We start from the raw sequence: 112738 nt of genomic DNA, 5'->3' as shown, positions 1-112738 counted from the left end.
ACGGAAAGGGCCGTTGATCGTCGGTGGCCGGTCGAGCGGTGCCCGGGTGGCGTGCCGCACCGCGGCCGACCTGAACGCGGCCGGCGTCCTCGCTCTGGCCTTTCCCCTGCACCCGCCGGGCAAGCCCGATCGCAGCCGGGCCGGCGAACTGCCCGCCGGGATCCCCACCCTCGTGCTCAACGGCGACCGGGACGCGTTCGGGGTGCCCGGCCCGGGCGGGAACGTCGAGGTGATCGTGCGGCCGGGCGCGACCCACGATCTGCGCAGGGACGTGAAGGGCACCGCTGAGATCGCGATCGCCTGGATGCGTACGCATGGGTGGGCTCTTTGAAGGAATGACCTTCGCGGTGTCGTGGTTGTAAGCCCCGGGAGCATGTACGTCGGAAGGGGTTTTTCAGGTGCGAGCCGGAACCGAGTGCCTCGAGCGCGACAGCCGGGAGGTCGATCGGGTGCGGAACCTTCTGAGTTCCCCCGAGTGGCCGGTCACGAAGTCCGTCACACCATCGGTGAGTGTCAGCACACCGGCGGTTTTCGAGGCCGTTGAAGGGGCACTACCCGTATCCTCGGCGGGGCGGTCGAGGGGAGATCTCAGGGTGGCCCAAACAGAACGGACCGAGGAGCGCAGAGCGCGCTTCGAGCGGGACGCGTTGCCTTTCGTGGACCAGCTTTACGCTGCTGGCCTGCGGATGACGCGCAACCCCGCCGATGCCGAAGACCTGGTGCAGGAGACGTATCTCAAGGCGTTCTCCGCTTTCCATCAGTTCGAGGAGGGCACCAACCTCAAGGCGTGGCTCTACCGCATCCTCACAAATACCTATATCAACTCTTATCGGCGCAAGCAGCGTCAGCCGGTGCAGGCTCCGACCGAGGAGATCACCGACTGGCAGCTCGCCTCGTCCGAGTCGCACACCTCCGCCGGCCTGCGTTCGGCCGAGACCGAGGCGCTCGACCGGCTGCCCGACAGTGACATCAAGGAAGCTCTGCAGGCCCTGCCGGAAGACTTCCGTCTGGCCGTCTACCTCGCTGATGTCGAGGGTTTCTCGTACAAGGAGATCGCCGACATCATGAACACGCCGATCGGCACCGTCATGTCCCGTCTGCACCGCGGCCGGCGCAACCTGCGCAAGACGCTGGAGCAGTACGCTGCCGACCGGGGAATCACCCGGACCGCTTCGGAACCGCAGGAGGCGTGACGCGACATGAGCGGGCTGAACGGCGAGGATCACGAGACTGACTGCGGCATCGTGCTCAGCGAGGTATATCTCTACCTCGACCTGGAGTGCAGCGAGGACCGCCGCTCGTTGATCCAGAAGCACCTGGACGACTGCGTCGGGTGCCTGCAGGAGTACGGCATCGAGCACGAGGTGAAGGCGCTGGTGTCGCGCAGCTGCGGCGACGAGAAGGCTCCCCGTGAACTGCGGGAGCGGCTGCGCATCAAGCTCGACCAGCTCGAGGTGCAGGTGGAGACGCGGGAGTTCCTCCCGTAAAGACACGCGAACGAAGAAGCCCCGCGGCTCGCCGCGGGGCTTCTTCGTGTTCAGCTGTTGGGGCGCTTGCCGTGGTTCGCGGCGCTCTTCTTACGAGCCTTCTTCTTGCGGGACTTCTTAGCCATAGGTGACTCCCTGTTCGTGCTGCGTTTCCCGCGCCGATGGTAGTCGGCGCGTCGGCGTGCGCCTGACTCGCCCGACGGTGATCCGTGGTTTGATGGCGCTGATTGAACGATCCTTCAGCCCAATGACCGAGGAGGGTTCCGTGGCCGACGAGATCCGGGCCGAGATGGTGGCCAATGTGTGGAAGGTCGTCGCCTCGACCGGCGACACCGTCGCCGAGGGGGACACCCTGGTGATCCTCGAGTCGATGAAGATGGAGATCCCGGTGGTCGCCGAGTCCGAGGGCACGGTGGCCGAGCTCGCGGTGCACGAGGGCGACGTGGTGCAGGAGGGTGACCTGATCGCGATCATCCAGGGGTGATGATCTAGTCGCGCCGCCAGCGCAGCAGCAGCCGGCTGCGGCCGCGCTGGCGGGGCACGGCCGGCGTCCGGGTCATCGCCGTGGCGAGCTGCCGGGTCGACTGGTCGAGGTCGGGCGTGGCCAGGGCCAGCTCGGCGAACGAGCGTGCCCCGGGCCGCGTGGCCATCTCGGTGATCCGGGCGGTGACCACCGCGGCCACGTCGGTACGCGCCGCCGGGTCGACCCAGGCCGCCACGATCAGCGCGAACAACGCCGCCTCGGTCACCCGATCGAGCCCGCCGTCGGCCAGCCCGACGAGCGTTCGGCGCCGTTCCGAGTCGAGCCACGCCTCCTCGGGCCGGTGGTGCAGCAGGCCGAGGCAGGCCCAGATCTCCGGGGCGGCCACGTCGGCCGGCGGGTGGGCCAGCAGCGCCATCAGGTCGGCCGGGGAGAGCAGGATCAGTGGCACGGCCGCGTCGTAGGCCGCGGGCGGGTGCGCCCACGAGAGTGCGGCCACCTGTCGCAGGCGGCGAACTGCCTCCTCGGAGGGTTCGGCCGAGGCCGGTGCGTTGCCGCGGGGCAGTGGCGCGGCCGCGGGGGCACCGCTGAGCCAGGACGTCTCGCGGCAGCAGTCGGCGAGGTCGGTGTGCTCGTGCGACTCGTCGGGGTGGTCGCGGATGTAGTCGGCCAGCCGTACCAGGTGCATCAGGTCGCCGTCGGCGCGGTGCCGCAGCCGGTGCGCGGTGTGCACGGCGCAGTCGTAGTCGGGGTCGCGTTCGAGGGCGCGATCGACCCAGCTCAGGGCGTCGTCGAGGCGGTCGTTGTCAGCCAGGGTGCCGGCGATGTCGGCGTACACGGAGAGGTCGTCGGGGTCGTGGGCGACCGCGCGGCGCAGGGCCGCGAGCGCCTCGGGGAGGCGACCGGCGCTACGGTAGGCGTACCCGAGCCAGATCTCACCGAGCTTGGACGGCCGGACGCGAGCGCCGCGGGAGGCCCAGTCGACGGCCAGTTCGTGCTCGCCGACGCGCCGGGCCAGGGCCGAGCCGGCGCCGAGCAGCATGGCGTGCTCGGGATAGGCCGACAGCGCGTGCCGCACGACGGTCAGGTAGGGACGCAGGGTGGGCGGCGCGGGTTCGGGCACCCGCGTGCAGAGCCGCATGAGCACCTGGGCCAGCAGACCGGGCTCGATGCGTACGCCCAAGGTCGGCTCGGCGACCCAGGGGACGCCGGCCCAGTCGGCGGCGGGCGACTGCCCGCTGGCGGCGATCAGAAGGGGCAGACCGTCCTCGGGGCGGCCGGCCGCGGCGAGCAGGTGGGCCCGCGCGGCCAGCTTGCCGGGCGACGTGTGCGGACCGGCCTTGAACAGGTCGAGGCCGCCGTCGGGCCGGGCCGCGAGGCGGCCCAGGATCTCGTGAACCTCGGGCAGGGTGGGGGCGTGGGACAGCGCGCCCGCGATGTGTTCGGCGGCCTTTTCCGGTTCGTCTGACGCCAGGGCCGATCTCGCCTGTTCGAGGGCGCGGTCGGCGGCGCGGCGTAATTCCACGATGCAAGACAGTAGGGGAAAGAACTCTTGATGTCAGTAGGAGGCCGTCTGCGCATTGCTGCTCGAAACATCGACTCTATAAGCTGTTTCTTGCAAGACCGCGCAGGAATCGCGCGGGAAGTCGCTCATCAGGGGAGGAACCTGTGGCACAGCTAGGCCAGGGGATGGCAGCGGACATCGCGGAACAACCGGGTGGATTCGCTCGATTGCTCGACGGCGAACACACCGGCGCGATCGCGGAAGTGGCCGCCGAGGTGGCCCAGCGACGCCCCCGCAACGTCGTTTTCGTGGGCCGTGGCACCTCCGACCACGCCGCCCTCTACGGCGCCTACCTGACCGAGATCCGGCTGGGCCTGCCGGTCGCCAGCGCCTCACCCAGCGCGATCACGCTCTTCGGCGCGCGGCCCGACTTCACCGGCACCCTCGTGATCGGCGTGAGCCAGAGCGGCGGGTCGCCCGACCTCTCCGGCGTGCTCCAGGTGGCGCGTGAGACCGGCGGGCTGACCCTCGCGGTCACCAACAATCCCGAGTCGCCGCTCGCCCGGGCGGCCGAGCTGTCGATCGACGTGGCGGCCGGTCATGAACGGGCGGTCGCGGCCACCAAGACGTACACGGCCGAACTTCTCGCCCTTCTGCTGCTGATCGAGGGCATCCGGGCCGGCGACGGCGCGCTGCCGGCTGAGGAGCGGGCCGCGCTCGACAAGCTGCCCCAGCTCGCCGAGGAGGCACTGGCGGACCGGACGGCCGACGACCTCGCGCAGCGCTACCGGTTCGCCTCCCGCATGGTCACGACCGGTCGGGGGTACGCCTACCCGACCGCTCGCGAGGCGGCCCTGAAGCTGATGGAGACGTCGTACCTGCCCGCGCTCTCGTTCTCGGGCGCCGACCTGCTGCACGGGCCGCTGGCCATGACCGACCCCGACGTGCCGGTGCTGGCCGTGGTGGGCGACGGCCCGGGCGGCCGCTCGATGCGTGACGTGGTGACCCGGCTCGGCGAGCGGCGGGCCGACGTGGTGACGATCGGCGCGAGCGACGTGCCCGGCGCGGCCGGGCGGCTGCCGGTGCCCGCGGTGACCGACGAGCGCTACAGCGCACTGCTCGACATCCTGCCGCTGCAGAAGCTCGCGCTCGCCCTGGCGCTGGCCCGCGGGGAAGACCCGGACGCGCCTCGCGGGCTCAAGAAGGTCACGGCGACGCTCTAGGAAACACTCGCGTGGCACGCTTGGCGCGTGTCAACGTTGCGTGATCTGGCCGAGGAGCACACCGGCCTCGGACCGGCCGACATCGACCACCTGCACCGGCTGGCCGGTGATTGGCAGTTGCTGTCCGACCTCTCCTTCGCCGACCTGCTGATGTGGGTTCCGGTGAAGGCCGAGGCCGGGCAGCCGCGCGAATACCTCTGCGTCGCCCAGGTGCGGCCCACGACCGCGCCCACGGCCTACCAGGACGACCAGGTCGGCAAGATCGTCGGTGGTCCCGAGGTGGCCCACCTCGACATCGCCTTCGCCCAGGAGCGCATCTGGCGCGAGGGCGACCCGGTCTGGTACGGCGACACCCCCGCGAGGCACGAGGCCATTCCCGTACGCCTCCGCGACCCGAACGACCGCGAGGAAGGGTTCAGCGAGGTCATCGCCGTCATCGGCCGGGACACCAACCTGTCGACCGCGCGCACCCCGAGCCAGCTCGAGCTCAACTATCTGACCACCGCCGACGACCTGGCCCAGATGGTCTCCGACGGCACCTTCCCGCCGCCCCGCCACCCGGGTGAGACCACCTCGGCGCCCCGCGTCGGCGACGGCCTGGTGCGGCTCGACGCGGGCGGCAAGGTCACCTACGCCAGCCCGAACGCGCAGTCGGCCTATCGGCGTCTCGGCTTCAACGCCCACCTGGTCGGCGAGGAGCTCTCGGTGCTCACCAGCCGGCTCGCGGCCGACCCGCTCGAGGGCAACGACGCGGCCGAACGCATCCTCTCGGCGCTGCGCGGCGAGTCGCCGCCCCGCCAGGAGATGGAGGCTCGCGGCGCGACCGTGCTGATCCGGGCGCTGCCGCTGCTGCCGGCCGGGGTGCCGATCGGCGCGCTCGTGCTGGTGCGCGACGTGACCGAGGTGCGCCGCCGCGACCGCGCCCTGATGACCAAGGACGCGACGATCCGCGAGATCCACCACCGGGTCAAGAACAACCTGCAGACCGTGGCCGCGCTGCTGCGCCTGCAGGCCCGCCGCGTCGACGCGCCCGAGGCCCGCCACGCGTTGCAGGAATCGGTGCGCCGGGTCGCGTCGATCGCGCTGGTGCACGAGACGCTGTCGATGTCGAGCGACGAGGCGGTCGAGTTCGACGGCATCGTCGACCGGGTGGCCACCGCGGCGACCGAGGTGGCGGCGACCAGCGTGCCGGTCAAGATGCGCCGCGAGGGCACGTTCGGAGTGCTCCCGGCCGAGATCGCGACGTCCCTGGTGATGGTGCTCAACGAGCTGCTGATCAACGCGGTGGAGCACGGCTTCCCGGTGCCCGAGGACGACGACGCCCCCGAACCCGAACCGGGCGAGAGCGGCGAGGTGGTCGTCTCGGCCCACCGCTTCCGCAAACAGCTGCACGTCACGGTGGCCGACGACGGGCAGGGCCTGCCAGCCGACTTCCGCGCCGACGACAGCCAGCGCCTCGGCCTGCAGATCGTGCGCGCGCTGGCCACCGGCGAGCTGCGTGGCAGCATCGAACTGCGCAACCGTGCGGGCGGTGGAACCGAGGCCGTGCTGGTCGTCCCGCTCGGCAAGCGGTGAGCGCCTTTTACCCGAAAGATGTTGCAGGGTCTTTGCGAAGTGGTTCGCGCCACACTCCCGGAATTTGGACCGCACTGGCCCAGATCGGCTGGGCGTGAGAGGCTAGCCGACATGACCGCTGCAGTTGACCGCCGCTTCGTGGCTCGCCGCCACGTTGACTACGGCCGCGTCCGCAGCGCCATGTGTCCGGCTTCCTGACGCCGTCCGATTATTTTTCGGGCGCCAGACGCGCCGGCTAACTCCTGACACTGAAGTCACGAGCCTCCAAAGAGCCGTGAGCGTTTGATCGCGCCCACTAGCCCGGAGGATCGCCGACATGGCGCCTGGCAGCACCCCCGCAAGCTCGCCCGCCCGCCCCCGCAAGGCGCGTGGCGAGGGCCAGTGGGCGCTCGGACACCGCGAGCCGCTCAACCCCAACGAGCGGATCAAGAAGGACGACAACCCGCTCAACGTCCGCGCCCGCATCGAGAACATCTACGCGCACAATGGCTTCGCCTCGATCGACCCGCAGGACCTGCGCGGCCGGTTCCGCTGGTGGGGGCTCTACACCCAGCGCAAGGCCGGGATCGACGGCGGACGCACGGCCGTGCTCGAGCCGCACGAGCTCGAGGACGAATACTTCATGCTCCGCGTACGCGTCGACGGCGGCGCGCTCAACCTGGCCCAGCTCCGCGTGATCGCGGAGATCTCGCGTGAGTTCGGCCGCGACTCGGCCGACATCACCGACCGGCAGAACATCCAGCTCCACTGGATCCGGGTCGAGGACGTGCCCGAGATCTGGCGCCGGCTCGAGGCCGTCGGCCTGGAGACCACCGAGGCCTGCGGCGACTGCCCGCGCGTCGTGCTCGGCTCGCCGGTCGCCGGCGTGTCGGCCGACGAGGTGCTCGACGGGACGCCCGCGATCGACGAGATCCTCAAGCGCTACATCGGCGACCCGCGCTACTCCAACCTGCCGCGCAAGTTCAAGTCGCAGATCTCCTGGCTGGCCGACGGACCGTACGAGACCAACGACATCTCGTTCGTCGGCGTGGTCCACCCGCAGCACGGCCCCGGCTTCGACCTGTGGATCGGCGGCGGCCTGTCCACCAACCCGCGCCTGGCCGAGCGGCTCGGCGTGTGGGTGCCGATCGAGGAGATCCCGGACGTCTGGGAGGGCGTGATCGGGATCTTCCGCGACTACGGCTACCGGCGTCTGCGTCACCGCGCCCGGCTCAAGTTCCTGCTGGCCGACTGGGGCGTGGCCAAGTTCCGCGAGATCCTCGAGAAGGAATACCTCGGTCGCGCGCTGGTCGACGGGCCCGCGCCCGAGCTGCCGGCCAAGCCGATCGACCACATCGGTGTCCACAAGCAGATCGACGGCCGCAACTACGTCGGGGCGGCGCCGGTGGTCGGGCGGTCGTCCGGCACCCAGCTCGCGCAGCTCGCCGACGTGGCCGAGGCGCACGGCTCCGATCGTGTACGCCTCACCGCGTACCAGAAGCTCTTGGTCCTTGACGTGGCCGACGACCAGGTCGAATCGCTGATCACCGGGATGCGCGGCATCGGGCTCGAGGCCCGGCCCTCGTCGTGGCGGCGGGGCACGATGGCCTGCACCGGCATCGAATACTGCAAGCTCGCGATCGTCGAGACCAAGGCCCGCGGCGAGGAACTGGTGGCCCGGCTCGAGGAGCGGCTCAAGGAGTTCGACGCCGAGATCTCGATCCACATCAACGGTTGCCCCAACGCCTGCGCCCGCACCCAGGTCGCCGACATCGGACTCAAGGGTCAGCTCGTCATGAACGCGCACGGCGAGCAGGTCGAGGGTTTCCAGGTGCACCTCGGCGGCGGTCTCGGCATGGCCCAGGGGCAGACGTCCGGCTTCGGGCGCAAACTGCGTGGCCTCAAGACCACGGCCGAAGAGCTTCCCGCGTACGTCGAGAGGGTCGCTCGCCACTACCTGGCCGGCCGTTCGTCGACCGATGAGACGTTCGCCAACTGGGTGCTGCGCGCCGACGAGGAGCTCCTCAAATGAGCGACGCCCGATCCGCGCCCCTGTACTGCCCCTACTGCGGCGAAGAGGACCTTTACCCCAACGAGGCATCGCACGGCGCGTGGGAGTGCCACTCCTGCGCCCGAGTTTTCACGGTCAAGTTCAACGGGATCTTGAACCGGTTTTCCGCGCAGTCCGGCGAAGCCGGTTTTGGCAGCTCAGCCAAAGGAGTCAACCGATGACCATCGTGGCCGCTACCTCCCTCAACCTCGTCAACCTGGGCGGGTCGCCTCAGGCCTCTCGCTTCGAGTCGCTCGCCGTCGAGGCCGCTCGCGCACTGGAGGGCGCGCCCGCCGAGGTCATCGCCAAGTGGGCGACCGACACCTTCGGCGCGCGGTTCTGCGTCACCAGCTCGATGGCCGACGCCGTGGTCGCGCACCTCTTCTCCCGGGTCTCGCCCGGCGTCGACGTGGTTTTCCTCGACACCGGTCTGCACTTCCCCGAGACGCTCAAGATCCGCGACACCGTGGCCGCCACGATGAACGTGAACGTCCGCTCGATCCGCCCGCGCATGACGGTCGGCCAGCAGGACGGCGAGTACGGGCCGCGGCTGTTCGCCCGCAGCCCCGACGAGTGCTGCTTCATGCGCAAGGTCGAGCCGCTGGAACGCGCACTGTCCGACTACGACGCCTGGGCCACCGGCCTGCGCCGCGACGAGTCGCCGACCCGGGCCAACACGCCGGTGGTCGCGTTCGACGCCAAGAAGGGCAAGGTCAAGGTCAACCCGATCGCGGCCTGGACCCAGGCCGACGTGGACCGCTACATCAGCCGGTGGAACGTGCCGGTCAACGAGCTGTTCAAGAAGGGGTACGGGTCGATCGGCTGCTGGCCGTGCACCCGTCGCACGAAGGCCGGGGAGGACCCGCGGGCGGGTCGCTGGGCGATGTTCGAGAAGACCGAATGCGGCCTGCACGTCTGACCCGCTCGGCGGACCGGCTCGCCGTGGTGCTCGTGGCCCACGGCAGCCGGGACCCGCGCGCCGCCGCGTCGACCGAGGCCCTGGCCCGGGCCGTACGCCGGGCCCGACCGGCCTGGGACGTGCACGCGTCGTTCCTCGATCACGCCGGTCCCCGTCCGCTGGACGTGCTGGCGTCGCTGCCGGGCCGCCGCGCGGTCGTGGTGCCGCTGCTTTTGACCGAGGCCTACCACGGCCGCGTCGACATCCCGGCCGTCCTCGCCGAGGCAGCCGCCCTGCCGATCGACGTACGCCTCTCCGACGTCCTGGGCCCGTCGCCCCTGGCCCCGACCCGCGCGGTGCCAGACGCCCTCCTGGACGGCCTCGTACGCCACCTGGACGCCGCCGGCGAGACTCACGTCGGACCGGCTCACGTCGGAGCGGCTCACGTCGGGCCGGATCGCGCCCGCCTGGACGCTGTCGTGCTGGCCGCCGCCGGCACGCGGGACGCCGCCGCCCGGGAAACGATCTCGTGGGCTGCCGATGCCCTCAGCGCCCGCCTGGGCGTCCCGTGCGTCGCGGCCTATGCCTCGGGCGCCCAGCCGGACCCCGGCGTCGCTGTGGGCCTCCTGCGGGCTTCCGGCTCTCGCCGGGTCGGAATGGCGGCCTATTTCCTCGCCCCCGGCTTCCTCTACGACCTCGCCGTGCACACCGCCCGCGAGGCCGGCGCCGTCACGGTCGCCGACCCGTTGGGCGACGCCCCGGAACTCGTGCGCCTGGTTGCCTCGCGCGTGCTGGCCGCCACGGGGCGCGCTCTGCCCGCTGCCGCCTGAAGCCAACTTCGCCCACTCACCGTCAGCCGGCCGGTGTAGCTCTCCTGAGTGTGGCCGAGGCCGGTGTACCAGGATCGGCCCACCCGCCCGGGGTTGCGGCGACCCTACGCCGCTCGGAGCCGGCAGGGTTCGAGTTATCCACAGGCCGGCGCTCGGGTGTCCCGCGCCACATGGCGTATGTCCGCGGTTCTGAGATTTCGGCCTCGGAACGCTCTGAGCCGGGAATGGGTGAGGGCACCCTAAATAGCAACTCACCGTTACCGACCGTTGTGCGGCGGGAGCGCTCCGCCGACTTCGACGCTTCGTGAGGGGAATGTGGACCATTCGTTGCCGCGCGCAATTTCGAGATCATTTCGCGGAATCTCGATGAAACCCACCGTGATCGCAATAGCGCGTTGGGCGAACCCCGAAGCTTCTTCTCAGGATTCGACGCGCTGAGTAATCGACCGGAAACAGCAAGACGCCCCGGTGCCGATCGGCCCGGGGCGTAAATGCTGTAGGGGATTGGTTCAGGCGGTGGGAGCGCCGACCCGGAGGCCGCCACGACGCTTGACTGCGCGCCGCTCGTCTTCGCTCATTCCGCCCCATACGCCGGCATCCTGACCGGACTCGAGTGCCCACGAGAGGCATTCCTCGGTCACGGGACACCGCCGGCACACGGCCTTGGCCTGCTCGACCTGCAGGAGCGCGGGGCCGGACGTCCCGATCGGGAAGAACAGCTCCGGGTCCTCGTCGCGGCAGATCGCATCGTGACGCCAGTCCATGGCGGCAACACTCCTTGTTTCGGATGGGGTAATGAATCGCGTTACTGGTTTACCTATGCGAGCGCGCCGGCGTCGGTGGGTGAGACCCTCCGCTCGCCGTGCGTCAGCAAGCTTTTGTGTTCGCAGTAGCCGTTCGGCGCTTCTGGATTAGGAACGCGCGCAACCAGCAACCGGTTACTTCTTATCGCTTGTGAATGCTTTCACGAACTCTCGCGATGTCAAGGGTAGCGCCGGAAGTTTCTCCAAGCGGGTGAGCTGGCTCACGCCCAGTTTGCCCGGATCTGAGGCTTCCGTCAGAGCCGGTTGACGACCGCTCCCATCAATGTAGTACGGTCCCCGCCCCAGTGCCGACCTTTTGACCGTGTTTCTGTAACGGATCGTGAGGTTTGCTACCCCGTAGTCAGCAGATCACACGTAGTGCTTCGGGAACGGACACGAAGTGCACCTTCTGGCGCTCGCCCAGATAGTCGCCGTCCAACTGGAACGGTTGTGGGCGGGAGGCGACGACGGTGAATTCGTCCTGGTCGTGGAGGTGCAGCACGTTCTTGCCGTGCGGCTGGCTCTTGCGGGTGGCGAGCTGGGCCATCGTGCGTGTCGTACCCGTGACGGCGAGACCACGCAGCGCCATGACGTCGAGCCCGCGGTCGAACGAGGCGCCGGCGTTCGGGTGTATCGGCCGGTCGCCGAGATAGGTCCAGGGCGCGGTGTTCTGAATGATCACAGTGCCCAGCTCGGCCTCGGGCGGCTCACCGGGGCGCTCGATCGACAGTGGTGGGTTCTTGCGGTCTTCCCCGGTGAGCAGGTGGCCGACGATCGAGCGGAAGTAGAGACCGGGCGTCGAGGTGCGGCCGCGGAGGCGGGCCTGCTCGACCCGGCGCACGACGGCGGCGTCGAGGCCCACGCCGGCGGCGAAGGTGAAATAGCGGTCGTCGGCGCGGCCGAGACCGATCACGCGGTGCCGCCCGTCGCGCAGGCCGTCGAGGATCACGCTGACGCCCTCGACCCAGTCGCGCGGCAGACCCAGCGCCCGGGCGAAGACGTTTGTCGATCCGCCGGGGACCACGGCGAGCGCCGGCAGCACCTGGGCCCGGGGGCCGGTCAGCCCGCCGAGCACGGCCTCGGCCGTCATCAGGCCGTTGACCGCCTCGTTGACCGTGCCGTCGCCGCCGAGGGTGACGACCACGTCGACCCCGCTCTCGGCGGCGGCGCGGGCCAGCGTCGCGGCGTGCCCGCGGCGGGTGGTGAACTCCACCGACAGATCGACCGCGCTGCGCAGGGCCCGGACGAGGACGTCACGGCTGCGCTCGCTGGTGGTCGTAGCCTTGGGGTTGACCAGCAGTAACGCTCGCATGGGCGGCACTGTACCCAAGAGCGGCCCAAAAGACTGTCGGTATGGTGCTGGAGTGACCGGTGACAAGTCAGTCGTTGACAACCCCGCGACCCTGATGTGGGCGGTGCGACTGCTCTATCTGCAGTGCGCGGCGCTGGCCGGCCTGACGATCTGGCTGATCGTCCTCGATCTGACGAGCGCCGCGACGAACGTCGGGCAGGCGGTCGCCCTGACCGTCTTCGCGGCCATCGGCGTGGCGGCCGTGTTCTTCGTCGCCCGCGCGCTCGGCCGCCGTGCGCGTGGCGCCCGCGGCCCGGCGATCGTCATCGAGCTGTTCACCATTGCCGCCGGTGGATTGCTCGCGCAGGTCGACCCGGTCTGGCTCGGCGTCCTGCTGATGGTCTACGGCCTGTTCGTCGGCCTGTTGATCGTGCTGCCGCCGAGTACGAGAGCGTTGGGCATCGATTAACCGCCCTCATTCGGCGGGCCAGGGCCTACCCTGGTGAGGTGACCGGATCATCGGTGCGCCCGCCCGCCTACCAGCTACTGGCCGACGAGCTTCGGGCCGACATCACCTCGGGGCGGCTTCAGCCCGGCGAGCGACTGCCGCCGGAGCCAGAGTTGTGCGTCAAGACCGGCGTCAGCCGCAGCACGGTGCGCGAGGCCTTACGCCTGCTGGCCAGCCAGCACCTGATCGTCACGACCCGGGGCGTCACCGGCGGCAGCTTCGTCGCCCACCCCGACGCCGAGAAGCTATCCGAGGGCCTGACCACCGGCTTCACGATGCTGACCAACTCGAACGGCGTCGGCCTGGCTGACCTGCTCGAGCTGCGCCGGGCGCTCGAGGTGCCGGCCGCCGGGCTGGCCGCCGTGCGCCGCGACGAGCATCAGCTCCTCGAGATCCGGGGCGCGCTCTTCGACCCCGAGATCGACGACTTCGACACGAAACTGGCGGCCCACACGGCTTTCCACATGGCGGTGGCCAAGGCGACCATGAACCCGCTCTTCGAGCTGGTGGCCCGCCCGCTCTACCACGCGAAGTTCGGCGAGGACGTCACCGAGAACCTGCCCGCCGGCTACTGGGAGCAGATCGACGCCGATCACCGGCTGCTGCTCGACTGCCTGATGATCCGGGACGCCGACGGGGCCACGCTGGCCGCGGCCCGGCACCTCGACTACCTGGCGACGGCGGTGCGCTGAGCGTCAGGCGCCCGTACGCCGGGTCACGAGGCGGATCGTCGCGCGCTGACCCGTCGCCTCGGCCGCGGCCGACGTGGTGAGCGCGGTCAGCACCTTCCACGCGAAGGAGGACTCGGCCGGCAGCTTGGCGCCGCGCACGGTTGTCACGGTGACCTCGACGGTGAGCGCGTCTTCGGTGACAGCGAACCGGCAGTCGAGCTCGGCGCCGCGGGTGGCGATCGCGAGCAACATCGCGCAGGCCTCGTCGACGGCGATGCGCAGGTCTTCGATCTCGTCGAGCGCGAAGTGCAGCCGGGCGGCGAGACCGGCTGTCGCCGTGCGCAGAACGCCGAGGTAACCACCGTCGGCCGGCACGGTGAGCAACACGACGTCGTCGCCGATGGCCGGATCGGGGTGGGTGTCCGTCAGTTGCGTCACCGTTTTCTCCTCCCAACGAAGGCAGACTAGCCGGTACACCCCAGGGGCGTACCGGCCGTGTCAGTCACGTGTATCAGGCCTGCTTGGTCTCCCAGAAGATCTTGGAGATCTCCTCGATCTTGCCGAGCAACTGGTCGGCCACGGCCGGGTCCAGCGAGCCCTTGACACCTGCGGCGCCGGCGAGCTTGGTGGCCTCATTGAAGAGCTGGTGCAGGTTCGGGTACTTCTCGAAGTGCGGGGGCTTGAAGTAGTCGGTCCACAGCACCCACAGGTGGTGCTTGACCAACTCGGCCCGCTGCTCCTTGATGATGATGCAGCGCGTGCGGAATTCCGGGTCGGTGTTCGCCTGGTACTTCTCGGCGATGGCCTTCACCGACTCGGCCTCGATCCGGGCCTGGGCCGGGTCGTAGACGCCACAGGGCAGGTCGCAATGAGCGCTGACCACGGTCCGAGGCGTGAGGAAACGCGGAAGTCGCATCAGGACTCCTCCATACGGGTTTGCGATGATCCGTGGTTGACACTACCCCCCGGCGATGACCCCTAACGCGACGGAGGACTGATGCCGTGAGATGGCAACTACCGCTGCTCGCGGTGCTGGTGAAAGGTCCCTCCATGGTTCCCGTGCTGCGCGACGGGGATGCGTTGATCGTGCGCCGCGGCGTCCGCGTCCGCGCCGGCGACGTCGTGGTCGCGAGGTTTCGTACGCGGCCTGATCTGCTGGTCGTCAAGCGGGCGGTCCGTCCTGACGGCGGCGGCTGGTGGATCCAGGGCGACAACCCGCTGATCGAGGACGACAGCCGGGCGTACGGGGTGGCCGATGTCATCGGGCGGGTGTTGTTCCGTTACTACCCGCGGATCGGTCGTCTAGGTTAATGTCGGACAACCGCAGCGCACACTCGCGCCCGCGGTCGTTGCCTCACGGGTGATCCCCCCGCATCGCGTTCCGGCCCCGGCGCCGCACTAGCCGCCGTGGTCGACTCGCCGACCTTCGTCCCCGATGCCGGTTGGAGCCTCCGTGTCCTTCTTCAGTTTCGAGCTCGACCCCGCCCTCGCCGCCGATCCCGTCTTCGACCTGCACAAACGCGGCAAGATGGAGATCAGCGCGACCGTGCCGCTGGCCAGCCGCGACCACCTCTCGCTCGCCTACACGCCCGGCGTCGCCCGGGTCTGCGAGGCCATCGCGGCCGACGAGTCGCTCTACTCCGACTACACCTGGACGGCCAACACGGTCGCCGTGGTCACCGACGGCTCGGCGGTGCTCGGGCTGGGCAACATCGGTCCCAAGGCCGCGATGCCGGTCATGGAGGGCAAGGCGATCCTCTTCAAGCAGTTCGGCGGGGTCGACTCCATCCCGATCTGCCTCGACACGCAGGACGTCGAGGGCATCATCGCCGCGGTGAAGGCGATCGCGCCATCGTTCGGCGGCATCAACCTCGAGGACATCAGCGCGCCCCGCTGCTTCGAGATCGAACGCCGGCTCGACGCCGAACTCGACATCCCGGTCTTCCACGACGACCAGCACGGTACGGCGGTGGTCACGCTGGCCGCCCTGCGCAACGCGGCCAAGCTGCTCGGCCGCCGCCTGGGCGACCTGCGCGTGGTGATCAGCGGCGCGGGCGCGGCCGGGGTCGCGATCACCGGCATGCTCATCGCGGCCGGCGTTCAGGGCGCCAACGTCATCGTCTGCGACTCGCGGGGGATCATCCACGCCGAGCGGGGCGACCTCACCCCGACCAAGGTTTCGCTGGCCGCGGCAACCAACCTTTCCGGGCGTACGGGTGGGATCGCCGAAGCCCTGATCGGCGCGGACGTGCTGATCGGCGTCTCCGGCGGGCTGATCGAGGAGAGCGCGGTCGCGGGCATGGCCCCCGGCGGCATCATCTTCGCCATGGCCAACCCGACGCCCGAGGTGGCACCGGCGATCGCCCACAAGTACGCGGCGATCGTCGCCACCGGCCGCAGCGACTTCCCCAACCAGATCAACAACGTGCTCGCCTTCCCCGGCATCTTCCGGGGCGCGCTCGACGTGCGAGCCAGCACGATCACCGAGCGCATGAAGGTCGCCGCGGCCGAGGCGATCGCCGAGGTGGTCTCGGACGACCTGAGCGCCGACGCGATCGTGCCCTCGCCGCTCGACCCGCGGGTGGCGCCGGCGGTTGCGGCCGCGGTCGCCGCCGCAGCCGAGGCCGACGGCGTGGCCCGCCGCCCCGCCGCCGCTCCCGCCGCCCCCGCCGCTTTGCCGCGCTGATCCTTTTCGTGGCCACCGCGCTCACCGGCGCGGTGGCCACTATGGTCAGTGGCTATGCGCGCCGCCTACGCCATAGCCGCCGACCCGACGAACCCCCGCGCCGCTCTCCGCGTGGCTGACCTGCCCGAACCCACTCCGCCCGACGGCTGGACGACGGTCGAGGTGCGGGCCGGCTCGCTCAACCAGCACGATCTCTGGTCGCTGCGCGGCGTGGGCCTGCCCGCCGACCGGCTCCCGATGATCCTCGGCTGCGACGCGGCCGGCATCGATGAGAACGGCAACGAGGTCGTGGTCTACCCGGTTGTCGCCGACAGCGCCGACCCGCGAGGCTATTCGCTGCTCTCCGAGCGCTACCCGGGCACGCTGGCCGAGCGCGTCGCCGTGCCGCCGCAGAATCTGATCCCCAAGCCGGCCGGCCTTTCCTTCCTCGACGCCGCCTGCCTGCCCACCGCGTGGCTCACGGCCTTTCACATGCTGACCACGCGTGGCCGGGTCGACGAGGGCTCCGCGGTGCTCGTGCAGGGCGCCGGTGGCGGGGTGGCCACGGCGGCCGTCGCGCTCGCGGTCGCTCTGGGCAAGAGGGTGTACGCCACCAGCCGCGACCCGGGCAAGCGGGAGCGCATCGCCGAACTGGGCGCGACCGCCGTCGAACCCGGGGCGCGCCTGCCCGAGCGCGTCGACGTGGTGATCGAATCGGTCGGCGCCCCCACCTTCGACCACTCGATGAAATGCAGCGCGCCCGGCGCCCGCATCGTGGTGTGCGGAGCGACCGGCGGGCATCTGGCCACGGTCGACCTGCGCCGCCTGTTCGCCATGCGGCTCGACCTGCTCGGCAGCACGATGGGCACCGGCCCCGAGCTGGCCGCCCTGCTCAACCTGCTGGTCGAGAAGGACGTGCGCCCGGTGATCGACTCGACCTACGGCTTCAGCGCGATCGCCGACGCCTTCGGCCGCCTGGAGTCAGGCGAGATCTTCGGCAAGGTGGCGATCGACTTCCTGCACTGAGACCCGCCTGCTTTCACAGCCGGTCGGTGAAGCCGGCCAGGCCGCCCTTGGCCGCGTCGTCGGCGAGGCGGTCGCGGGCGGCGGCATCGCCGTAGAGGCTCCAGCGCCAGAAGTCGGTGCTGGTCGCGGCGATGACGTCGAGCGACCGCCCGGAGGCGACGTGCCCGCCGTCGGTGACGCTGAGAAACGCCTTGGGCCAGTCGACCGCGTCGAACGCCGCCCGCCCGTCGGCGTAGGGAACGACCTGGTCGCGGCGGCCGTGGACAAAGAGCAGCGGCGTCTCGGGCCCGGTGAACGGTTGCGGCAGGATCTGGCGGCCCGCGAGCACGACCCCGGCCCGTAGCCGCTCGTCCCGGCTGTTGCTGAGCAGCCCGAGAGTGGTCACCCCGCCGGCCGAGTGTCCCGCCGCCGCCACCCGCTGCTCGTCCACCTTCGCACCGAGCTCGCCGAGCACCTCGGTGATCACGTAGCTGGCGTCGGCGGGCTGGTTGAGCACGTCGAGCACGTTGAACTCGGCGGCCGAGGCGGAGGTGTGCGGATAGGCCGGCGCCGCGACGACGAACCCGGCCCGGGCCCACGAGGTGATCAGCTCGCGGTAGTCCGAGGGCTTGCCGCCGAGCCCATGACTAAAAAGGATCATCGGGAAGGGGCCGTCGCCCCGAGGCAGCCAGACCGTGGTGGGCAGCGGCCGGTCGGCCCCGCGCCGCAGCTTGAACGTGCGAGTCTGGACGGAGAAGGCCTGCTTGGGTGCGCTGGTCGCCCCGGCCCGCGGCGGCCCGGCAGTGGCGGAGCCCGTGGCCGGCGGGCCTGCGGCAGGCGGCCCCCCGGGCGATCCGCCGGAAGCGGCGCCCGGCCCGCCCGGGATCTCCGCGGCCGACGGCAGGGCGGTGGCGCGCGGTGCCGGACTCGGATCCGGACCCGACGAGCAAGCGACCAGCGTCGCCGGAACGACCGCGACGGCAAGGGCGAAGGCGACGCTACGGCGATGCACCCATCCCATTGTGCTTCGCCGATCACGCAGCCGTCTCACGCAGCCGTCTCACGCAGCCGTCTCACGCAGCCGTCTCACGCAGCCCGCCGTCGCGCGCCGACTACGTCCGCACCGCGAAGGCAAGAGCGAAGGTGACGCGGTTGCGAGGCCCACGTCGGATCGTGGTGCGCCGGTCACGAACCGCGATCACGATAGGGTGAAATCCTCTGACGATTGCCGTTTGTCCAGGTAAGAGCCGGGTGAGAGCCTGGCCGAGGAAACCGGCGGGTCGTTCCTGCGTGCATCGTTTCGCTATGGTCTTCCGCATGTCTGACAACAGCGTCGACCCGAGCGGCAACACCGAGGCGTTCCGGGCGTTCTCCCAGGACGCGCCTCAGGAGCCCGCCGCCGCGTCCAAGACCCCCCTGATCATCGGCGGCGTCGCCGTCGCCGTGGTCGTGCTCGCCCTCATCATCTGGCTGGTGGCCTGACCCATCGCGCGCCGGCGCGGTACCCGATCCCGCGCCGGTCCCGGGTCCCGCGGGGCGTCGCTCAGCGGGGGAGTGACAGCGCCTCCCGGCTCTGGTCGGCGATCTCCAGTTCCTCGTCGGTCGGAATGACGCAGACCGGTATGCGCGTTCCCGGCGGAGAGATGATCTCTTCGCGGCGCTCGTTGCGGGCGGGGTCGACGGCGATGCCCAGCGGTTCCAGTCCCGACAGCGAGGCGGCCCGCACGGCGGGCGAGTTCTCGCCGACCCCCGCGGTGAACGTGATCGCGTCGACCCGGCCCAGGACAGCCAGGTAGGCGCCCACATATTCCCGGATGCGGCGGCAGTAGACGTCGAAGGCCAGCGTTGCGTCGGCGTCCCCGGCGGCGCGGCGTTCGAGCACTGTGCGCAGGTCGTTCGCCCCGGTGAGGCCGAGCAGCCCGGCGTGGCGGGTCAGCGAATCTTCGATCTCGTCGAGCGGCAGGCCCGCGACCCGGTGCAGGTGGAAGATGACCGTCGGGTCGATGTCGCCGCTGCGGGTGCCCATCACCAGGCCGGGCAGGGGTGACATGCCCATCGAGGTGGCGACGCTGCGACCCCCTTGGACCGCGCACGCGCTCGCGCCGTTGCCCAGGTGCAGCGTGATCACGTTGGTGCCGGCCGGGTCGCGGCCCAGCACCTCGGCCGTGCGGCGCGAGACATAAGCGTGCGAGGTGCCGTGGAACCCGTACCGCCGGATCTGCCACTGCTCGGCCAACGACTTGTCGATCGCCCAGACGACGCCCTCGGGCGGGATCGTGGCGTGGAAGGCCGTGTCGAAGACCGCCACTTGGGGCACCTCGGGCAGCAGTTTGCGGGCGACCTCGATGCCGGTCAGCGCGGCCGGGTTGTGCAGCGGGGCGAGTGGCACGAGCGCCTCGACCCGGGCGACCACCTGATCGTCGATGACCGTGGGGGCGGTGAAGTCGGCGCCGCCGTGCACCACCCGATGACCCACCGCGGCCAGCCCGGCGAGGTCGATCTCGTCCATGATGCCCTGCAGCGCGGCTCGGTGATCGGGGACCTCGCCGCCGCTCTCGCCGATCCGCTCGATCAGGCCCTTGGCCAGCGTCTGGGCCCCGTCGAAGAGCCGGTATTTCACCGACGACGACCCGCTGTTGAGAACCAGCACCCTGCTCATCGCGCGGCCGCCTGGATCGCCGTGATCGCCACCGTGTTGACGATGTCTTTGACAGTCGCCCCGCGGGACAGGTCGTTGACCGGCCGCCGCAGACCCTGCATCACCGGGCCGACGGCGACCGCGCCGGCCGACCGCTGGACGGCCTTGTAGGTGTTGTTGCCCGTATTGAGGTCGGGGAAGATGAAGACCGTCGCCCGGCCGGCCACCGTGCTCTCGGGCAGCTTGGTCGCCGCGACGGCGGGGTCGATCGCCGCGTCATATTGGATCGGCCCCTCGACGGGCAGGTCGGGCTGGCGCTCGTGCACCAGTGCGGTGGCCGCGGCGACCTTTTCGACGTCGGCGCCCGCCCCGGAGCTGCCGGTCGAATAGGACAGCATGGCCACCCGCGTCTCGAGGCCGAAGGCGGCCGCCGTGCCCGCCGAGGAGAGTGCGATGTCGGCGAGCTGGGCCGCGTCGGGGTCGGGGTTGACCGCGCAGTCGCCGTAGACCAGCACCCGGTCGGCCAGCAGCATGAAGAACACGCTGGAGGCGACCGACACCCCCGGCACCGTCTTGATGATCTCGAAGGCGGGCCGGATCGTGGCCGCGGTGGTGTGGTTGGCGCCGGAGACCATGCCGTCGGCCAGGCCCTCGGCCACCATCATCGTGCCGAAGTAGTTGACGTCGCGGACCACGTCGTAGGCCAGGTCGAGGGTCACGCCGCGGTGTTTGCGCACCTCGGCGTAGCGCTCGGCGAACCGGTCGCGCCACTCGCTGGTCTCGGGGTCGACGAGCCGGGCCGCGCCGATCTCGACGCCCAGCTCGCGGGCCCGCCGGGTGATCTCGGCCGGGTCGCCGAGCAGTGTGAGGTCGGCGACGCCGCGGCGCAGCAGGGTCTCGGTGGCCCGCAGGATGCGCTCGTCGGTGCCCTCGGGCAGGACGAGATGGCGCCGGTCGGCGCGGGCCCGGTCGATCAGGTCGTTCTCGAACATCAGCGGCGTGACCCGGCTCGATCGGGCCAGGTCGAGCAGCCGGGCCAGCTCGGCGGTGTCGACATTCTCTTCGAAGGCGCCCAGCGCGGCCTCGACCTTGCGGGGCGTGCCCGCGCTGAGGCTCGCCTGGATGTGGGTGGCCGCGGCGATCGTGTGATAGCTGTCGGTGTCGGCGACCAGCATGGCCAGACCGGTGTTCAGCCGCTCGATGACCCGCACCACGCGCGGGTCGGGCCGGGTGCCCAGGGTCAGCACCAGGCCGGCCAGCGTCACGCTGCCGGCGGCGTGGGCCGCGCTCGCCGCGAGCAGCAGGTCGGCCCGGTCGCCCGGCGTGATCATGAGCGCGCCGTCGGTCAGGTGTTCCAGCACGGTGGGCACGTGGGCGGCGCCGACCACGTAGTCGAGCACGTCGCGGTCGAGGGCGCCCTCGCCGCCCGAGATGACCACGGCGTCGAGCGCGGCCGCCACCTCGGCCACGGTGGGCGCGGCGATCGAGGGGATCTCGGGGATCGCCCACATCGGCACGGGCAGGCCGGCGTCGGGCGGCGGCCCGAAGCCCTCGGCCACCCGGTTGGCGATGACGGCGACGACGGTGGCATCAAGATCGACCAGCGAGTGGTACGCACTGCGGGCCGCGGCGGCCAGCGAGTCGGGGCCACGCCCCTCGCCGCTGATCACCGGGATCACGACGCTGCTGAACTCGGTCGCCAGGCGGGCGTTGAAGCCCAGCTCGCGGGGGATCTTGTCGCGCTCGCCGGTGGCGTTGGCCGTGAAGTCGCTGCCGATCACCACGACCGACCCGGCGAGCCGCTCGACCTCGCGGTAGCGCTCGACGATGCGCGAGATCAGCTCTTCCCACTTGCCGTCGGCGACCAGCGCGCTGGCCTCGGCGGTGGTGAGGCCGTAGGACTCGGCGTAGGGCGCGACGACCGGGTAGCGCTTGGTCAGCAGGGTGAGCAGCGGATCGTCGCCGGGGCCGTCGACCAGCGGCCGGAACACCCCGATGCGCGCGACCTGACGGGACAGCAGCTCGACCAGGCCCAGGGCGACCGTGCCCTTGCCGACGCCGGGGCCGAGACCAGCTACATAAACGCTTCTTGCCACGACGTCCAAGCTACCGGCCGCCGAGTGCCGAAACCGGGCCGAAGGTCCCGACTGTGGATAACCTCAAGCCACGTCACAAAGAGTTCAGTCCTCGTCCTCGTCGTCGCCCCGGGCCAGCCAGGTCGCGAAGCGCTCGATCGGCGTCTCGAACTCGGGGTTCTGGTCGACGAAGCTGCGCAGCTGATCGCCCAGCCACTCCAGGGTCACGGTTTCCTCGCCGCGCCGGTCGACGAGCTCCTCGATGCCACGATCGGTGAAGTACATGCTCGGATAGTAAGAGGGGGCGCCCCGCCGAAGCGGAGCGCCCCCTCTCGAGCGATGAAACCTACGGACGCGGTAGCGCGGCCTCGATCAGCGCGTTCTGCTCGGCCTCGTGCATCTTGGCCGAACCCACCGCGGGCGCCGCGGCGGCCGGGCGGGAGATGCGCCGCAGCCGGACGCCCTCGAGGTGCTCGAGCAGGTTGAGCGCGACGAACGACCAGGCACCCTGGTTGGCCGGCTCCTCCTGCACCCAGACGAAGTCTTCGGCGTTCGGGAACTGGCCGAGGATCGCCTTGAGCTCGTTGACCGGCAGCGGGTAGATCTGCTCCATGCGCACGATCGCCGTGTCGGTGATGCCGCGCTCGGCCCGGGCCTGGAACAGGTCGTAGTAGACCTTGCCCGAGCAGAGCAGCACCCGCTTGACCGACTTGGCGTCGAGCGGCGTGCCGTTGACGCCGGCGTCGCCGATCACCGGCTGGAACGTGCCCTCGGTGAAGTCGGCGACCGACGACACCGCGAGCTTGTGACGCAGCAGCGACTTGGGCGAGAAGACGACCAGCGGCTTGCGCTTGCTCGACAGAGCCTGGCGGCGTAGCAGGTGGAAGTAGTTCGCCGGGGTCGTCGGGTTGGCGACCCGCATGTTGTCCTGGGCGCAGAGCTGCAGGAACCGCTCGGGACGGCCCGAGGAGTGGTCGGGGCCCTGGCCCTCCTGGCCGTGCGGGAGCAGCAGCACCAGCGACGACTGCTGGCCCCACTTCACCTCGCCCGACGAGATGAACTCGTCCACGATCGTCTGGGCGCCGTTGACGAAGTCGCCGAACTGCGCCTCCCACAGGACCAGCGCCTCGGGGTTCTCGACCGAGTAGCCGTACTCGAAGCCCATCGCCGCGTACTCGCTGAGCAGCGAGTCGTGCACGAAGAACCGCGCGTTGCCGGTCGTCAGCGTGGACAACGGCAGGAAGTCGTTGCCGGTCTTGGCGTCGACAATCGAGGCGTGCCGGGAGACGAACGTGCCACGGCGCGAGTCTTGCCCGGCGAGCCGGACCGTGACGCCCTGCGCGAGCAGCGAACCGAACGCGACCAGCTCGCCGAAGCCCCAGTCGATGTGGCCCTCGGCCGACATCTTGGCGCGCCGCTCGAGCAACTGCTGCACGCGCTTGTGCGGGGTGAAGCCCTCGGGCAGGTCGACGTGCGACTGGCCGACCGCGCGCACGGTGGCGGCGTCGACCGCGGTGTCAACCTCGGGCTCGGCCTCCTCGGCGATCACGCGCGGGCGCGGCGGGGTGCCGGCCGCGTCGCGGGTGGCCTTGAAGACCTGCTCGAGCTGCGACTGGTAGTCGCGCAGCTGTTCCTGAGCGCCCTCGACGGTGATGTCGCCGCGGCCGATCAGTTCCTCGGTGTAGAGCTTGCGCACCGACCGCTTGGTGTCGATGATCTCGTACATCCGGGGGTTGGTCATCGACGGGTCGTCGCCCTCGTTGTGGCCCCGGCGGCGGTAGCAGACCAGGTCGATGACGACGTCCTTGTTGAACGCCTGGCGGTACTCGAAGGCGAGCTTCGCGACCCGTACGACGGCCTCGGGGTCGTCGCCGTTCACGTGGAAGATCGGCGCCTGGATCATCCGGGCCACGTCGGACGAATACATCGACGAGCGGCTGTATTCCGGGGCGGTGGTGAAGCCGACCTGGTTGTTGACGACGACGTGGACGCTGCCGCCGGTGCGGTAACCGCGCAGCTGCGAGAGGTTGAGCGTCTCGGCGACCACACCCTGACCGGCGAACGCGGCGTCGCCGTGCACGAGCAGCGGCAGCACCGTGTAGCCGTGGAGGCCGAGGTCGAGCCGGTCCTGCTTGGCCCGGACGATGCCCTCCAGCACGGGGTCGACCGCCTCCAGGTGGGAGGGGTTGGCGACCACGCTGACCGTCGTCGAGTATTCACCGTCGGGCGTGGTGTATTTGCCGCTCTGGCCCAGGTGGTATTTCACGTCCCCGGAGCCGTGCGCCGACTTCGGGTCCATCTGACCCTCGAACTCGTTGAAGATCTTCTCGTACGGCTTGCCGACGATGTTGGCCAGCACGTTGAGCCGGCCGCGGTGGGCCATGCCGATGACCATCTCGTCGAGACCGGCCTCGGCCGACGACTCGAGAACGGCGTCGAGCAGCGGGATCAGCGACTCGCCACCCTCGAGCGAGAACCGCTTCTGCCCCACGAACTTGGTCTGCAGGAACGTCTCGAAGGCCTCGGCGGCGTTCAGCCGGTTGAGGATGTGCTTCTGCTCGTCCGAGTCGGGCTTCGTGTATTTGATCTCGATGCGGTCCTGGATCCAGCGCCGTTCCTCGGGGCCCTGGATGTGCATGTATTCGATGCCGACGCGACGGCAGTAGGTGTCACGCAGGACGCCCAGCACGTCACGCAGCTTCATGCGCTGCTTGCCGCTGAACCCACCGACCGGGAACGTACGGTCGAGGTCCCACAGCGTCAGGCCGTGCTGGAGCACGTCGAGGTCGGGGTGGCGGCGGATCTCGAACTCGAGCGGGTCGGTGTCGGCCATCAGGTGACCGCGCACCCGGTAGGCGTGGATCAGCTCGATGACCCGGGCGGCCTTGTCGATCTGGCCCTCGCTGGTGCGGGCGACGTCGCGCACCCAGCGGACCGGCTCGTACGGAATGCGTAGCGACGTGAAGATCTCGTCGTAGAAGCCGTGCTCGCCGAGCAGGAACTCGTGCATGGCCTTGAGGAACTCGCCGGACTGCGCACCCTGGATGACCCGGTGGTCGTAGGTGCTGGTCAGCGTGGTGACCTTGCTGACGCCGTGCTCGGAGAGGGTCTCGTCGCTCATGCCGGAGTAGGGCGCGGGGTATTCCATCGCGCCGACGCCGATGATCGCGCTCTGGCCGGCCATGAGGCGCGGGATCGAGTGGACCGTGCCGATGCCGCCGGGGTTGGTCAGCGAGATCGTCGTGCCCGAGTAGTCGTCCATCGTCAGCTCGTTGCGGCGGGCGCGACGGACGACGTCCTCGTAGGCCTGCCAGAACTTACGGAAGTCCATCTGCTCGCAGTTCTTGATGGACGGGACCACGAGAGCGCGGGTGCCGTCTTTCTTGGCGAGGTCGATGGCGATGCCGAGGTTGACGTGCTCCGGCTGGACCAGCGCGGGCTTGCCGTCGACCTCGGCGAACGAGTTGTTCATCTCGGGGTGCTGCATGACCGCGCGGATCATCGCCCAGCCGATGAGGTGGGTGAAGCTGACCTTCCCGCCCCGCCCGCGGGCGAGGTGGTTGTTGATCACGATGCGGTTGTCGACCATGAGCTTGGCCGGGACGGCGCGCACCGAGGTCGCGGTCGGCACCTCGAGCGAGGCGTCCATGTTCTGCACGATCTTGGCCGCGACGCCGCGCAGCGTGGTGACCTTGGCGCCCTCGGGTGCCTTCCCGTTCGGCGTGGCGGCGGGCTTGGCGGCCGGCGCGGGCTTGGCGGGAGCCGTCTTGGGCTGGGTGTCGGACTCGGCGGGAGCAGTCGGCTTGGCGGGAACAGTCGGCTTGACCGGCGCGACCGTAGCTGCCGCCGGGGCGTCGGTGCCGGCGCGGGCCGCCGAGGCGGTCGCGTTCGCGGCCTTGGCCTCGTCGGGCGTCACGATCGAACCCGTGGCCATCGCGGGCTTGTAATCGGCGAAGAAGTCGTGCCAGGCCGGGTCGACGCTGGTGGGGTCGGCCAGATAGCGCTGGTACATCTCATCGACGATCCACTCGTTCGGACCGAAATCCGCGAGTGGGTTCTCGTGCGAAGTCTGCTGGGTCGACACTTCCGTGTTCGCCTCTTTCACCAATGTTGTCGGCGTCACATGGACGGGAAGGATTCGGCATCCAGGTTACGCCGTGGGAAAGAACGAACGGGCGGGCGGTTGGGTGCCGGGTCAGCTGATGTCTCTGCGCTTGGTGATCCACGTGCCGAGCAAACCGGTGACCACCGCATAGCCGATCAGCACGATCGCGCCGACCCATTGCGGCGGCGAACCGGGCAGGTCGGTGCCCGAGATCATGAGCTGCGACGCGCTCGTCGGGACCAGCACCTGGAGGTTGTTGATCCACTCGGCGACGAAGTTGGTGAGCAGCGCGAAGATGATGCTGACGACGGCCGTGCCGGCGACATAGGTGATCGCTAGGATCAGGGTCGCCGCGATCTGGCTGCGGATCAGCACCCCGGCGCCGACGCCGAGGATCGCCCAGAGCACGAAGGCCAGTGCGTTCAACCCGATCGCCCGCCACACGGCCGGCTCGCCGAGCTGGGTCGGCAGGTCGAGGTTGCCCAGGATCAGCGGCACCACGATCAGGTTGACGACCGTGGTGAACAGCCAGATCACCGCGGCGATGATGACCGCCGCCCCGAACTTGGCCAGGATCACGGCCTCACGGTGCGGCGTCGTCAGGAACGTGGTGGTCGCCGTGAGGTGGAAGAACTCGCTGGTCACGATGATCGCCGAGAGCAGCAGCACGATCAGGATGCCGAAGTACTGCCCGCTCGTGTAGAGGCTGGTCGCGACGTTGATCGGCTGCAGCGCGGCCTGGATCTGCTGCGCCTGGAGGTCGGTGGTGTCGCCGGTGACCTCCGAGTTCGCGTACTGCGCCCAGTTGGCCAGCACGCTCGCGGCGTACAGGGGAAGCAGGATGATCCCCATGATCCACCAGAGCGAGGTGGTGCGGACCTTGAAGAGCTCGGCGTTGACCAGACTCATCGGATGCCCGCCTTTCCGGCCGTGAGCTGCAGGAAGACCTGTTCGAGATCGCCTTGTTCGGTGGCCAGCTCGTGCAACTCGACGCCGGCGGTGAAGGCGGCGTGCCCGATCGCGGCCGCCTCGGCCCCGTGCACGAGCAGAGAACCGTCGGGCGCCGGAGTCACCGTCGCGCCCAAGGTCGCCAGTGCGGCGGTGAGCTGCTCGGTCTGGGGGCTGCGGACCCGCACCTGGGCATGGCCGCTGCCGTCGCCGAGCACGTCGTGGACCGGGCCCTGCCGGATCAGCTTGCCGGCCGCCACGATCACCACGTCGTCGGCGAGCAGCTGCATCTCGCCCAGCAGATGGCTCGAGACCAGCACCGTACGGCCCTCGGCCGCGAGCGATTTGAGCAGGTCACGCATCCACCGGATGCCCTCGGGGTCCAAACCGTTGGCGGGTTCGTCGAGGATCAGCACCCGCGGGTCGCCGAGCAGCGCGGCGGCGATGCCGAGCCGCTGCTTCATGCCGAGCGAGTAGCCCTTGAACTTGCGGTTCGCGGCCGGGGTCAGGCCGACCGTCGCGAGCACCTCGTCGGCCCGGCTGTCGGGCAGGCCGGCCGCGCGGCAGATCATGCGCAGGTGATTGCGCCCGGTGCGGCCGCGGTTCGCGCTCGAGGCCTCGAGCACCGCGCCGACCTCGCGGACCGGGTCGGGCAGGTCGACGTACTTCCGGCTGCCGAAGGTCGCCGTGCCGGCGGTCGGTGTGACCAGGCCGAGCAGCATGCGCAGGGTGGTGGTCTTGCCGGCGCCGTTGGGGCCGAGGAAACCGGTCACCCGGCCGGACCGCACCCGGAAGGAGAGGTCGTCGACGGCTCGCAGGCGTTTGTACTGCTTTGTGAGATGTTCGACGACGATCTCGTCGGTACCGGGCCTGCTCATCGACGCTGGTCCCCTTCCCGCGGGTGAGTCAGGTCAACTTACTAGCTCGTGGCGATCCACGTGGCCCGAGCGGCGGCGATCTTCGTGCCGTCCGGTGCGTAGATCGTCGAGAGCACCATCGCCTTGCGCCCCGCGAACTCGGTCGCCTCGCCGACGACCACGCAGGTCGACCCCGGCTCGGGCAATGCGTCGGCGCTCACCGCGATGCGTCCCAGCACGTACGTGCGTCCGTGCTGCAACGCCGTCCAGCCACCGGGACAGTCGAGCGCGGCCCAGACCACCGGCAGGTCGATCTCGGCGGGCACGACCCAGGGCGCGGCCGTACGCCCGTCGGGCAGTGGACCGGAGAAGATGCGCAACCCGTCGGGCCGCTCCGGGCCGCAGACGTAACACGTGGGGAAGGGGTGCCGGATGAAGCCGGGGTACGAGTCGGCGGCCACCTCGGCCGTGGCCAGCCCGACCGGTCCGACCGCCGGGATCTCGCCCGCGGCCTCGGTCACCGTCGCCACCAGCGTCTCGCCGTCGAGCACCGAGCCGTCGGCATAGCTCAGGGGCGTCTCGAGCGGCGGCGGCACCCGCAGGGTCACCTCCAGCGCCGGCCCGCCCACCCGGGCTCCGGCCTGAGCTGCGAACATGCCCGCCGACCACCCGCCGTTGCCGGATTCGGGGGGCCCGTTGAAGGTTCTTGGAATCTCCATGCGTGGAAGGCTCGCACAAGGCGTTCATTTTGTGGACATGCTTCGCCACCTGACGCGACATTCCATCGGCAGGTGTCGCGCTTACACACATCACATGGCTGTTCTTCTGACCGCCGCCGCCCCCACCGGGACCAGCGGCTACACGCTTCTGATCGCCGACGACCAGAGCCAGGTGGCCGCCGCCCAGCGGCTGCGCCACGACGTCTTCGCCGCCGAGATGGGCGCCACACTCACCGGCGCCACCGCCGACGGCCGTGACGCCGACGAGTTCGACGACTACTGCGACCACCTGATCGTGCGCGACGACGCGACCGGCGACGTGGTCGGCACCTACCGGATGCTTCCTCCCCGCGCCGCCGACCGGGCCGGCCGCCGCTACGGCGACGGCGAGTTCGACCTGAGCGCGCTGAGCCCCCTGCGTGACCAGCTCGTCGAGACCGGGCGCTCGTGCGTGCACCCGGACCACCGCACCGGCTCGGTGATCAACCTGATGTGGGCCGGCATCGCCCGCTACATGCACCTGAACAACCTGCGCTGGCTCGGCGGCTGCGCCTCGGTGCCGCTCGACGACGGCGGCGCGACCGCGGCCGGCGTCTGGGCCCGCGTGCAGGCCAAGCACCTGTCGCCGCCCACCCTGCGGGTCACTCCGCGGCGCGACTGGCTGGCCGGCACCGACCTGGTCGGAGACCCCAAGACGCAGCCACCCGCGCTGCTCAAGGGCTATCTGCGGCTGGGCAGCTGGGTCTGCGGACGGCCCGCGTTCGACCCGGACTTCAACTGCGCCGACTTCTACGTGCTGTTCTCGATGGACCGGCTCGACCCGCGCTACCGCCGGCACTTCCTGGGGGCCACCCGATGACCGGGCTCTGGCAGCCGGTGTCGGACTGCGGCGACCATTGCCGCGACGGCGCCGACCGCCACGCCGCCCCCGGGATCACCGCCCTGCGCATGGTCACGCTCGGGGTCGTACTCGTCGGGGGTCTGCTTCTGGCTCTTGTGCTGCGGGGCGTCGCCCTGCGTGGTCTGGCCCGCACGATGCTCGCCGTTCTCGGCATCCGGGTCGAGCGCAAGGGCCCGGCGATGCGGCCGGGCAGTCTGCTCGTCGCCAACCACGTCTCCTGGCTGGACATCCTGGTGCTGATGGCGGTCTCGCCGGTGCGGCTGGTGGCCAAGGGCGAGGTCGGCTCGTGGCCGGGCATCGGGTCGCTGGCCGGGCTCTCCGGCACGATCTTCATCGAGCGTTCGCGCCCGAAGACGCTGCCAACGACGGTCGCTGAGGTGGCCGAGGCACTGAGGGCGGGCCGCACGGTCGCCGCGTTCCCCGAGGGCACCACGTTCTGCGGCGTCAACCAGGGCCGCTTCCGGCCGGCGCTGTTCCAGGCGGCTATCGACGCGGGCGCTCCGGTGGTGCCGGCCTCGATCCGCTACGACTCGACGGCGGTCGCCTTCATCGGCGACGACACCCTGCTTGATTCCGTACGCCGAGTGGCCGCGCTACGGTCGCTGACGGTTACCCTCGTGACCGCCCCCGCGCTGCGGCCCGCCTCCGGCGCCGACCGCCGGATGCTGGCCCGCGCGGCCCAGTCGTCGATGGGAGTCTCCGGGTATCGTCTGGCCGCCTGAGCTCGGAGTGTGTGAGCTTACAGAGAACTTTCAGCTTCCATGCAGGCAAGCTGCAGCGGACTGATAAACAATGGGCCGCATGGCCGCCCAGACCCAGCCCAAGCAGAGCGAGGCGAAACTGCTCGTCGTCGAGGACGACGCGAACATCCTCGAGCTGCTCTCCGCCAGTCTTCGCTTCGCCGGCTTCGACGTGAGCACCGCGACGAGCGGCAGCGCGGCGGTCAGCGCGGCGAAAAACACCACCCCTGACCTCGTCGTTCTCGACGTCATGCTGCCCGACCTCGACGGTTTCGAGGTCATCCGGCTCATGCGCGAGGGGGGCCAGCGCACCCCGGTGGTCTTCCTGACCGCCCGCGACGGCACCGACGACAAGATCCGCGGTCTCACCCTGGGCGGCGACGACTACGTCACCAAGCCGTTCAGCCTCGAGGAGCTCACCGCCCGCATCCGGGCGGTGCTGCGCCGCACCACGCAGGGCGACGACGAGCCGTCGCGCCTGGTCTTCGCCGACCTCGAGCTCGACGAGGAGACCCACGAGGTCTACCGGGCCGGTCAGCGGGTCCAGCTCTCGCCGACCGAGTTCAAGCTCCTGCGCTACCTCATGCTCAACGCCAACCGGGTGCTCTCCAAGGCGCAGATCCTCGACCACGTGTGGAAGTACGATTTCCGCGGTGACGACAACATCGTGGAGTCCTACATCTCCTACCTGCGCCGCAAGGTCGACAACGTGCAGCCTCGCCTGATCCATACCCTGCGCGGCGTGGGCTACGTGCTTCGCAAACCCGCGGTCTGAGCCCCGCCGTGACGCTCACCGAGCGGGTCCGCAACTCGATCCCGCCGCAGCCCAGCCTGCGTCAGGTGTCGCTGCGGATCAAGCTGGTGGCAGCGGTCCTGGTGCTGGTCTTCGCCGCGCTCACCGCGATCAGCGCGGCCAGCACCTATGCGTTGCACAACTACCTGCTCGACCGGGTCGACTCCTCCCTCAAGGCCTACGCGCAGACCATCGCCCAGGCCAGGTACAACACCGAGGTCACGGTCCCGGGCGATTTCTACGTGTCGACCTCGTCGATCTGGGGCGTGCGTTCCGACAAGCCGTTCGTGGGCGATGACTCGCTCGGTCCGGAAGACTTCCCGCCCCTGGTCAAGGGCCTCGACGAGGTCAACGCCGTGCTCGGCGAGCCCTACACGGTGCGCTCGCCCAACGGCAACGTGCACTGGCGTGTGGTGATCGTCGTCGACCAGAACACCCAGGTCATCCAGGTCGCCGAGAAGCTGTCGGTGATCGGCCTGGCGGTCAACCAGATGGTCTGGGTCGACCTGCTCGTCGGCATCGGCGTGCTGATCGCGCTCGCCTCCATCGGCGCCGCGATCGTGCGGCAGAGCCTGGTGCCGCTGTTACAGATCGAGCGAACCGCCGCCGCCATCGCGGCCGGCGACCTCACCCAGCGCGTGCCCGACCCCGAACCGCACGGCGGTGAACCCACTACGGAACTGGGCCGGCTGGCGCGTGCCCTCAACGCGATGCTGGCCCAGATCGAGGCCGCGTTCAGCGCGCGGGAACAGTCCGAGGCGGCGGCCCGCGCGGCCGAGGCCTCGGCCGTCGAGGCGGCCGACGCCGCCCAGCTCTCCGAGGCCCGCGCGGTGCGGTCCGAGGGCAAGATGCGGCAGTTCGTGGCCGACGCGTCCCACGAACTGCGCACCCCGCTGACGACCATCCGCGGCTTCGCCGAGCTCTATCGCCAGGGCGCCGTGACCGACCCGGAAGACGTCGCCAAGCTGGTGCGCCGCATCGAGGACGAGGCCGCTCGCATGGGCCTGCTCGTCGAGGACCTGCTGCTGCTGGCCCGGCTCGACCGGGAACGCCCGCTCACTCTCGGCCCGGTCGAGTTGCCCGTGCTCGCTCTCGACGCGGTGCAGGCCGCCGAGGCGATGGCTCCCGAGCGCACCATCGAGCTCGAGGTCCGCGACCACCCCGACCGGCTCGTGGCCTACGGCGACGACGCCCGTCTACGGCAGGTGATCGGCAACCTGATGACCAACGCGCTGGTGCACACCCCGCCCGAGGCCACCGTCTCGCTGCGGCTCTATGCCGAGCCGGGCGACCGGGCGGTGATCGAGGTGTCGGACACCGGGCCGGGCCTCACGCCCCAGCAGAAGGCACACGTCTTCGAGCGGTTCTACCGTGCCGACGAGGCCCGCACCCGGCGCACCGACCGGGCGGCGACCGGCACGGGGCTCGGGCTGGCGATCGTGGCGGCTATCGTCAGGTCGCACCAGGGAACCGTCGAGGTGATCAGCGAACGCGGCGAGGGGGCGACCTTCAAGGTCACTCTGCCCACGTTGAACCCGGACAAAGGGTTCTCAGAAAACATCCAGGGCTAGCACAGGTCTGACCGAGCGCGACGGGGCAAGGTTGTGGGCATGAACGAGAACGAGACCGACCCGCGACCCGCGGACGCCTCCACGGAGAGCAGCAGCCCGGACCGGGGACAGTCTGAGCAGCCGACCGCCGCGCAGCCCGCTGTTCCGCCGCCGGCCGCGCCCGCCGCCCCGCAGTGGGGCCGGCCGGCGCCGGAGGCTCCCCACCCCGCCGCGGCCCAGCCGGGTGTTGTTCCCCCGTCGGGTGTTCCGTCAGCCGCGCCGCAGTCCGCGATCCCCCAGTCGGGCGTCCCCCAGTCCGGCATCCCCCAGTCGGGCGCGCCTCAGTGGCAGCAACCGTCCCCCTGGCAACACGCGGGCTATCAGCAGCCCCAGCACCCGGGTTACGGCCAGCAGGCTCAGCCGGGTTACCCGCAGCAGCCCACCTACCAGCCGGGTTACGCCAGCGCCTGGGCGCCCGGCACACCGCCGGCCCAGCCGCTCGGCGGCACGACCCCGACCCAGCCACTCGGTGGCACGACGCAGACCCAGCCGCTCGCCGGCGCCGAGGGTCAGGCCTGGGGCGAGGGCCAGGCCTGGTCGCCGGGCGCCGGGGGCCAGCCGGGCTGGGCTCCGGGCTCCGACGGGCAGCCCGTGTGGGCTCAGTCCGTCGACCAGCAGCCGCGGGGCAACGGCCGCGGCCGCAAGATCTTCCTGGCCGGCGCGGCCGCCGTGCTGATCGCGCTCGGCGCGGGTGGCGTCGGCGCCGCGACCGCGCTCGCCTTCGACGACGGCGGCCGGTCGCCCTCGGTGCAGACCGGCAACTCGTCGGTCTCCCGTGTGGTCGACCGTTCGTCGCTGGCCCAGATCGCCGCCGCCGTGCAGGACAGCGTCGTGTCGATCACCACGGGCAGCGGTGAGGGCTCCGGCGTGGTGATCTCCGCCGACGGCTACATCGTCACCAACAACCACGTGGTCTCCACCGCGCAGGGCAGCAACGTCACGGTGATCTTCGCCGACGGCAACAAGGCCGACGCCAAGATCGTCGGCACCGACCCGCGCACCGACCTCGCCGTGGTCAAGACGTCGGGCCTGTCGAACCTCAAGGCCGCTACCTTCGGCAGCAGCGCCAAGGTGCAGGTCGGCGACACGGTGCTGGCGATCGGCAGCCCGCTCGGCCTGGAAGGCTCGGTCACCGCCGGCATCATCAGCGCGAAGGACCGCACCATCCAGTCCGGCGGTGAGGACAACCAGCAGAGCCCGTTCGGCGGTCAGCAGCAGCAACAGCAGGGCTCGACCACCTCGATGTCCGGCCTGCTGCAGACCGACGCGCCGATCAACCCGGGCAACTCCGGCGGCGCCCTGGTCAACGTCAACAGCGAGGTCATCGGCATCAACTCGGCGATCGCCACCCAGGGCGGCAGCTCGGGCAACATCGGTCTGGGCTTCGCCATCCCGAGCGACAAGGCCCGCCAGGTGGCCGACGACCTGATGGCCGGTAAGAAGGTCAGCCACCCGGCGCTCGGCGTCGGCGTGGCCGAGGCGGAGAACGGCGGCGCCCTGGTCAGCCAGGTCACGCCCAGCAGCGCCGCGGCCAAGGCCGGCCTCCAGCAGGGCGACGTGATCACCTCGGCCGACGGCAAGAACATCAACGACGCCAACGACCTGATCGCGGCCGTCCAGTCCGGAGCGGTCGGCCAGAAGATGACGATCGAGTTCACCCGCGGCGGCGAGAAGAAGCAGGTCACGGTCACGTTGGCCGAGGCTCAGTAAAACTTTGCCCCTTTCGGTGCGGCGGGTGGTGTGACAAGGGGGTTGTCACACCACCCGCCGTACGTTTGTCCGGGGCTATTTGCCGAAATCGGGAGAAAACGGGGTTCTTCGGCACCGGGGACTCGCCATTGTGCTCACTGACCGCCTAATCTGCCATTCGCCATCGGCGGTTCCCCCAGCAGTGAGAGGCACCAGTTGACGTACGTCGAGACCCGGATGAACGTCTGGGAGGCGCTGGCGGGTCGCGCACCCGGAGAGCCGTCCGGCCCGGCCGACCCCGGGCTGTGGGGAGCGGTCGTCGACCGCCTCAATCCCACCAGTGCCCGCCCCGTGCTGCGCGCCGGAGTGGAATACGTCCAACTCGTCGACGCTCGCGGCGGCCTCTACATCATGCTGCGCTCGCCCAGTGACGGCGACCGTTCCAGCTATCTGCGGCTGACTCTCGACGAGTGGGAGCTCGCACTGCTGATGGACGGCGAGCACACGGTGGCCCGCCTCGTCGCCGAGTTCGCCCGCATCGCCGGCCGCCTCGCCCCCGACCAGGTGCGCCGCGTGGTGGCCGACCTGGCCGGCAACCGCATGCTCGACGAACTGCCGATGGATGCCTTCCGCCCTCTGCAGGAGCTGCGGCGCCGGGCGCTGCCCGAGCGGGTCGGCCACTCGCTGCTGGCCGCCGCCCGCGGTCGTCGCATGCTGATGGTCAACGTGGACGGTCTCGCGACCGCCCTCTACCGCGCCGGTGGCCGGTTGCTGTTCACCAAGGCCGTCGCGGTTCTCACCGTCCTGATCGCCGCGGTCGGCCTCGGTCTTTTCGTGGTCACCTGGTCGCGGGGCAGTCGCTCGCTCTTCCTCACCGGTGACTCCTATCTGGCCGGTGCGATCACGTTAGTGCTACTCAACGCCGTCGTCGTCGGCGTCCGGGAGTATGCGCGGGCGATGGCGGCCAAGCGCGCCGGCCGTGAGGTGCCGGCCGCCGGCTTCCTCGTCTGGTTCGGACTGCCCTCGCTCTTCGTCGACACCAGCGACGTCTGGATGGCCGGCCGCCGGGCCCGCATGCTGGTCTACGGCGTCGGCCCGGTCAGCGCGTTGCTGCTCGGCGGGGTCGCCCAGCTCGCCGGCCTGGCCGTCCCCTCGGGCGCCGACCTGGCCTTCAAACTCGCCTTCCTGTGCTACCTGAGCGCCTTCGTCCACCTCAGCCCGCTGCTGCCCCTCGACGGGCAATATCTGCTGATGAACTGGCTGGAGCTCCCGCAGCTCCGCAACCGGGCGCTGGCCTGGGTGAGCGGACGGTTGCGGGGCCGCCCGCCGCGCTGGGGCAACCTCGACCGCGAGGGGCGTCTCGTCGCCCTCTACGGCTTCCTGGCCCTCTGCTGGCTCGCCGTCGCCGTCAACGTGGCCGTCCGCATCTGGGAGGACCGGCTCTCCGGCCTGGCCACCGGGCTCTGGCACGACGGCCCGCTCGGTGTCCTGCTGCTGTTCGCCGTCACGCTCGGCCTGGCCGCCCCGGTCGTCTATTTCCTGCTCGGCCGGTTCACGCGCTGGTGGACCACCTCCCGGCTGAAGCGCGCCGAGAACGACCGCGAGGCCGACAGTCCGCGCCGTCTGGCCGCACTGCAGGCGTCCGAGCTGGGCGGTCTGCCCGAGCCGGCGCTGCAGGGCCTGGCGTCGCGGGCCCGCTGGGTGCACCCGCCGACCGGCCGCCAGATCGTCGCGGCCGGCGGCGCGCAGGAGGCCGTCTACGTCGTCGTCGAGGGCGCGCTCGAGGCCCGCCGTCCGGGTGACCCGCCCGGAACGATCCGCCACCACGTCGGCCCCGGCGCCGTCGTCGGCCTGGTCAACGCGATCACCGGCCGGGCCACCCAGCTCGACTGGCACACCGCCGGCACCACGCTGCTGTCCATCCCGACCGCCACGGTGGCCACTGTGGTCGGACCGCTGCCCGGTCCGCCACCGCACGACCGCGCCGAGGCCGAGGCGCTGTTCGCCGACACCCCCGCCCTCGCCGGTCTCGCCGTCGACCAGCGGCTCGCCCTGATCGCCTCGTCCCACCCGGTCGACCTCGACCCGGGCGCGCCGGTGATTCTGCCCGGACCGACCCACGCCGTGGTGGTCGAGTCGGGCGTGATCGCGCTGCCCGACGGCGTCGAGCTGCGCCGCGGCACCCTGGTCGGCCCGGTCGGCGACGGCAACCCGGGCATGGTCGCCCAGACCATCACCCCCGTACGCCTCTGGGTCCTGCCCGACGCGTCCGACGTACCGCCGCTGGTCGGGGCCACCCACCGGCCCGGCTCGCCGATGCCGGTCGTCGCCGCGAAGGGCACCCTGCGCCCGGGCGCTCCCGGCGGCGGCACCTATCCGCCGCTCACGCTGCCGCCCGGCCCGCCCACGGGCGACGGCAACCCCGAGGCCGACCGTCGTTTCGAGCGCGGCCTCACCTGGTCGGTCGCCGGTGTGCTGACCGTGGCTCTGGTCCTGACCGGACTGTCGTTCCGAGCCGGCCCGGCCTGGGCTGAGATGCCCGCCGACAAGGTGTTGCTCGTAGTCGAGGCGGGTCCGGTCACCGCGACCCTCGACGGCGTCCCCAGCAATCTGTCCGCCGGTGCGCGGCGCTACATCGATCAGGGCGAGACGGTCACCGTCACGTCCCGGTCGTCGGCCACGCTGACGTTCCCGGGCGGGGCGACCGCGCTGCTCTGCGCGGGCGCCAAGGCCGGCATCGGCAAGCTCAGCACCGGCGGCGGCCGCGATCAGAGTCCGCGGGCGACGATCTCGCTGCAGAGCGGCCGCATGCTCGCCGGCACGGGCAGCACCAGCGGAGCGTACGAGCCTCTTGCTCTGACCATCGAGCGCAGCACCAGCAAGGTCACCAGCACCGGGCCGGCCTGGTATTCGGTCGAGCCCGCCGCGGTCACCGTGTCGCGTGGATCGGTCGCTGTGGACGGCAAGCCCAGCAAGGTCACCGGGGGCGATCTCGCGTGCGGCGACGGTGTGCCGGTCGAGCCGCCCGCGTCGAGCAGTGCCGAGCCGGAGGAGCCGCTGCCGTCCGATCCGGAGCTGAGCGATCCCTCGATCGAGCCGAGCGTTTCGACGTCGCCGAGCGGTACTGTAGTCACGCCGTCACAGACCGTTGACCCGACCGTCGATCCAACTCGCACCACCCGGCCGACGACCGCCCCCGCCACGACCAGGCCGACCACGGCTCCGACGACGCGTCCGCCCATCAAGACGCCCACGAAGCCGACGACGACGCCGCCCACCACCCCGCCGACGACGCCACCCACCACGCCGCCGCCGACGCCTGACCCCACTCCGACGCCGAGTTCCGGCGAACAGTGACGGGAGGCGCCCCGGTGGCGTCACCCCGTCCGGAGGTTCGATGCTCTGCTGGTTCTGTGCCGAGTCGGCGCGGGCGAGCTGCCGCTTCTGCGGCCGCGGCGTCTGCGCCGAACATGCCCGCTTCGGGCCCTACCTGCTGCAGGTGAGCCGGTCCGAGACGCGGCGGCGGGCGGAGGGACTGGTGGTGGACGACGCGGTGCAGTGCGGCACCTGCCGGCCGCGACCACACGCCGTGGCGATGCCGGAACTGGACTGAACCTCATATGGTCGAGTGATGGTTCGACACGACGGCGATGACGACCTGGGCGCCTGGTCCGAGTTCGGCACGGTGACCGCCATGGTCGCCGGGCGTCTCGGCGAGGATCTCGGCAGCGACGTGCAGACCGGCTTCGGCGACCGGCCCGACCTCGACGGCCTGCCCGAGGCCGGCCTGGGCGGGGCCGGCCTGGGCGAGGCCGGCCTGGGTGCCTCGGCGGCCGGGGTGGCGACCGAGCTCGCCGCCGAGCTGGCCCCGCCCAAGGGCTACGACAACGAGGTGGACGCCGACGGCGACGGCACCCACGACGAGGCGACCTATCGGGGCCGCGCCGACGGCGGCGTCGACATCCTGGTCGACGTGAACGAGGACGGCCGCGTCGACTTCGTCGGCACCGACACCGACCTCGACAACCGGGTCGACTACGCCGACTACGACAAGGACCGCGACGGCGTCTTCGAGAAACGCCTGATCGACGACGACGGCGACGGCTTCCTGGACCGAGCGGTTTGGCTGCACGAGGGCAGCTGAACCCCCGTACGCGTCGCTTTTGGGGGTTTTCTGCCGAGAGCGGATTCGCCCTCAGGGGAATCGCTGGGAGCCGCGGGCCTGCCTGGGGAGACTGGGTAGCGTCGAACGGCCGGTCGGGTGACAGGCCCCGAGGCTAATGCGAGAGGGTGTTGTCATGAGTGTTGACGAGTTGACGATGCGCGGCGGTGGCGGATCCTTCGATGACCAGGTGTTCGAGCGGCTGCTCCGGGAGCGGATCATCTTCCTCGGCAGTGAGGTCAACGACGAGGTGACCAACCGCATCTGCGCACAGATGCTGCTGCTGGCCTCGGCCGACAGCGAGAAGGACATCGCGCTCTACATCAACTCGCCCGGCGGCTCGATCAGCGCCGGCATGGCGGTGTACGACACGATGCAGTACATCAAGAACGACGTGGCCACGATCGCGATGGGCATGGCCGCCTCGATGGGCCAGTTCCTGCTCTGCGCCGGTGCCCCCGGCAAGCGGTACGCCCTGCCGCACGCGCGCATCATGATGCACCAGCTCTCCGGCGGCATCGGCGGCTCCGCGGCCGACATCGCCATCCAGGCCGAGAGCATGCTGCACATCAAGAGCGTGATGAACGAGCGGATCGCCTTCCACACCGGCCACACGCCGGAGGAGATCGAGCGCGACTCCGACCGTGACCGCTGGTTCACCGCCGACCAGGCCCTGGAGTACGGGCTGGTCGACCACGTGATCACCAAGGCCAACCAGGTCGGGAACAACCCCTCCCTGGTCTGACCGTCTTCGGGCAACGGGCGTGCGGGGTTTCCCGCGCGCCCGTTGTGTCGTCCGTGACAGTTCTGGGTACAGGAGTTTCATCCCCCGACCTGTCAAGGAGGTGCTGACGTGAGGCTCCCGACGTTCTCTCGCCAGTCCACGAGCGATACGACGGAGACGCCCGACCGCCCGGCTCCGACCGGCACGGGCACCGTCGCGCGACCCCGCGAGGACAACACGACCGAGGTGCGCCCTGGTCCGGTGCAACCGCGCCGTGCTGACACCCTGAACGACCTGCCCCCGGTGCCGAAGGCCGGCCCGCCGCCCGCTCCGGTCCGCCCCACGGGCACCGCGGCGGTCGACCATGACGTTCCCCCCGCCGTCGGCCCCCGGCCTCGCGCCAGCCTGCTCGCCACCCTGGGTCTGATTCTCGGTGTCGCTTCCGTGCTGCTCGTGCTCTCCGGACCGCTGCTGGGCTACGGCATCGCCGTCGCCAGCCTGGCCCTGATCCTGTCGCTGAGCGGTGTGCACGCGACCGGCAAGCGGCACGTCGCGGGCAAGACCGATGCGCTGCTCGGCCTGGTCTTCTCGCTGGGCGCGATCGTGCTCGGCGTGCTCGCGCTGACCGGCTCGCTGCCGTGGCTGGGCACCGACGTGCCGGCCGTGACCAACGTGCGCGACTGGCTCGACGCCCGGATCGTCGACCGATTCTGACGGTTTACTCCCGGCAACTGTCGGGTAGTAGACGTTCGCGCCCGGCACCCGGGCGCACTGATCGGAACCGGGACCTTCGGTCCCGCCCCGGAACCGTCCGGCGGTGCGCCGGCAACATTGCTCGCCGAGGGTGGCCTGGTTCAGGCCACCCTCGCGGCGTGTTCACAACGAATCGCTGCTCAGCCCCCCGATCACGCAATGATCGAAAGCAGCTTGCAGGGTTGAACTAAGGCATTCGACGGCCCCACCCCTCTACCGTTTCAGCCATGACGACCACGGCCTCGCCGCGCCGATACCTCATGTGCCGGCCCACCCACTTCGCGGTGACCTACCGCATCAATCCGTGGATGGACCCCACGGCGCCCTACGACAACGCGCTCGCCGTTCGCCAGTGGGAGACCCTGCGCCAGACCTACCTCGACCTGGGCCACACGGTCGAGCTGATCGAGCCGCTGCCGGGGCTGCCCGACATGGTGTTCTCGGCCAACGGCGCCACGGTCGTCGACGGCCGCGTGCTCGCCGTCCAGTTCCGCGACGCCGAGCGGGCCGACGAGGCCCCGGCCTACGCCGCCTGGTTCCGCGAGAACGGCTTCGAGGTGATCGAGCCGAAGCACACGAACGAGGGCGAAGGTGACATTCTGCTCGTCGGCGACATCCTGCTCGCCGGCACCGGCTTCCGCACCGCGCACGCCTCGCACGCCGAGACCCAGGAGGCCCTGCACCGCCCGGTGATCTCCCTGCAACTCGTCGACCCGTCGCTCTACCACCTCGACACGGCCCTGTGCGTGCTCGACGAGACGAACGTGGCCTACCTGCCCGCCGCCTTCTCGCCCGGCTCCCAGGCCGTCCTGCGCCAGCTCTTCCCGCACGCGGTGATCGCCGATGCGGAGGACGCGGCGGTTCTCGGCCTCAACGCGGTCAGCGACGGTCGTACGGTTGTGCTGCCGGTGCAGGCCACCCACCTCGCCGCCGAACTGCGGGCGGCCGGCTACCAGACCGTCGGGGTCGACGTCTCCGAGCTGCGCAAGGCCGGCGGCGGACCCAAGTGCTGCACGTTGGAGGTGCGCTCGTGACATCAGTGGACATGCGGACGCCCGGCGAACTCGTCGAGGCCGAGCGCTACACCGCGCACAACTACCACCCCCTGCCCGTCGTGATCACCGAGGGCGAGGGCGCCTGGGTCATCGACGTCGACGGCCGCCGCTACCTCGACTTCCTCGCCGGCTACTCGGCACTGAACTTCGGGCACCGCCACCCCGGCCTGATCGCCGCCGCGCACGCCCAGCTCGACCGCATCACGCTGACCAGCCGAGCGTTCGTGCACGACCAGTTCGCCGACTTCTGCCGGTCGCTGGCCGAGCTCTGCGGCAAAGACCTGGTGCTGCCGATGAACACCGGCGCCGAGGCCGTCGAGACCGCGATCAAGGTCTCCCGCAAGTGGGGCTACCAGGTCAAGGGCGTGCCCGACGGCCAGGCCGAGATCATCGTCGCCGCCGACAACTTCCACGGCCGCACGACCACGATCGTCAGCTTCTCGACCGACCCCGACGCGCGCGCCGACTTCGGCCCCTACACACCCGGGTTCAAGATCGTCCCGTACGGGGATGAGGTTGCTCTCCGCGAGGCGATCACCCCGAACACGGTCGCCGTGCTGCTGGAACCGATCCAGGGCGAGGCGGGCGTGCTGGTTCCGCCGGCCGGCTACTTCGCCGCTGTTCGCGCCCTCTGCGACGAGCACAACGTGCTGATGGTCGCCGACGAGATCCAGTCGGGCCTCGGCCGCACCGGGCGCACGTTCGCCATCGAGCACGAGGGCGTCGTCCCCGACATGTACGTCCTGGGCAAAGCCCTCGGCGGCGGCATCGTGCCCGTCTCGGCCGTGGCCGCCAACCGTAACGTGCTCGGCGTCCTGAAGCCCGGCGAGCACGGCTCCACCTTCGGCGGCAACCCGCTGGCCTGCGCGGTCGGCGGCGAGGTCGTGCGCCTGCTTGCCACCGGCGAGTTCCAGCGCCGCTCGGCCGAGCTGGGCGACCGCCTGCACGCCCGCCTGAACGCGCTGATCGGCCACGGCGTCATCGCCGTCCGGGGCCGAGGCCTGTGGGCCGGCGTCGACATCGACCCGGCCCTGCTCACCGGCCGCGAGGCCTGCGAGCGCCTGGCCGAGCGCGGAGTCCTCGCCAAGGACACCCACGGCTCAACGATCCGCCTGGCCCCGCCCCTGGTCGTCACGGCCGACGAGATCGACCACGCGGTCGACCAGCTGGCCGCCGTCCTCCGCGACTGACGGCACGCTCACCGATGTAGGGCTTCCCGCTCTGGGAGGCCCTACATTTCTTTTACGCCGTGGTGTTCGAGAACCTCAGCGATTCGGGTGCTGTGGCGTCGTGCGGCACGACCCTGACATCGTCGCGGGAACTCAACGGACGACCCCGCCAAACCCTCAACTGGCCGGACCCCGTCGAAGCACTCAACGAATACCTCGATGCGACAACCTGTTGAAACCCCCAGCGTGATCGTTCTTGGATTGATCATGAAGGCGGAGGGGCTTGTTTCGCTGAAGTTGAGACCTGTCGTTCGGCTGGGCGTGACCTGCTGACCACAGCACGCGGCCTCGCTGAGCAGAACTCCGCGGCGAACGGGCCACTGGTGTGGTGATGAACCGCGAGCGCTCGGCGAATGTTCGCGGAGCGCCCGCGGCCGGGTGGGTCAGCGTTCGAACTTGCGGAGGGCCATCGTGGGGGCCTCGGCCATGACCGACTCGGGCTGGACCACGCCGCCGGTCGACCACATCTTGGCCCGGCCGACCTGGACGCCGCCGTAGAGCTCGACCACGTCGTCGGGGGACAGGGTGCGGCTCTCCTGACGGTGCAGGGTGACGCGCTCGTCGTCGTTCGTGGACCCGGCGGGGCGGATGCCGCTGCCGTTGGTGCTGACGTCCTGGACGGTCAGGTTGCCGTCGGTGCGCAGGGTGAACTGGACGTGCCCTCGGCTGATCCACTTGCGGGCGTCGTCGGTGAGCCACTGGCCGAGCATGACGCCGCGGCCGCCCTCGGGGGCGCGGCCGACCACGACGGGCTCGTCGGTCGAGACCACGAAGCGGCGGCGGATGACCCCGTCGATGCGGACGGAGAGCACCTCGACCGCCGCGCGGGGGCCGGCGTCGCGCAGCTTGGCGCCGTGGCGGGGGCAGGTCGGCGCGCCGCCGCGCAGGGCCGGGGGCGGCTGGGAGACGGGGCTGGTGAAGGTGCGCATGTCGGCGAACGGGCTGTCGGGGTCGCCGGCCGAGCCGTAGGCGTTGCAGTTGGGCTCGGGGCAGCTCCAGACGCGGGCCAGCAGGCGCTCGCCCAGCGGGGAGCGCTCGGCCGGTGCCGGCGGGTCGCCCCGGCCGACGCGGGCCACGAGCACGGGGCTGCCGTCCTCACCGGTGACCGCGGCCAGGAGACGGCCCGGTTCCTCGACCCACGGGTGCCGGTCGCGGTTGCCGCGGGTGCGGGTGAGCACGGGCAGGCCGAGCAGTTCGGCCACCTCGAAGACACGGTCGTCCATCTGGGGCACGACCTCGACCTTGCCGTCGTCGGCCCAGCGGCGGATGACCATTCGCTCGTTCGAGGTCAGGTCGGTGTCGGAGAGCAGGCCACGCGGCGTCACCACATAGACGGGGACGTTCTCCTCGGCGAGGCGCTTGCTGAGAGCGTCGACGACCTGCCCGAGGCGCACGGAACTGGCCGGACGACCACCGTCGAGGTCGGCATAACGCACGATCTCGGACAGGTCGACCACCGCGCGGGCGAGGGCCGGATCGGTGGTGAGGCGGGCCTCAATGGCGTCGAGGACCTTGCTGACCTCGAATCTCATGGGTCCTCCCGGTGGGGCTGCGGGTGTCAGTGCCACGGCAATAATGCCGGGTCCGCTCCGGAGGCAAGCGTCACACCCCTCCCATACGGTCTCGTTGTCCGTCCTGTCCGTTTGCCCGAGGGGTCCTTCGGGAATTGACGTTCGTCAGAGCCGGGCGTCAATCGGGACGGCCGGACGGGCGAAGGGACGGACATGCGGACACCACGGCTCGCCGGGCTGGGTCTCGCGGCGACGGCGACGGTCGCGTTGGCGCTGGCCGGTTGCGACGGCGGCAGCGGCAGCACGACGAGCGGTGCGAGTGCCCCGGCCTCCGCCTCCGGTTCGGCTGCGGCCAGTGCGGCTGACCCGGCCGCGGTCGAGGCGCTGACCAAGGCGACCTCGCAGCTCGGCACGACCAGTTTCAAGGTCACAGCCACATCCGGTACGGGTTTCAAGCTGAACGGCGCGGTCGACCCGGCCCAGGGCAACGGCACCGCCGACCTCAGCGCGAAGGGGCCGAACGCCGAGGTCACCGTGAAGACGCTGCTCGCCGGGCAGGACCTCTACCTGCAGGTGCCCGGCATCACGAAGGCCGGCACGTGGACCCACGTCGACGTCGCCCGGCTGCCCGAGGGGGCCAACGTCGGCCTGCGGCCCGGGCAGATCGACCCGGTGAACACGTCCAACCTGCTCAATTCCTCGACCGACGTACGTTCCACGGGCGACAACTCGTACGCGGGAACTCTTGATCTGTCGAAGGCGATCGGGCTGGCCGGGGTCTCGCAGGTGACGATCGACGAGACGGGTGCGCAGGCGCAGAAGGTGCCGTTCACGGCGAAGCTCGACGAGCAGGGGCGGCTCTCCGCGCTGACCGTCGACATCCCGGCCACGAACGGGCAGGCCGCGCAGCCGCTCGAGGTCAGCTACACCGATTACGGCGTGCCGGTGAGTGTCACGAAGCCGGCCGCCTCCGAGGTCACCGAGGCCCCGGACAGCCTTTACACCTCACTGGGGAAGTGACGTCGTCGACCTGCGGGCCGTCCAGTCCGTGCTGAGCGGGCGGAACGCAGGTCGATTCTCCTCGATCCAGGCGTCGATGCGCTCCCACCAGTCGTAGAGCCAGGCGACCCGCTCCTCCTCGTCGGCGGGCACCTCCTCGGGCGGGACGCTCCAGAACTTCATCACCAGCCGCTTGTCCATCGGCAGCTCCTGCCAGACGTCGGCGACGGTCATCATGCGGTCGAGGCCGGTGTGGGCCACGAAGATGACGCCCGCGTCCGGGACCGCGTCGATCGCCGCGAACAGCCCGCCCGGCTTCGGCGGCAGGACGTGGCGCAGGTTCTCGGCGCGGGACGCCGCGTCGGCCAGCCCTCGTGCTCGCAGCCGGGCGATCGCGCTCGTGCGGCGACGCGGGGTGAAGTTGCCACCCTCGGGGAAGATCACGAAGGCGTCGTTGTCGTCGAGCCCGCTCGCGGTCTCGCCGATCTGCTGTTCGAGCGTGGTCGTGCCGGTGCGGCCGGGCGAGATGAACCGGTTGGGCAGGCGGTTGAGCAGCACATCGACCGCCGGGTCCCACTGCAGCGTGGCTTTCAGGACAATCCGCGGCTCGCGGTCGAACCAGTTGACCAGGGCGTGGATGAGGATGAACGAGTCACCCGGCCCGGCGTGCCGGCTCACCACGATCTCGGGCCGGCCGGGCATGCCCGTGTCGGGGTCGGTGCCGACCACGTCGACCGTGAGGTGCAGGGCCCACTTGGCGATCCAGAACAGGATCGCCAGGAAACGGCCGGTGACCACGTAGTGGGCGCGCTGGAAGGCGGCGTTGCGGATCTTCCAGCCGAAGCCCGACGCGACCCACAGGACGGCCAGCACGACCAGCGCGGCGGCGTCCCACAGCAGGTAGAGGATCGCCAGCAGCACGAGCCGGGGCACCCGCAGGTGGCCGGGGACCAGCGGCGAGGCCGCGAGCGCCAGGAGCAGCCAGATGGGCAGGGTGCTGAGCAGGGCGACGGCCAGCACGACGACGGCGGGGGCGATGACGAGGCGGCGCACCCAGATCGGCGGGAGCAGCATCAGGCCTCCGGCCCGGGCGGTACGTTCGCGGCCAGGTAGCGGCGGGAGGCGGTGTAGGCGCGGCTGATGCGGCGCCCGACGGCGGCCAGGTCGCGGTAGGCCCACGGGCTGTCGTCGCGGCTGTCGCCACCGCCGGTCGGGAGGACGTGCACCCTTACATCGTCGGGCAGGGCCGCAAGCTCGCGCGCGAACCGATGTCGCCGGGCGATCTCGAACGCCACCTGGGCCACCTCCCACGGGCGGCGCGGAACAGCCAGCGGACGCTCCACCCGGCCGACCTGCAGCACGAAGAGCAACTTGGCGCCGAGCCGCACCGCCTCGCCGATCGGGATCGAGTTGACGATCCCACCGTCCACATAGTGCTCGCCGGAGATCTCCATCGGCGGCAGCAGACCCGGTACGGCCGAGGACGCCAGCACGGCGTCGACCAGCGGGCCGCTGTCGAACCAGTGCTCGGCCGCGCGTTCGATGCTGGCCGCGCAGCAGTGGAACGGCACCTTCAGATCGGCGAACGTCAACTGCGCGCCCAGTTCGCTCTCGAGCAGCCGGCGCAGCGGCAACGGTGAATGCAGATGGGTACGGGCGGCGAATCGTCTGAGCTGCCGGCCGAGCGAGTCGCCGTAGACCGTGGCCGCCTCGGGCGACGTCCAGAGCCGTACGAGCCGATCGGTGACGGCCTCGGTCGGGTCGGACGCGACCAGCGCGCCGTTGACCGCGCCGATCGACGTGCCGACGACGACGTCGGGCCGGAAACCCGCCCGGAACAGGGCGCGCAGCATGCCCACCTCGACGGCGCCGAGCACGCCACCACCACCGAGCACGAACGCCACCGGACTGTTGACCATGACTTCATCGTGGCACGCTCGGCCGCGCGGGGGTTTCGAGCGTGACCACTCAGCAGGGCCGGAGCGCGACCGCCGCGTTGGTTTGAGCGCGACCACTCACGCAGGTCGCCCGGGTGGGTCGAGTGTTCTGGGCGCGCCAGCGCCCTGCTCGGCCCGCCCGGGCCCTCGGCGGGAGCGACGGTCGGTAACCCACCACCCCGCTACGACATCTTGGTCTTATGACAGAGACTTGAGATACGCGCCGTTCTGGTTCTGGAACTCCCAGCCGTAGAATTTGTCCCAGTTGATCGACCAGGTCATCAGGCCCCGGAAGTTCGGGTTGGTGCCACCGCGCAGGGTGTACGAGCCGCAGTTCGTGCCGCGGACCAGGCAACCGACCGCCTGCTGGATCGCCGCCGGCGCGACATAGCCGTTGCCGGCACTCACCGAACTCGGCGCCCCGAACGCGACCTGGTCCTCACGCAGGGCCGGGAAGACGTTGGCGGTGTTGCCCGCGACCGGGAAGCCGGCGAGCAGCATGTCGGTCATCGCGATGTGGAAGTCGGCGCCGCCCATCGAGTGATACTGGTTGTCCAGGCCCATGATCGATCCGGAGTTGTAGTCCTGGACGTGCAGGATCGTGAGATCGTTGCGCAGCGCGTGGATGACCGGAAGGTACGAGCCGGCCCTCGGGTCCTGACCGCCCCACGGTCCCGAGCCGTAATACTGGTAGCCGAGCTGCACGAAGAACGTCTCCGGGGCCATCGTGAGCACGAAGTTCGCGCCGTAACGGGCCTTGAGACCGCGCAACGCCGAGATCAGGTTGACGATGACCGGCGTCGTCGGGTTCTTGAAGTCGGTGTCACCGGTGTTCAGCGACAGCGAGTGACCTTCGAAGTCGACGTCGACGCCGTCCAGCCCGAAGCGGTCGATGATCGCGCTGACCGAGCTGACGAACTTGTCGCGGGCGGCGGTCGTCGTGAGCTGCACCTGGCCGTTCTGGCCGCCGATCGAGAGCAGCACCTTCTTCCCGGCGGTGCGCTTGGCCCGGATCGCGGCGATGAAGTCGGCCTCGCTCTCCACGCCCGGGCACTCGGCGGCCGGGCACAGGGTGAAGCGGATGTCACCCGAGGTCGCGGTGGTCGGTTCGCCGAAGGCCAGGTTGATGATGTCCCAGTTGGCGGGGACGTCGGCCATGCGTACGTAGCCGGAGCCGTTCGCGAAGCTCGAGTGCAGGTAGCCGATGAGGGCGCGCTTGGGGATGCCGGTCGCCGGGGGTGGGCTGGTCGGCGGCGGGGTCGTCGGGGGTGGGGTCGTGGTCGGGGGCGGCGTTGTCGGTGGCGTGGTGCCGCCGCAGACGCCGTTGTCGATCCAGACGTCCCACTGTCCGCTGTGGGTGGAGGGGGACTCGTTCTGGGTCCACCACTTGGCGGTGTAGTTGTGGCCGCTCTGCGAGGCCACGTTGTCTTTCACGTAGGTGGCGGTGGCGCTCCAGGCCGGCGCGCAGGCGGCCGCGGCACTGGCCGTCGAGGCCAGATAGACGGTGCCACCGCCGGCCGCGAGCACCACGGCCATACTCAGGATCATCGATCGACGCATAGCCAAGTATGAATACTGTTAACTTTATTTGTAAATAGTGCGCTGCCTGCGTCGGCCTGCTCGGATGGCATCGATCCGGTTCGCCTGGGTAGCGTTGCGGCCGTGCCAGAGGGACATACGATTCACCGGCTCGCGGCGCGGCACCGGGAGCTGTTCGCCGGGCGGGTGTTGCGGGTCAGCAGTCCGCAGGGGCGATTTGCCGACGGGGCCACGATGGTCGACGGGCGGCGGCTGCACGACGCCGAGGCGTACGGGAAGCACCTGTTGCACCACTACGAGGGTGACCTCAGCGTGCACGTCCACCTCGGGCTCTACGGGAAGGTCGCCGACGGGGAGCCGCCCGTGCCCGAGCCGGTCGGGCAGGTGCGCATGCGGATCGTGAGCGACGCGCACTGGCTTGATCTGCGCGGGCCGACCGCCTGTGCGGTGTTCGATCCGGCGCAGGCCCAGATGCTGCGGGAACGGCTCGGGGCCGACCCGCTGCGGGACGACGCCGACTCCCAGAAGGCGGGGGAGAAGATCCGCAAGAGCGCCAAGCCGATCTTCGCCCTGCTGATGGACCAGTCGATCGTCGCGGGGTGCGGACTGATCTACGCCAACGAGGTTCTCTTCCGGGCCGGGCTCGCGCCGACCATGCCGGGGCGGGCCGTCGGCAGCGAGCTCTGGGACGAGATCTGGACCGACCTGCGCGCGCTCATGAAGGAGGGTGTGGTCCACGGCCGCATCGACACCGTGCACACGCGGCACACGCCCGAGGCCATGCAGCGGGCGCCTCGCGTCGACCGGCACGGCGGCGAGGTCTACGTCTATCGCCGTCCGGGGCAGCCATGCCTGGTCTGCGGCACCTCGGTGGCCAGGGGCCCGCTGGCCGGCCGCAACCTGTACTGGTGTCCTACGTGTCAGCCGGCGCGCTAGGGGGCGTGCTCGGGGTCGGGCCGGATGAAGCCTCGCCGGGAATGCCCAGCTTGAAGTTCGCCGCCAGCCAGGGCAGAAGCTTCTCGTACGCCGCGATGGTCGTGGGCTGGTTGAAGTCGTGCGAGAGCACGATCGAGCCGGGCCGCACCTGCTTGCGTACGTCGACGATCAGCCTTTCGACGTGCTGGGCGTCGGTCTCCTTCTCGGGGTGTTCCCAGTCGCGCGGGTCCACCTCCCAGTAGAGCGAGGTCATTGCGCTGCTCGCCGCGACCCCGACCAGCCGGTCGGTGAAGTTGCCGCCGGGTGCGCGGAAGAACGGGATCGTCGCGTTCGGCTCGGCCGCGAGGATCTCGGCATTCGTACGGTCCAGGTCGGCCTTGATCTTGGCGGGCTTGTCCTTACCGATCGTGAGGCTGTGGTCCCACGTGTGGTTGCAGAGCGTGTGCCCCTGGGCGACGATCTGCCGGACGATGTCGGGGTGCCGCTTCACCTGCGCGCCGACCAGGCAGAACACCGCCTTGACCCGGTATTTGGCGAGCAGTTCGAGAATGCGCGGGGTCTGCACCGGGTCGGGTCCGTCGTCGAACGTGAGGGCGACGACCTCGCTGCCCGTGGTGCGCAGCGACTGTCCCGGTCCGGCGGGGTTCTCCTTCTTGTCCGCGGGGGCCTTGGAGGGCTGAACCGGCGGCGGGGCCTTGGTGGCGGTCGCGGTCGGGGTCGGCTCGACCTTCGCGGGAGCCTCGTCCTTGACCGGGGTCGTCTCGTCGCGATCCGACGACTGCGGTGGCGGTGCCGCCTGCGGAGTCTTCTTGCCGGCCTGTACGCCGACGACCGCCTGCGCGGCCGCGTTGACGGCGTCGATGCCGTCGCGACGTTGCTGGGACGGCATGGCCAGCAGCACGATGCCGATCGCGACCAGCGAGGCGAGCAGAACCTGCTGGCGCTTCTTGCCCATCAGCAGCCACGACTCGATTGGCAGGGTGCCGGGGGCGCGGTGCGAACCGGTGGCGGCGGGCCGGGCGTTGCGGGGGCGGCGCTGGGCCGGCACCCGGGCGGCGTGCCGGGGGCCGTTGGCGGGACGCTGGTGTCGCGCGGAGCGGGTCGGCCTCGATGTCGCGGCGCTGGAAGTGGCCGCGTGCGCGTCCACAAGCGACGTCACCGCCACGCGAGGTCCACTGCGCACGCTGACGTCGGCCAGTGATTCCGGTCGGCGGTGGCGCCCGGTGGAGGAATCGTCGTCGCCCACCGAAGGCGTCGGAATACGGGGCGATTGCGGCGACATGTCACATGCCTACCGTGTTCGCATGATCAAGCGCGAGACCGAATCGGTGGCCGTCGAGCTACGCAGAGCGATAGTCCCTGGTGGCGTTCAGTGATGCGTGAATCACAAATGCGCGTGAACGGCCTCGGTGGCCTTGCGGGCCGCGATCAGAATCGGATCCCACACCGGCGCGAAGGGCGGCGCGTAGCTCAGGTCGAGCGCCGTCATCTCCTCGACGGTCATCCGGTTCCAGATCGCCACGGCGAGCGCGTCGATGCGCTTGGCGGCCTCGGCACGGCCGACGATCTGGGCCCCGAGCAGAGCTCCCGTACGCCGTTCGGCGATCAGCTTGACCGTCATCATCTCGGCCCCGGGGTAGTAGCCGGCGCGGTTGGTCGAGTCGACGCTCGCCGTCACGAACGAGTAACCGGCCGCGCGCGCCTCTTTGGACGTCAGCCCGGTGCGCGACACCTCGAGCTCGCAGACCTTGGTGACCGCGGTGCCGATGACGCCCGGGAACGTGGCGTAGCCGCCGCCGATGTTGATGCCGGCCACCCGGCCCTGCTTGTTCGCGTGAGTGCCCAGTGGCACATAGACGGCCTGCCCGGTGAGCAGGTGACGGGTCTCGACGCAGTCGCCGACGGCCCAGACGCCTTCCGTGCCTTCGGCCCGCATGCGCAAATCAGTGCGTACGCCCCCGGTCGAACCGACCGCGAGACCGGCGTCCCTGGCCAGGGCAGAGTTCGGGCGTACGCCGAGACCGAGAACGACGATGTCGGCGGGGATCGTGCCGTCCGCGGTGACGACCCCGCGCACCCGGCCGCCGGCTGTTTCGAGGCCCTCGACGTGCGCGTCGGTGTGCACCTCGATGCCCAGGCCGCGCATCGACTTCTGCACGAGCGCGCCCATGTCGGGGTCGACGGTCTTGCCCATCGGCTGGGGTGACTTCTCGAGCAGCGTGACCTCGAGCCCGCGGAGCACCATGGCCTCGGCCATCTCGACGCCGACGTAGCCGCCGCCGATCACCACCGCCCGGCGCGGCTTCGGGTCGCTGTCGAGCCAGGTGTGCACGGCCTCGCCGTCGCCGAGGGTCTGCACGCCGAAGACGCCGGCCTCGGGCACCCGTGCCCACTCCGGCATGAAGGGGCTGGCCCCGGTGGCGTACACCAGGTGGTCGAACGGCTCTCTCGTCTCACCGCCGCCGGTCAGGTCGTGCACCAGCACCTCGCGGCGGTCGAGGTCGATGCCGACCACCTCGTGCCGCAGCCGCACGTCGATCCCGTTCTTGCGGTGTTCCTCGGGCGTGCGGGTGATCAGCGCGTCCGGACCGTCGACCGCGCCGCCGATCCAGTACGGAATGCCACAGGCTGAGTACGAGGTGTAGTCGCCCCGCTCGAAGGCGACGATCGACAGGTCGTCGGCGCCCAGGCGCTTGCGGGCCTGCGACGCGGCCGACATGCCCGCGGCGTCCCCGCCGATTACCACGAGTTTCACGGGTCCAGCCTACTTTTCGGGTACGTCGCCCCGGGTCAGACGGGCGAATCGGTCGACCACGTCACTGATCGTGCCGCCCTGGGCCATGATCGAGCGCTGGCGCGCGGCGCCCGTGCCCTCCGAGCGCAGCCGTCCCATCAGGACAGTGGCCGTACGCAGGTCACCGTGCCGTTCGAGCTCGGGCGTCACGTAGTCGAAGAGCTGCCGCATCAGCCGCCACGCCGGGCGCGTCTCACGGGTGGCCATGTCGATGTTCAGGCCCTCGAGACCGTCGTGCGCGGCCCGCCAGTGAGCGGCCATGAGCAGCGGGTGCGGCACGTCGGGGGCGGGCACGCCGTCGAGCACGTCGCGCAGCAGGGTCGCGACCAGCGCGCGGGCCAGCGCGGCGAGCAGCACGGCGTCGTCGGCGGTCGGCATCACGTCGCCCATCCGGATCTCGACCGTCGGGTAGCGGGCGGACAACCGGGCGTACCAGTAGAGCATCCCCTCGTCGAGCATCGCGCCGCTGGCCTCGAGGTCGCCGACCAGGGTCTCGTACTGCTGGAACGAGCGCAGGTAGGGCGTGGGGCCGACGGTGGGCCAACGCTCCCAGAGCATCGAGCGCCAGCTTGCGTACCCGGTGTCGCGGCCGTTGAAAAGCGGCGAATTGGTCGTGGCGGCCTGGAAGATCGGCAGCCAGGGGCGCAGGTGGTTGAGGATCTGCACGCCGGTCTCGTCATCGGGGACGCTGACGTGCACATGGGTGCCGCACATGCCCGGCCCGGGGGAGAGGTCGCCGTAGTGCTCGCGCATGCGGTGGTAGCGCGGGGTGTCGACGAGCCGGATGTTCCCGCCGGCGGCCGGCCCGGTGCCCATGGCCAGCAGTCGCGCCCCGGCTGCCTCGGCGGCGTCGGCGACCCCGGCCCGCAGGTCCCTGAGGGCCTTCGACAACGCCTTCAGCTCGAGCTGGGGAGGGCTCGCGATCTCGATCTGGCCGCGGCTGAACTCGTGCTGCACGGACCCGCGGATCTCGGCCGGCAGGTGGTCGAAGACCTGCTCGACGGCCTCGACGGCGCGCGGCTCGACGGCGTCGACCAGCATGTACTCCTCCTCGACGCCGAGGGTGAGCAGATCGTTGGCCTCGGCCTTCTCGGCCAGTGCGGGAGAGATCGTGGTCGAGTCCGCGGTGTCCATGCGCGGCCAATACCCGACCGGTGCCGCAGGGAAACGATTCGGCTTGACTTTTACTGTTAACAGTCCTAAAGATTGATACACATCAGTGTAATGCGGCGGAAGGACGGCCATGAGACGCTCCAGATCGATCATCTTGGCGACCGTTGCGGCGCTCGTCGCGGGGGGCACGGCCACCTGGATCGGCGCCGGCTCGGCGGCGGCCGCGGCGGCCTGTGCCCCGGCGTGGAGCGCGAGCGCCGTCTACGTCGGCGGCAACAGCGCCTCGCAGAACGGGCACAACTACACGGCGAAGTGGTGGACGCAGAACGAGTCGCCGGCTGCGCACAGCGGGCAGTGGGACGTCTGGGCCGACAACGGCGTCTGCGGCGGCACGACCCCGCCGACCACGCCGCCGCCGACCACACCGCCACCCACGACCCCGCCGCCGACCACACCGCCGCCCTCGAACGGGCAGCTTCCGGCGCACTTCCTCACCGGTTACTGGCAGAACTTCGACAACGGCGCGGCACCGCTCAAGCTGGCCGCGGTCCCGAACAACTACGACCTGATCGCGGTCGCCTTCGCCGACGCCACCTCGACGCCCGGCGCGGTCACGTTCAACCTCGACCCGGGTCTGGCGAGCGCGGTCGGCGGCTACACCGACGCGCAGTTCAAGGCCGACATCGCCACGCTGCACTCCCGCGGCAAGAAGGTCGTCATCTCCGTCGGGGGTGAGAAGGGCACGGTCGCCGTCAACAGCACCGCCGCGGCCACGGCCTTCGCCGACTCCGTACACCGGTTGATCGCCACGTACGGCTTCGACGGTGTCGACATCGACCTCGAGAACGGGCTGAACCCGACCTATATGGCCCAGGCGCTGCGGAGCCTGCGCACCAAGGTCGGCTCGAGCCTGCTCATCACGATGGCGCCGCAGACCATCGACATGCAGACGCCCGGGTCGTCGTACTTCGCGCTCGCGCTGAGCATCAAGGACATCCTCACGGTCGTCTTCACGCAGTACTACAACTCCGGCGCGATGCTCGGGTGCGACAACAATGCCGCGTACGGGCAGGGGTCGGTGAACTTCCTGACCGCGCTGGCCTGCATTCAGACCGAGAACGGGCTGCGCCCCGACCAGGTCGCGCTCGGGCTGCCGGCCAGCAGCCGCGCGGCCGGGGGTGGGTACGTGGCCCCGACCGTGGTCAACAACGCGCTCGACTGCCTGGCCCGCGCGACGAACTGCGGCTCGTTCCGCCCGCCGCGCACCTATCCGGGCATCCGCGGCGCGATGACCTGGTCGATCAACTGGGACGTCACCAACGGCAACGGCTTCGCCAACACCGTCAAGCCGCACCTCGCCACCCTGCCCTGATCTTCGCCGCTCTTCCGGCTCTTCAATGCTCCCCAGGTGTGCGGCCGCTCCGTCCAGCGGCCGCACGCCGCCGTTTGCGCACCTTCTTGGCGACCCAGCTCGCGATGGTGAGGACGATGACGGCCCAGATGGCGTAGTCGAACCACTGGCTGTATTTCTCCAGGTCTTGCCAGCGGGAGCCGAGGGCGTAGCCGCCGCCGACGAAGATCGCGTTCCAGACGCCGCTGCCGATGGTCGTGAAGAGCGTGAACAGACCGAGGTTCATATGGTTGGCGCCGGCCGGGATCGACACCAGGCTGCGGACCACCGGGGCACACCGTCCGAACAGGACGGCCGCGTTGGCATGGCGCTCGAACCAGCGGTCAGCCTGGTTGAGGTCGTCGGCGTCGACCAGTGGGATGCGGTCGAGCCAGCGGCGCAGTCGTTCCTCGCCCAGGCCGTAGCCGAGCCAGTAGAGCAGCAGCGCGCCGACCAGCGAGCCCAGGGTGGCCGCGAGGTAGACCAGCACCAGGTTGACCCGGCCCTCGCCGGCCAGGTAGCCCCCGAGGGAGAGCACGATCTCGCTGGGGATGGGCGGAACGATGTTTTCCAGCGCGACGAGCAGGCCGACGCCCACCTCACCGAGCGACTCGATGACGGACGCGATCCACCCCGTCAGGCCACCCTGCTGACTCAGCCCTGCTTCTGCCATCGCCTCTTCCTACCCGGCCAACCTGAAACCAACCTGAAGCGCATATGCCGACGGTCGGTATATAGTGGCGGCGTGAACGAGCCGACCTTTCTGATCCTCACGGCGCTGGCCGGCGAACCTCGCCACGGCTACGCCGTGATCGAGGACGTTGAGCGGATAACCGGCGGCCGGGTGCGGTTGCGCGCCGGCACGCTCTACGCCGCGCTCGACCGGCTGCGCGGCGAGGGCCTCATCGAGGTCGACCGCGAAGAGATCGTGCAGTCCCGGCTGCGGCGCTACTACCGGCTCACGGGGGCCGGCGAGCAGCGCCTCGGGGCCGAGTCCGCCCGCCTGCGCGAGCAGGCCACCATCGCCGAGCGGCGCCTGCGCGCCCGCCGCACCGATTTCGGGGGAGCAACCGCGTGACCGAGACGCGTTACCGCCGTCTGCTCGCGCTCTACCCGCGCGACTTCCGCCAGGAATACGGCGAAGAGATGCTCGCCGTCCTGATGACCGACCCGCGCCGCGGCCAGGTCGTCGACGTGCTGCGCGGCGCGGGCGCCGCCCATCTGCGAGCGGTTCGTTCCGGCCACGACCGGGCGGCCCGGGTGGTGCAGATCTTCGGCGCGATCCTGCTGTTGGGGGTGGCCCTGCGCCGATCGGGCGGCGGGCTCCTGAACCCGCTCCTGAGCGCCGAGCCCAGGCCGATATACCTCGAAGGGGTCGACGCGATTCGTCTTCTCGGCTGGGGTCTCGTGGTGGTCGCGGCGTTCCGCGGGTGGCGGGCGATCGGCGCGGCTGCCGCCCTGGCCGCGCTGGCCGGCGAGATCGCCTCCCCCGCCCGGTTCTATGTGGACACTCCCGCTTCCGTGCTGCACGTCTATTGGATGATCGTCGCCGGTGGGGTCGTGCTGATCGCGGGTCTGGTCGCGAGGGGCGGGGCCGTCGCCCGCCCGCGCGGTCTCGCCGCGATCGTCCTGGCCGGGGTGTTCCTCGCGCTGCAGAGCCCGATTCTGTTTGTTCACGAGCTGTCGCCGTTGCGGTCCGGGCTGGTCGCTCTGGCCGCCGCGCTGGTGCTGGTCGCGTTGATCCGGCAGAGCTCAGAGATCCGTGGCCGCCTGGTCTGCTGGGCCGCCCCGGTGATCGTGACGCTGCCGCTGGTCCAGTGGGGCTTCGGCGGATTCATCGAACACAACATGCGTCACCCGGAATCGACCCGGCTGATCAACCCGATGCAGTGGACCGTGCTGGTGCTCGTCCCGATCGTGGCTTTCGTTGCGACCTCGTGGCTCGGCAGCCGGCGTTCGAAAGGGCGACCGGTCGCCGCCGACGGTTTCGGGGGCACATATGACGGTGATGTAAGAAGGCATGACTGACCGGTGGTATCGGAAAGCTGTTGTCTACTGCGCCGACATCGACACGTTCGCCGACTCGAACGGGGACGGGTGCGGTGACATCCGCGGGATGATCGGCCGGCTCGACTATCTGGCCCGGCTGGGCGTCACCTGTTTGTGGCTCAACCCGATCCACCCGACGCCCGACCGCGACGACGGCTACGACGTCACCGATTTCTACAACGTCGACCCGCGGTTCGGGAACCTGGGCGACTTCGCCGAGTTGCTGCATCAGGCCGGCAACCTCGGCATCAAAGTCATCATCGACCTGGTCGTCAACCACACCTCCGACCAGCACCCGTGGTTCCAGTCGGCGCGGTCGTCGCCCGACTCGCCCTACCGCGACTGGTACGTCTGGGCCGACCACGCTCCCGACGATCGCAAGCAGGGCATGGTGTTCCCGGGCGAGCAGGACGAGACCTGGACCTACGACCGCACGGCGAAGCTCTGGTATTACCACCGGTTCTACAAGTTCCAGCCCGACCTCAACATCAACAATCCGGAAGTGCGCGAGGAGATCAAGAAGATCTGCGCGTTCTGGCTGCAGCTCGGGGTGGCCGGGTTCCGCATGGACGCCGTGCCGTTCATCGTCGAGCAGACCGAGCCGGGCAACCCCAACTCGCCCAAGGACCTCGAGTTCCTCAGCGAGCTGCGGCAGTGGGTGCAGTGGCGCAAGGGCGACGCCGTGCTCCTGGCCGAAGCCAACGTCGAGCCGGACGAGTTGCTGACCTTCTTCGGCGACGCCGGTGGCTCGAACAACCGCATTCACATGCTCTTCGACTTCTACCTCAACAGCCGGCTGATCCTGGCCCTGGCCCGCGAGGACGCCGAGCCGATCATCGACGGCCTGCGCGACACCCCGAAGCTGCCCGAGGGCGCCCAGTGGGCCACCTTCCTGCGCAACCACGACGAGATCGACCTGTCCCGGCTCACCGCCGAGCAGCGCGCCGAGGTGTTCGCGAAGTTCGGACCGGACGAGAACATGCAGCTCTACGGCCGGGGCATCCGTCGGCGGCTGGCTCCGATGCTCGGCAACGACCGGCGGCACGTCGAGCTGGCCTATGCCCTGCAGTTCTCGCTGCGAGGCACTCCGGTGCTGCGCTACGGCGAAGAGATCGGCATGGGCGACGACCTGTCGCAGGACGGGCGCAACGCCATTCGTACGGCCATGCAGTGGAACCTGACGGCCAACGGCGGGTTCTCGTCGGCCAAGAAGCAAGACCTGGCCCGTCCGACGATCGAGGGCGGTGACTTCGGGTGGGAGACGGTCAACGTGACCCTGCAGCGGCACGATCCGAGCTCGCTGCTGTCGTGGTTCGAGCGCATGATCCGTACGCTCCGGGAGGCGCCCGAGGTCGGCACGGGAACGACCAAACACATCGATGTTCCGGCGCCGACCAGTGTGTTGGTCCACCGGGCCGACGGCGAGACCGGCACGATGGTCTTCGTGCACAACCTGGGTTCCGAGGCGGCCACCCTCGATCTCAGCTCGCTCTATCCCGAGGCTGAGCAACCCAACGACGTCCTGGCCGACCAGGAGTACGCCGAGTTGGGCAAGTGTGACAAGGTCGAGGTCGCCGGGCGCGGATATCGATGGATTCGGCTACGCCGGATGCCGTGACGCGGGTTATTGTGCACTCCCAGTGCATGTTTACGTACGGAGGTCGTAGTGTCGCAGTCCGTCCCCACCCGCGTCGCCATCGTCACCGGAGCCGCCCGCGGCATCGGTGAGGCCACCGCCCGCCAGCTCGCCGCCGACGGCATGGCCGTGGCCGTCGTCGACCTCGACGAGGGCGCCTGCGCCAACACGGTGACCGCCATCCACGACGCGGGTGGCACGGCCCTCGCGGTCGGCGCCGACGTCTCCGACGCGATCCAGGTCGGCGCGGCCGTCGAGCGGGTCACCGCCGAGCTGGGCGCCCCGACCGTGCTGGTCAACAACGCCGGCGTGCTGCGCGACAACCTCCTCTTCAAAATGACCGACGACGACTGGGAGACCGTGATGGCGGTCCACCTGCGCGGCGCGTTCCTCTTCAGCCGCGCGGTGCAGAAGCACATGGTCGACGCCGGTTGGGGCCGCATCGTCAGCCTCTCCAGCACCTCGGCGCTCGGCAACCGCGGTCAGGCCAACTACGCCGCGGCCAAGGCAGGCCTGCAGGGCTTCACCAAGACCCTCGCCATCGAGCTGGGCCGTTTCGGCATCACCGCCAACGCCGTCGCCCCCGGCTTCATCGTCACCGACATGACCGCGGCCACCGCGGCCCGCGTCGGCGTCGATTTCGCCCAGTTCGAGAAGGCCGCGGTGGCCCAGATCCCGGTCGGTCGGGCGGGTCGCCCCGAGGACGTCGCCAACGCCGTATCCTTCCTCGTCAGTGAGGGTGCCGGTTTCGTTTCCGGGCAGGTCATCTACGTCGCCGGAGGCCCGCGCGCATAATACGGCGTTTGCTGAGAGGCGCTACAAAGAGATGATGATGAACCGACGCATGAGCTCCCGCAGCGTGTCGCTCACCAGCACGTTCTTGCTTCTGGCGGCGGGTGGCGCGGCGGCGTGCGACAACGACGACGACTACCAGGACGCGGGCTTCTACTGCGCCAACGAGCAGGGCGTCGTGGTCGACGACGACGAGTGCGACGACGACGACAACCGTTCCTCGGGTCTGGGCTTCATCCCGTTCATCTGGTACTCCTCCCTTTACCGCCCGGGCTACCCGGTCGGCACAGTGCTGCCGGCCGGGGGCAACAAGTTCGCCTACAACGACCGGGCCGCGCGCCAGTCGTTCGGCCTCCCGGCCACCGGCAAGATCAGCAACGGCACCATCAAGACCAGCGTCATCGGCAAGGGCGGCACCGCCCGCGGTTCCAGCAAGAGTTCGGGCGGCTGAGCGTGCGCAGAGTTCCCCACGGTCCGGTCCGCGACGGCTGGAAGCTCACCAACTTCAGCCTCGGCCTCACCTACAACGACACCGAACTGCCCGACGGGTCGATGGTCTCGTACTGGCAGGAGGGGCCGTACTACGACTTCACCGCCGCCGAGATCGAAGAGCTCGAGACGGCCACCACCGCGCTGTACGAGATGTGCATCGAGGCCGGCGACTGGATGGTGAAGCAGTGCCCGCGCCACACCGTGCAGGGCCGCCGCGAGGGCTACTTCGCGTCCATCTGCAACCCCGGCACCTGCTTCCTGGCCAAGATCGGCGTCCCCGAGTTCGCCCACGAGCAGATCATCCGTACGTGGTTCGACGGCGACGCCGAGACGTGGACGCACTACGACAAAGACCCCGACATGCGGCTGCCGATGGAGACGCCCGACTACTCGCCGAGCGTCTACGGCCGTTTCGACCTCTGGTACAACGGCGCCGGCAGCACGCCCAAGCTGCTCGAGTTCAACGCGCAGACGCCCACCTCGCTGGTCGAGAGCGCGGTCATCCAGTGGCACTGGGCCGACCAGACCAACCTCACCCAGCACCCGTGGCGCCAGTGGAACTCGATCCACGACCGCCTCGCCGGCTGGCCCTCGGCCCCCGGCGAGCCCGGCGACCCGGGCGCCTGGCGCCGCAACATCGACAAGCTCCGTGAGGCGCGCACCTGGCTCCCCGAGAAGCCGAAGATCTTCTTCGCCTACGAGACGTCCGAGACCTCCGGCGAGGACCGGATGAACGTGGCCTACATGATGTCCACGGCCGAGGAGGCCGGCTACCCGGTCGAGCTGATCGCGATGAGCCAGATCGGCTGGGACGTCGCCGGCGACCGCGTGGTCTTCGTCCCTGGCCCCGGCAAGGAACACCAGTCCGAGCCGATCGACATCATCTTCATGCTCTATCCGTGGGAGTGGTTCTGGACCGAGGAGGGCGGCAAGGCCTTCTTCCGCAACATGGCCGACCCCACCAAGCACGGCACGGTCTGGATCGAGCCGCCCTACAAGGCCGCCCTGCTGGGCAACAAGGCGATCCTGCCGGTGCTGTGGATGCTCTTCGGCGATCACCCCGAGCGCAGCAAATACCTGCTCCCGGCCTACTTCGCCGAGTCCTCCAAGGCGTCGGAGCTCAAGAGCTACGCCAAGAAGCCGATCTGGGGCCGCGAGGGCGGTTCGGTCACGCTCGTCCGCGACGGCGAGAAGATCACCGAAAACCCTTCCGAGTACGGCGCTGACGGCCGCTACGTCGTACAGGAGCTCTGTGAACTCCCGTCGTTCGAGGGGCTTGAGGGCGTCGTGCACCCGGTGATCGGCTCGTGGCTGGTCGACGGCGAGCCGGCCGGCATGGGCATCCGCGAGGGGCTGGGCGTGAACGGCCTGGTGACGAACAACATGAGCTTCTTCGTGCCGCACACGATCGAGGCCGACTGACACTCAGTTCCGCGGGCGGTGCCGCCAGATCCACCAGAGGCCGATGAACGGCAGCACCAGCGGGACGTAGCCGTAGCCGCTGCCGAAGCGGGACCAGACGGTGTCGTCGGGGAAGTCGCCCGCGTCGGCCACGCTCAGGATGCCGATCGTGAGCACGCCGAGCAGCTCGATGGTGCAGCTGACCAGGGCTATCAGCCGGCCGCGAACGCCGCCGACCGCGAGCCCGACGGTCGCCGAGATGTAGACCAGGCCGGCGAAGGCCGAGAGCAGGTAGGCCAGCGGGGCCTCGCTGAAGTGGGTCGTGATCTGCACGAGGGCACGGGCGCTGGCCGAGAGCGCGAAGACCCCGTACACCAGAATCAGCACGCGACCGAGGCCGCTGCCCAGAGCGGCGTCGCGCGGACGGGCTGAGGCTTCAGGCACCGGTCACCTCCGCGATCTGCTGCAGCCGCAGCACCAGGACGGGGATCACCAGGCAGGCCACCCCGAGGATGAGGCTGCCCCAGCGGGTCGGCTCGAGGCGGGCCAGATAGAGCGCCACCGGTATGAAGGCGAACGTGGTGATCAGATAGCCGACGAACGTCGCCGTGTCGGAGGGGCGCGAGTCGCCGAACAGGCTCACGACCGCGACCACGGTGAAGACCGCGATCAGCACGCTGAAGGCCGCCGCGAGCAGCAGGTCGACGCGGCTGGGGGCGCGGTTGAGGGCGGAACGCAACAGATACCACGCCGCCAGCACCAGGGCAGCGACGATGGTCACCACCGACAGAGGACCGTTCACCCGGCACAGCGTACTGATGGATCTCGGCCTGGTAGCTTGCGGCTGGGCTGATCCGCTCCGCGGCGGAAACCGAAAGTAACTAATTCAGCCAGAGAGGCAGGCAACCCTAAATGCGCTTCGGACTTTTCGGCACGGGACCCTGGGCGCATCTGACGCACGCCCCCGCTCTGGCCGCCCACCCCGACGTCGAGTTCGTCGGAATCTGGGGACGCAATCCCGACAAGGCCGCCGAGCTGGCGAGTCTGCACATCACCCAGGCGTACGCCGACCAGGACGCTCTGATCGCCGATGTCGACGCCGTGGCCTTCGCGTTGCCGCCGGACATTCAGGCCCCGCTCGCCCTGCGCGCCGCCCGGGCCGGCCGTCACCTGCTGCTCGACAAGCCGGTCGCCTTCACCGTCGAGGACGCCACCGCGATCGTCGACGCCGTGACCGAGCGCAACCTCGCCTCGGTGGTCTTCTTCACCCGCCGCCTCATGCCGCAGATCGCCGAGTTCGTCACCGACGCGGCGGCCACCGGCGGCTGGACCGAGGCCCGGGTCGATCACATCGGCTCGATCTTCACCGACGACAACCCGTTCGGCGCGTCGCCGTGGCGCAAGGAGAGCGGCGGCCTCTGGGACGTCGGCCCGCACGCGCTGGCGCTGGTGCTGCCCGTGCTGGGAGCGGTGACCGAGGTGGCCGGGCTGGCCGGGCCGCGCGACATGACCCACCTGTTGCTGCGCCACGCCGGTGGCACGATCAGCAACCTCACCCTCTCGCTCGACGCGCCGCCGGCCGCCGAGCGGGAAGACGCCCTGTTCGCCGGGGAGGCCGGCGTGCGTTCGGTGCCGCAGGCGCCCTGGGCCCCGACCGAGGCGTTCGCCCGCGCGATCGACCAGATCATCGCGGCCGCCGCCGGGGGTCCGTCACCGTCGCTGGACGTGCACTTCGGCGCCGAGGTCACCGCGATTCTGGTCGCCGCCCAGGAAGCGATCACTTCCGGTCGTACGGTGGCTCTGGGCTGACATTGAGAAAGGGCACCCATCCGCTGGTGTGGGGGCGCCGAATCCGCGTTGAATGACGGCAACGGCGAGAGGCGGACCCCTGATGGCGGAGCGCGGCACCAACCGTCGGCCCCTTTCGGCGGTCCCCGATCCGCCGTCGGCCCCCGACGGGAGCGAGCTGCTGCGCGCGGTGGCCCGGGGCGACGAGAAAGCGTTCGGCCGGCTCTACGACCTGGTGGCGCCGCGCGTCTACGGGCTGATCCGGCGGGTGCTTCGCGATCCGGCCCAGGCCGAGGAGGTCACCCAGGAAGCGCTGGTCGAGGTGTGGCGCACGGCGGCCCGCTTCGACCCGGCGCGCGGCTCGGCGACGGCGTGGATCTTCACGATCGCGCACCGGCGGGCGGTCGACCGGGTGCGCTCCGAGCAGGCCGCGACCGAACGCACGATCCGGGTCGGGGTCGCCTCGGTCGACACCCCGTACGACGCCGTCGCCGACGAGGTCTCGGGCCGGCTGGAACGTCAGCAGGTGCGCCGCTGTCTCGATGGGCTCACTGAACTGCAACGGCAGGCGGTGACGTTGGCCTATTACCAGGGCCATTCGTACCCACAGGTGGCCGAACTCCTCGGAACGCCGTTGCCGACGGTGAAGACGAGAATGCGCGACGGGTTGATCCGGTTGCGTGACTGCATGGGAACGGGGGTCTCGGCATGACCACGGAGATCCACGCCCTCGCCGGCGCCTACGTGCTCGACGCGGTGGACGACCTCGAACGCGTCTCGTTCGAGCGGCACCTGCGCGAGTGCGACGCCTGCCGGACCGAGGTCGACGAGCTGCGGGAGACGACCGCGCGCCTCGCGGACGACACCTGGTCGGTGCCGCCGCCGTGGCTCCGCGAGAGCGTGATGGCCGAGATCGGGCGTACGCGTCAGGTCTCTCCGGCTTCACCTCCCTCGTCGCCTTCCGAGGCGGCGCCCGCCCGGCGAAAGAGTTTCCGCTGGCAGCGGCTCACTGCCGCGGCCGCCGTGGTGGTCGCGGCGGTCGGGGCCGGCACGACCGTCTATGCCGTCCAGGACCAGCGCGTACGGGAGGAGCGCGCGGTCGCCCAGCAAGCGCGCGCCGAAGCCGAGCGGGCTCGGGTGATCCTCGGTTCGCCCGACGTGGTGCTGAGCCGGCAGGCCGTCTCGACCGGAGGCCGGGTCACGGTGGCCACCTCGCGCCTGCAGAACGCCGGTGTAGTGCTGCTGGACGCCGGTGCCGCACCGGCCGGCCGGGTCTACCAGTTGTGGGCGATCCGCCCCGGCAGCGCCCCGGCCTCGGCCGGCGTGCTGAACGAGGGTCAGCAGACCGATGTCGTGGTGGTCGAGGGGCTGCCCGGTGCGACCGACGTCGGGTTGACGCTCGAGCCGCCCCGGGGTTCCCGGACGCCGACCATGCCGCTGGTGGCCGACGTCAAACTCGCCTGAGCCTTGTTGCGGCCGGGTCCTCAGGGGACGGTGCGTTCGATGGCGGCGGCGCCGTCGCGCTCCAGCTCCTCGCGGGCGCGCTCGATGTTCGCCGGCGTCGGGTCGCGGCCCTCGGCGACAGCCAGGTCCTCAGGGTCCCACTGCTGGTCGGCGCCCGTGCGCACGTGGGGCTCCTCGCCTGGCTGCAGGAACTCGGGGGTGTCGCGGTCGGTCCCGCCGCCCGTGATGAACGCGTCCACCGCGACGTCGTCCTCGACGGCGTCCGCGACCTCCTGGGTCTCCTCCAACGGCGGCCGGATCTCGTCGGTCATGATGTCCTCCATCGCTTGGCTGTCTCCGTACTACCCCGTCGGCACGCCTCCTGATCCAGGTGTGGCGTGCGTCCCGGCTGAGCGGCCCCCGCCCGCGCTGACCTGGTGCTCGAAAGGGACGATCATGCTGTCCGGCGGTCAAACTGAGCGCTAACTGGACAGGACTTGCGCGTTACGGATGGACGCTTAGTAGCGGGACGAATACATTTTCGCCTTGACGTCCTTTCTCGGGGGTCCGGCGGAGACGCCGGGTTCGCCGCGATTCGGGCGGGGTGAGGGGGAAACATGACCGAGAGTCGGGGAGGGCGGTCGTGACCAGCCTGTCCGATGCCGAGCGGGACGCATGCGACGTGCTGCAGGCCCTGGCGGGCCTGGCTGCCCTGCTGCGCCGTCCCGCCGCCGACGGGCCGGGCCTCGATCCGGCCGACGACGCCCATCGCTTGCTGCTGGGGCTGGCCGAGGACGGCAGCGAGGCCGCGGCCCGGGTACTGGCCTATCTGCGCACGCAGCGCGGCGCCGGCGACGGTGACCTGGCCGCGGTCCCGATGCGGCTCGGGCCGTGGCGCGAGTGGGTGCCGCCCCGTGGTCATCTTTTCGGGCTCGCCCCCACCTCCGCGACTCCCGACGAGGTGCGGCAGCCGCGACGTTGTGACCCGGGGGAGTGAATTCGGCTTTTCGCGTGATCAGCGGGTAGTCGCGCTTCGCCGCACTTCCTCACTTGCGTGATCAGCCGGGCTTCAATGCTTGATCGCCTTGACGCACCTGCGTGATCAGCCGGGCGATCGCAGGGTCGCCGAGGGTGACTCTCCGAATCGGTCGCGGTAGGCCGAGGCGAAGCGGCCCAGATGCGCGAAGCCCCATCGGTGTGCCACGGAGGCGACGGTCAGGCGAGCCGGGTCCCCCCGCCGCAGGGCCTCGTGGGCCCGGCCGAGGCGCACCTGCTGCAGATAGTTCATCGGCGCTGTGCCCACGTGGCGGCGGAATCCCTCCTGCAACGAGCGGACGCTCATGTTCGCGACGCGGGCCAGTTCGGTCACCGTGAAGGGCCGCTCGGGCTCGTTCTGAATCGCGTCCACGACCCGGCGGATGGCGCGGGGCGGCCCGGCGCTGACCGGTCCGGTCAACTCGCCGTGATAGCGGTGCGGGAGGCTCAGCAGCAGGCCGGTGAGCACGGTGCTGCGGACCTGCTCGGCCATCAGCGGCTCGTAGAAGAGGCTGTCGCAGAACTCGAGCTCGTCGCAGAGCAACCTGATCAGGCGACTCCAGCTGCACCCCGGACCGGTGGAAAGGTCCACCTCGGGGGGGAGGTCCAGAGGTCCCTCGATCGGGCGACCCAGCAGGCCGGACAGCTCCTCCTCGAGGGCCTTGCGTTCGACCTTGACCGCCAGCTCGGCCGAATTCGCCTCGCGCGACGTGTAGACCGGGCTGCCGGGACCGAAGATGACACCGGTGGCCGGGCCGGCGACGACCTCGCGGCCGGCGTGCCGGGCCCGCAGGAAACCCTGGGTCGGCATGCTCACGTGATAGGCGTCGAGCTCGGCGACCAGCAGCGTCACCGGGCTGGAAAAGCTCAATTGTCCGACCGTTAGGGGTCCGAGTTGGATCACTCCGACGCCAAGCCGGAAGTCACCCGCGTCCTCCGGCGTCCCCACCGCCACCGGGTAGTAGAAACGATTTAGCACAGAGCGTGCTTCCTCGATATCTACCCCGCTGAACGGGACTACTTCTGGCATTTCGGAGAACGCGGGGCCGGACCTCGGGGAGATGTCAACCATGCCGAAGTGGGCTCCATCGCATACGGTGAGTATTCGACCCCGGCACGTGGAACGTCAACGTACCCGCCGAGCACTGACCGTTCCAGCACATTCAGGCCATATGAACTACTCTGGCGTTCCGCGCCTACGTGGCGTAACTTGCAGACCAGCGGATTGTTGAAGGAACGCGGTTGGAGAGCGGCGCCTGGGCGAGGCGTCCGACGCTCACCGAGGTCACGAGAAGGTGTTCAGTGACCAGGCGTGCGTCCTCCGCGCGGCAAGTTGGCGTGAGTCATCCTCGACGCCAGGAAGAGGGCAGCCGTGTATCTGCCGATCACCACGCGCCAGTTGGCTGATGGCACCGTTGAGATCGCGCCCAGTGGTGAGATCGATCTGGACAACGCCCACGTGATGCGGGACGCCGTCAACGACGTGCTGACCAGCTCCACGCCGGGCAAGATCTGCCTCGACCTGCAGCGCGTAATGCTGATCGACAGCATCGGCATCGGCATTCTCGTCGCGTGCTTCCACACCGCGGCGGCCAGCGGCATCAAGCTGGTGGTGAGCCACCCGAGCCCGACGGTCTACCGCCAGCTCTGGGTGTCGGGCCTGGTCGGGCTGCTGGGCTGCGCCGAGCCACCCTCGCCGCGCACGTCGGTGGGCCTGCGCCCGTCCTGACCCGCGCTTTCCTGCGGGGCTGCGTTCTTGTGAGGCTGCGGTCTTGTAAGGCTGCGGTCTTGCGGGGCGACATTCTTTGCGGGGCACGTGCCCTTGAGGGCGTGCTGCTCGCAGTGGGTCGCGCGGGCGCTGCTTGAATCGGGCGCATGACGGTTCTGCGCTCGATCGCCCTGTTCGTGCTGGCCGCCTTCGCCGAGATCGGCGGGGCGTGGCTGGTCTGGCAGGGCGTGCGCGAACATCGGGGCCTGCTCTTCGTGGGCGCCGGGGTGCTCGCGCTGGGCGCCTACGGCTTCGTCGCGACCCTGCAGCCCGACTCGCACTTCGGACGCATCCTCGCCGCTTACGGCGGCGTCTTCGTGGCGGGCTCGCTGGCCTGGGCCGTGATCGTCGACGGCTTCCGCCCCGACCGCTACGACATCGCCGGCGCCCTGCTCTGCCTGGCCGGCGTGGCCGTCATCATGTACGCCCCTCGCAGCGCCTGACGAGCCGTCACTCCCCGCCTACGCCCTCGCCGCGCCGGACGAGCCGCCATTCCCCGCCTGCGCCCCTCTAGCCACCCCACCCACCCGGGGTGTGGGGGCGACCGTACGCCCATCGGGCCGCGGAGCGCTGAAGTTATCCACAGACGAAACCGGGCCGTCCCGATTGGGGACGACCCGGTCCTGTTCCGCCGGGCGAGCCGGCTTCAAGTGCTCAGTGCAGCGGGATTCCGGTTGCCGCGGCTTCCTCTTCCTGGGCCCGGCGCTCCTCGCCGCTCAGCGTCGAGAGCGGCTTCTCCTTGATGAAGAGCACCGCGATCACGGCTGCGAAGGCGATCGGCGCGCCGATGAGGAACAGTTCCGCCGTCGCGTTGCCGTAGATGTCCTTCACGGCGTCGAGCACCTGCGGGGGCAGCGTGCTGATGTCCGGCACGTCCGCCGTCCCGCCGCCGCCCGCCGCGGCCCCGAACTTCTCGGCGAAGCCCGAGGTCACCTTGCTGGCCAGCACGGCGCCCAGGGCGCTCACCCCGATCGCGCCACCCATGCTGCGGAAGAACGTCAGCGTCGACGTCGCCGCGCCCAGTTCCGCCGCGGGAACGTCGTTCTGGGCGGCCAGCACCAGGTTCTGCATGAGCATGCCGACGCCGATGCCCAGCACCGCCATGAAGATCGAGATGGTCAGGATCGCCGTGGTCGCGCCGATCGTGCTCAGCAGGAGCATGCCGACTGTCATGACGGCCGCACCGATGACCAGGTAAATCTTCCACTTGCCGAATTTCGTGATGAGAGCTCCGGCGACGATGGAGGAGACGAGCAGACCGAAAATCATCGGCAGGCTCAGCAGGCCGGCGACCGTCGGGGACTTACCGAGCGCAACCTGGAAGTACTGCGACAGGAACACCGTGCCGCCGAAGAGCGCCACGCCGACCAGCACGCTGGCCACGATCGCCAGGGTGACGGTGCGGTTGCGGAAGATGCGCAGCGGGATGATCGGCTCGTCGGCGCGGGACTCGACCCACACCGCCAGCGCCAGCAGCAGCACGCCACCGGCCACGAAGAGCGCGGTCTCCCACGACGCCCACGCGAAGTGCTGCCCCGCGAGGGTCGACCAGATCAGCAGCGTGCTGACACCGGCGGTGATCAGGAAAGCACCCAGCCAGTCGATCTTCACGCCGGGGCGGCGTACGGAAGGAAGGTGGAGGGTCTTCTGGAGGAGGAAGATCGCGGCGAGCGAGAACGGGACGCCGATGAAGAAGCACCAGCGCCAGCCGAGCCACGACGTGTCGACCATGACGCCGCCGATCAGCGGGCCGGCGATCGTGGCGAGACCGAAGACGGCGCCGAACAGGCCGGAGTAGCGGCCCATCTCGCGCGGCGGGATGATCGCGGCCATCACGATGGTGGCCAGCGCGGTCATGCCGCCCGCGCCGATGCCCTGCACGACGCGGCTGACGATGAGGACGCCGACGTCGGGGGTGAAGCCGGCGATCAGCGAGCCGGCCACGAAGAGCAGCAGCGAGATCTGGATCAGCAGCTTCTTGTTGTAGAGGTCGGCCAGCTTGCCCCAGAGCGGGACGGTGGCCGTCATCGCCAGCAGCTCGGTGGTGACGATCCAGGTGTAGACGGACTGGCTGCCGTGCAGATCGGCGATGATCCGGGGCAGCGCGTTGGAGACGATGGTCGACGCGAGGATCGACACGAACATGCCGAGCATCAGGCCGGAGAGGGCCTGAACGACCTCGCGGCGCGACATCCGGCCGGAATCGCCGTTCGCCGCGACGGCCTGGTCGACCGCTTCCGCCGTGACCGGTACACCGCCGAGGGCGACGGCGTCCTCGGCGACCGTCGCCTCCGCCTGGAGGACCGGTTCCGGTCGGTCGGACGGACTGGTGAGTGTCATTTACTGACTTCCTCGTGAGTAGGTGCTGGTGCGGCGAGGCCGACGGCGAGCACGTCGAAGGCCTCGCGGACGAGGTCGTGGAGGTCGGTGTCGCCCGAGGTGGCCCAGCGCATCATGGCGGTGCGGAAGGCGGCGCCGACGAGCGAGGCGACCAGGTGGGGGAAGAGGCTGTCGGCGGGCAGGCCGGTGCGGGCGGCGACGGCGGCGATCGTCTCCTCCTCGGCGCACTCCCCGCGCGCGACGAGCAGGGGCAGCAGCGACGGATTGTTCTTGATCACCCGCAGCCGGCGGAGCCAGAAGTCGCGCTCGGCCTGGACCTCCCGGATGTCGGCGCTCATCGCCTCAAGAAGAGCCGGGACAAGAGCCACTTCAGCCGGTACGGCCAGCAGGCGCTCGCGCATCGAAGGGCCGGTGGGGAGAGGGCCGCCGAGCACGGCGTCGTCCTTGGTGGCGAAGTAGTTGAAGAACGTACGCGGGGAGACGTCGACCGCCTCGCTGATGGCCTCGACGGTCACGCCGTCGAGACCGCGCTCGTCCACCAGGCGCAGAGCGGCCGCCATGAGCGCCGCACGCGTCTGCTGCTTCTTACGATCCCGGCGATTCGGCGCGGTGGCCGAGATCGTTTTGCTCGCTGTCCCGACCACGCGGAGCACGCTAGACGCGAAGTTGCACAACGTGCAAACTTTTATCGAGTGCAGTGATGCTCGTTACCTCGCGCGAAAAGCGTCACGAGAAGCGCAGGAACTCGCAGCAGCGCTCCCAGACCAGGTCGGTCGCGAAACGATCGTGGCCGGGCAGGCCCTCGTCCATCCAGAGGTGGCCCACGGCCAGGTAACGATAGACCTCGAAGATCGCGTCGGCCGCGGTCATCCCCTCGATCCAGCGCGCGACGTCGGCGGCCGGCACGAACCCCGGGTCGGGGTCGGCGATGTGCAACTGGGCCCGCAGCCCCGGCCGGACCTGCGGCGTCGCGGCCGGCGCGCCGGAGAACAGCAGCAAACCGGCGGTGTTGGGGCGCTCGGGCAGCAGTGCGTCGGCCACGCCCGCGCCCATCGAGAAGCCGGCCAGCACCGTACGAGGTGGCATGTCGCGCAGCGCCGCGCGGGCCCGGCTGACGATCTCGTCCCACCCGACCCGGCCGGCCAGGGCCGCGCCCTCCTCGACCGAGTCGGCGGCGGGATGGCCGTAGAGATCGGGAGTGACGACGGTGTGCCCGGCCGAGCGCAGCCGCTCGGCCGCGATCAGGACGGCCGGTCGCAAGCCGTAGAGGGAGTGGAAGATCGTGACCGACGCCATAGGGGCAATGGTGCCGGACGCGTGGACCCGGCGCGGAAGGACTGCCGCGCAGCTCACAACGCTAGCCTGGCTCGCGCCGTCCGATCTTGAGAAGCAGGCCCTCAGGCGTACGGACGTGGAGTTGCTCGCCGAAGTCGCGGTCGGCGCCGACCTCGCCGACCGGGATGCCGGCCCGGTGGAGCTGGGACTCGAGCTCGGCCAGGGGCATCGCCGCGTCGAACGTGAGCTCGAGCGTGTCTTCGCCGCGGTCGCGGTCGGGCGGGCGGGTCAGCAGGCCGATCTGGACCGTGCCGAGCTGCATGAGCACCCAGTCGCTGTCGCCGTGGATGACCTCGCCGCCGAGCTGCTGGTAGAACGCGATCGACGCGGCCAGGTCGCTCACGTGCAGCATCGGACGGAGCAGCAGCGCCGGATCGTTTCGGGTCGTCGTCATGGCTGCCTCCCTCTCATCGCCGCCCGGTGCTCAACGACTCAGTCGTTGAGCTGGGTGTGCTCTATCTCGCGCAGAGCGGCGGTCAGCAGCCCCTGCGGCGGCTGAGCCCCGAGCAGGTCGGCCAGGAGCAGGGCGGCGTGCAGGGCCAGCTCGGCGGGCTTGGGCGCGGGTGTCGCCTCTTCGTCGAGCACGCCGAGGGCCGCGGCCAGCAGGTAGAGCACGACCTGGGGATCGACGTCGGGGCGCCACGCGGCAGCGGCCCGCACGGATTTCGCGAGCACCTCGCGGACGGCGTCGGCGTCGAGGCCGTCGGGGTGGGCGCGCTCGAGCAGCAGGCGGACGGCCGTGCCGACGATCAGGCCGGTCTGCGCCGGGTCGAGGGCGGCCAGGCCGGCGGTCGCGGCGTCGAGCGCGTCGCTGTCGTGGGCCTGGGCCGCGAGCACCGCCGCCGACGCCGCCGCCGCGATCGGCCGGGCGGGGGCCGGCAGGTGCCGCCAGTCGTGATTCATGGGCAGACGATAGCGACGACCGCCGACAACAACTGAAAATGTCGGTGGGTGCTGGCAGGGTGGAGCCATGTCGAGTCAGCTCTGGCAAGCGATGACCGCGCGGGTCGAGCGCGGTGACTTCCCCGGCCTCGTGGGTGTGGTGGCGCGCGGCGACGACGAGGTGGTGCACGCGGTCGGCGTCACCGCGTTCGGCGGCGACGTGCCGATGCGCCGCGACACCCCGTTCCGCATCACCTCGATGACCAAGCCGGTGCTGGCCGCCGTCACGCTGATGCTCGCCGAGGACGACGTGCTCGACCTCGAGGAGCCGGTGGCCACGTTCCTGCCCGAGCTGGCCGGTCAGCGCGTACTGGCCCGCCCCGACGCCCCGCTCGGCGACACGGTCCCGGCCGTCCGCCCGGTCACGGTGGAAGACCTGTTGACCTTCACCCTCGGCTTCGGCATCGTGCTCGGGCCCGACCACGAGACCGACCCGCCCTATCCGATCGTCCAGGCCTGGCGCGACCTCGACCTGCGCCTGGCCGAGCCCGAGCCACGCACCCGGCTCGGCCCCGACGACTGGATCCAGCGCTTCGGCTCGCTGCCACTGATCCACCAGCCGGGCGAGACCTGGATGTACAACGTCGGCACCCGCGTCCTCGGCGTGCTGCTCGCCCGCGCCACCGACTCGACGCTGGGCGACCTGCTGCACGATCGCGTCTTCGCCCCGCTCGGCATGCGTTCCACCGGCTTCTCGCTGCCCGCCGACCGGGTCGCCGAGATCCCGCTCCACTATCAGACCGACAGCTCGACCGGCATGCTGATCCGGTCCGAGATCGAACCGCGCGAGGTGTGGAGCACGCCGCCGGCTTTCCCGAACGGCTCCGGCGGCCTGCTGTCCACCGCCGACGACTATCTGGCGTTCACCCGCATGCTGCTCAACGGCGGCGTCCACGGCGGCACGAGGCTGCTCTCCGAGAAGTCGGTCGCCGCCATGACCAGCAACCACCTCACCCCCGAGCAGATCGAGAGCGGCGGCTTCTTCCTCAGCGGCTCCGGCTGGGGCTACGGGCTCGGCGTCACGGTCAAGGCCGACGAGGTGGGCGGCCCGGGTCGCTACGGCTGGTCGGGCGGCTTCGGCACCGACTGGTTCACCGACCCGCGCGAGGGCCTGATCTTCATCGTGCTGAGCCAGGTCAGCGACCTGTTGTGGAGCGGTGCGCTCACCGAGTTCGGCAAACTGGCGTACGAAGAGAATTTGTAGGGTGGAGGGCGGCCCCGGCCAACCGCTGGGCGGGGCGGCCTGGGGAGGCTCGATGACCAGTCTCGACGCGGTGACGGCATGGGTCGGCAACTACCGCAAGGCGTGGGAGTCCAACGATCCGCGGCAGATCGCCGGCCTGTTCGCCGAGGACGCGGCCTATTTCACCGAGCCGTTCGCGAAACCGTGGCTCGGCCGCGACGCGATCGTCGAACAGTGGTTGAAGATCAAGGACGACCCGGGGAGTACGACGTTCGAGTGGCACCCGTTGATCGTCACCGAGGACTTGGCGATCATCGAGGCCACGACGACATATCCGAAGGACACCTACAGCAATTTGTGGGTCCTGCGGCTCGACAATTCCGGGCAGGCGCGCCAGTTCACCGAATGGTGGATGAAGCAGCCTCGCAATAAATGATCAACCATGAGGATTGTTCAGGGCGGTGGCTAGCGGCACGGTGCGGGTCTAGGCAGGCCCTGAATAGCCCTCAGTCGCGGCAACCGGCAGGGTCAGCCGTGATCGGGCGCAGTGGACGGTGTGGTCCTGCGGCCAGAGCGTGTGCGCCTCGGCCGGGGCGCCGGGGGTACCCAGATTGCGGGCGAACCGGGGGAACGAGCCGCCCGAGATCTGCAGCCGCAGGCGGTGACCGGCCGCGAGGCGGTGGAAGCACGGGTCGAGGGTGAGCGTCAGGTGCTGCACCTCGCCGACGGGCACGGCGGGGTCGAGCCGCAGCATCCGGTCGGCGAAGTTGCGCGAGCGGCCGTGCGAGTCGACGTCGCAGAGCCGCACGAAGACGTCGGCGTGCGCCGGGTCGACGGCGACGGCCAGGTCGAGCACCGGCGTGCCGATCACGTCGACCGCCGTGGGCAGCGGGTCGGTCGTGAAGACCAGCACGTCGGGCCGGGCCTCCAGCGATCTGTTGTCCTTGACGCCCATCGAGCCGGTGAGCGTGCGGCCGCCGGCGGTCGGCGTCGGGTCGGCGGGGTCGTACCGGAAGGACAGCGTCTCGTCTCCGGCGCTGAGCGGTTGCGCAGCCGCCTGGTCGGCCCGTGGCGACGACGCGGGCTCGGCGGGCGGAGGGGTCGCGGACAGCGTCAGCGAATGATCGGCGTGGAGCTGGAAGACGGCGGGGGCCGAGGGCGGAGGCCAGGCAGCCATCCTGTGCCAGCGGCGTTCGCCGGTGCGGAAGACCCGGACGGGGGAGGTGCGGGCCGGCGGGCCGTCGGCCATGTGCTGGTCGAGCCAGGCGAGACTCTCACGGGCCACGACCGCGGCGCCCTGCAAGCCGATCTGCAGGTGCGTCCACGGGCCCACGGTCAGGCCCACCTCGACACCGCGAGCACGCAAGGCCTCGTACTGCTGAAGGGTCTGATCGAGGAAAAGGTCCTGCCAGCCGCTGATCAGCAAGACCGGAACGTCGACGCGGCTCAGCGCCTCGCCCGCCCGATAGGGCGCCCACCAGGGATCGTCGCCGTCGGGGTGGGAGAGCCATTCGCGATACCAGGGTGCGCGGCCTTGCAGCACCGGGTCGGCCGCGTCCGGCAGCGGCACACCGCCGAGGGCCGGGCGAAGCCGTCGCTGCGCCGACATGCCGCTGGCCGCCCGCCGGAGCAGCCCGCCGTCCTCCTGATGGGCGATCATGTCGCTCCAGCCGAGGAAGTCGCCGACCGTGAACGCGCCGGTGCCGAAGACCGCTTCGCGGAAATCGTGTGGAGCGACATAAACCACCGCTGTCCGCAATTCGGGCGGCGGGTCCTGCAGCATGGTCCACTGTGCCCAACCCAGATAGGACGCGCCCAGCGTGGCCAGCCGTCCGTCGAACCACGGCTGTTCCCGCAGCCAGACGACGGTGTCGTGGCCGTCGGCGGTCTCCTGCGCCATCGGCTCGAAGCGGCCGCCCGACCCGAACGTGCCGCGCACGCTCTGGATCACCACGTGGTAGCCGCGCGCCGCGAACAGCCGCCCGTTCAGCGCCGACGACGGAAAGCCGCGGCCGTACGGCGTACGGATCAGAACTGTGCCCCGGGGGCGGGGTGTGACCGGCGTGAAGTGGTCGCCCAGCAGCACGACCCCGTCACGCATGCGCGTGTGCACCGTCGCGACCGTGTAGTCGTTCACCGCCGGCGCCTGTCGCAGGAGCCGGCCGAGCGCGGCGTCCGCCAGTCGTTGCCGCATCGAGTTGGCCATTCCACTCCTTGATCAATTCAGGGCAGCCGGAAAGTGAATCCCGGAAACGATATGTCGATCACGGTGAAATGCGAAAGCGAACGAAATTCGAGCCTTGTTCGGATGTGCGATTTCGCGGCCGGAAGGGCAGACTGCCACGGGTGAAGGTTCGGCAGGCGCTCGACGGTCGCTACCAATTGCTGGACGAACTCGGCACCGGTGGGATGGCCGTGGTGTGGCGCGCCCGCGACGAGGTGCTGGGTCGCTCGGTCGCGGTCAAAGTGCTGGCCGGCCGCTTCGCCGGTGACCCGCAGTCGCGCGCCCGCATCCGCGACGAGGCCCGCGCGGCCGCCACCCTCTCGCATCCGAACATCGCCCAGGTCTACGACTACGGCGAGGCCGAGGAGGACGGCGTCCCGCTGCCCTATGTCGTGATGGAACTGGTCAACGGCCCGACGCTGCAGCAGCGGGTCGCGGCCGGGCCGCTGCCGCCCCGTACGATCTTCCGCATCTGCGGCGAGGTGGCCGCCGGCCTGGCCGCCGCCCATGAGGACGGGCTGGTCCACCGCGACATCAAGATGGCGAACATCATGGTCACCCCGACGGGCGTCAAGGTCGTCGATTTCGGCATCGCCGCCGCGGCCGGTCCCGCCGACCCCGAGGACAGGCTGGTCGGCACGCCCGCCTATCTGGCGCCCGAGCGTCTCACCGGCGACGCGGTGGTGCCCGCCTCCGACGTCTACGCCCTCGGCGTGCTGCTCTATCGGCTGCTGGCCCACGAGTCGCCGTGGAGTGTCGAGAGCACGACCCAGATGCTCGAGGCCCATGTGTACGTCGACCCGCAGCCACTGCCCGATCTGCCGGGCGTGCCCGGTGCGGTCGCCGACCTGATCGACCGCTGCCTGCTGAAAGATCCCGGCGACCGTCCGTCCGCGAGCGAGGTGTCGGCCACGCTGGGTGACGCCGCCGAGGCCGCGCCCGCGCGGGTTGAGACCGAGCCGCCGCGTTATGGCGCGCGGCCGAACGATCCTCCGCTCGTCGCGGCAGCCGGCCCGACCCGCGTCGGCAACGACTCACCGCGGCTGGGGCCGCAGCACAACTCGGCCTGGCCGACCACGGTGATCGACCGTCCGGGCCCCGCGCCTTCGGTGCACCGGGGCGGCCCGGCCCACGTACGCCGGAAATATCTTTTGGCCGGTGGTCTCGCCGCCGTCGTGGTCGCTGCCCTGGTGGGTTGGCTCGTGGCCGCCGACCCCGGGGCGGAGCACCGGCGCCCGTCGGCCGGCGCGCCCACCACCGCCGGACCGTCCGCCCCCGGCGCCTCCGTCAAGCCCTCAGCCGACGTCGTGGGCCGCACCGGAGCCCTGCCCACCGTCGCGGGCCTCCCCGGCCGCGGGACGACCAACGGTAACGGCGCCGTCCCGTCGACCACACGCTCCGCAGCGCCATTGGTGTCACCGACCGTGAGCCGTCCCGCCGAACCCACCACGACGACCGACCCGCCACCGGCGCAGTCGGCACCGCCGCCGGGCAAACGACTCGAGTCGCCCGGCGGGTCCGTCCTGGCCACCTGTGCACAGGGAAAGGCGTCGCTGGTCGCGCTCGAACCCGCGCAAGGCTTCACGGCCCAGCCGATCGAGCCGGGGCCGGCGTTCACGGCGAGGGTCCTCTTCAACAGCCCCACCGCGAAATACCGGATGGCTGTGACCTGCGTGGGGGACACGCCGACGCCGGTCGTGCTGCCGCTCTGACCGCCGGCGCCGCCGATGCGATCCAGGGCACCCTCCCGGTTATCCACGACAACACCCGGGTAGCACACACCCTGGGCATGAGCCCGACCGGAAGGGGAAGCGACATGGCTGACGAACACCTGCACACCGAGGCGGCCGAGGGCCACCGCGACCGCCGTTTCCACGGCGGCACCCCCGCACACATCGACGACGACGAGCTGGCCCGCCGCACCGCGACAGAACGCGCCGACGCCGGCCTGACCGACTACGACCCAGCCGACGTCCCGGCCGCGACCGACGACCCGGTCCCGTTCGACGCCGAGGCCGACACCGACGAGCAGGACATCGAAAGTGTCACCGCGCGCCAGGAGGCCGAGGGCGAGAACATTCCCCTCAGCAAGGACAATCCGTTCCCACCCACCCGCTACGCCGAATAGCCTTCCCGCCAGGCGGCTTCGGCCGCCTGGCGTTGAGCGGTCCGCCGAGTCAGCCGGTAGGCATGTCGACGACAAGGCCGGCGCCTGAGGCCGCCTCGGCCAGCCGTCTGTCATAGGTCACGAACGAGGTCAGCCGATTCCGACCTCGGAGGCGCAGCCCGGTGGCCAGATGGATGGCGTCCAGACTGCGCACGGTAGGTGGGGCGACCGTCTGGGCGAGGATGCGAATCCTGGAATCGATCTCGACCCGGACGATGAGATCAAGCAACGCATGAAACTGATCGATAACCGCGGGCATGTCAGCGGGCACGGTGGCTCGCACCAACGCGCGGTACGTCTCGATCTCCACGAGACTCGAGCTGACCCACTCGATCGCCGAACGCTCCACCAGGAAGTCCCGCAGGGCAGCGGAGCCGGCTTCCGCATGAACGAGCTTGACCGCAGCCGCCGAGTCCAAATAGATCACTGCGCTTAACCCTCGCGCTCGCGAACGATGTCGTCAGCGAGGTTGGCCCCATCCGGCTCCGACATAGGCCGACGCAGGAACGCGCGCTTCATCTCGGCCAGCCGCTCGCGGCGCAAGGCCGCCTCCAACAGGGCTTGGCGAATCGCCATGAGGTGAGCGCGTCGGCGGACGGGCTCGGTCGGTCGCAACCCGGTTGCACCAGAGCGGGCACCCGCACCGCTACCGGTGAGGCGCAGATTATGCGTTGTACAGAGACCGGCGTTCATCTGGCCAGCGGGCCAACGGGGCGGTCGGGTCTACCGAGAAAGGCAAACCCGGTGCAAGCCGGGGACGCAAAGTCACGGGACCGTCAGGTCAGCCGGACTGCCGAAAGAGAGCAGAAACCCATGAACCTCCTATCGATCAAGCTTCTCGGATCACTGGCCGTGGCCGGCATGGTCGCCGCCGGCGGCACCGCTTTCACCGCGTCCGGCGTAGATCTGGGCGTCGTTAGCAGCTCGCAGGTCGTCGGCGTCGGCTCAGTGGAACAGACCGTTACCGGTGCCACCGTGGAATCCATCGTCTACGGCACCACGGGTGGTTTGGTCGACAACGTCACCGTGACGTTCGTGGACCCGCTCCAGGCCGGTGCCATCGTCACACTCAACGATGATCTCACTGCTCCCGTGTCGCTTGCAGCCCCACTAAACGCCCCGACCAGCAGTGATGATATTTACAGCTTCGGTCTGACAACCCCGACCGCCACCCTGGCATCGATCAGCATCGTGATCTCCAGCTGACGGTTCCTGACGCACATCACTCTGGTGCCGGTTCGCCCTTTCGGGGCGGGCCGGCATCTGGGCTTTGGTAGCGTCGGCCTGGGGTGGGCATGCGCCGCAGACTGTGGCTGGTGGTGACCGTGGTCCTGGTCGGGGCCATGGTCCTCGGCGGCTGGGCCGCACTGACCCACCGGATCTCCTACGTCGTCACCAACGGCGTCAGCATGCAGCCCGTCTACCACGCCGGTGACCTCGTGGTCGTGGCGCGCTCGTCCTCGTACCATCGTGGTCAGATCGTGGCCTACCACGGCGGGGGCGTCACCATCCTGCACCGCATCATCGGCGGTGATGGGGCCGGATTCACCACCAAGGGCGACAACAACCAGTCCACCGATCCCGGGCGCCCGACGGCGGCGGATCTGTTGGGGCGCGCCGTCCTGCACATCCCGGCCGGCGGCATCTGGCTGCGGCGGCTGACCAGCCCGCCGGTGCTCGCCGGCGCTGCGTTCATGTTGGTGCTGGGCTCCGGCACCGCCGTGCGGCGCCGCAGACGACGGAGGCTACGCATGGCCGGCACGAACATCGAGCCGCCCGCGGCGCCAGGCATGACGGCGGTCCTGGCCGCCCTGCGCTCGCCGCGGCTGCGCGTCACCGCGCTCCTTCTTGCCGCCCTCGGCCTGCCCGGTGCCGTGCTCGGCGTTGCGGCGTGGACCCGGCCGCCGTCGCTGTCCATGCCCGCGCCGCAGCCGCCGGCCCGCGCGGTGACCTTCTCCTACGCGACCACGGTCGCACCCACACCGGCCTACGACGGCACCGTCATCACCTCGCCGGAGCCGGTGTTCCGCACGGTGGCCAACGACGTCGCGGTCACCTACGCCTACACCGGGCCACCCGGCCAGATCTCCGTGGAAGCCCGGCTGTCCAACGCCGGCGGCTGGCATTCCACCGTCCCGCTCTCCCCCGAACGATCCTTCTCCGGCACCGCCGACACCGGCACCGTGCACCTGGACCTGGACGCACTCCAGGCGCGGGCCGACACCGGCGCCGCGGCGGCCGGGATGGGCGCGGGCGAGGTGGAGGTGGCCGTTGTGGCGCGCGTTGCCACCGCGACCGGGACGCCGTTCACCCCCACGCTGAAACTCAAGCTCACCCCGGCAGTGCTGACCGTCGCCGACGGCAGCCTCGTCGTGACGGACCCCGCCCCGAAGCCAGCCCGCATCGTCGCCGTGCAGAGCCTTGGCGTCGGCGGCCGCGATCTCGTCCGGGTCTCCACCGCCCGCGCCGTCTCGGCCGCGCTGCTGCTGGGCTCCCTGCTGGCCATCGGCTTCCTGGTCGCCGCCTGGCGCTACCGCCCGGTCGCCGAGGAGGAGGACATCCGGCGGCGCTACCGTCCGTTGCTGGTCGAGGTGACGCCGACAGCGCCCCCGGCCGCCCGTCAGGTCGTGCGGGTCACCGAGTTCCGCACGCTGGTCCGCCTGGCCGAGCGGTACAGCCTGCTCATCACGCACTGGCGCACCGAGGACTCCACCATGTTCTCGGTGCAGGACGAATCGTCCACCTACTGGTACGCCACCGGCTCCGGGGGTGACACCTGGCCGGAGCCGAGCACCACGGTGGCCGCGCCGACGGCTCAACCGGTGGTTGCTCGGGCCGGCAAGGACGCACCCGACCCGTCCCATTGGGAGCTGTCCATGCCCGAGGCCAAGGACGATCTGACCGACCTGGCCAACGGGTCGCTGTTTCAGGAGGAGGTCCGGTTTGCGATCGACACGACCGGCGGCACCCGGCTATGCCTGATGCTCATGGACCTGGACGGGTTCACCGCTGTCAACGACGAGCACGGGTCAGCGATCGGTGACGCGGTGCTGATCGAGGTCGCCGAGCGGCTGCGGCGGGCGGTGCGCCCCCGCGATCTGGTTGCCCGGCTGGAGGCCGACAACTTCGGGATCCTGTTCGAACATGTCGGACGCGCCGCTGTCGACGGCATCGCCAAACGCATTCTGCGCATCGTCAACGAGGCCATGTCGATTGACGGCCGTCCGATCAGCGTGCAGGCGAGCCTGGGTATCGCGCAGTCCGACGCCGACCAGGACGCCGCCACGCTGATCGAGCACGCCGAGGTCGCCCTGGTCGCGGCAAGGGCCACGGCGCTGGCCCACGTGGCGTGGTTCGCCGGCAACACCGAGCCCGAATCCCCGTGAATTGCGTTCCGCGCTGTTTTCGGTGAAGCCGGTTGGTGTTGCTTTGCGGCGATTTAGGGTGTATTCGTGGCAATTATGCCTTGGATCGTGGCCGGCAGCACGGTGCTGCAGGACATCACCTCGAACTGGCGCCCGTACTGCGCGTGCGAGGACCACCAGCCTCGCATTCGCAGACTCTCGCCGGGCTGCGCACCCAGCAACGCCCCGACCACGGTCATCAGGTCCGATCCTCGGACGGTCGCCACCCGGGCCACCGTGTAGCCGGTCTCCTCGTTCACATATGTCAACCGTTCCAGCACCGCTTCCAGGACCTGCGGTGCCGGCCGGGACGAAACACCCGCCGCCACGACGCCTATCCTGCCCCGGCGCCTCGAGCAGGACGTAGGCCGGTAATGCCCATTCCGGAGCAGCAGTGCCAACGTGGCTTCGGCTAGTAAAGCTGAATCAAGGTGCTGGGCTATGGAGATGACCAGCGACGACACCGATTGGGGATCCGGGGCTTTGCCCCAACGGTGTGGGGTCTGGGGCTCGGGCCCCAGGTAAGTTCAGTGTGCCCCCGGCAGGATTCGAACCTGCGCTTTCGCCTCCGGAGGGCGACGCTCTATCCCCTGAGCTACGGGGGCTCAGTGGTTTCAGAGCCTAGCAGGACGCCGACGGCGCTCGCCAACCGGTATCGGTTGGCAAGCGGTCACGCGGGCCGGAGTTCTTTGAGCATGGAGTCGATCAGGCCTAGTTCGCTCTGTTGGCCTCGGACCATCGTTGCGGCGAGCCAGTCGATGTTTTTGTCGTCGGTGCGGTCGAGGGCTTCTTGGGCCATGTGGATGCCGCCCAGGTGGTGGGCCCTCATCAGGGTGAGGAACTGGACGTCGAGGTCGTTGCCGGTGGCTTTGCGCAGGGTGGCCAGTTGTTCGGGGGTGGCCATGCCGGGCATGAGGCCGTTGACGACTGAGCCGGCCGAGTCGGGCATCCAGGCCATTGGGGGCTGGGAGCCGGTGGGGCTCAGGTTCCAGTCGCGTAGCCAGGCCTGCATGTAGCCGATCTGGCCGTGCTGGGTGAGGGCGATGTCGCCTGCCAGGGTGACGATGCGCGGGTTCGCCGAGTTGGCGTGGGCGATCATCGACATTTCGACGGCTTGGGCGTGGTGGGTCGACATGTCGCGCAGGAAGCCGGCTTCGACGGAGTTGTCGCCGGGGTGGGTGAGGCGCGGGATGAGCAGGCCGGCGGCCACGCCGAGGACGAGGCCGAGCACCAGGGCGGCGACGGCGAGCCAGGGCTGGCCGCGCCGGGCCGTGGTGTCACCGGCCGGGGCGGCGACCGGAGCCGCCGCTCCCGGGTCGGTGGAGATGGGCATCAGCTTCCGGTGCCTGTCATGCCGGGGGTCGCGCCGGCCGCCTGGACCGGGCCGGTGGTGGTGTTGCCGCTGGAGCAGGCCGCGTTGGGTTCGAGCGTCGCAACCAGACGGGTGTCCTTGATGAACTGGTCGATGCGGGAGTCGTTCACGTCGTCGGTCTTGAGCTGGTAGCCCCAGACCTGGACGGACACGTTCTTGTCGAGCCCGGCGTAGGGCGACATGAGCATGTATTCCTTGCCCTGGACCTTCTGCTTGAGCACTTCGACCTGGTCGGCGGCGAGGCCCTGCTTGTAGGTGACCCAGACGGCGCCGTGCTCGAGGCTGTGCACCGCGTGCTCGTTGGCGATGGGCTGGTCGTAGACGTCGCCCATGCAGTTCTGCCAGGCGCTGTTGTGGGCGCCGCCGACGGGCGGGCTGGTCACGTATTGCAGCGGGCCCTGCTTGTGGTCCTGGGCCATGATCGCCGCGTTGTTCTGGGCGCGGTAGTTGACCACGCCCTGGATGTCGGCGACCTTGTCTTCCCAGCCGCGGGAGCCCTGGACGGCGTAGACGACGCCGACGCCGATGATGACGGCGGCGACCGCGATGACAGCACCGGCCACCGCGATGGGGCCCCAGTTGCGGCCGCCGGACGCCTTGACCGGAGTGATCGGCTTGCGGCCCTTGCCTCCGCCCTTGCCGGCCGGGCCCTTGCCTGCGGGCTTCTTTCCCGGCGCGCCGGGGCGGGAGCCGCCGGTGGGCGGCTTGCCCTGACCGGTGGTCTTGCCGACCTTGACGGAGGACGGGACCCGTTCGGGACCCGGCGTGCTCATACTCATCGTGCCTCGTCGATTCTCGCTGGAGAGGGAGGGCGGGGCTCGGGTGGCCGCCGAGCGGTGAAGTCTACCCCCGATAGCATGGTTGGGTGACTCCCGCCAAGCTTGCTGCCACCGTTCTCTCAGCCGCTCGTGCCGTGTTCGAGACCCGCGGGCTCGACGTGTCGGCCCTGCCCGAGACGACGACGATGGAGCGCCCCCGCAACCCCGAGCACGGTGACTACGCGTCCACGCTGGCGCTACAGCTCGGTAAGAAGGCGGGCGTGGCACCGCGCGAGCTGGCCGCGGCCCTCGCCGAGGAGCTGAGCCGGCAGCCGGGCATCAAGTCGGTCGAGATCGCCGGTCCGGGCTTCCTGAACATTCGGCTCGACGCGGCCGCGGCGGGCGTGCTGGCGCGTGACATCGTGCAGGCCGGCGAGGCGTACGGGCACACCGAAGAGCTGGCGGGCGAGCGGATCAACCTCGAGTTCGTCTCGGCCAACCCGACGGGCCCGGTGCACATCGGCGGCGTGCGGTGGGCCGCGGTCGGTGACGCGCTGTCCCGCCTGCTGCGGGCGGCCGGCGCCACGGTCGGCACGGAGTACTACTTCAACGACGCCGGGTCCCAGATCGACCGGTTTGCGAAGTCGCTGCTGGCCGGCGCGAAGGGCGAACCCGCCCCCGAGGACGGTTACGGTGGCGCCTACATCGCCGAGATCGCCGCCGCGGTCGTCGCCGCGGCCCCCGACGTGCTGAAGCTCGGCGAGGCCGAGCAGCTCGAGACGTTCCGGCGGGTCGGCGTCGACCTCATGTTCGCCGAGATCAAGCAGTCGCTGACCGAGTTCGGCGTGCACTTCGACACCTACTTCAACGAGAAGGACCTGCACGAGAGCGGCGCGCTCGACCAGGCGCTCGAGCGGCTGCGCGAGCAGGGCCACATCTTCGAGGCCGACGGCGCGACCTGGCTGCGGACGACCGAGTTCGGCGACGACAAAGACCGGGTGCTGCGCAAGTCCGACGGTGACTGGACCTACTTCGCCGCCGACTGCGCTTACTACCTGAACAAGCGCCGGCGCGGCTTCGACCGGATCGTGATCATGTTGGGCGCCGACCACCACGGCTACATCGGCCGTATGAAGGCGATGGCGGCCTGCTTCGGCGACGACCCGAAGGTGAACCTCGAGATTCTGATCGGCCAGCTGGTCAACCTGGTGCGCGACGGCCAGCCCGTGCGGATGAGCAAGCGGGCCGGCACGGTGGTCACCCTCGAGGACATCGTCGAGGCGATCGGGGTCGACGCAACGCGGTACGCGCTTGCCCGGTTTTCCTCGGACTCCCCGATCGACATCGACATCGAGGAATGGACGCGGGCGACCAAGGACAACAAGGTCTACTACGTGCAGTACTGCGCCGCCCGTACGGCGGGGGTGGCCCGGCAGGCCGCCGAGCTCGGCGTGGTCCGGGGCGATCCCGCGAGCTTCCACCCTGAGCTGCTCAGCCATGAGAAGGAGAACGACCTGCTCAAGGCGCTCGGCGAGTTCCCTGACGTGGTTGTCCGGTCGGCCGAGCTGCGCGAGCCGCACCACGTCGCGCGCTATCTGGAGGACCTGGCCGGCGCCTACCACCGGTTCTACGACAACTGCCGGGTGACGCCGCAGGGCGACGAGAAGGTCACCGACACCCATCGCGCCCGGCTGTGGCTCAACGACGCCACTCGTCAGGTGATTGTCAACGGGTTGGGCCTGCTCGGCGTCTCGGCGCCCGAAAGGATGTAGGGATGCGCGCGCATGAGGCCGGGGCACTGCACGGCGACCTCGGACAACGAGGGCCCGCCTGGTTGCGTACGCCCCAGAATGTCAACGCCCTGGTGCCGGAGCTCTGGCCGCGGACCGTGAACCGCGCCGACGCAGGCCACTTGGAGATCGGCGGCGTGAGCGTCGCCGCCCTGGCCGAGGAGTACGGCACCCCCGCCTACCTGCTCGACGAGGACGACCTTCGGTCCCGCTGCCGCGACTTCGCCGACGCGTTCTCCGACGCCGACGTCTTCTATGCGGGCAAGTCGTTCCTCTGCAAGGCGGTCGTGCGGGTGATCGACGAGGAGGGCCTCTTCCTCGACGTCTGCACGGGCGGCGAGCTGGCGGTGGCGCTGGCGGCCGGCTTCCCGGCCGAGCGCATCGGTTTCCACGGCAACAACAAGTCGGTACGTGAACTCGAGCGCGCCCTCGACGCCGGCGTGGGCCGCATCGTGGTCGACTCGTTCGGCGAGATCGACCGCCTCACCGCCCTGGCCGAAGAAAAAGGTCAAAGGCCCCACGTCCTCGTACGGGTCACCGTCGGGGTCGAGGCGCACACGCACGAGTTCATCGCCACCGCGCACGAGGATCAGAAGTTCGGCTTCTCGCTGGCCGGGGGCGCGGCGTTCGCGGCCGCCGTGAAGATCCTCGACGAGGGCGTGCTCGACCTGCGCGGTCTCCACTCGCACATCGGGTCGCAGATCTTCGACACGAGCGGCTTCGAGGTCGCGGCGCGCCGGGTGGTCGAGCTGCAGGCCCAGATCCGCGACGCCCGCGGGGTCGAACTGCCCGACCTCGACCTGGGCGGGGGCTTCGGCATCGCGTACACGACCCAGGACGACCCCTCGGCCCCCGCCGATCTGGCCAAGCGCATCAACAAGATCGTCGAGAGCGAGTGCGAGCTCAACTCGTTGCGCAAGCCGAAGCTGTCGATCGAGCCGGGCCGCGCGATCGTCGGCCCCGCGGTTTTCACGCTCTACGAGGTCGGCACGGTCAAGGACGTCGACGGCATCCGGACGTACGTGAGTGTCGACGGCGGCATGAGCGACAACATCCGTACGGCGTTGTACGACGCGTCGTACTCGGCGACCGTGGCGAGCCGGGCGAGTGACACCGAGCCGATTCTGGCCCGCGTGGTGGGAAAGCATTGTGAATCCGGGGACATCGTCGTGAAGGATGAATTCCTGCCCGCTGACGTGCAGCCCGGAGATCTTCTCGCCGTGCCCGGCACCGGCGCCTATTGCCGGAGCATGGCCAGCAACTACAACCACGTCCCTCGGCCGCCCGTGGTGGCGGTGCGCGACGGCGCCTCGCGCGTGATCGTGCGGCGGGAGACCGAGGACGACCTGCTCGCATTGGATGTTGGATGAGCTCTGAGCCTAACCGCGGCGGAAAACTGAACAAGAAACCCGATGAGAAAGCGATCCGCCTCGCCCTCCTCGGCTGCGGCACGGTCGGCTCGGAAGTCGTACGCCTGCTGCACCACCAGGCGGAAGACCTGACCGCCCGCATCGGCGCGCCGCTCGAGATCGTCGGGGTCGCCGTGCGCCGGCTCGGCCGCGAGCGGGGCGACCTGCCGATCGACCACAGCCTGTTCACCACCGACGCGCTCGGCCTGGTCAAGCGGGACGACGTCGACGTGGTGATCGAGGTGGTGGGTGGCATCGAGCCGGCCCGCACCTGGCTGGTCGAGGCGCTGCGAGCGGGCAAGAGCGTCGTCACGGCGAACAAGGCGCTGCTGGCCGAGGACGGGGCGGCGCTGCACGACGCGGCCGCCGAGGGCGGGGCCGACCTTTACTACGAGGCGTCCGTGGCCGGCGCGATCCCGCTGCTGCGCCCGCTGCGCGAGTCGCTGCACGGCGACCGCGTCACCCGGGTCACCGGCATCGTCAACGGCACGACCAACTTCATCCTCTCGTCGATGGACGCCACCGGCGCCGGCTTCAGCGAGGCCCTCGAGGAGGCCACCGAGCTGGGGTACGCCGAGGCCGACCCGACGGCCGACGTCGAGGGCTTCGACGCCGCGGCCAAGGCGGCCATCCTCGCCTCGCTGGCCTTCCACAGCCGGGTCACCGCGGCCGACGTCTTCCGCGAGGGCATGACCGGGGTGACCGCGGGCGACATGGCCAGCGCCCAGGAGATGGGCTGCACGATCAAGCTGCTCTGCATCGCCGAGCGCGGCCCTGACTCGTCCGGGCAGGAATCGGTCAGTGTGCGGGTGCATCCGGCGATGATCCCGCGCAGCCACCCCCTCGCGAGCGTCGGCGACGCGTTCAACGCCGTCTTCGTCGAGGCCGAGGCGGCCGGGCAGCTCATGTTCTACGGCCGGGGCGCGGGCGGCACGCCGACCGCGAGCGCCGTGCTGGGCGACATCGTCGCGGCGGCCCGCAACCGGCTCACCGGCACCCGGGCGCCGAGCGAGAGCAACTATGCCCATCTGCCGGTCCGCCCGATCGGCGAGGCCGTGACGCGCTACCACATCAGCCTCGACGTCGCCGAGCGTCCGGGCGTGCTCGCGTCGGTCGCGGGTGTCTTCGCCGACCACGAGGTGTCGATCGCGACCGTACGTCAGTCGGGCCGGGCCGAGGACGCCAAGCTGGTGATCGTCACCCACGGCGCCCCCGACGCGAACCTCGCGGCGACCGTCGAGGAGCTGTCCCGGCTCGACATCGTGCGCTCGATCGCGAGCGTGCTGCGCGTAGAGGGCGGCGCCTGAGCGTCCCGACAGTTGAACAATCCGTCCCAGATTTCGGAGTTCTGCGGCAGTCTGGGGCGGCGACGAGGACAAACGTGAGGAGCGAGGCCATGTACCGGGGACTCATCGAGGCATATCGGGACCGACTTCCGGTCACCGACACGACCCCGGTGGTCACACTGCACGAGGGCAACACGCCCCTGGTGCCGGCCCCGGTGCTCTCCTCCCGCACGGGCGCGGACGTCTACCTCAAGGTCGAGGGGGCCAATCCGACCGGGTCGTTCAAGGACCGCGGCATGACGCTGGCCGTGTCCAAGGCCGTCGAGGAGGGCGCCAAGGCGATCATCTGCGCGTCCACCGGCAATACGAGCGCCTCCGCGGCGGCGTACGCGGCCCGGGCCGGTCTGACCTGCGCGGTGCTGGTGCCGCAAGGCAAGATCGCGCTCGGCAAGCTGGCCCAGGCGCTCGTCCACGGCGCGAAGTTGCTGCAGGTCAGCGGCAACTTCGACGACTGTCTGGCGCTGGCCTCGAAGCTGTCGCAAGACTTCCCGGTCGCCCTCGTCAACTCGGTCAACATCTTCCGCCTGCACGGCCAGAAGACCGCCGCCTTCGAGATCGTGGAAGCGCTGGGCGACGCCCCCGACATCCACTGCCTCCCGGTCGGCAACGCCGGCAACATCTCGGCGTACTGGATGGGCTATCAGGAGGATCACGAGGCGGGCAACAGCACCAAACGGCCCAAGATGTACGGGTTCCAGGCGTCCGGCGCCGCACCGATCGTGAACGGCAAGGTCGTCGAGGAGCCCTCCACGATCGCCACCGCGATCCGCATCGGCAACCCGGCGAGCTGGACCAAGGCGCTCGACGCGCGCGACGCCTCGGGCGGGCTGATCGCCGCCGTCACCGACCGCGAGATTCTCACGGCCTATCGTCTGCTCGCCCGCGAGGTGGGCGTCTTCGTCGAGCTGGGCAGCGCGGCGAGTGTGGCCGGGCTGTTGCAGCAGGCCGCTGAGGGCAAGGTGCCGGCCGGTTCCACCGTCGTCTGCACGGTCACGGGTCACGGCCTGAAAGACCCGGAGTGGGCGATCTCGACCGCGCCGTCGCCGATCACGATCAAGAACGACGTGCTGATCGCCGCGCGGGAGCTAGGCCTCGCCTGAGTCGGCCGCCTTGATCAAGAGCAGCGTCGCCTGAGCGATCAGGTCCAGCTCCTCGGCTGAGAGACGGCTGAGGAGCGTACGCATCTTCGCCTCACCCGCGTTGAAGATGCTCGCGATGAGGTCCTTGCCCGCGCGAGTCAGCGCGATGCGGCGTACGCGCCGGTCGTGCGGGTCCTCCGCGCGGGCCACCAGGTCCTGCACGACGAGCCGGTCGATCATGCCGGTCAGCGCGGCCGCGCCGACGCCGACCATGCCGGCCAGTTCGCTGCCCGACACCGAACCGTGGCGGGCGAGCAGCATGAGGATTCTGAGCTGCGACAACGTCAGGTGCGAGGAGAACAGGGGATCAGTCCGGTCCTCGGCAATCACGTCCTGCAGCCGCTGCTGCGCGCCCATAATGTCCGCGATGAGCTGTTGTTTGTCGGCCACCGCAGACTCCTCTTTCGTGACGCGCTGATGGCCTGTCTGCGTCCCCCTCCGACCACCCCACCCGCCGCCCTGAAGCGGACTGAAGGCGGTCTTACGGACGGACGGTACCAGCGCGCCCCCATCGAAAACCATTTGTTCGCGTCAGGCAAACTATCAGTGCTGGACGAACTTTTACCGGGGGAGCGCCCATGTCCTTCCTGACCCGGCTGAGCCTGGCCAACAGAGGCCTAGTCGCCCTGATCGCCCTAGTCATCACCGCGTTCGGGATCTTCGCCATCCCGTCGCTCAAGCAGCAGTTGTTCCCGTCGATCGAGTTCCCCGCGGCCTTCGTGACCGCGACGCTCCCGGGCGCCGGCCCGGAGATCATCCAGGATCAGATCACGGAACCCCTCGAGGACGCCGCGAAGGGCCTCGACGGCATCGACAGCGTCACCTCGACCACCCGCGAGGGCATCGCGACCGTGACGGTCGCCTTCGTGTTCGGCACCGACATCGACTCCGCGGTCAACCAGCTCACGACCGCGGTCAACCGGGTCCAGCCGCAGTTGCCGGCCGACGTCACCCCGACGATCTTCGCGGGCGGCACCGACGACATCCCGGCGATCGTGCTGGCCGCCTCGGGCGGCGGTGACGAGAGCGCGCTGCTCGACAAGCTCAACGACACGGTCGTACCCGAGCTGAACGCGATCGACGGCGTGCGCGACACCCAGATCACCGGCGCCCGCGCGGCCCAGGTCGTGATCACGCCCAACCTGCCCAAGCTCGCGGCGGCCGGGGTCAGCCCGCAGGCCATCACCACCGTGCTGCAGCAGAACGGCATCTCGGTGCCGGCCGGCGCGGTCAGCGAGGGCAGCCGGTCGCTGACCGTGCAGGTCGGCTCGTCGCTCACCTCGATCGACCAGCTCAAGCAGGTCTACCTCACCGGCGCCCGCGGCCCCGTGCAGCTCGGCTCGGTCGCCACGGTCGAGAGCAAGCTCCCCGCCGCCACGTCGTACACGCGCACCGACGGCGTCGACAGCCTCGGCATCGCCGTCACCGCCCGGCCCGACGGCAACCCGGTCGAGATCTCCCACGAAGTCCGCGACAAGCTGGCCGACCTCGAGAAGTCGTCCGGCGCCAAGCTGACCGTCGTCGTCGACCAGGCGCCGTTCGTCGAACGCTCGATCGAGAGCCTGACCACCGAAGGCCTGCTCGGCCTCGTGATGGCCGTGATCGTCATCCTGGTCTTCCTGCTCTCCGTACGCTCGACGCTGGTCACGGCCGTGTCGATCCCGCTGTCGGTGCTGATCGCCCTGATCGCGCTCTGGACCGGCGACTACACGCTCAACCTGCTCACCCTGGGCGCGCTGACCATCGCGGTCGGACGCGTGGTGGACGACTCGATCGTCGTCCTCGAGAACATCAAACGACATCTCGAGTACGGCGAACCGAAGGTCCACGCGATCATCTCGGCCGTCCGCGAGGTGTCCGGCGCGGTCACCGCGTCCACGCTGACCACGGTGGCCGTCTTCGCCCCGATCGCGCTGGTCGGTGGCTTCGTCGGCCAGATCTTCTCGTCCTTCGCGATCACCGTCACGGTGGCGCTGGTGGCCTCGCTCTTCGTGGCGCTGACCGTGGTGCCCGTGCTGGCGTACTGGTTCCTCAAGCCGCCGCCCGCGGGCGCCGACACCGAGGCGCTGCGCCAGGCCGCCGAGGAGAAGGAGAAGCGCAACCCGCTGCAGCGCGGCTACCTGCCGGTGATCCGCTTCGCCACCCAGCGGCGCTGGACCACGCTGACCATCGGCCTCGTCGTGCTCTTCGGCACCGGTGTGCTGGCCACCCGGCTCGAGACCAACTTCATCGACCAGTCGGGTCAGGACTCGCTCTCCATCACGCAGGAGATGCCGGTCGGTACGAACCTGGCCGCGACGAACGAAGCGGCCAAGCAGATCGAGGGCGTGCTCGGGGCGACCGGCGGCGTGAAGACGTACCAGGTGTCTCTGGGCAGCGGCGGCGACTTCAACCCGTTCGTCGGGGGCGGCGGCGCGAGCACCGCCACCTTCAACGTCGGCCTCTTCGAGGACGCCGACGCCGCGAAGATCACCGAAGAGCTGCGCGACAAGTTCGCCACGATGAACGGCGTCGGCGAAGTCAGCGTCGGCGGTGACACCTCCGGCCTCGGCGGTGGCAACGAACTGTCGGTGCTGGTCAAGGCGGCCGACGGGGAGGCGCTCACCGCCGCGACCGAGCAGGTGCAGAAGACGATGACCGAATCCGGCGACCTCCTCGAGGTCAGCAGCACGCTGGCGGCCAGCGTCCCGCGCCTCGACGTGATCGTGAAGCGCGACGTCGCGGCCCGGTACGGGCTGACCGAAGCCACCATCGCGCAGAGCGTGGCGGGCGCGTTCCGTTCGGCCCCGGCCGGCCGGATGACGGTCGACGGCGCCACCCAGGACGTGGTGATCTCGTTCGGCAGGGCTCCGGCCGACCCGGCGGCGCTGCGCGCACTGCCGCTCACGACCGCCCGCGGGCCCGTGCCGCTGAGCACCATCGCCGAGGTCAAAGAGGTAAACGGCCCCGAGCAGGTCACCCGGGTCGACGGCGACCGCACGGTCACGGTGACCGGCACGGCGAAGAGCTCCGACCTCGGCGCGGCCACCACCGACCTGCAGAAGAAGCTCGACGGGCTGACCCTGCCGGCCGGTGCCACGGCGACCATCGGCGGCGTCAGTGCCGACCAGGCCGAGGCGTTCCAGCAGCTCGGGCTGGCCGTGCTTGCGGCCATCGCGATCGTCTTCATCATCATGGTGGCGACGTTCCGTAGCCTCATCCAGCCGGTGATCCTGCTGGTCTCCATCCCGTTCGCGGCGACCGGCGCGATCGCGCTGCTGCTGGCGACCGGGACACCGCTGGGCGTGCCGGCCCTGATCGGTGTGCTGATGCTGGTGGGCATCGTGGTGACCAACGCGATCGTGCTCATGGACCTCATCAACCACTACCGCGCGGGCGGCATGGGCGTGCAGGAAGCGGTGATCGAGGGCGGCCGGCACCGCCTGCGGCCGATCCTGATGACGGCGATCGCGACCATCTTCGCGCTGATCCCGATGGCGCTCGGGCTCACCGGTGAGGGCGGCTTCATCTCGCAGCCACTGGCCATTGTGGTCATCGGCGGCCTGGTGAGCTCGACGCTGCTGACGCTGGTGCTGGTGCCGACGCTCTACACGATGGTCGAGAACGGCAAGGAGAAGCGGCGCCGCAAGCGTCTCGCCCGTCGCGGTGGCCCCATCGGCGACCCGGCCGGTGCCGCTCCGACTCCCGCCGACTCGCCGTCGTTGCAGCCGGTGCCCGATGACGAGGAGCCGGCCGAGCCGGCGACGGTGCCGGCCGCGGAGCCGCCGCGGACGAGCGGGGCGCTGCGCGGTTACACCGACCAGTTCGAGGTGCTCAAGATGCCGAAGCGACCGGAAACCCAAACCGACTGACGCATCCTCACGCAACGGGCGACCGGCCATTGGCTGGTCGCCCGTTTTGCTGGCCGTTCTTCAGAGCGGCCACCACCTCCAGCGCCCCGGTGCCCCGTGCAAGTTCTTCGGAGCGGCCGTCACCTTTGCTGGCTCCCGCCCCCTGTTCGGTTTTGGAGCGGCCGCCACCTGGAGCCACGAGGCCCGGCCGCTTGGCAAACGCCGTAACCAGGGGCCACCGTGACTGGCCTCACGAAGCGGAACCCTGACGCCCGGCCGCTTGGCGATCCGCCGTAGTTAGACGGCCACCGCGACGTGCCGCGCAAAAGCACCGGGCGGCCAGGCGGCGAGCGCGGGGTGTGGGGCGCACCGGGCGGCGGGCGTGGGGAGTGGGGGCATCGGGCGTGGGGCATCGGGCGTGGGGCATCGGGCGTGGGGCACCGGGGCTGGCGCGCAAGGTGTGGGGCGCCGGGCGTGGGTGCGGGTGCGGGGTGCGGCTATTTCTGAGGCGGGCGGGGAATGGCGGTTGTCCACAGGGCAGTAACGTCCGTGTACGTGGCAACAGCGTTTTTGGTTGTTACTCGTAATCGCGATTTCCGGCGACTGTTCGCTGCTGAGCTGGTGGTTTTCGGTTCCGACTGGTTTGTCATGATCCCGCTGCTCGCGCTGTTGCCCGAGCTCACCGGCAGCGGCGTCTGGGGTGGCCTCGTTCTCGCCGCCGACACCGGCATCAACGCGCTCCTGCTGCCCTACACCGGCACGATCGCCGACCGCTTCGATCGCCGCAAGATCCTCATCATCGCGAACCTGGCCGCGTTCGTCGCCGTGCTGCTGCTGTTCACCGTGCGTTCGGCCGAGACCGCGCCGCTCGCCCTCGTCGCGATCGGCGCCGTCGCGATCGCCAAGGCCTTCTATTCGCCCGCCGCGTCGGCCGCCATGCCCAACGTCGTCGACCCCGCCGATCTGGCCGCCGCCAACACTGTTTCGGGTTCCGCGTGGGGCACGATGACTATCGTCGGCGCCTCGCTGGGCGGCATCGTCGGCGCGGTCTTCGGGCCGTACGCCAGCTTCGGCGTCACCGCCGTGTTGTTGTTGATCGCCGCTGGGCTGACCGCGACGATCCGCCGCCCGATGCAGGCCCCGCGCGACGCCGGCCAGCAGGCGACCCGCACCCGGCATGCCCTGCGTGAGTCGTTCGGCTATCTGCGCGAGAATCCGCGGATCCGGGCGTTGGTGACGGTCAAGATAGCCGCCGGCCTGGGCAACGGCGTGCTCACCGTGTTTCCTCTGATCGCCGCGCTGCATGGTGCCGGTGTGGCGGGTGTCGGTCTGCTCTTCGCCGTCCGTGGCGCCGGGGCTCTGGCCGGGCCTTTCATCCTGGGCCCGGTGCTCCGTCGCCGATCCTGGCTTTTTCCGGGGCTGGCGCTCTCGATGGCCCTTTACGGCATCGGCTATCTCGGCGTGGCCGTGACGCCGTGGTTCCCGCTGGTGCTGGGCCTCGTTTTCGTGGCGCACCTCGCCGGCGGCGCCAACTGGGTGCTGTCCAACTATGCGTTGCAGGGTGAGGTGCCCGACCGGCTGCGGGGACGGGTCTTCTCGACCGACCTGATGCTCGCGACGCTGGCCATCGCGGTCAGCCAGCTCGGGGCGACGGCCGTGGTTGACTTCGTCGACGAGCGGTTCATTCTCGGCGGCTGCGGCCTGGTGACCTTGACCTACGCACTGGTCTGGCGATTCGCGACCCGCCGGCTGTCAGGCCGCGAGCCGTCAACCGTCGACGCTGACTGAGGCGCGGGAGGTGCGGACGGTCGCGAAGGCGGCGATCAGCAGCCCCAGCCCGGCCGTGAAGAGCACCGCGAGGAAGAGCCCGACGAGCCCGCTGACCAGGCCCAGCTCGGCGGCGCTGAAATCGGCACGCACGATTATCAGGGTGAAGGCGGCGTTCCACGCGGCTGAGGCGACCGTCTGCGCGAGCAGGACGACCAGGCCGCCCCGGGCCAGCAGGTCGCTGCGACCGGGCAGCCGGCGCGCGGGGGAGGAGAGAAGGACCAGGCCGGTGATCAGCACGGCGACGACGGGGATCTGAACCACGAAGGCGAGCACGGAGAGAACCTAGCGGTCGGCTACGACACTTCGGTGACGGCCCGGCGGCGTACGGTAAAGATCCACATCTACCATGAGGCGATGGGCCTGACCTTCGCCAGTGATGCGGTGTCCGTGAGCACCCCCGCGACCAGCGCCAATCTCGGTCCCGGCTTTGACGCGCTGGGTCTCGCGCTGACCCTGTACGACGATCTCAGCGCCCGCGTCACCGACGGCGGTTACCGGGTCGAGGTGACGGGCGAGGGCGCCGGGGAGCTGCCCGGGGACGAGTCCCACCTGGTGCTCCGCGCGATGCTGGCCACCTTCGACGAACTGGGCGAACGACCGCCCGGCCTGGCCGTGACCTGCGTCAACCGGATCCCGCAGGCGCGTGGCCTGGGCTCCTCGTCGGCCGCGATCGTCGGCGGCGTGCAGCTGGCCCGGGGGTTGGTAGCCGGTGGGACGCGCCTGATCGACGACGAGGCCGCTCTGCGCATCGCGGCCCGGCTCGAGGGGCATCCCGACAACGTCGCGCCGTGTCTGCTCGGCGGGTTCACCATCGCCTGGAACGAGGGGCCGGGGGCCCGGGCCGTACGCCTGCCGGTCACCGCTGACGTGCGTCCGACAGTCTTCGTGCCGGCCGAGCGGGGTTACACGGCCTCGGCGCGCGCGGCCCTGCCGTCCGGCGTGCCGCACGCCGACGCGTCGTTCAACGCGGGGCGGGCGGCACTTCTCACACATGCCCTGACCAGCGATCCGACTCTGCTTCTGGCGGGCACCGAAGACCGGCTGCACCAGGGCTACCGGGCCGAGGCGATGCCCGGTACGGCGTCGTTGGTAGCCTCGCTGCGCTCGGTCGGCGTGGCGGCGGTGGTCAGCGGGGCGGGGCCTTCGGTGCTGGCGTTGACCCAGGTCCCGGGCGATTTCCACGCGGGAACACAATGGCGCGCCGTGTCGTTGGGCGTGGATGGCGGCGGAGCTCTTGTCAAAGGGAGTATGGTGGAACTCGCCTAGCGGGGCCCTGTTGCCGCAGGTCGCACGAGTTGACTACGCTCAAGACCAGCAGTTGACTTGGTGAAGGCCAAGCACAGCCGCGAAGCAAAGCGATTCTGCGGTTCGGCGCGCACCCCCGAGACTTCAAAGGCCGTCTGGCCGTCTCACCTCACACAAGGCACACGCTGAGCCGCAATCTCCGGTCGCTGCACTCGCCGAGACCTACTTGTCAACGTCTGATGAGCAGGGAAACCGTCGAGCTGCCGTGCTGCACAAATTTCCCGCGCCGCTCGTGCGAGGCGGGTACCGCGACACCCGGGCCACCAGGCTGCAGAAACCGGGAGTCTCGGGCTTTTTCCGACGGAAGGAATCCATTGAGCGACACCACCGACGTGACGTCGGGTGTTTCTGACGTCGCTGACGCCGGCGCCGGCACCACCGCGACCGCCACGAAGCGCCGCCGAGGCGGCACCGGGCTGTCCGCGATGCTGCTGCCCGAGCTGCAGAGCCTCGCCGCGTCCCTCGGCATCTCCGGCACCGCCCGGATGCGCAAGGGCGAACTGATCACCGCGATCTCCGAGCGTCAGAGCGGCGGTGCGCCGGCCGAGAGCACGCCGCGTCCCCGCACCAGCCGGGCCGCCGCGGCCGCCGAGGCCGCTCCGGCTCCCGTCGTCGCCACGGCTCCGGTGGTCGCGACTGCCAAGATCGAGCCCCCCGTTGCCGCTCCCGCGCCGGTCGAGGCGGCCACCGCGCCGGTCGAGGCCGCTCCGGCTCCGGTCGCGCAGCAGGAGGCGGCGCCGGCCGCCGAGGGTGGAAGCCGTCGGGGCCGCAACCGCGACCGTGACCGCGACAACGCCCCGCGCGACAACGCCCCTCGTGAGTCGGCCCCCACGGCCGAGCCCGAGACGGCGGAGCGCACCGAGCGGCCCGACCGCGGCGAGCGCAACCGCGACCGTCAGCGCAACCAGCGTGACGACCGCGGCGACCGTGGCCCCCGTGACGACCGTGGCCCGCGCGACGACCGCGGCCCGCGTGACGACCGTGGACCGCGCGACGACCGGGGCGACCGGCCGCGCATCAACAACGATCAGGGTCGTAACAGCAACAGCAACAGCAACGACCAGGGTCACGACGACGATGACAACGACGGCGAGGGCGGCCGTCGCAGCCGTCGCAGCCGTTTCCGCGACCGCCGGCGTGGCCGGGGCGACCGGGACGACAACCAGAGCGGCGGTCAGCGCGACAGCGGCGGCCGCGAGCCGCACGTCAGCGAGGACGACGTGCTCGTCCCCGTGGCCGGCATCCTCGACGTGCTCGACAACTACGCGTTCGTGCGCACCACCGGTTACCTTTCCGGGCCGAACGACGTCTACGTGTCGATGTCGCAGGTCAAGAAGCACGGCCTGCGCCGCGGCGACGCGGTCACCGGCGCCGTGCGGGCGGCCCCGCGCGAGAGTGGCAGTGGCGACTCGCGTCGCGACAAGTACAACCCGCTCGTCCGGCTCGACACGATCAACGGGATGGAGCCCGAGGAGGCCCGGCGCCGTCCGGAGTTCTACAAGCTCACCCCGCTCTACCCGCAGGAGCGTCTGCGTCTCGAGACCGAGCCGCACATCCTGACCACCCGCGTCATCGACCTGGTCATGCCGATCGGCAAGGGCCAGCGGGCGCTCATCGTCTCGCCGCCGAAGGCCGGTAAGACGATGGTTCTGCAGGCGATCGCCAACGCGATCACCGAGAACAACCCCGAGTGCCACCTGATGGTCGTGCTGGTCGACGAGCGGCCCGAAGAGGTCACCGACATGCAGCGATCGGTCAAGGGCGAGGTCGTCGCGGCCACGTTCGACCGGCCGCCGCAGGACCACACCACGGTCGCCGAGCTGGCGATCGAGCGGGCCAAGCGCCTGGTCGAGCTGGGCCACGACGTGGTCGTTCTGCTCGACTCGGTGACGCGGCTCGGCCGGTCGTACAACCTGGCTGCTCCCGCCTCGGGCCGCATCATGTCGGGTGGTATCGACTCGACCGCGCTCTACCCGCCGAAGCGTTTCCTCGGCGCCGCGCGCAACATCGAGAACGGTGGCTCGCTCACCATTCTCGCGACCGCGCTGGTCGAGACCGGCTCGATGATGGACACGGTGATCTTCGAAGAGTTCAAGGGCACGGGTAACGCCGAGCTCAAGCTCGACCGCAAGATCGCCGACAAGCGGGTCTTCCCGGCCATCGACATCGACCCGTCCGGCACGCGTAAGGAAGAGATCCTGCTCGGCAAGGAAGAGCTGGCGATCATCCACAAGCTGCGTAAGGTGCTGCACTCGCTCGACTCGGGCGCGGCGCTCGACCTGCTGCTCGACCGGCTCAAGCAGACCCGGACGAACGTGGAGTTCCTGATGCAGATCGCGAAGTCCACGCCGGGCGAGTAACCCGACGATCAATAAGGACGCGGCCCCGAGGGGTCGCGTCCTTTTTGTCGCACAAGGTGTGTGCGACACCGGGCGAAGTCGTGCGAATCTTCCCCTCCCATAGGTAAATCGGTGGGAGGCGCCCGATGAACGTGCCCGGCTACCGGGATGAACCGTCAGAACCGTGGGATCGGACCGCGCCCGCCGACCCGGGCGAGGCCGAGGACTTTCTGCGGCGCTGCTACACCGAGAACCAACGGCTCGGGCCGGTCGAGCCGAGACTCGCGATCGTGCGGGCTCAGATCGCGGCCACCGGCACCTATGTGCACACCACCGAAGAGCTGGCGTACGGCGCGAAGCTGGCCTGGCGCAACGCGAGCCGCTGCATCGGCCGCCTCTACTGGCGCAGCCTGGTCGTGCTCGACCGCCGCCGCGCCCGCACCGCGGACGATATCTTCTCGCTGCTGGTGCACCATCTCAGGACCGCCGGCACCGGCTCGATCCGCCCGGTGATCAGCATCTTCGCCGCCGCGCAGCCCGGCCACCCGCACGCTCGCGTGTGGAACGAGCAGCTCATCCGCTATGCGGGCTACCGCGGCGCCGACGGCTGTCCGGTCGGTGATCCGCGGCAGGAACAGTTCACCGCGGCGATGCGCGGTTTCGGGTGGCGCGGCAAGGGCGAGCAGTTCGACGTCCTCCCGCTGGCGATCGAGACCCCCACCGAGGGCGTACGCCTTTACGAGCTGCCCGAGCCGGCTATCCGCGAGGTCTCGCTGACCCACCCCGAGTTCGCCTGGTTCGCCGAGCTGGGCCTGCGGTGGCACGCGGTCCCGGCGATCTCGAACATGCGGCTCACGATCGGTGGCGTGCACTACCCGCTGGCGCCGTTCAACGGCTGGTACCTCGGCACCGAGATCGGCGCGCGCAACCTGGCCGACGGCGACCGCTACGACATGCTGCCGACGGTCGCGGCGCGGATGGGTCTGGACACCAGCCGCGAGTCGACCCTGTGGCGCGACCGGGCGCTGGTCGAGCTCAACCGGGCCGTGCTGCACTCGTTCGAGCGGGCCGGGGTCAAGATGAGCGATCACCACACCGAGTCGCGGCGCTTCGTCAAGCACATCGAGAACGAGGAGAAGGCGGGACGTCGTACGCCCGCTGACTGGACGTGGATCGTGCCGCCGATGTCGGGCGGGATCACGCCGGTGTTCCACCGCTACTACGACGAGATGGACCTGAAACCGGCGTTCTACCTCGACGACGAGGCCGCCCGCGTGGCCCGTGAAGGCACGAGCTGTCCCATGGGGAGATAGTCAGGCGAACTCGTTGAGCGGGAAGTCGTCGCGGCGGCGCCAGCTGTCCGGGGTGCGTACGTGGCCGGCTCGAACCCACTTGAGCACCTGGTTGGTGAACCGGTCGGCCGGAATGCGGCCGGCACTGCGCACCACGAATCCCTCGGAGGTCTCCGGGTCGCGTTGCCCGGCCCACGCGGCACGCGCCTCGGACAGGCTGCCGCCGCGGTAGAGGACCGGAACCACCGGGAGTTCCAGTCGATTGGCCCAGTCGACCGTGTCGTCCCAGCCGAGCAGCGTCCCGGTCTCGTCCCAGATGCCGAAGACGATGAAGACGCCGGGCAGGTCGGCGTAGGCGATGCTGCGCCGGGCCCACATCGACTCGCCGCAGACCCGCCAGTCGTCGGGGATCCGGTACGCCGTCATGGCCCACAGCGCCTTGGCCGGGCGGTCCCAGGGCTGCGTGCCCGAGTCGACCGATCGCCCGTACATCGCGTCGCGCGTGAAGGTCAGGTTGCCGCCGTCGAGCTTCTCGGTCACCACCAGCTCGCCGTCCAGCCAGGACAGATCGTGCTGCACCTTGTCGTCCTGCGTCGCACCGGGCGAGTCGGGCAGGTGGAAGGTCCGCGGGTACTTCACCTCTCAGAAATCCCCCTCCGCGACCTGGAACACGGTCAGGCCCAGCTCGCGCCACATGTGCACCACCTGCTGCCGGTCGTCGAAGACCCCGGCGATGCGCCAGCGGTGACTGATCTCGGTCTCGAAGATCTCGCGTTTGACGTCGGCGTCGCGGCGGCTGTCGCCCTCGGGCCGCATGAACAGACCCTCGTACGGCACGTCGACGTAGAGCTCCAGCCAGGCCTCGGTCTCGTCGCGGGAGACCTCGTCGCGGCCCGAGCAGAAGACGATCGCGTTGCCGGCCGCGTGCATCGCGCGCACCGCCGCGATCACCGCGTGGTTGGGGGCGTCCGAGCCGACACGACCCCAGTCGTACGGGCTGCGGCCGTTCATCAGTGCGACGGTGCCGTCGATGTCGACCAGGAACGCGGGCGGCAGCTCGGCCGGTGGGTCGTAGACCGGGCCGGGGTCGCGGCCGTCGAGGTCGGGAAGCGGCAGCGGCAGGTTGCGGCCGGCCAGGTAGCGGTCCCACATGCGGCGGATGCCGTCGGCGCCCACCCGGTCGGCCGGGTCGCGTTCGGCGTCGCGGCGCAGGCACTCCTCGAGCGGCACGTCGGTGAAGTCGTGCACCTCGAAGCTGGCCTGATATTTCGCGGCGAGAGCGGCCCATCGCCGTACGGTCTCGCCTCTGAGGTTGGTGTCGTCGACGATGACGGCGGCACCCTTGCGCAGCAGGGCCTCGACCATGGTGCGCTGCACGAGGGTGACCTGGTTCTCGGCCTGCTCGCTGTAGAGGCGACGGCCGTGCAGCATGCGGCGAAGGTCGTCACGGTTGACCCGCAGCACTCCGGGCTGGAGCTTGCGGGCGAACGTGGTCTTGCCGGACGCCGGCAGCCCCCGCGTGATCAGCAGTCTCGTCATGTGGTCGTTCCCCCGTGCGGAAGATTACTAGGCGGCCCCAGGTGCCGGGAATGCCTCGTGAAACGGGCATGTTGAACGACTGGTCACGCCGATTTCGCCTGGACGAAGCGGCATGGCAGACTGGTACATCGGCCAGAAGGTTCCGGTTCACGCCCGAGCTCACCGCCCTAGCGGGGTGGCGTGGTGTTGACAGCGACCCGGCGACTGATTCTTTTAGGAGATGTAATGAAGAGCGGTATCCACCCGGAGTACACCTCGACCGAGGTCGTCTGCTCCTGCGGCAGCACCTTCACCACCCGTTCCACCGCCAAGGGCGACGAGATCCGCGTCGAGACCTGCAGCGCCTGCCACCCGTTCTACACCGGCAAGCAGCGCGTCCTCGACACGGCCGGCCGCGTCGCGAAGTTCCAGGCCAAGTACGCCAAGGTCAACGCCGCGAAGAAGAAGTAACTGCTTCAACGGCGCCCGCACCCCGTCCCGGGGGCGGGCGCCGTTCGCGTGTCGGGATGTTTCGAAGCAGGGGAGAGACCCGTGAGCAACGATCGGCTGACCAGCCTTCTCGACGAATACGCCGACCTGGAGAAGCGGATGGAGGACCCGTCCATCCACGCCGACCAGGCCCTGGTGCGCCGGGTCGGCCGGCGCTTCGCCGAGCTGGCCCCGCTCTACGCGGCCAACGCCGAGCTCGAGGCGGCCCGGGCCGACCTGGCCGCGGCCAAGGAGCTCGCGGCCGAAGACCCTGCCTTCGCGAGCGAGGTCGAGGCGGTCGCCGCCATGCTCCCGCCGCTGGAGGAGAAGCTCGGCGAGATGCTGATGCCGCGCGACCCCAACGACGCCAAAGACGTGATCATCGAGATCAAGGCGGGCGAGGGCGGCCAGGAGTCGGCCCTGTTCGCCGGTGATCTGTTGCGCATGTACACCCGCTATGCCGAGCGGCACGGCTGGGTGATCGAGGTGATCGACTCGCAGGAGTCGGACCTCGGCGGCGTCAAGGACATCTCGATCGGCGTGCGCACCAAGGGCGTGCCCGTGGGCGGTCACGGCGTGTGGTCACGCATGAAGTGGGAGGGCGGCGTGCACCGGGTGCAGCGCGTCCCGGTCACCGAGTCGCAGGGCCGCATCCACACCTCGGCCGCCGGCGTGCTGGTGCTGCCCGAGGCCGAGGACGTCGAGGTGCAGATCGAGCCGGGTGACCTGCGCATCGACGTCTTCCGCTCGTCGGGGCCGGGCGGTCAGTCGGTAAACACCACCGACTCCGCCGTACGCATCACCCACCTGCCCACCGGCACGGTGGTGAGCTGCCAGAACGAGAAGAGCCAGCTCCAGAACAAGGAGTCGGCGATGCGCATCCTGCGGTCCCGGCTGCTGGCGATCGCCCAGGAGCAGGCGGACGCGGCGGCCTCCGACTCGCGCAAGGCCCAGGTGCGCACGGTCGACCGCTCCGAGCGCATCCGCACCTACAACTACCCGCAGAACCGGATCACCGACCACCGGATCGGCTACACCGCCTACAACCTCGACCTGGTGATGGGCGGCGACCTGGACGGGGTGCTCGACGCGCTGGCCTCGGCCGACCGCGCGGCCCGCCTGGCCGGGGAGACGGAGATCGGGAGCCGCTGAGGCTCACATGACGGCCAGCACCTCGTACTGGTCGCCTCGGAAGCAGGCCAGGTGACCGGGCAGGGCCGAGCAGGGCGGGTTGCCCATCGGGTCGATCGCGCCGAGCAGCCACTGCCGGCCGGTCGCGAGGTCCCAGCGGACGACGGCGGTGCGGTTCGGCGGCGACTCGGTCGGCCGCAGGACGACGACCGACTCGTCCTGCGGGCCGTTCCAGGCCAGGGTGCCTTCGACCGAGGCGCCCAGGGTGCGGCCGGTGACGGCGTCGACGAGCACGTGGCGGCCGCTCTCGGAGCCCTCGCCGACGACCAGCCGGTCTGCGCTGACCTGCCAGGCGTCGGCCGCGCCGTCGATGCGCCAGCGGCGGGCGCCGGTCGTCGTGTCGTAGGCGACCAGGCCGCTGCCGTCGTTGAGGCACAGCGCCGAGCCGCACGGGAAGGCGTACCCGTTGGTGTCTGAGGCCCGCCACAGCTCGGCCATCGTGTCGGTGCGGTAGACGCTCATCTCGAAGACCTCGGCCCGCGAGCGGTTGACCACCAGGACGTCGCCGGTGCCGCCGAGGTCGTTGAAGTAGCCCTCCTCAGGGCGCGACTCGACCCACGGGATGCGGGCGGTGCTGACCAGCGCCCCCGAGCCGTACGCATAGACCTTGATCTCGCCGTCGTCGGTGGCCGTGACGATCTTGCTGGGCCGCTCGCCGGACGGCAGCACGGTCCAGTTGCCGACGCGGGCCGTGTCCCGGCTCCAGATCGTGCCGTGGTCGCTGAGCCGCACCAGGCGCATCCGCGCGAGATCGGCCTCGGGCGTGTATTCGGTGAGCAGGGCGGTGCCGCCGTCGACGCTGTGCGGTTCGCCTGCCGTGCGCCACACCTCGGCCCCGGTCGCCGCCGAGATCGCGATCGTCTGCTGATGGAACTCGGCGTGGAAGGCCGACCCGTCGTTCGCCGACGGCAGCTTGACCAGGTGGCCCTGGGCCGGGACGAGCAGCAGGCCGGACGACTCGGCCGCCTGCAGATAGCCGACCGTGCCCCCGAAGCGCCGCTGCCAGCGAACCGCGCCGGTGGCCAGCTCGTGGGCGGTGACCGTGGTCAGGCCGTCGGCCGTGCGGTGCACGAACACACCGTCGCGAGAGAGCGTCGTGCCCTGTGCGGTCTCGATGGACATGGTCCAGAGCGACTGGACCGCCCGTTGCCGGGGCACCGCCGAGGCGGCCAGACCGGCCAGGCAGAGCGCGACGACCAGCACGAGCGCGATCCGGCGGGCGAGCCGGCGGTCGAACCCGGGTTGCGACAGGCTGTCTTGCCCCTGCTGCATCTCGCCGAGCTCGATCGTGCTCATGTCGAAACTAGGACCTGTCTTGGATCATTTCGCTGAGCGGCCGGGTGGGCAGCCGGTTCGCCGCGGCCGCGGCGAGGGCCGCACTCAGCGTACGCCCGCGAGCGCCCACCTCGGACCAGCCCGCGGCGAGGCTTATCGGCGTGCCCGGCACCAGGATCTGCCAGTTCTCGGCGTCGGTGGCGGCGGTGATGCGGCGTGACACCTCGGCCGCCTGCGCCGTGCCCGCCCCGGGCAGCACGACCACGAACTCGTCGCCGGCGAAACGGGCCACGAAGTCGCCGCGGCGCATGACCCGGTTGAGCACCCCGGCGATGCGTTGCAGCACCAGGTCGCCGCAGTGCCGGCCGTGCCGGGCGTTGACCTCGGTGAAGCCTATGAGGTCGCAGACGCCGATCGCCGCACGCTCGCCGCGGGCCAGCAGCTGGGCGATGTAGCGCTCGAGCTGGCGGCGGTTGGGCAGGCCGGTCAGCGGGTCGGTGAGCGACTCGTCGCCGTAGCGGCCGGCGTCGCGCTGGGTCTCCTGCGCGTCGAGGCGGGCCGCGACCCCGTCGAGGTAGCCGTCGCGCAGCCGGTCGATGCGCTGAGCGGCCAGGCGGAACGCGTAACGGTCGGCGGCGTGGGCGGCCGCGTGGTCGCCCGCCGCCGCGTGGCAGATGCTGCGCAGCCGGGCCGGCTCGGCCGCGCCCAGGATCTCGGCCGAGACCGGCACCGAGTCGAGCAGGGCCAGGGCCAGCTCGGGTTTGCCCGAGGCCATCGTGAGGCAGACGTTGCCGAGGTGGCGCAGGTCGCGGGTGCGAACGCTGTCGCCGCCGCCGGTGAGCCAGGTGGCCGCGTCGGCCTCGGTCACCTCGCCCAGGGCGGCCCGGCGGGCCAGCGAGTAGCCGTAGGCCGCGCGGCTGCTGGGGCGCATCTGGTCGGCGCCGATCGCCACGTAGCGGGTCAGCTCGGCGTCGATGTCGCGCAGCACCCGCAGGCAGCCGTCGGTGTCGCCCTGGTGGTCGAGCGAGACCGCGTTGCGCAGCCGGATGCCGGGCGCCGCGAAGATCTCGGTGGCCAGCCCGACCGCGGCCCCGACCTGACGGGCCTGCTCGATCGCGGTGAGCGCGTGGCCGTGGAAGCCGAGGTAGGAGTAGGCCATGGCGAGGTCGTGCCAGCCCCAGGCGGTTTCAGAGTCGTTCTCCTGCACGGCGGCGAGCGCGCGCGAGGCCTGCACCAGGTGGGTCACGCCGCGGTCGAGGTTGCGTTCGAGGTGGGCGCCGAGCGCGGCGAAGGCGTGCATCTGGCCGCGCAGGTAGGGATCGGGGATCTCGCGGACCGCGTTCTCGGCGATCGTCATCGCGGTCGCCAGTTCGGCGACGCGGCCCAGGTTGATCAGCGCGCCGAAGCGTTGCACGAGCGCGAACGCCCTGGTGGTCGGGTCGACGGCGACCGACAGCACGCCGTCGAGCAACGGCAGCGCCTCCACCGAGCGGCCGTCCTGCTGGAGCCGTCCGGCGCGGCGCAGCTCCTCGTTGTTCTCCGCGAGCTGGTCCAACCAACTCACCAGGCGCCTCCCACCGGTGCCGTGCGTCCCCTCACCGACCCGGCCGGTCGGTGTCGCACGCGACGTCCGATGATTATGCCGTGGACCCGGACCTTGAAGACAGCTCCCGAACCCCCCTCGGTCCGGCGCTCGCGGCGGCGACCGCCGATCTTTCCGGGTCCGGTGTCGAATCGCCCCGGGTCGATGCCGAACTGCTCGCCGCCCACGTTCTCGGCATCCCACGTGGGCGCCTGTTGCTGGTCGACTCGCTGCGCCCCGACGAGCTGAGTCGTTTCACCGAGCTCGTGGCGCTGCGGGCCCGGCGCATCCCGTTGCAGCATCTGCTCGGAACGGCCGCGTTCCGGCATCTCGAACTTCAGGTCGGCGACGGCGTCTTCGTCCCACGACCTGAGACGGAGCTGCTCGCGGGGTGGGGAATCGAGCACACCGAGCCCGGCGCCACCGTCGTCGATCTGTGCAGCGGCACCGGCGCGATCGCCCTCGCGGTGGCCGACGAGGCCCGCCCCGGCCGGGTCGTCGCGGTCGAGCGGTCCCCGGCGGCGCTCGACTATCTGCGTCGCAACGCCGCGCCCTTCCCGGCCGTCGAGGTGGTCGCGGGCGACGTCACCGACCCGTCGTTGCTCTCCGGCCTGCACGGCGACGTCGACGTGCTGCTGTGCAACCCGCCCTACGTGCCGGACGGGACGCCCGTGCCGCCCGAGGTGGCCGAGCACGACCCGGCCGAGGCCGTCTTCGGCGGGGGCGACGGGCTCGGCGTGATCAGGCCCGTGATCGCGCTCGCCGCGGCCCTGCTGCGACCCGGCGGGGTGGTCGGCCTCGAGCACGACGACGTGCACGGCGAGGCGGTTCCGGCGTTGCTGCGCGCCGACGGACGGTTCACCGAGGTGACCGCCCATGACGACCTCACCGGACGCCCCCGTTACGCGACCGCCCGCCGCACCTGATCGATGTGGCCCATCGCATGGCACACTGCACGGTGTGATGCTCTACGACTGCCGTACGACCGCGGACCGGGATCGCGGCATCGCCGCCGCCATCGAGGCGGTCAAGAGCGGTGAGCTGGTCGTCATGCCGACCGACACGGTCTACGGCGTCGGGGCCGACGCGTTCACCCCGCACGCGATCACCTCGCTGCACCACGCGCGCAGCGTCACCAACCAGGTCCCGCCGCCCGTGCTGGTCGGTTCCCGTCACACGCTCGACGGCCTGGTCTATTCGCTGCCCAAGGCGGCGCGCGAGCTGGCCGACGCGTTCTGGCCCGGCGCACTGACCCTTTACGTCGAGCATTCGCCGAGCCTGCAGTGGGATCTCGGCGACACCGGCGGCAAGGTGGCCGTGCGCATGCCGCTGCACCCGGTGGCGCTCGAGGTGCTGCGTGCGGTCGGGCCGATGGCGGTCACCACGGCCAACAAGGTCGGCCAGCCGGCGCCGGCCACCGCCGAGGCCGCCCGCGACCAGCTCGAGTACGCGGTCCGCATCTACCTCGAGGCCGGCGCGGCCCACGACCCCGCGCCGAGCACGATCATCGACGTGAGCGGTGACGTGCCGATGGTGCTGCGGGCCGGCGCCATCCCGCTCGAGAAGCTGCAGGACGTCGTGCCCGACCTGCTGGCCCCGGAGGCCTGAGGTGGCGACCTTCACCGTCCTGCACGTCTGCATGGGAAACATCTGCCGATCGCCGATGGCCGAGCGCCTGCTCTCCCGGGCGGTCCGCGACCGCGTCGGCGAGCAGGGCGACCAGCTCGTGCGCAGCGCCAGCGCCGGCACCGGCGGCTGGCACGAGGGCGAGGAGATGAACCCGCCCGCGGCCCGCCAGCTCCGTTCCCGTGGCGGCTCCGACGAGGGCTTCGAGGCCCGCAAGCTGCGCGGCGACTTCATCGACGAGGCCGACCTGATCCTCACGGCCACCGCCGACCAGTACGACTACGTGGTCGCGCTCCGTCCCGACGCGGCCGCCCGCACCTTCGTGACCGGGGAGTTCGGCCGGCTGCTGAGCGGCGTCGACCCGGTCGCGCTGCCCGAGCCCAAGCCCGACGACGTGTACGACCGTGGCGTCGCGATCGTCGCGGCCGTCCACCTGCTGCGCGGCAACGACGGCCCGCGGCCGGGCGACGACCTCGACGACCCGTGGGGCCGGGGCGACCAGACGTTCCAGCGCATCGGGGACGAGATCGAGGACACCACCGTCCCGTTCGCCACCCTCCTCCTGCCGTGAGCCGCATCGTCCGGCCCGACGCCGAGGGCCTGCGCCGGGCGGCCGACCTGCTGCGGGCCGAATCGGTCGTCGCCTTCCCCACCGAGACCGTCTACGGCCTGGGCGCGAACGCGTTCTCGGCCAAGGCCGTGGGCGAGATCTACCGGCTCAAGAACCGGCCCACGTGGAACCCGCTGATAGCCCACGTGGCCAACGTCGAGGCGGCCCGCGCGCTCGCCGAGACCTGGCCCGACGTGGCCAACCAGCTCGCCGCCCAGTTCTGGCCCGGGCCGCTCACGCTCGTGCTGCCCCGGGCCCGCCACCTCGACGGCGTGGGCGCGAGCGACGACACCATCGCGATCCGGATCCCCGACCACGAGGTGGCGCTCGGGTTGCTGGAGGCCTCCGGACTGGCGCTCGCCGCACCCAGCGCCAACCGCTCCGAGGGCATCTCGCCGACCACGGCCGAGCACGTGCTGCGCAGCCTGCCCGACGTGCCGCTGGTCCTCGACGGCGGCCCGGCGACGTGGGGCATCGAGTCGACCGTGCTCGACGTGACCGGTGAGACGCCGAGGCTGCTGCGGCCGGGTGCGCTGCCCCTGCGCGAGCTGACCGACGTGATCGGCTGGATCGACCTGCCCGAGGAGGCGCCCGACGACGGCGCCGCCCGCCCCTCGCCCGGAATGAGCCGACGCCACTACGCGCCGCGGGCCACCGTGGTCCTCGCGAAGGACGTGCGCGACGTCGACCGGGCCGGGCTGGCCGGGCCGATCGGCGTGCTGACCTACGAGACCGCCGACGTCGACGGGGCCGAGATCCTCTCGGCCGACCCGCGCGAATACGCGGCCGACCTCTACGCCGCGCTGCACCGCCTCGACGACGCGGGTGTCGCGACGATCCTGGTGCAGGAACCGCCGCGTCACGAGGACTGGCTGGCCGTCCGCGACCGCCTCGGCCGGGCCGCGACTAAGTAGGGGTCGTGGCGCCGCGCGCGATGTTGCGGGCCATGCCGTTGAAGATGAAGCCGTGGAAGGGCAGCACGGCGGCCCAGTAGGCGTGCCCGGCCAGACCCCGGGGCAGGAAGATGGCCCGCTGGCGATAGACGCTGCCGCCGTTGCCGTCCGGTGAGGCGCGCATCTCGAGCCAGGCCCGGCCCGGCACCCGCATCTCGGCGCGCAGCCGCAGCAGCTTGCCCGGCTCGATCTCCTCGACCCGCCACCAGTCGAGCGCCTCACCGACCAGCAGATGCTGGCTGTCGCGCCGGCCCCGGCGCAGCCCGACCCCGCCGACCAGCCGGTCGAGCCAGCCACGCACCGACCAGGCCAGTGGGAACGAGTACCAGCCGTTCTCGCCGCCGACACCTTCGATGACCCGCCACAGCGACTCGACCGGCGCCTTGACCGCGCGGCTGCGCTCGTCGACGTAGATGCTGCCGCCCGACCAGTCCGGGTCGCTCGGCAACGGTTCGGCCGCGGCGTCCCGTCCGGCCGCGTTCGACCAGCGGGTCTCCACGTTCGCGTCGCGGATCTTGCCGAGCGCGACCCGGACGGCCTGCTCGAAGCCGAGCGGCTCACCCGGCGCGTACTCGCGGATGTCGTTCTCGTGCGCGACCGCCTCGTGCACCAGGCTGGCCACCAGGGGCCGGGCGATGGCGTTGGGCACCGGAGTGACCAGACCGACCCAGTGGGCCGACAACCATGGACTCAGCGGCCGCAGCGGCACCACCACGCGCCGGTGCAACCCGGCCACGTGGGCGTAGCCCTGCATCATCTCGGCGTAGGTGAGCACGTCCTTCCCGCCCACGTCGAAGCCGCGGTTGACCTCGGGCGGCATCTTCGCCGCGGCGATCAGGTAGCGCAGCACGTCGCGGACGGCGATCGGCTGGATGCGGTTGCGCACCCAGCGCGGGGTGACCATGACCGGCAGGCGCTCGGTCAGGTACCGCAGCATCTCGAACGACGCGGAGCCCGAGCCGATGATCACCGGCGCGCGCAGGACGGCGGTCGGCACCCCGCCGGCCAGCAGAATCCGGGCGACCTCGGCCCGCGAGCGCAGGTGGGGCGAAGGGCGCTCGCCCGCCGGAGGCTCCGGGCCGCCCAGGTAGACGATGCGGGTCACACCGGCCGCCCGGGCCGCCGCGGCGAAGTTCTTCGCGCCCTGTCGGTCCAGTTCCTCGAAGTCGGGCCGGCCCAGCGAATGGACCAGGAAGTACGCCACGTCGACGCCCTCCAGCGCCGCGGGCAGCGTCTCGGCCCGGTTCAGGTCACCCTCGACCACCTCGGCCCGGCCCGCCCACGGCACGTCTCGCAGCCGGGCCGCGCTGCGCGTCAGGCACCGCACCTCGTAGCCCTCGTCGAGCAGGCGGGGCGCGAGCCGCCCGCCGATGTATCCGGTCGCACCGGTCACCAAGCACCGCATAAAAGCAGACTGTGCCCGTCCTGACCACGTCATAAGCCATATGCTCGAAAACGGCGACGTTGCCTGACCACGTCGTCTGACCGGGGAGGGCACGTGGACACCTTCTGGGGGCCGGACTTCACCGCGCTCGAGCGTGCCGATCCGGAGATCGCTCGTGTCCTGCTCGCCGAGGCCGAGCGCCAGCGGACCGGGCTGCAGCTCATCGCCAGCGAGAACTTCACCTCCACCGCCGTGCTGGCCGCGCTCGGGTCGACCCTGTCGAACAAGTACGCCGAGGGTTATCCGGGGGAGCGCTACTACGGCGGTTGCGCCGAGGTCGACTGTGCCGAGCGGCTCGCCGTCGAGCGGGCCAAGGAGCTCTTCGGCGCCGAGCACGCCAACGTCCAGCCGCATTCGGGGACGGCGGCCAACCTCGCCGCGTACGCCGCTCTGGCCGAACCCGGTGATCCGGTGCTGGCGATGGGCCTCGCGCACGGCGGGCACCTCACGCACGGCAGCCGGGTCAACTTCAGCGGCAAGTGGTTCCACCCCATCGGCTACCGGGTCAGTCCGGCCACCGAACAGATCGACTACGACGAGGTACGCGACCTCGCGCTGGCCCACCGGCCCAAGGTGATCATCTGCGGCGCCACGGCGTACCCGCGCTTGATCGATTTCGCCCGGTTCCGTGAGATCGCCGACGAGGTGGGCGCCTACCTGGTGGTCGACGCGGCCCATTTCATCGGTCTGGTGGCCGGTGGAGCGATCCCGTCGCCGGTCCCGCACGCCGACGTCGTCACCTGTACCACTCACAAGGTGCTGCGCGGCCCGCGCGGCGGCCTGATCCTGTGCCGCGCCGAGCTGGCCCAGCGCATCGACAAGGCCGTCTTCCCGTTCAGCCAGGGCAGTCCGATGATGCACGTCGTCGCGGCCAAGGCGGTGGCGTTGCGCGAGGCCGCCACGACCAGCTTCCAGGCGTACGCCCGGCAGGTCGTCCACAACGCTCAGGCGCTCGCGGCCGGGCTCGCCGACGAGGGCGCCCGCCTGGTCGCCGGCGGCACCGACACGCACCTCGCCGTGGCCGACCTCAGGGCCCTCGGCGTCACCGGTCGCGACGCCGAGGCCCGCTGTGAGCTGGCCCGCGTCACTGTCAACAAGAGCGCGATCCCGTACGATCCTGAGCGACCCGCGGTGACCTCGGGCATCCGGGTGGGCTCGCCGAGCGTGACCACCCAGGGGATGCGAGAGGGCGAGATGCGACAGATCGCCGCTCTCATCGGCGCCGCCGCGCGGAGCGATCCGGGCACGGCGGCGGGGGCGTCCCGCCTGGCCGACGCCGCGGACGAGGTGGCCGGCCTGGTGCGACGGTTCCCGGCGTACGGGCGGCAGGAGGCGATGGCATGAGTTCGGATACCGATTACGACCTGGAGAGGCAGCGCGCGCTCGAGTTCCAGCGGAAGCAGGCCGCGGAGGAGGAGGACGACCGTCCACTCCCCGATCTGCCCCCGCTGCCGGCCGACCCGCGCTGGCGGGTTCAGCACCTGCCGTTCCTCAGTGCCGTGTCGTTCGCCCTGCTCCTCTTTGCCGCGTCGGCCGGTTTCCTCACCGGCGGCCCGTCGTCGGCCGTGGGGGCCGCGGCCGGGGTGCTGATCGTGACGGTCAGCTTCACCATGTCGACTTTGGTCATCGCGTGGGCCGACACGGTGCGGCCCGCTCTGCTGATGCCGCTGGCCCTGCTCACCTATGTGTTCAAGTACAGCGCCCTGGGCGTGGTGCTCGCTTTCGGCGTGTCGACCGACTGGCCCGGAAAGAACGCTCTCGGCTGGGGAATCGTCGCCGCGGTCGTGGTGTGGACCGCCGTCCAGGCGTGGTGGTTCCACCGCCTGAGTCGCCCGAAGTGATCGTTAAGGAGCCGTTTTGCCTCCTCAGCGTTCAGTTCGTGGTTTGTTGACCACGAAACGGTGACGTGAACGCTTGTGTGTTGTCCGGTTATGGCGAAGGGGGAGTACCGTGTCCTTCCAGTTGCGAGACCCCTGACGCCTGGACAACTGCGGTTGTGCGGGGGGTCCCGCTTAGCCTGCCTTTTCCTGCTGATATCGTTCGGGCCGTCATGACCGGTCAAGAACCCCCCAAGAATCCCAGCGGTAACGACGATCCGCCCCCGCCCGACACCGGCATGGGGATGACGGCCGTCGCCTACCTCATAACGGGCATGTTGGTGTGGGGAGGGGTCGGTTTGCTGGTCGACCACTGGGTCGGGACCAAGGGCATCTTCGCCGGAATCGGTGCGGTCGTTGGTATCGGCGGCGGTGTCTACCTCATCGTGCGCCGTCTCGGCGCCTGACAGGAAGGGCTACGGTGGCCGGTCAGTTGTCAGTCCTCGCAGCGGAAGTTCCATTCCCGCCTACGGTCGAGGATTTCTACCTGCCCAGCATCGTGCCGTGGGGCGCGCACAACGACTACTGGTTCACCAAGATCACGCTGCTCATGTGGATCTCGGTGGCCGCGATCATCATCTTCTTCCTGGTCTCGTACCGGAAGCCCAAGCTCGTCCCGACCAAGAAGCAGTGGATCGCCGAGAGCATCTACGGCTTCGTGCGGAACAACATCGCGGTCGACATGCTCGGGAAGCGCGGCATCAACTTCGCGCCCTACCTCACGACGCTGTTCATCTTCATTCTGATCATGAACTTCTGGGCGATCGTGCCACTGGCACAGATCTCGCCGAACTCGCACATCGCTTTCCCCGCGATCCTCGCGGCGATCAGCTACGTGATGTTCATCTACATCGGCATGAAGCACCACGGTGGCTTGAAGTACTTCAAGCACGCGCTCATCCCGCCCGCGCCGTGGTTCATTCTCCCGCTGCTGATCCCGATCGAGTTCTTCTCGACGTTCCTCGTGCGGCCGTTCTCGCTCGCCGTCCGTCTCTTCGCGAACATGTTCGCCGGCCACATGCTGCTGCTGGTGTTCACGCTGGGCGGCTTCGCGCTGATCAACGCCAACGTCTGGTTCGCGCCGTTCTCGGTCGTCTCGTGGGCGATGTCGATCGCGCTGACCTTCCTGGAGTTCCTGGTCATCTGCCTCCAGGCCTACGTCTTCACGGTGCTTTCCGCGAGCTACGTCCAGGGCGCGCTCGCCGACGAGCACTGAGTTTCCACGTATCACCTCGCAACACCCCGTTTGTCGTCCCGCGTGAACGTCACGCGAGATACCAGGAGGATCCTGAAATGCTTCTCTCCGAAGTTGTCGGTAGCACCGCCGCCATCGGCTACGGCCTTGCCGCGATCGGCCCCGGCATCGGTGTCGGCCTCGTCTTCTCGGCCTACATCCAGTCGACCGCCCGTCAGCCGGAGTCGTCCCGCCTGACCCTGCCGTACGTCTGGATCGGCTTCGCGGTTATCGAGGCGCTGGCCCTGCTGGGCATCGCCTTCGGCTTCATCTGGGCCGGCTAGTTCTTACGCGCTGCCTCGTTAGGAGGTGTCCATGATCACCGAAGTTCTGACCGTCGCGG

General features: G+C 70.3%; 111 protein-coding genes, 1 tRNA gene, 1 pseudogene and 1 riboswitch (2 of these 114 cut by a window edge). Of the genes and pseudogenes, 69 read left to right on the top strand and 44 right to left on the bottom strand.

All coding sequences use genetic code 11. The features are described from left to right. The 3 genes from EER30_RS02390 to rsrA form a co-directional block, all read left to right on the top strand. Positions 1 to 331, top strand: the 3' portion of a protein-coding gene (locus EER30_RS02390) for an alpha/beta hydrolase family protein (RefSeq protein ID WP_127497788.1). Its footprint begins 272 nt before the window's first position; 331 of the gene's 603 nt are visible here — the last part of the coding sequence; the start codon falls outside the window, past its left edge; its stop codon occupies positions 329 to 331. Between the two features lie 67 nt (positions 332 to 398). After that, complete coding sequence (locus EER30_RS02385; RefSeq protein WP_127497786.1) at positions 399 to 1193, top strand: sigma-70 family RNA polymerase sigma factor; 795 nt, start codon at positions 399 to 401, stop codon at positions 1191 to 1193. Positions 1194 to 1199: 6 nt separating this feature from the next. Next, entirely contained in the window at positions 1200 to 1487 is a 288-nt protein-coding gene (rsrA, locus tag EER30_RS02380; protein ID WP_127497785.1) for a mycothiol system anti-sigma-R factor, read from the top strand. Between the two features lie 50 nt (positions 1488 to 1537). On the opposite strand, the gene EER30_RS49875 is transcribed toward rsrA, so the two are convergent. Further along, the gene (locus tag EER30_RS49875; RefSeq protein ID WP_369814844.1) at positions 1538 to 1612 is read right to left on the bottom strand and encodes a 50S ribosomal protein bL37; all 75 of its coding nucleotides are present in this window, start codon (positions 1610 to 1612) and stop codon (positions 1538 to 1540) included. A 122-nt stretch (positions 1613 to 1734) separates the two neighbouring features. On the opposite strand from EER30_RS49875, the gene EER30_RS02375 reads away from it, so the two are divergent. Next, positions 1735 to 1971 carry a biotin/lipoyl-binding carrier protein gene (locus tag EER30_RS02375; RefSeq protein WP_205650087.1) on the top strand — a complete coding sequence of 79 codons (237 nt, stop codon included), beginning with the start codon at positions 1735 to 1737 and terminating at the stop codon, positions 1969 to 1971. A 4-nt stretch (positions 1972 to 1975) separates the two neighbouring features. Here EER30_RS02375 and EER30_RS02370 read toward each other — a convergent pair whose 3' ends face one another. Next, a complete protein-coding gene (locus EER30_RS02370; RefSeq protein ID WP_432417497.1) occupies positions 1976 to 3493 on the bottom strand; it encodes a tetratricopeptide repeat protein in 1518 nt (505 codons plus the stop codon). Between the two features lie 164 nt (positions 3494 to 3657). On the opposite strand from EER30_RS02370, the gene EER30_RS02365 reads away from it, so the two are divergent. From EER30_RS02365 to EER30_RS02340, 5 genes are all read left to right on the top strand, one after another. Continuing rightward, positions 3658 to 4695, top strand: coding sequence for an SIS domain-containing protein (locus EER30_RS02365; protein WP_127497781.1), 1038 nt, complete (start codon positions 3658 to 3660; stop codon positions 4693 to 4695). A gap of 27 nt (positions 4696 to 4722) precedes the next feature. Beyond that, a complete protein-coding gene (locus tag EER30_RS02360) occupies positions 4723 to 6270 on the top strand; it encodes a sensor histidine kinase (RefSeq protein ID WP_127497779.1) in 1548 nt (515 codons plus the stop codon). Positions 6271 to 6586: 316 nt separating this feature from the next. Further along, positions 6587 to 8281 (top strand): nitrite/sulfite reductase, encoded by a 1695-nt coding sequence (locus EER30_RS02355; RefSeq protein ID WP_127497777.1) that lies wholly within the window; start codon positions 6587 to 6589, stop codon positions 8279 to 8281. A 196-nt stretch (positions 8282 to 8477) separates the two neighbouring features. Further along, the gene (locus tag EER30_RS02345) at positions 8478 to 9218 is read left to right on the top strand and encodes a phosphoadenylyl-sulfate reductase (RefSeq protein ID WP_127497773.1); all 741 of its coding nucleotides are present in this window, start codon (positions 8478 to 8480) and stop codon (positions 9216 to 9218) included. Then, positions 9200 to 10027, top strand: coding sequence for a sirohydrochlorin chelatase (locus EER30_RS02340; protein WP_127497771.1), 828 nt, complete (start codon positions 9200 to 9202; stop codon positions 10025 to 10027). Before EER30_RS02345 ends, EER30_RS02340 begins: the two co-directional genes overlap by 19 nt. Before the next feature lie 509 nt (positions 10028 to 10536). Here EER30_RS02340 and EER30_RS02335 read toward each other — a convergent pair. Continuing rightward, complete coding sequence (locus EER30_RS02335; RefSeq protein ID WP_093619131.1) at positions 10537 to 10791, bottom strand: WhiB family transcriptional regulator; 255 nt, start codon at positions 10789 to 10791, stop codon at positions 10537 to 10539. A 400-nt stretch (positions 10792 to 11191) separates the two neighbouring features. Next, on the bottom strand, positions 11192 to 12142 hold the full coding sequence (locus EER30_RS02330) for a diacylglycerol/lipid kinase family protein (RefSeq protein WP_127497769.1): 951 nt from the start codon (positions 12140 to 12142) through the stop codon (positions 11192 to 11194). A gap of 52 nt (positions 12143 to 12194) precedes the next feature. Here EER30_RS02330 and EER30_RS02325 point away from each other — a divergent pair, with 52 nt between their 5' ends. Beyond that, positions 12195 to 12590, top strand: a complete 396-nt coding sequence (locus EER30_RS02325; protein WP_240669712.1) for a hypothetical protein — start codon at positions 12195 to 12197, stop codon at positions 12588 to 12590. Positions 12591 to 12628: 38 nt separating this feature from the next. Next, positions 12629 to 13321, top strand: a complete 693-nt coding sequence (locus EER30_RS02320; protein ID WP_127497767.1) for a FadR/GntR family transcriptional regulator — start codon at positions 12629 to 12631, stop codon at positions 13319 to 13321. 3 nt (positions 13322 to 13324) lie between these two features. Here the strand turns inward: EER30_RS02320 and EER30_RS02315 are convergent, their stop codons facing one another. Together EER30_RS02315 and sodN are read right to left on the bottom strand one after the other, a co-directional pair. Further along, positions 13325 to 13738 carry a trypco2 family protein gene (locus tag EER30_RS02315; RefSeq protein ID WP_127497765.1) on the bottom strand — a complete coding sequence of 138 codons (414 nt, stop codon included), beginning with the start codon at positions 13736 to 13738 and terminating at the stop codon, positions 13325 to 13327. Positions 13739 to 13811: 73 nt separating this feature from the next. Beyond that, on the bottom strand, positions 13812 to 14216 hold the full coding sequence (sodN, locus tag EER30_RS02310) for a superoxide dismutase, Ni (RefSeq protein ID WP_127497763.1): 405 nt from the start codon (positions 14214 to 14216) through the stop codon (positions 13812 to 13814). Positions 14217 to 14302: 86 nt separating this feature from the next. On the opposite strand from sodN, the gene EER30_RS02305 reads away from it, so the two are divergent. The 3 genes from EER30_RS02305 to EER30_RS02295 all read left to right on the top strand — a co-directional run bounded on the left by EER30_RS02305 (position 14303) and on the right by EER30_RS02295 (position 16991). Further along, a complete protein-coding gene (locus EER30_RS02305) occupies positions 14303 to 14611 on the top strand; it encodes a S26 family signal peptidase (RefSeq protein WP_255436346.1) in 309 nt (102 codons plus the stop codon). Positions 14612 to 14735: 124 nt separating this feature from the next. Next, on the top strand, positions 14736 to 15986 hold the full coding sequence (locus tag EER30_RS02300; protein ID WP_127497761.1) for an NAD(P)-dependent malic enzyme: 1251 nt from the start codon (positions 14736 to 14738) through the stop codon (positions 15984 to 15986). A 54-nt stretch (positions 15987 to 16040) separates the two neighbouring features. Continuing rightward, the gene (locus tag EER30_RS02295; RefSeq protein WP_127497759.1) at positions 16041 to 16991 is read left to right on the top strand and encodes a zinc-binding dehydrogenase; all 951 of its coding nucleotides are present in this window, start codon (positions 16041 to 16043) and stop codon (positions 16989 to 16991) included. Positions 16992 to 17004: 13 nt separating this feature from the next. Here the strand turns inward: EER30_RS02295 and EER30_RS02290 are convergent, their stop codons facing one another. Then, on the bottom strand, positions 17005 to 17991 hold the full coding sequence (locus tag EER30_RS02290) for an alpha/beta hydrolase family protein (RefSeq protein ID WP_432417496.1): 987 nt from the start codon (positions 17989 to 17991) through the stop codon (positions 17005 to 17007). A gap of 296 nt (positions 17992 to 18287) precedes the next feature. Here EER30_RS02290 and EER30_RS46870 point away from each other — a divergent pair, with 296 nt between their 5' ends. Then, entirely contained in the window at positions 18288 to 18452 is a 165-nt protein-coding gene (locus EER30_RS46870) for a hypothetical protein (RefSeq protein ID WP_164842204.1), read from the top strand. 61 nt (positions 18453 to 18513) lie between these two features. Here EER30_RS46870 and EER30_RS02285 read toward each other — a convergent pair whose 3' ends face one another. The 7 genes from EER30_RS02285 to EER30_RS02255 form a co-directional block, all read right to left on the bottom strand. After that, entirely contained in the window at positions 18514 to 19629 is a 1116-nt protein-coding gene (locus tag EER30_RS02285; RefSeq protein ID WP_127497756.1) for an acetate/propionate family kinase, read from the bottom strand. Then, positions 19626 to 21713, bottom strand: coding sequence for a phosphate acetyltransferase (gene pta / locus EER30_RS02280; RefSeq protein WP_205650086.1), 2088 nt, complete (start codon positions 21711 to 21713; stop codon positions 19626 to 19628). Before pta ends, EER30_RS02285 begins: the two co-directional genes overlap by 4 nt. Positions 21714 to 21788: 75 nt before the next feature. Continuing rightward, complete coding sequence (locus tag EER30_RS02275) at positions 21789 to 21968, bottom strand: DUF6104 family protein (RefSeq protein WP_127497752.1); 180 nt, start codon at positions 21966 to 21968, stop codon at positions 21789 to 21791. A 61-nt stretch (positions 21969 to 22029) separates the two neighbouring features. Next, complete coding sequence (locus EER30_RS02270; protein ID WP_127497750.1) at positions 22030 to 25767, bottom strand: multifunctional oxoglutarate decarboxylase/oxoglutarate dehydrogenase thiamine pyrophosphate-binding subunit/dihydrolipoyllysine-residue succinyltransferase subunit; 3738 nt, start codon at positions 25765 to 25767, stop codon at positions 22030 to 22032. Positions 25768 to 25878: 111 nt separating this feature from the next. Beyond that, positions 25879 to 26697 carry a prolipoprotein diacylglyceryl transferase family protein gene (locus tag EER30_RS02265; protein ID WP_127497748.1) on the bottom strand — a complete coding sequence of 273 codons (819 nt, stop codon included), beginning with the start codon at positions 26695 to 26697 and terminating at the stop codon, positions 25879 to 25881. Next, entirely contained in the window at positions 26694 to 27614 is a 921-nt protein-coding gene (locus EER30_RS02260) for an ABC transporter ATP-binding protein (RefSeq protein ID WP_127497746.1), read from the bottom strand. Before EER30_RS02260 ends, EER30_RS02265 begins: the two co-directional genes overlap by 4 nt. A 41-nt stretch (positions 27615 to 27655) precedes the next feature. Further along, positions 27656 to 28312, bottom strand: a complete 657-nt coding sequence (locus EER30_RS02255; RefSeq protein WP_127497744.1) for a hypothetical protein — start codon at positions 28310 to 28312, stop codon at positions 27656 to 27658. 94 nt (positions 28313 to 28406) lie between these two features. Between EER30_RS02255 and EER30_RS02250 the strand changes: the two genes are divergently transcribed. The 12 genes from EER30_RS02250 to rocD all read left to right on the top strand — a co-directional run bounded on the left by EER30_RS02250 (position 28407) and on the right by rocD (position 41929). Then, positions 28407 to 29171 carry a GNAT family N-acetyltransferase gene (locus EER30_RS02250; RefSeq protein WP_127497742.1) on the top strand — a complete coding sequence of 255 codons (765 nt, stop codon included), beginning with the start codon at positions 28407 to 28409 and terminating at the stop codon, positions 29169 to 29171. Further along, the gene (locus EER30_RS02245) at positions 29168 to 29935 is read left to right on the top strand and encodes a lysophospholipid acyltransferase family protein (RefSeq protein ID WP_127497740.1); all 768 of its coding nucleotides are present in this window, start codon (positions 29168 to 29170) and stop codon (positions 29933 to 29935) included. The genes EER30_RS02250 and EER30_RS02245 overlap by 4 nt, the downstream gene beginning before the upstream one ends. A gap of 79 nt (positions 29936 to 30014) precedes the next feature. After that, positions 30015 to 30728 carry a response regulator transcription factor gene (locus tag EER30_RS02240; RefSeq protein ID WP_127497738.1) on the top strand — a complete coding sequence of 238 codons (714 nt, stop codon included), beginning with the start codon at positions 30015 to 30017 and terminating at the stop codon, positions 30726 to 30728. Positions 30729 to 30736: 8 nt separating this feature from the next. Further along, positions 30737 to 32317 (top strand): sensor histidine kinase, encoded by a 1581-nt coding sequence (locus tag EER30_RS02235; protein WP_127497736.1) that lies wholly within the window; start codon positions 30737 to 30739, stop codon positions 32315 to 32317. A 39-nt stretch (positions 32318 to 32356) separates the two neighbouring features. Then, positions 32357 to 34066 (top strand): trypsin-like peptidase domain-containing protein, encoded by a 1710-nt coding sequence (locus tag EER30_RS02230; RefSeq protein WP_127497734.1) that lies wholly within the window; start codon positions 32357 to 32359, stop codon positions 34064 to 34066. Between the two features lie 195 nt (positions 34067 to 34261). Beyond that, the gene (locus EER30_RS02225; protein ID WP_127497732.1) at positions 34262 to 37402 is read left to right on the top strand and encodes a cyclic nucleotide-binding protein; all 3141 of its coding nucleotides are present in this window, start codon (positions 34262 to 34264) and stop codon (positions 37400 to 37402) included. Positions 37403 to 37442: 40 nt separating this feature from the next. Next, on the top strand, positions 37443 to 37658 hold the full coding sequence (locus EER30_RS02220) for a hypothetical protein (RefSeq protein WP_127497730.1): 216 nt from the start codon (positions 37443 to 37445) through the stop codon (positions 37656 to 37658). Positions 37659 to 37676: 18 nt separating this feature from the next. Then, positions 37677 to 38189, top strand: coding sequence for a hypothetical protein (locus EER30_RS02215; protein ID WP_127497728.1), 513 nt, complete (start codon positions 37677 to 37679; stop codon positions 38187 to 38189). Between the two features lie 154 nt (positions 38190 to 38343). Continuing rightward, the gene (locus EER30_RS02210; protein WP_127497726.1) at positions 38344 to 38952 is read left to right on the top strand and encodes an ATP-dependent Clp protease proteolytic subunit; all 609 of its coding nucleotides are present in this window, start codon (positions 38344 to 38346) and stop codon (positions 38950 to 38952) included. Positions 38953 to 39060: 108 nt separating this feature from the next. Continuing rightward, entirely contained in the window at positions 39061 to 39645 is a 585-nt protein-coding gene (locus tag EER30_RS02205; protein ID WP_127497724.1) for a hypothetical protein, read from the top strand. Positions 39646 to 39911: 266 nt separating this feature from the next. Then, entirely contained in the window at positions 39912 to 40718 is an 807-nt protein-coding gene (ddaH, locus tag EER30_RS02200) for a dimethylargininase (protein ID WP_127497722.1), read from the top strand. Positions 40719 to 40729: 11 nt separating this feature from the next. After that, positions 40730 to 41929, top strand: coding sequence for an ornithine--oxo-acid transaminase (rocD, locus tag EER30_RS02195; protein ID WP_127499281.1), 1200 nt, complete (start codon positions 40730 to 40732; stop codon positions 41927 to 41929). A gap of 422 nt (positions 41930 to 42351) precedes the next feature. Here rocD and EER30_RS02190 read toward each other — a convergent pair whose 3' ends face one another. Beyond that, positions 42352 to 43500 (bottom strand): FHA domain-containing protein, encoded by a 1149-nt coding sequence (locus tag EER30_RS02190; RefSeq protein WP_127497720.1) that lies wholly within the window; start codon positions 43498 to 43500, stop codon positions 42352 to 42354. A 192-nt stretch (positions 43501 to 43692) separates the two neighbouring features. Here EER30_RS02190 and EER30_RS02185 point away from each other — a divergent pair, with 192 nt between their 5' ends. Beyond that, positions 43693 to 44499 (top strand): hypothetical protein, encoded by an 807-nt coding sequence (locus tag EER30_RS02185; RefSeq protein ID WP_164842203.1) that lies wholly within the window; start codon positions 43693 to 43695, stop codon positions 44497 to 44499. On the opposite strand, the gene EER30_RS02180 is transcribed toward EER30_RS02185, so the two are convergent. The 3 genes from EER30_RS02180 to EER30_RS02170 form a co-directional block, all read right to left on the bottom strand. After that, complete coding sequence (locus EER30_RS02180; RefSeq protein WP_127497718.1) at positions 44485 to 45552, bottom strand: 1-acyl-sn-glycerol-3-phosphate acyltransferase; 1068 nt, start codon at positions 45550 to 45552, stop codon at positions 44485 to 44487. The two genes, EER30_RS02185 and EER30_RS02180, sit on opposite strands and share 15 nt — an antisense overlap. Then, the gene (locus tag EER30_RS02175) at positions 45552 to 46397 is read right to left on the bottom strand and encodes a patatin-like phospholipase family protein (RefSeq protein WP_127497716.1); all 846 of its coding nucleotides are present in this window, start codon (positions 46395 to 46397) and stop codon (positions 45552 to 45554) included. The genes EER30_RS02180 and EER30_RS02175 overlap by 1 nt, the downstream gene beginning before the upstream one ends. Positions 46398 to 46613: 216 nt before the next feature. After that, the gene (locus tag EER30_RS02170; RefSeq protein WP_432417495.1) at positions 46614 to 47963 is read right to left on the bottom strand and encodes a chitinase; all 1350 of its coding nucleotides are present in this window, start codon (positions 47961 to 47963) and stop codon (positions 46614 to 46616) included. A 114-nt stretch (positions 47964 to 48077) separates the two neighbouring features. Here EER30_RS02170 and EER30_RS02165 point away from each other — a divergent pair, with 114 nt between their 5' ends. Further along, positions 48078 to 48890: an Fpg/Nei family DNA glycosylase gene (locus tag EER30_RS02165; protein WP_127497713.1), complete on the top strand. Its 813-nt coding sequence runs from the start codon at positions 48078 to 48080 to the stop codon at positions 48888 to 48890. On the opposite strand, the gene EER30_RS02160 is transcribed toward EER30_RS02165, so the two are convergent. From EER30_RS02160 to EER30_RS02150, 3 genes are all read right to left on the bottom strand, one after another. Beyond that, on the bottom strand, positions 48868 to 50049 hold the full coding sequence (locus tag EER30_RS02160) for a polysaccharide deacetylase family protein (protein WP_240669711.1): 1182 nt from the start codon (positions 50047 to 50049) through the stop codon (positions 48868 to 48870). The genes EER30_RS02165 and EER30_RS02160 overlap by 23 nt on opposite strands. Positions 50050 to 50274: 225 nt before the next feature. Beyond that, the gene (locus EER30_RS02155; RefSeq protein WP_127497711.1) at positions 50275 to 51645 is read right to left on the bottom strand and encodes an FAD-dependent oxidoreductase; all 1371 of its coding nucleotides are present in this window, start codon (positions 51643 to 51645) and stop codon (positions 50275 to 50277) included. Positions 51646 to 51654: 9 nt separating this feature from the next. Next, entirely contained in the window at positions 51655 to 52818 is a 1164-nt protein-coding gene (locus EER30_RS02150; RefSeq protein WP_127497709.1) for a carboxylate-amine ligase, read from the bottom strand. 109 nt (positions 52819 to 52927) lie between these two features. On the opposite strand from EER30_RS02150, the gene EER30_RS02145 reads away from it, so the two are divergent. After that, positions 52928 to 54169, top strand: coding sequence for a chitinase (locus EER30_RS02145; protein WP_127497707.1), 1242 nt, complete (start codon positions 52928 to 52930; stop codon positions 54167 to 54169). 22 nt (positions 54170 to 54191) lie between these two features. Here the strand turns inward: EER30_RS02145 and EER30_RS02140 are convergent, their stop codons facing one another. After that, the gene (locus EER30_RS02140; RefSeq protein WP_127497705.1) at positions 54192 to 54860 is read right to left on the bottom strand and encodes a DedA family protein; all 669 of its coding nucleotides are present in this window, start codon (positions 54858 to 54860) and stop codon (positions 54192 to 54194) included. Positions 54861 to 54932: 72 nt separating this feature from the next. Between EER30_RS02140 and EER30_RS02135 the strand changes: the two genes are divergently transcribed. Genes EER30_RS02135 through EER30_RS02110 form a run of 6 tightly spaced genes read left to right on the top strand, consistent with a single transcriptional unit; the run spans position 54933 to position 60578 of the window. Next, on the top strand, positions 54933 to 55265 hold the full coding sequence (locus EER30_RS02135) for a PadR family transcriptional regulator (protein ID WP_127497703.1): 333 nt from the start codon (positions 54933 to 54935) through the stop codon (positions 55263 to 55265). Then, positions 55262 to 56215, top strand: a complete 954-nt coding sequence (locus EER30_RS02130) for a hypothetical protein (RefSeq protein WP_127497701.1) — start codon at positions 55262 to 55264, stop codon at positions 56213 to 56215. The genes EER30_RS02135 and EER30_RS02130 overlap by 4 nt, the downstream gene beginning before the upstream one ends. Further along, complete coding sequence (locus tag EER30_RS02125; RefSeq protein ID WP_127497699.1) at positions 56208 to 57854, top strand: alpha-amylase family protein; 1647 nt, start codon at positions 56208 to 56210, stop codon at positions 57852 to 57854. Before EER30_RS02130 ends, EER30_RS02125 begins: the two co-directional genes overlap by 8 nt. A 48-nt stretch (positions 57855 to 57902) precedes the next feature. After that, positions 57903 to 58667, top strand: a complete 765-nt coding sequence (gene fabG / locus EER30_RS02120; RefSeq protein ID WP_127497697.1) for a 3-oxoacyl-ACP reductase FabG — start codon at positions 57903 to 57905, stop codon at positions 58665 to 58667. 49 nt (positions 58668 to 58716) lie between these two features. After that, positions 58717 to 59115, top strand: coding sequence for a hypothetical protein (locus EER30_RS02115; protein ID WP_240669710.1), 399 nt, complete (start codon positions 58717 to 58719; stop codon positions 59113 to 59115). A gap of 2 nt (positions 59116 to 59117) precedes the next feature. Further along, entirely contained in the window at positions 59118 to 60578 is a 1461-nt protein-coding gene (locus EER30_RS02110) for a glutathionylspermidine synthase family protein (protein WP_127497694.1), read from the top strand. Between the two features lie 3 nt (positions 60579 to 60581). Here EER30_RS02110 and EER30_RS02105 read toward each other — a convergent pair whose 3' ends face one another. Further along, positions 60582 to 61001 (bottom strand): hypothetical protein, encoded by a 420-nt coding sequence (locus EER30_RS02105; RefSeq protein ID WP_127497692.1) that lies wholly within the window; start codon positions 60999 to 61001, stop codon positions 60582 to 60584. Beyond that, entirely contained in the window at positions 60994 to 61359 is a 366-nt protein-coding gene (locus tag EER30_RS02100; RefSeq protein ID WP_127497690.1) for a hypothetical protein, read from the bottom strand. Before EER30_RS02100 ends, EER30_RS02105 begins: the two co-directional genes overlap by 8 nt. Positions 61360 to 61469: 110 nt before the next feature. Here EER30_RS02100 and EER30_RS02095 point away from each other — a divergent pair, with 110 nt between their 5' ends. The 3 genes from EER30_RS02095 (at position 61470) to EER30_RS02085 (ending at position 63809) form a co-directional block, all read left to right on the top strand. Continuing rightward, positions 61470 to 62366 carry a Gfo/Idh/MocA family protein gene (locus EER30_RS02095; RefSeq protein WP_127497688.1) on the top strand — a complete coding sequence of 299 codons (897 nt, stop codon included), beginning with the start codon at positions 61470 to 61472 and terminating at the stop codon, positions 62364 to 62366. 82 nt (positions 62367 to 62448) lie between these two features. Beyond that, positions 62449 to 63057, top strand: a complete 609-nt coding sequence (locus tag EER30_RS02090; RefSeq protein ID WP_127497686.1) for a sigma-70 family RNA polymerase sigma factor — start codon at positions 62449 to 62451, stop codon at positions 63055 to 63057. After that, entirely contained in the window at positions 63054 to 63809 is a 756-nt protein-coding gene (locus EER30_RS02085) for an anti-sigma factor (RefSeq protein ID WP_127497684.1), read from the top strand. Before EER30_RS02090 ends, EER30_RS02085 begins: the two co-directional genes overlap by 4 nt. A 20-nt stretch (positions 63810 to 63829) precedes the next feature. Here EER30_RS02085 and EER30_RS02080 read toward each other — a convergent pair whose 3' ends face one another. Continuing rightward, the gene (locus tag EER30_RS02080) at positions 63830 to 64120 is read right to left on the bottom strand and encodes a hypothetical protein (protein WP_127497682.1); all 291 of its coding nucleotides are present in this window, start codon (positions 64118 to 64120) and stop codon (positions 63830 to 63832) included. Positions 64121 to 64431: 311 nt separating this feature from the next. Here EER30_RS02080 and EER30_RS02075 point away from each other — a divergent pair, with 311 nt between their 5' ends. After that, on the top strand, positions 64432 to 64785 hold the full coding sequence (locus EER30_RS02075; protein ID WP_240669709.1) for a hypothetical protein: 354 nt from the start codon (positions 64432 to 64434) through the stop codon (positions 64783 to 64785). Positions 64786 to 64890: 105 nt separating this feature from the next. Here EER30_RS02075 and EER30_RS02070 read toward each other — a convergent pair whose 3' ends face one another. Continuing rightward, entirely contained in the window at positions 64891 to 65853 is a 963-nt protein-coding gene (locus tag EER30_RS02070; RefSeq protein WP_240669708.1) for an AraC family transcriptional regulator, read from the bottom strand. A 342-nt stretch (positions 65854 to 66195) separates the two neighbouring features. Between EER30_RS02070 and EER30_RS02065 the strand changes: the two genes are divergently transcribed. Next, the gene (locus tag EER30_RS02065) at positions 66196 to 66552 is read left to right on the top strand and encodes an STAS domain-containing protein (protein WP_127497678.1); all 357 of its coding nucleotides are present in this window, start codon (positions 66196 to 66198) and stop codon (positions 66550 to 66552) included. 146 nt (positions 66553 to 66698) lie between these two features. Beyond that, positions 66699 to 67034, top strand: coding sequence for a YnfA family protein (locus EER30_RS02060; RefSeq protein ID WP_127497676.1), 336 nt, complete (start codon positions 66699 to 66701; stop codon positions 67032 to 67034). A 211-nt stretch (positions 67035 to 67245) separates the two neighbouring features. On the opposite strand, the gene EER30_RS02055 is transcribed toward EER30_RS02060, so the two are convergent. The 5 genes from EER30_RS02055 to EER30_RS02035 form a co-directional block, all read right to left on the bottom strand. Continuing rightward, positions 67246 to 68931: an MDR family MFS transporter gene (locus EER30_RS02055; RefSeq protein WP_240669707.1), complete on the bottom strand. Its 1686-nt coding sequence runs from the start codon at positions 68929 to 68931 to the stop codon at positions 67246 to 67248. Beyond that, the gene (locus tag EER30_RS02050) at positions 68928 to 69575 is read right to left on the bottom strand and encodes an acyl-CoA-like ligand-binding transcription factor (RefSeq protein WP_240669706.1); all 648 of its coding nucleotides are present in this window, start codon (positions 69573 to 69575) and stop codon (positions 68928 to 68930) included. Before EER30_RS02050 ends, EER30_RS02055 begins: the two co-directional genes overlap by 4 nt. Positions 69576 to 69657: 82 nt before the next feature. Beyond that, positions 69658 to 70227 carry a dienelactone hydrolase family protein gene (locus EER30_RS02045; RefSeq protein ID WP_127497674.1) on the bottom strand — a complete coding sequence of 190 codons (570 nt, stop codon included), beginning with the start codon at positions 70225 to 70227 and terminating at the stop codon, positions 69658 to 69660. 61 nt (positions 70228 to 70288) lie between these two features. Further along, on the bottom strand, positions 70289 to 70660 hold the full coding sequence (locus EER30_RS02040) for a VOC family protein (protein WP_127497672.1): 372 nt from the start codon (positions 70658 to 70660) through the stop codon (positions 70289 to 70291). Positions 70661 to 70698: 38 nt separating this feature from the next. Continuing rightward, positions 70699 to 71169, bottom strand: a complete 471-nt coding sequence (locus EER30_RS02035; protein ID WP_127497670.1) for a hypothetical protein — start codon at positions 71167 to 71169, stop codon at positions 70699 to 70701. Positions 71170 to 71236: 67 nt separating this feature from the next. On the opposite strand from EER30_RS02035, the gene EER30_RS02030 reads away from it, so the two are divergent. Together EER30_RS02030 and EER30_RS02025 are read left to right on the top strand one after the other, a co-directional pair. Then, the gene (locus tag EER30_RS02030; protein WP_127497669.1) at positions 71237 to 72412 is read left to right on the top strand and encodes a serine hydrolase domain-containing protein; all 1176 of its coding nucleotides are present in this window, start codon (positions 71237 to 71239) and stop codon (positions 72410 to 72412) included. Between the two features lie 52 nt (positions 72413 to 72464). Beyond that, on the top strand, positions 72465 to 72827 hold the full coding sequence (locus EER30_RS02025; protein WP_127497667.1) for a YybH family protein: 363 nt from the start codon (positions 72465 to 72467) through the stop codon (positions 72825 to 72827). Positions 72828 to 72875: 48 nt separating this feature from the next. Here the strand turns inward: EER30_RS02025 and EER30_RS02020 are convergent, their stop codons facing one another. Continuing rightward, a complete protein-coding gene (locus EER30_RS02020) occupies positions 72876 to 74597 on the bottom strand; it encodes a CocE/NonD family hydrolase (RefSeq protein ID WP_127497665.1) in 1722 nt (573 codons plus the stop codon). A 140-nt stretch (positions 74598 to 74737) separates the two neighbouring features. Here EER30_RS02020 and EER30_RS49555 point away from each other — a divergent pair, with 140 nt between their 5' ends. Further along, positions 74738 to 76327, top strand: coding sequence for a serine/threonine-protein kinase (locus tag EER30_RS49555; protein ID WP_284699585.1), 1590 nt, complete (start codon positions 74738 to 74740; stop codon positions 76325 to 76327). Positions 76328 to 76431: 104 nt separating this feature from the next. Then, positions 76432 to 76743: a hypothetical protein gene (locus tag EER30_RS02010; RefSeq protein WP_164842202.1), complete on the top strand. Its 312-nt coding sequence runs from the start codon at positions 76432 to 76434 to the stop codon at positions 76741 to 76743. A gap of 49 nt (positions 76744 to 76792) precedes the next feature. Here EER30_RS02010 and EER30_RS02005 read toward each other — a convergent pair whose 3' ends face one another. After that, complete coding sequence (locus EER30_RS02005) at positions 76793 to 77209, bottom strand: type II toxin-antitoxin system VapC family toxin (protein ID WP_127497659.1); 417 nt, start codon at positions 77207 to 77209, stop codon at positions 76793 to 76795. A gap of 297 nt (positions 77210 to 77506) precedes the next feature. Next, positions 77507 to 77580: riboswitch (cyclic di-GMP riboswitch) on the top strand. A 15-nt stretch (positions 77581 to 77595) separates the two neighbouring features. On the opposite strand from EER30_RS02005, the gene EER30_RS02000 reads away from it, so the two are divergent. Together EER30_RS02000 and EER30_RS01995 are read left to right on the top strand one after the other, a co-directional pair. Next, positions 77596 to 77988 carry a hypothetical protein gene (locus EER30_RS02000; protein WP_127497653.1) on the top strand — a complete coding sequence of 131 codons (393 nt, stop codon included), beginning with the start codon at positions 77596 to 77598 and terminating at the stop codon, positions 77986 to 77988. 89 nt (positions 77989 to 78077) lie between these two features. Beyond that, the gene (locus tag EER30_RS01995; protein WP_127497651.1) at positions 78078 to 80168 is read left to right on the top strand and encodes a signal peptidase I; all 2091 of its coding nucleotides are present in this window, start codon (positions 78078 to 78080) and stop codon (positions 80166 to 80168) included. 74 nt (positions 80169 to 80242) lie between these two features. Here the strand turns inward: EER30_RS01995 and EER30_RS01990 are convergent. The 4 genes and pseudogenes from EER30_RS01990 to EER30_RS01975 form a co-directional block, all read right to left on the bottom strand. Beyond that, a pseudogene (locus EER30_RS01990) lies at positions 80243 to 80515 on the bottom strand (YrrC family ATP-dependent DNA helicase); the annotation flags it as partial. A 204-nt stretch (positions 80516 to 80719) separates the two neighbouring features. Continuing rightward, a tRNA-Arg gene (locus EER30_RS01985) sits at positions 80720 to 80791 on the bottom strand. Between the two features lie 65 nt (positions 80792 to 80856). Next, on the bottom strand, positions 80857 to 81519 hold the full coding sequence (locus EER30_RS01980; RefSeq protein ID WP_127497649.1) for a DUF305 domain-containing protein: 663 nt from the start codon (positions 81517 to 81519) through the stop codon (positions 80857 to 80859). After that, on the bottom strand, positions 81519 to 82337 hold the full coding sequence (locus tag EER30_RS01975; RefSeq protein WP_127497647.1) for a thioredoxin-like domain-containing protein: 819 nt from the start codon (positions 82335 to 82337) through the stop codon (positions 81519 to 81521). The genes EER30_RS01980 and EER30_RS01975 overlap by 1 nt, the downstream gene beginning before the upstream one ends. A gap of 86 nt (positions 82338 to 82423) precedes the next feature. Here EER30_RS01975 and argS point away from each other — a divergent pair, with 86 nt between their 5' ends. From argS to thrC, 4 genes are all read left to right on the top strand, one after another. Continuing rightward, positions 82424 to 84088: an arginine--tRNA ligase gene (gene argS, locus EER30_RS01970; RefSeq protein WP_127497646.1), complete on the top strand. Its 1665-nt coding sequence runs from the start codon at positions 82424 to 82426 to the stop codon at positions 84086 to 84088. Between the two features lie 2 nt (positions 84089 to 84090). Further along, positions 84091 to 85476 carry a diaminopimelate decarboxylase gene (gene lysA, locus EER30_RS01965; protein ID WP_127497644.1) on the top strand — a complete coding sequence of 462 codons (1386 nt, stop codon included), beginning with the start codon at positions 84091 to 84093 and terminating at the stop codon, positions 85474 to 85476. Continuing rightward, positions 85473 to 86822 carry a homoserine dehydrogenase gene (locus EER30_RS01960; protein WP_127497643.1) on the top strand — a complete coding sequence of 450 codons (1350 nt, stop codon included), beginning with the start codon at positions 85473 to 85475 and terminating at the stop codon, positions 86820 to 86822. The genes lysA and EER30_RS01960 overlap by 4 nt, the downstream gene beginning before the upstream one ends. Before the next feature lie 89 nt (positions 86823 to 86911). Beyond that, positions 86912 to 87961: a threonine synthase gene (gene thrC, locus EER30_RS01955; RefSeq protein WP_127497641.1), complete on the top strand. Its 1050-nt coding sequence runs from the start codon at positions 86912 to 86914 to the stop codon at positions 87959 to 87961. Here the strand turns inward: thrC and EER30_RS01950 are convergent. Further along, entirely contained in the window at positions 87947 to 88390 is a 444-nt protein-coding gene (locus EER30_RS01950; protein ID WP_127497640.1) for a MarR family winged helix-turn-helix transcriptional regulator, read from the bottom strand. The two genes, thrC and EER30_RS01950, sit on opposite strands and share 15 nt — an antisense overlap. 188 nt (positions 88391 to 88578) lie before the next feature. Here EER30_RS01950 and EER30_RS01945 point away from each other — a divergent pair, with 188 nt between their 5' ends. Continuing rightward, complete coding sequence (locus EER30_RS01945; protein WP_127497638.1) at positions 88579 to 91851, top strand: efflux RND transporter permease subunit; 3273 nt, start codon at positions 88579 to 88581, stop codon at positions 91849 to 91851. 534 nt (positions 91852 to 92385) lie between these two features. Continuing rightward, positions 92386 to 93618 carry an MFS transporter gene (locus EER30_RS01935; protein WP_432417494.1) on the top strand — a complete coding sequence of 411 codons (1233 nt, stop codon included), beginning with the start codon at positions 92386 to 92388 and terminating at the stop codon, positions 93616 to 93618. Here EER30_RS01935 and EER30_RS01930 read toward each other — a convergent pair. Further along, positions 93598 to 93933 carry a hypothetical protein gene (locus EER30_RS01930; RefSeq protein ID WP_127497632.1) on the bottom strand — a complete coding sequence of 112 codons (336 nt, stop codon included), beginning with the start codon at positions 93931 to 93933 and terminating at the stop codon, positions 93598 to 93600. The genes EER30_RS01935 and EER30_RS01930 overlap by 21 nt on opposite strands. 81 nt (positions 93934 to 94014) lie before the next feature. On the opposite strand from EER30_RS01930, the gene thrB reads away from it, so the two are divergent. The 3 genes from thrB (at position 94015) to EER30_RS01915 (ending at position 98617) form a co-directional block, all read left to right on the top strand. Further along, entirely contained in the window at positions 94015 to 94926 is a 912-nt protein-coding gene (thrB, locus tag EER30_RS01925; RefSeq protein ID WP_127497631.1) for a homoserine kinase, read from the top strand. Between the two features lie 353 nt (positions 94927 to 95279). Further along, positions 95280 to 97325, top strand: coding sequence for a transcription termination factor Rho (gene rho, locus EER30_RS01920; protein ID WP_127497629.1), 2046 nt, complete (start codon positions 95280 to 95282; stop codon positions 97323 to 97325). A gap of 125 nt (positions 97326 to 97450) precedes the next feature. Then, positions 97451 to 98617: a nitric oxide synthase oxygenase gene (locus EER30_RS01915; RefSeq protein WP_127497627.1), complete on the top strand. Its 1167-nt coding sequence runs from the start codon at positions 97451 to 97453 to the stop codon at positions 98615 to 98617. On the opposite strand, the gene EER30_RS01910 is transcribed toward EER30_RS01915, so the two are convergent. Both EER30_RS01910 and EER30_RS01905 read right to left on the bottom strand, forming a co-directional pair. Then, positions 98618 to 99235 carry an RNA ligase family protein gene (locus tag EER30_RS01910; RefSeq protein WP_127497625.1) on the bottom strand — a complete coding sequence of 206 codons (618 nt, stop codon included), beginning with the start codon at positions 99233 to 99235 and terminating at the stop codon, positions 98618 to 98620. It abuts the gene before it with no gap. Positions 99236 to 99238: 3 nt separating this feature from the next. Then, positions 99239 to 100135, bottom strand: a complete 897-nt coding sequence (locus EER30_RS01905) for a phosphatase domain-containing protein (protein ID WP_127497624.1) — start codon at positions 100133 to 100135, stop codon at positions 99239 to 99241. A gap of 225 nt (positions 100136 to 100360) precedes the next feature. Here EER30_RS01905 and rpmE point away from each other — a divergent pair, with 225 nt between their 5' ends. Further along, complete coding sequence (gene rpmE, locus EER30_RS01900) at positions 100361 to 100585, top strand: 50S ribosomal protein L31 (protein ID WP_127497621.1); 225 nt, start codon at positions 100361 to 100363, stop codon at positions 100583 to 100585. A gap of 81 nt (positions 100586 to 100666) precedes the next feature. Then, a complete protein-coding gene (gene prfA / locus EER30_RS01895; protein WP_127497620.1) occupies positions 100667 to 101755 on the top strand; it encodes a peptide chain release factor 1 in 1089 nt (362 codons plus the stop codon). A 3-nt stretch (positions 101756 to 101758) separates the two neighbouring features. Here prfA and EER30_RS01890 read toward each other — a convergent pair whose 3' ends face one another. Continuing rightward, positions 101759 to 103090, bottom strand: a complete 1332-nt coding sequence (locus EER30_RS01890; RefSeq protein WP_127497619.1) for an outer membrane protein assembly factor BamB family protein — start codon at positions 103088 to 103090, stop codon at positions 101759 to 101761. 7 nt (positions 103091 to 103097) lie between these two features. Next, positions 103098 to 104633, bottom strand: a complete 1536-nt coding sequence (locus EER30_RS01885) for a GGDEF domain-containing protein (RefSeq protein ID WP_127497618.1) — start codon at positions 104631 to 104633, stop codon at positions 103098 to 103100. An 80-nt stretch (positions 104634 to 104713) separates the two neighbouring features. On the opposite strand from EER30_RS01885, the gene prmC reads away from it, so the two are divergent. From prmC to EER30_RS01865, 4 genes are read left to right on the top strand one after another with little or no spacing between them, the layout of a single operon-like run. Beyond that, positions 104714 to 105577, top strand: coding sequence for a peptide chain release factor N(5)-glutamine methyltransferase (gene prmC / locus EER30_RS01880; RefSeq protein WP_127497617.1), 864 nt, complete (start codon positions 104714 to 104716; stop codon positions 105575 to 105577). Positions 105578 to 105614: 37 nt separating this feature from the next. Further along, positions 105615 to 106259: an L-threonylcarbamoyladenylate synthase gene (locus EER30_RS01875; protein WP_127499269.1), complete on the top strand. Its 645-nt coding sequence runs from the start codon at positions 105615 to 105617 to the stop codon at positions 106257 to 106259. Position 106260: 1 nt separating this feature from the next. Then, the gene (locus tag EER30_RS01870; protein ID WP_127497616.1) at positions 106261 to 106848 is read left to right on the top strand and encodes an arsenate reductase/protein-tyrosine-phosphatase family protein; all 588 of its coding nucleotides are present in this window, start codon (positions 106261 to 106263) and stop codon (positions 106846 to 106848) included. Then, the gene (locus EER30_RS01865; RefSeq protein ID WP_127497614.1) at positions 106845 to 107801 is read left to right on the top strand and encodes an L-threonylcarbamoyladenylate synthase; all 957 of its coding nucleotides are present in this window, start codon (positions 106845 to 106847) and stop codon (positions 107799 to 107801) included. Before EER30_RS01870 ends, EER30_RS01865 begins: the two co-directional genes overlap by 4 nt. Here EER30_RS01865 and EER30_RS01860 read toward each other — a convergent pair. After that, complete coding sequence (locus tag EER30_RS01860) at positions 107794 to 109245, bottom strand: SDR family oxidoreductase (RefSeq protein ID WP_127497612.1); 1452 nt, start codon at positions 109243 to 109245, stop codon at positions 107794 to 107796. The two genes, EER30_RS01865 and EER30_RS01860, sit on opposite strands and share 8 nt — an antisense overlap. 93 nt (positions 109246 to 109338) lie before the next feature. Between EER30_RS01860 and glyA the strand changes: the two genes are divergently transcribed. From glyA to EER30_RS01830, 6 genes are all read left to right on the top strand, one after another. Then, positions 109339 to 110628, top strand: coding sequence for a serine hydroxymethyltransferase (gene glyA / locus EER30_RS01855; protein ID WP_127497610.1), 1290 nt, complete (start codon positions 109339 to 109341; stop codon positions 110626 to 110628). Beyond that, positions 110625 to 111125, top strand: coding sequence for a hypothetical protein (locus EER30_RS01850; protein WP_240669705.1), 501 nt, complete (start codon positions 110625 to 110627; stop codon positions 111123 to 111125). Before glyA ends, EER30_RS01850 begins: the two co-directional genes overlap by 4 nt. 209 nt (positions 111126 to 111334) lie before the next feature. Further along, the gene (locus EER30_RS01845; RefSeq protein ID WP_127497608.1) at positions 111335 to 111568 is read left to right on the top strand and encodes a hypothetical protein; all 234 of its coding nucleotides are present in this window, start codon (positions 111335 to 111337) and stop codon (positions 111566 to 111568) included. 14 nt (positions 111569 to 111582) lie between these two features. Next, the gene (atpB, locus tag EER30_RS01840) at positions 111583 to 112377 is read left to right on the top strand and encodes a F0F1 ATP synthase subunit A (protein ID WP_127497607.1); all 795 of its coding nucleotides are present in this window, start codon (positions 111583 to 111585) and stop codon (positions 112375 to 112377) included. 77 nt (positions 112378 to 112454) lie between these two features. Further along, a complete protein-coding gene (locus tag EER30_RS01835; RefSeq protein WP_127497605.1) occupies positions 112455 to 112679 on the top strand; it encodes an ATP synthase F0 subunit C in 225 nt (74 codons plus the stop codon). 31 nt (positions 112680 to 112710) lie between these two features. Then, positions 112711 to 112738, top strand: the 5' portion of a protein-coding gene (locus tag EER30_RS01830) for a F0F1 ATP synthase subunit B (protein WP_127497603.1). Its footprint extends 536 nt past the window's final position; only the first 28 of its 564 coding nucleotides appear in the window; the start codon lies at positions 112711 to 112713; its stop codon lies beyond the right edge, outside the window.

The organism is Actinoplanes solisilvae (genome assembly GCF_003999975.1).
Lineage (GTDB): Bacteria > Actinomycetota > Actinomycetes > Mycobacteriales > Micromonosporaceae > Actinoplanes > Actinoplanes solisilvae.
Note: the sequence above shows the minus strand (reverse complement) of the source record. Positions and strands in the feature narration are given on the sequence as shown.

What these genes read in the sequence shown, in the direction of transcription:
- EER30_RS02215 (WP_127497728.1), top strand. Translation starts at nt 37,677, where the DNA reads ATGGTTCGACACGACGGCGATGACGACCTGGGCGCCTGGTCCGAGTTC.
- EER30_RS02240 (WP_127497738.1), top strand. Translation starts at nt 30,015, where the DNA reads ATGGCCGCCCAGACCCAGCCCAAGCAGAGCGAGGCGAAACTGCTCGTC.
- EER30_RS01945 (WP_127497638.1), top strand. Translation starts at nt 88,579, where the DNA reads ATGTCCTTCCTGACCCGGCTGAGCCTGGCCAACAGAGGCCTAGTCGCC.
- EER30_RS02340 (WP_127497771.1), top strand. Translation starts at nt 9,200, where the DNA reads ATGCGGCCTGCACGTCTGACCCGCTCGGCGGACCGGCTCGCCGTGGTG.
- EER30_RS02010 (WP_164842202.1), top strand. Translation starts at nt 76,432, where the DNA reads ATGGCTGACGAACACCTGCACACCGAGGCGGCCGAGGGCCACCGCGAC.
- EER30_RS02080 (WP_127497682.1), bottom strand. Translation starts at nt 64,120, where the DNA reads ATGACCGACGAGATCCGGCCGCCGTTGGAGGAGACCCAGGAGGTCGCG.
- ddaH (WP_127497722.1), top strand. Translation starts at nt 39,912, where the DNA reads ATGACGACCACGGCCTCGCCGCGCCGATACCTCATGTGCCGGCCCACC.
- EER30_RS02275 (WP_127497752.1), bottom strand. Translation starts at nt 21,968, where the DNA reads ATGTACTTCACCGATCGTGGCATCGAGGAGCTCGTCGACCGGCGCGGC.
- EER30_RS01915 (WP_127497627.1), top strand. Translation starts at nt 97,451, where the DNA reads ATGAACGTGCCCGGCTACCGGGATGAACCGTCAGAACCGTGGGATCGG.
- EER30_RS02020 (WP_127497665.1), bottom strand. Translation starts at nt 74,597, where the DNA reads ATGGCCAACTCGATGCGGCAACGACTGGCGGACGCCGCGCTCGGCCGG.
- EER30_RS01995 (WP_127497651.1), top strand. Translation starts at nt 78,078, where the DNA reads ATGCGCCGCAGACTGTGGCTGGTGGTGACCGTGGTCCTGGTCGGGGCC.
- sodN (WP_127497763.1), bottom strand. Translation starts at nt 14,216, where the DNA reads ATGCGACTTCCGCGTTTCCTCACGCCTCGGACCGTGGTCAGCGCTCAT.
- EER30_RS02220 (WP_127497730.1), top strand. Translation starts at nt 37,443, where the DNA reads ATGCTCTGCTGGTTCTGTGCCGAGTCGGCGCGGGCGAGCTGCCGCTTC.
- EER30_RS02295 (WP_127497759.1), top strand. Translation starts at nt 16,041, where the DNA reads ATGCGCGCCGCCTACGCCATAGCCGCCGACCCGACGAACCCCCGCGCC.
- EER30_RS02185 (WP_164842203.1), top strand. Translation starts at nt 43,693, where the DNA reads ATGCGGACACCACGGCTCGCCGGGCTGGGTCTCGCGGCGACGGCGACG.
- EER30_RS02190 (WP_127497720.1), bottom strand. Translation starts at nt 43,500, where the DNA reads ATGAGATTCGAGGTCAGCAAGGTCCTCGACGCCATTGAGGCCCGCCTC.
- EER30_RS02055 (WP_240669707.1), bottom strand. Translation starts at nt 68,931, where the DNA reads ATGACACTCACCAGTCCGTCCGACCGACCGGAACCGGTCCTCCAGGCG.
- EER30_RS01845 (WP_127497608.1), top strand. Translation starts at nt 111,335, where the DNA reads ATGACCGGTCAAGAACCCCCCAAGAATCCCAGCGGTAACGACGATCCG.
- EER30_RS01960 (WP_127497643.1), top strand. Translation starts at nt 85,473, where the DNA reads ATGAGCTCTGAGCCTAACCGCGGCGGAAAACTGAACAAGAAACCCGAT.
- EER30_RS02150 (WP_127497709.1), bottom strand. Translation starts at nt 52,818, where the DNA reads ATGGACACCGCGGACTCGACCACGATCTCTCCCGCACTGGCCGAGAAG.
- EER30_RS02230 (WP_127497734.1), top strand. Translation starts at nt 32,357, where the DNA reads ATGAACGAGAACGAGACCGACCCGCGACCCGCGGACGCCTCCACGGAG.
- EER30_RS01860 (WP_127497612.1), bottom strand. Translation starts at nt 109,245, where the DNA reads ATGCGGTGCTTGGTGACCGGTGCGACCGGATACATCGGCGGGCGGCTC.
- EER30_RS02060 (WP_127497676.1), top strand. Translation starts at nt 66,699, where the DNA reads ATGACGGTTCTGCGCTCGATCGCCCTGTTCGTGCTGGCCGCCTTCGCC.
- EER30_RS02355 (WP_127497777.1), top strand. Translation starts at nt 6,587, where the DNA reads ATGGCGCCTGGCAGCACCCCCGCAAGCTCGCCCGCCCGCCCCCGCAAG.
- EER30_RS02095 (WP_127497688.1), top strand. Translation starts at nt 61,470, where the DNA reads ATGCGCTTCGGACTTTTCGGCACGGGACCCTGGGCGCATCTGACGCAC.
- EER30_RS02365 (WP_127497781.1), top strand. Translation starts at nt 3,658, where the DNA reads ATGGCAGCGGACATCGCGGAACAACCGGGTGGATTCGCTCGATTGCTC.
- EER30_RS01905 (WP_127497624.1), bottom strand. Translation starts at nt 100,135, where the DNA reads ATGACGAGACTGCTGATCACGCGGGGGCTGCCGGCGTCCGGCAAGACC.
- EER30_RS02250 (WP_127497742.1), top strand. Translation starts at nt 28,407, where the DNA reads ATGGCTGTTCTTCTGACCGCCGCCGCCCCCACCGGGACCAGCGGCTAC.
- EER30_RS02045 (WP_127497674.1), bottom strand. Translation starts at nt 70,227, where the DNA reads ATGGCGTCGGTCACGATCTTCCACTCCCTCTACGGCTTGCGACCGGCC.
- EER30_RS02040 (WP_127497672.1), bottom strand. Translation starts at nt 70,660, where the DNA reads ATGACGACGACCCGAAACGATCCGGCGCTGCTGCTCCGTCCGATGCTG.
- EER30_RS02255 (WP_127497744.1), bottom strand. Translation starts at nt 28,312, where the DNA reads ATGGAGATTCCAAGAACCTTCAACGGGCCCCCCGAATCCGGCAACGGC.
- EER30_RS02265 (WP_127497748.1), bottom strand. Translation starts at nt 26,697, where the DNA reads ATGAGTCTGGTCAACGCCGAGCTCTTCAAGGTCCGCACCACCTCGCTC.
- EER30_RS02345 (WP_127497773.1), top strand. Translation starts at nt 8,478, where the DNA reads ATGACCATCGTGGCCGCTACCTCCCTCAACCTCGTCAACCTGGGCGGG.
- EER30_RS02125 (WP_127497699.1), top strand. Translation starts at nt 56,208, where the DNA reads ATGACTGACCGGTGGTATCGGAAAGCTGTTGTCTACTGCGCCGACATC.
- EER30_RS02145 (WP_127497707.1), top strand. Translation starts at nt 52,928, where the DNA reads ATGAGACGCTCCAGATCGATCATCTTGGCGACCGTTGCGGCGCTCGTC.
- EER30_RS01980 (WP_127497649.1), bottom strand. Translation starts at nt 81,519, where the DNA reads ATGCCCATCTCCACCGACCCGGGAGCGGCGGCTCCGGTCGCCGCCCCG.
- EER30_RS01835 (WP_127497605.1), top strand. Translation starts at nt 112,455, where the DNA reads ATGCTTCTCTCCGAAGTTGTCGGTAGCACCGCCGCCATCGGCTACGGC.
- EER30_RS02330 (WP_127497769.1), bottom strand. Translation starts at nt 12,142, where the DNA reads ATGCGAGCGTTACTGCTGGTCAACCCCAAGGCTACGACCACCAGCGAG.
- EER30_RS02090 (WP_127497686.1), top strand. Translation starts at nt 62,449, where the DNA reads ATGGCGGAGCGCGGCACCAACCGTCGGCCCCTTTCGGCGGTCCCCGAT.
- EER30_RS02335 (WP_093619131.1), bottom strand. Translation starts at nt 10,791, where the DNA reads ATGGACTGGCGTCACGATGCGATCTGCCGCGACGAGGACCCGGAGCTG.
- thrC (WP_127497641.1), top strand. Translation starts at nt 86,912, where the DNA reads ATGTACCGGGGACTCATCGAGGCATATCGGGACCGACTTCCGGTCACC.
- EER30_RS02210 (WP_127497726.1), top strand. Translation starts at nt 38,344, where the DNA reads ATGAGTGTTGACGAGTTGACGATGCGCGGCGGTGGCGGATCCTTCGAT.
- EER30_RS02115 (WP_240669710.1), top strand. Translation starts at nt 58,717, where the DNA reads ATGAGCTCCCGCAGCGTGTCGCTCACCAGCACGTTCTTGCTTCTGGCG.
- EER30_RS01975 (WP_127497647.1), bottom strand. Translation starts at nt 82,337, where the DNA reads ATGAGTATGAGCACGCCGGGTCCCGAACGGGTCCCGTCCTCCGTCAAG.
- EER30_RS02085 (WP_127497684.1), top strand. Translation starts at nt 63,054, where the DNA reads ATGACCACGGAGATCCACGCCCTCGCCGGCGCCTACGTGCTCGACGCG.
- EER30_RS01850 (WP_240669705.1), top strand. Translation starts at nt 110,625, where the DNA reads ATGAGTTCGGATACCGATTACGACCTGGAGAGGCAGCGCGCGCTCGAG.
- EER30_RS46870 (WP_164842204.1), top strand. Translation starts at nt 18,288, where the DNA reads ATGTCTGACAACAGCGTCGACCCGAGCGGCAACACCGAGGCGTTCCGG.
- EER30_RS02070 (WP_240669708.1), bottom strand. Translation starts at nt 65,853, where the DNA reads ATGCCAGAAGTAGTCCCGTTCAGCGGGGTAGATATCGAGGAAGCACGC.
- thrB (WP_127497631.1), top strand. Translation starts at nt 94,015, where the DNA reads ATGGGCCTGACCTTCGCCAGTGATGCGGTGTCCGTGAGCACCCCCGCG.
- rocD (WP_127499281.1), top strand. Translation starts at nt 40,730, where the DNA reads ATGCGGACGCCCGGCGAACTCGTCGAGGCCGAGCGCTACACCGCGCAC.
- EER30_RS01875 (WP_127499269.1), top strand. Translation starts at nt 105,615, where the DNA reads ATGCTCTACGACTGCCGTACGACCGCGGACCGGGATCGCGGCATCGCC.
- EER30_RS02035 (WP_127497670.1), bottom strand. Translation starts at nt 71,169, where the DNA reads ATGAATCACGACTGGCGGCACCTGCCGGCCCCCGCCCGGCCGATCGCG.
- EER30_RS02290 (WP_432417496.1), bottom strand. Translation starts at nt 17,991, where the DNA reads ATGGGATGGGTGCATCGCCGTAGCGTCGCCTTCGCCCTTGCCGTCGCG.
- EER30_RS02245 (WP_127497740.1), top strand. Translation starts at nt 29,168, where the DNA reads ATGACCGGGCTCTGGCAGCCGGTGTCGGACTGCGGCGACCATTGCCGC.
- EER30_RS02140 (WP_127497705.1), bottom strand. Translation starts at nt 54,860, where the DNA reads ATGGCAGAAGCAGGGCTGAGTCAGCAGGGTGGCCTGACGGGGTGGATC.
- EER30_RS02285 (WP_127497756.1), bottom strand. Translation starts at nt 19,629, where the DNA reads ATGAGCAGGGTGCTGGTTCTCAACAGCGGGTCGTCGTCGGTGAAATAC.
- rsrA (WP_127497785.1), top strand. Translation starts at nt 1,200, where the DNA reads ATGAGCGGGCTGAACGGCGAGGATCACGAGACTGACTGCGGCATCGTG.
- EER30_RS02180 (WP_127497718.1), bottom strand. Translation starts at nt 45,552, where the DNA reads ATGCTGCTCCCGCCGATCTGGGTGCGCCGCCTCGTCATCGCCCCCGCC.
- EER30_RS02300 (WP_127497761.1), top strand. Translation starts at nt 14,736, where the DNA reads ATGCCGGTTGGAGCCTCCGTGTCCTTCTTCAGTTTCGAGCTCGACCCC.
- EER30_RS02260 (WP_127497746.1), bottom strand. Translation starts at nt 27,614, where the DNA reads ATGAGCAGGCCCGGTACCGACGAGATCGTCGTCGAACATCTCACAAAG.
- rpmE (WP_127497621.1), top strand. Translation starts at nt 100,361, where the DNA reads ATGAAGAGCGGTATCCACCCGGAGTACACCTCGACCGAGGTCGTCTGC.
- EER30_RS02375 (WP_205650087.1), top strand. Translation starts at nt 1,735, where the DNA reads ATGACCGAGGAGGGTTCCGTGGCCGACGAGATCCGGGCCGAGATGGTG.
- EER30_RS02030 (WP_127497669.1), top strand. Translation starts at nt 71,237, where the DNA reads ATGTCGAGTCAGCTCTGGCAAGCGATGACCGCGCGGGTCGAGCGCGGT.
- EER30_RS02000 (WP_127497653.1), top strand. Translation starts at nt 77,596, where the DNA reads ATGAACCTCCTATCGATCAAGCTTCTCGGATCACTGGCCGTGGCCGGC.
- EER30_RS02025 (WP_127497667.1), top strand. Translation starts at nt 72,465, where the DNA reads ATGACCAGTCTCGACGCGGTGACGGCATGGGTCGGCAACTACCGCAAG.
- EER30_RS02175 (WP_127497716.1), bottom strand. Translation starts at nt 46,397, where the DNA reads ATGGTCAACAGTCCGGTGGCGTTCGTGCTCGGTGGTGGTGGCGTGCTC.
- lysA (WP_127497644.1), top strand. Translation starts at nt 84,091, where the DNA reads ATGCGCGCGCATGAGGCCGGGGCACTGCACGGCGACCTCGGACAACGA.
- EER30_RS02170 (WP_432417495.1), bottom strand. Translation starts at nt 47,963, where the DNA reads ATGATCCTGAGTATGGCCGTGGTGCTCGCGGCCGGCGGTGGCACCGTC.
- EER30_RS01890 (WP_127497619.1), bottom strand. Translation starts at nt 103,090, where the DNA reads ATGAGCACGATCGAGCTCGGCGAGATGCAGCAGGGGCAAGACAGCCTG.